This is a genomic window from Terriglobia bacterium, assembly GCA_020073085.1.
Taxonomy (GTDB): Bacteria; Acidobacteriota; Terriglobia; order JAIQFV01; family JAIQFV01; genus JAIQFV01.
Map to the genome: position 1 here is coordinate 1 of JAIQFV010000009.1, position 115,343 is coordinate 115,343.

The 115,343-nt window shown below is 56.7% G+C and carries 83 protein-coding genes and 1 pseudogene (1 of these 84 running past the window's edge); 63 read left to right on the forward strand and 21 right to left on the reverse strand.

From position 1 onward, the window contains the following. Positions 1-322: 322 nt before the first annotated feature. From LAO21_10925 to LAO21_10990, 14 genes are all read left to right on the forward strand, one after another. On the forward strand, positions 323-670 hold the full coding sequence (locus tag LAO21_10925) for a PadR family transcriptional regulator (protein ID MBZ5553223.1): 348 nt from the start codon (positions 323-325) through the stop codon (positions 668-670). After that, on the forward strand, positions 667-3,375 hold the full coding sequence (locus tag LAO21_10930; GenBank protein ID MBZ5553224.1) for an ABC transporter permease: 2,709 nt from the start codon (positions 667-669) through the stop codon (positions 3,373-3,375). The genes LAO21_10925 and LAO21_10930 overlap by 4 nt, the downstream gene beginning before the upstream one ends. A 108-nt stretch (positions 3,376-3,483) precedes the next feature. Further along, entirely contained in the window at positions 3,484-4,986 is a 1,503-nt protein-coding gene (locus tag LAO21_10935; protein ID MBZ5553225.1) for an amidohydrolase family protein, read from the forward strand. Between the two features lie 158 nt (positions 4,987-5,144). Continuing rightward, the gene (locus LAO21_10940; protein ID MBZ5553226.1) at positions 5,145-6,515 is read left to right on the forward strand and encodes an amidohydrolase family protein; all 1,371 of its coding nucleotides are present in this window, start codon (positions 5,145-5,147) and stop codon (positions 6,513-6,515) included. Positions 6,516-6,937: 422 nt separating this feature from the next. Then, positions 6,938-7,132 carry a hypothetical protein gene (locus LAO21_10945; protein MBZ5553227.1) on the forward strand — a complete coding sequence of 65 codons (195 nt, stop codon included), beginning with the start codon at positions 6,938-6,940 and terminating at the stop codon, positions 7,130-7,132. 83 nt (positions 7,133-7,215) lie between these two features. Further along, on the forward strand, positions 7,216-7,614 hold the full coding sequence (locus tag LAO21_10950; protein ID MBZ5553228.1) for a GntR family transcriptional regulator: 399 nt from the start codon (positions 7,216-7,218) through the stop codon (positions 7,612-7,614). Continuing rightward, positions 7,611-8,486 carry an ABC transporter ATP-binding protein gene (locus LAO21_10955; GenBank protein ID MBZ5553229.1) on the forward strand — a complete coding sequence of 292 codons (876 nt, stop codon included), beginning with the start codon at positions 7,611-7,613 and terminating at the stop codon, positions 8,484-8,486. Before LAO21_10950 ends, LAO21_10955 begins: the two co-directional genes overlap by 4 nt. Continuing rightward, positions 8,483-9,394, forward strand: a complete 912-nt coding sequence (locus tag LAO21_10960) for an ABC transporter permease (GenBank protein ID MBZ5553230.1) — start codon at positions 8,483-8,485, stop codon at positions 9,392-9,394. The genes LAO21_10955 and LAO21_10960 overlap by 4 nt, the downstream gene beginning before the upstream one ends. 89 nt (positions 9,395-9,483) lie before the next feature. Continuing rightward, entirely contained in the window at positions 9,484-10,242 is a 759-nt protein-coding gene (locus LAO21_10965) for a long-chain fatty aldehyde decarbonylase (GenBank protein MBZ5553231.1), read from the forward strand. Then, complete coding sequence (locus tag LAO21_10970; protein ID MBZ5553232.1) at positions 10,218-11,354, forward strand: hypothetical protein; 1,137 nt, start codon at positions 10,218-10,220, stop codon at positions 11,352-11,354. The genes LAO21_10965 and LAO21_10970 overlap by 25 nt, the downstream gene beginning before the upstream one ends. A 127-nt stretch (positions 11,355-11,481) precedes the next feature. Beyond that, the gene (locus LAO21_10975; GenBank protein MBZ5553233.1) at positions 11,482-12,240 is read left to right on the forward strand and encodes a DUF4386 domain-containing protein; all 759 of its coding nucleotides are present in this window, start codon (positions 11,482-11,484) and stop codon (positions 12,238-12,240) included. A gap of 105 nt (positions 12,241-12,345) precedes the next feature. Then, on the forward strand, positions 12,346-12,558 hold the full coding sequence (locus LAO21_10980; protein ID MBZ5553234.1) for a DUF4386 domain-containing protein: 213 nt from the start codon (positions 12,346-12,348) through the stop codon (positions 12,556-12,558). Between the two features lie 73 nt (positions 12,559-12,631). Continuing rightward, entirely contained in the window at positions 12,632-13,339 is a 708-nt protein-coding gene (locus LAO21_10985; GenBank protein MBZ5553235.1) for a DUF4386 domain-containing protein, read from the forward strand. A gap of 190 nt (positions 13,340-13,529) precedes the next feature. After that, positions 13,530-14,210 carry a DUF4386 domain-containing protein gene (locus tag LAO21_10990; protein ID MBZ5553236.1) on the forward strand — a complete coding sequence of 227 codons (681 nt, stop codon included), beginning with the start codon at positions 13,530-13,532 and terminating at the stop codon, positions 14,208-14,210. Between the two features lie 180 nt (positions 14,211-14,390). On the opposite strand, the gene LAO21_10995 is transcribed toward LAO21_10990, so the two are convergent. Continuing rightward, positions 14,391-14,615 carry a hypothetical protein gene (locus LAO21_10995; protein MBZ5553237.1) on the reverse strand — a complete coding sequence of 75 codons (225 nt, stop codon included), beginning with the start codon at positions 14,613-14,615 and terminating at the stop codon, positions 14,391-14,393. A 207-nt stretch (positions 14,616-14,822) separates the two neighbouring features. Here LAO21_10995 and LAO21_11000 point away from each other — a divergent pair, with 207 nt between their 5' ends. After that, on the forward strand, positions 14,823-16,475 hold the full coding sequence (locus tag LAO21_11000; GenBank protein ID MBZ5553238.1) for a hypothetical protein: 1,653 nt from the start codon (positions 14,823-14,825) through the stop codon (positions 16,473-16,475). A gap of 242 nt (positions 16,476-16,717) precedes the next feature. Here LAO21_11000 and LAO21_11005 read toward each other — a convergent pair whose 3' ends face one another. The 3 genes from LAO21_11005 to LAO21_11015 are packed head-to-tail and all read right to left on the reverse strand — an operon-like array spanning position 16,718 to position 21,767. Then, positions 16,718-19,063, reverse strand: coding sequence for a response regulator (locus LAO21_11005; protein ID MBZ5553239.1), 2,346 nt, complete (start codon positions 19,061-19,063; stop codon positions 16,718-16,720). After that, positions 19,053-19,721 (reverse strand): YfiR family protein, encoded by a 669-nt coding sequence (locus LAO21_11010; GenBank protein ID MBZ5553240.1) that lies wholly within the window; start codon positions 19,719-19,721, stop codon positions 19,053-19,055. Before LAO21_11010 ends, LAO21_11005 begins: the two co-directional genes overlap by 11 nt. Positions 19,722-19,754: 33 nt before the next feature. After that, complete coding sequence (locus tag LAO21_11015) at positions 19,755-21,767, reverse strand: TonB-dependent receptor (GenBank protein MBZ5553241.1); 2,013 nt, start codon at positions 21,765-21,767, stop codon at positions 19,755-19,757. A gap of 758 nt (positions 21,768-22,525) precedes the next feature. Here LAO21_11015 and LAO21_11020 point away from each other — a divergent pair. The 3 genes from LAO21_11020 (at position 22,526) to LAO21_11030 (ending at position 24,509) form a co-directional block, all read left to right on the forward strand. Then, positions 22,526-22,906 carry a hypothetical protein gene (locus tag LAO21_11020; GenBank protein ID MBZ5553242.1) on the forward strand — a complete coding sequence of 127 codons (381 nt, stop codon included), beginning with the start codon at positions 22,526-22,528 and terminating at the stop codon, positions 22,904-22,906. A gap of 515 nt (positions 22,907-23,421) precedes the next feature. Continuing rightward, positions 23,422-23,778 (forward strand): hypothetical protein, encoded by a 357-nt coding sequence (locus LAO21_11025; protein MBZ5553243.1) that lies wholly within the window; start codon positions 23,422-23,424, stop codon positions 23,776-23,778. A 179-nt stretch (positions 23,779-23,957) separates the two neighbouring features. Next, positions 23,958-24,509, forward strand: a complete 552-nt coding sequence (locus LAO21_11030) for an HD domain-containing protein (protein MBZ5553244.1) — start codon at positions 23,958-23,960, stop codon at positions 24,507-24,509. A gap of 147 nt (positions 24,510-24,656) precedes the next feature. Here LAO21_11030 and LAO21_11035 read toward each other — a convergent pair whose 3' ends face one another. Beyond that, on the reverse strand, positions 24,657-27,125 hold the full coding sequence (locus tag LAO21_11035) for an ABC transporter permease (GenBank protein MBZ5553245.1): 2,469 nt from the start codon (positions 27,123-27,125) through the stop codon (positions 24,657-24,659). On the opposite strand from LAO21_11035, the gene LAO21_11040 reads away from it, so the two are divergent. Next, a complete protein-coding gene (locus LAO21_11040; GenBank protein ID MBZ5553246.1) occupies positions 27,115-27,468 on the forward strand; it encodes a hypothetical protein in 354 nt (117 codons plus the stop codon). The two genes, LAO21_11035 and LAO21_11040, sit on opposite strands and share 11 nt — an antisense overlap. A 152-nt stretch (positions 27,469-27,620) precedes the next feature. Here the strand turns inward: LAO21_11040 and LAO21_11045 are convergent, their stop codons facing one another. From LAO21_11045 to LAO21_11075, 7 genes are all read right to left on the reverse strand, one after another. Continuing rightward, positions 27,621-29,033 (reverse strand): MBL fold metallo-hydrolase, encoded by a 1,413-nt coding sequence (locus tag LAO21_11045; GenBank protein ID MBZ5553247.1) that lies wholly within the window; start codon positions 29,031-29,033, stop codon positions 27,621-27,623. A gap of 244 nt (positions 29,034-29,277) precedes the next feature. Continuing rightward, positions 29,278-31,728, reverse strand: a complete 2,451-nt coding sequence (locus LAO21_11050) for an ABC transporter permease (protein ID MBZ5553248.1) — start codon at positions 31,726-31,728, stop codon at positions 29,278-29,280. A 415-nt stretch (positions 31,729-32,143) separates the two neighbouring features. Continuing rightward, the gene (locus tag LAO21_11055; GenBank protein MBZ5553249.1) at positions 32,144-33,565 is read right to left on the reverse strand and encodes an aminotransferase class V-fold PLP-dependent enzyme; all 1,422 of its coding nucleotides are present in this window, start codon (positions 33,563-33,565) and stop codon (positions 32,144-32,146) included. A 173-nt stretch (positions 33,566-33,738) separates the two neighbouring features. Beyond that, positions 33,739-34,305: a hypothetical protein gene (locus tag LAO21_11060; GenBank protein ID MBZ5553250.1), complete on the reverse strand. Its 567-nt coding sequence runs from the start codon at positions 34,303-34,305 to the stop codon at positions 33,739-33,741. 27 nt (positions 34,306-34,332) lie between these two features. Continuing rightward, positions 34,333-35,433, reverse strand: a complete 1,101-nt coding sequence (locus LAO21_11065; protein MBZ5553251.1) for a metallophosphoesterase — start codon at positions 35,431-35,433, stop codon at positions 34,333-34,335. A gap of 257 nt (positions 35,434-35,690) precedes the next feature. Next, complete coding sequence (locus LAO21_11070) at positions 35,691-39,641, reverse strand: FG-GAP-like repeat-containing protein (protein ID MBZ5553252.1); 3,951 nt, start codon at positions 39,639-39,641, stop codon at positions 35,691-35,693. 477 nt (positions 39,642-40,118) lie between these two features. Next, complete coding sequence (locus LAO21_11075) at positions 40,119-40,727, reverse strand: hypothetical protein (protein MBZ5553253.1); 609 nt, start codon at positions 40,725-40,727, stop codon at positions 40,119-40,121. 1,498 nt (positions 40,728-42,225) lie between these two features. Here LAO21_11075 and LAO21_11080 point away from each other — a divergent pair. Then, a complete protein-coding gene (locus LAO21_11080; protein ID MBZ5553254.1) occupies positions 42,226-42,549 on the forward strand; it encodes an EthD family reductase in 324 nt (107 codons plus the stop codon). Between the two features lie 93 nt (positions 42,550-42,642). Here the strand turns inward: LAO21_11080 and LAO21_11085 are convergent, their stop codons facing one another. Next, a complete protein-coding gene (locus LAO21_11085; GenBank protein MBZ5553255.1) occupies positions 42,643-44,157 on the reverse strand; it encodes a hypothetical protein in 1,515 nt (504 codons plus the stop codon). 271 nt (positions 44,158-44,428) lie between these two features. On the opposite strand from LAO21_11085, the gene LAO21_11090 reads away from it, so the two are divergent. From LAO21_11090 to LAO21_11125, 8 genes are all read left to right on the forward strand, one after another. Further along, a complete protein-coding gene (locus tag LAO21_11090; protein MBZ5553256.1) occupies positions 44,429-45,358 on the forward strand; it encodes a substrate-binding domain-containing protein in 930 nt (309 codons plus the stop codon). Beyond that, the gene (locus LAO21_11095; GenBank protein MBZ5553257.1) at positions 45,355-46,887 is read left to right on the forward strand and encodes a sugar ABC transporter ATP-binding protein; all 1,533 of its coding nucleotides are present in this window, start codon (positions 45,355-45,357) and stop codon (positions 46,885-46,887) included. Before LAO21_11090 ends, LAO21_11095 begins: the two co-directional genes overlap by 4 nt. Positions 46,888-47,171: 284 nt before the next feature. Continuing rightward, positions 47,172-48,125, forward strand: a complete 954-nt coding sequence (locus LAO21_11100; GenBank protein MBZ5553258.1) for an ABC transporter permease — start codon at positions 47,172-47,174, stop codon at positions 48,123-48,125. 186 nt (positions 48,126-48,311) lie between these two features. Further along, a complete protein-coding gene (locus LAO21_11105; GenBank protein MBZ5553259.1) occupies positions 48,312-51,557 on the forward strand; it encodes a hypothetical protein in 3,246 nt (1,081 codons plus the stop codon). Between the two features lie 1,168 nt (positions 51,558-52,725). Continuing rightward, on the forward strand, positions 52,726-53,982 hold the full coding sequence (locus tag LAO21_11110; protein ID MBZ5553260.1) for an MFS transporter: 1,257 nt from the start codon (positions 52,726-52,728) through the stop codon (positions 53,980-53,982). Positions 53,983-54,403: 421 nt separating this feature from the next. Continuing rightward, a complete protein-coding gene (locus tag LAO21_11115) occupies positions 54,404-55,480 on the forward strand; it encodes a class I SAM-dependent methyltransferase (GenBank protein MBZ5553261.1) in 1,077 nt (358 codons plus the stop codon). A gap of 436 nt (positions 55,481-55,916) precedes the next feature. Further along, positions 55,917-56,711, forward strand: coding sequence for an outer membrane lipoprotein-sorting protein (locus tag LAO21_11120; protein MBZ5553262.1), 795 nt, complete (start codon positions 55,917-55,919; stop codon positions 56,709-56,711). A gap of 173 nt (positions 56,712-56,884) precedes the next feature. Further along, entirely contained in the window at positions 56,885-60,016 is a 3,132-nt protein-coding gene (locus LAO21_11125) for a hypothetical protein (protein MBZ5553263.1), read from the forward strand. Between the two features lie 60 nt (positions 60,017-60,076). Here the strand turns inward: LAO21_11125 and LAO21_11130 are convergent, their stop codons facing one another. Further along, positions 60,077-61,756, reverse strand: coding sequence for a hypothetical protein (locus tag LAO21_11130; protein MBZ5553264.1), 1,680 nt, complete (start codon positions 61,754-61,756; stop codon positions 60,077-60,079). A gap of 932 nt (positions 61,757-62,688) precedes the next feature. On the opposite strand from LAO21_11130, the gene LAO21_11135 reads away from it, so the two are divergent. Together LAO21_11135 and LAO21_11140 are read left to right on the forward strand one after the other, a co-directional pair. Next, positions 62,689-65,061 (forward strand): ABC transporter permease, encoded by a 2,373-nt coding sequence (locus LAO21_11135; protein ID MBZ5553265.1) that lies wholly within the window; start codon positions 62,689-62,691, stop codon positions 65,059-65,061. A 260-nt stretch (positions 65,062-65,321) separates the two neighbouring features. Beyond that, positions 65,322-66,125 carry a methyltransferase domain-containing protein gene (locus LAO21_11140; GenBank protein MBZ5553266.1) on the forward strand — a complete coding sequence of 268 codons (804 nt, stop codon included), beginning with the start codon at positions 65,322-65,324 and terminating at the stop codon, positions 66,123-66,125. 17 nt (positions 66,126-66,142) lie between these two features. Here LAO21_11140 and LAO21_11145 read toward each other — a convergent pair whose 3' ends face one another. Further along, positions 66,143-67,111 carry a quinone oxidoreductase gene (locus LAO21_11145; protein ID MBZ5553267.1) on the reverse strand — a complete coding sequence of 323 codons (969 nt, stop codon included), beginning with the start codon at positions 67,109-67,111 and terminating at the stop codon, positions 66,143-66,145. Positions 67,112-67,428: 317 nt separating this feature from the next. Between LAO21_11145 and LAO21_11150 the strand changes: the two genes are divergently transcribed. From LAO21_11150 to LAO21_11200, 11 genes are all read left to right on the forward strand, one after another. Next, entirely contained in the window at positions 67,429-68,682 is a 1,254-nt protein-coding gene (locus tag LAO21_11150) for an HlyD family efflux transporter periplasmic adaptor subunit (GenBank protein MBZ5553268.1), read from the forward strand. Between the two features lie 125 nt (positions 68,683-68,807). Further along, positions 68,808-69,512, forward strand: a complete 705-nt coding sequence (locus LAO21_11155) for an ABC transporter ATP-binding protein (protein MBZ5553269.1) — start codon at positions 68,808-68,810, stop codon at positions 69,510-69,512. A gap of 214 nt (positions 69,513-69,726) precedes the next feature. Further along, the gene (locus LAO21_11160; protein MBZ5553270.1) at positions 69,727-72,174 is read left to right on the forward strand and encodes an ABC transporter permease; all 2,448 of its coding nucleotides are present in this window, start codon (positions 69,727-69,729) and stop codon (positions 72,172-72,174) included. Positions 72,175-72,387: 213 nt separating this feature from the next. Beyond that, positions 72,388-73,020 (forward strand): DUF2911 domain-containing protein, encoded by a 633-nt coding sequence (locus LAO21_11165; protein ID MBZ5553271.1) that lies wholly within the window; start codon positions 72,388-72,390, stop codon positions 73,018-73,020. A gap of 194 nt (positions 73,021-73,214) precedes the next feature. After that, complete coding sequence (locus LAO21_11170; GenBank protein ID MBZ5553272.1) at positions 73,215-75,767, forward strand: ABC transporter permease; 2,553 nt, start codon at positions 73,215-73,217, stop codon at positions 75,765-75,767. A 169-nt stretch (positions 75,768-75,936) separates the two neighbouring features. Beyond that, positions 75,937-78,363: an ABC transporter permease gene (locus tag LAO21_11175; GenBank protein ID MBZ5553273.1), complete on the forward strand. Its 2,427-nt coding sequence runs from the start codon at positions 75,937-75,939 to the stop codon at positions 78,361-78,363. Positions 78,364-78,526: 163 nt separating this feature from the next. After that, complete coding sequence (locus LAO21_11180) at positions 78,527-80,146, forward strand: SpoIIE family protein phosphatase (GenBank protein MBZ5553274.1); 1,620 nt, start codon at positions 78,527-78,529, stop codon at positions 80,144-80,146. A 206-nt stretch (positions 80,147-80,352) separates the two neighbouring features. Beyond that, the gene (locus tag LAO21_11185) at positions 80,353-82,857 is read left to right on the forward strand and encodes an ABC transporter permease (GenBank protein MBZ5553275.1); all 2,505 of its coding nucleotides are present in this window, start codon (positions 80,353-80,355) and stop codon (positions 82,855-82,857) included. Positions 82,858-83,077: 220 nt separating this feature from the next. After that, positions 83,078-85,513, forward strand: a complete 2,436-nt coding sequence (locus tag LAO21_11190) for an ABC transporter permease (protein ID MBZ5553276.1) — start codon at positions 83,078-83,080, stop codon at positions 85,511-85,513. Positions 85,514-85,775: 262 nt separating this feature from the next. Then, entirely contained in the window at positions 85,776-86,180 is a 405-nt protein-coding gene (locus LAO21_11195; protein MBZ5553277.1) for a DoxX family membrane protein, read from the forward strand. Between the two features lie 253 nt (positions 86,181-86,433). Continuing rightward, the gene (locus LAO21_11200) at positions 86,434-87,099 is read left to right on the forward strand and encodes an ABC transporter ATP-binding protein (protein MBZ5553278.1); all 666 of its coding nucleotides are present in this window, start codon (positions 86,434-86,436) and stop codon (positions 87,097-87,099) included. Positions 87,100-87,685: 586 nt separating this feature from the next. Here LAO21_11200 and LAO21_11205 read toward each other — a convergent pair. The 3 genes and pseudogenes from LAO21_11205 to LAO21_11215 form a co-directional block, all read right to left on the reverse strand. After that, the gene (locus LAO21_11205) at positions 87,686-88,078 is read right to left on the reverse strand and encodes a hypothetical protein (GenBank protein MBZ5553279.1); all 393 of its coding nucleotides are present in this window, start codon (positions 88,076-88,078) and stop codon (positions 87,686-87,688) included. Continuing rightward, on the reverse strand, positions 88,056-88,844 hold the full coding sequence (locus tag LAO21_11210; GenBank protein ID MBZ5553280.1) for a DUF4065 domain-containing protein: 789 nt from the start codon (positions 88,842-88,844) through the stop codon (positions 88,056-88,058). The genes LAO21_11205 and LAO21_11210 overlap by 23 nt, the downstream gene beginning before the upstream one ends. Before the next feature lie 278 nt (positions 88,845-89,122). Then, a pseudogene (locus LAO21_11215) lies at positions 89,123-89,865 on the reverse strand (DUF433 domain-containing protein). A gap of 1,079 nt (positions 89,866-90,944) precedes the next feature. Here LAO21_11215 and LAO21_11220 point away from each other — a divergent pair. The 6 genes from LAO21_11220 (at position 90,945) to LAO21_11245 (ending at position 96,708) form a co-directional block, all read left to right on the forward strand. Further along, a complete protein-coding gene (locus LAO21_11220; protein MBZ5553281.1) occupies positions 90,945-91,517 on the forward strand; it encodes a sigma-70 family RNA polymerase sigma factor in 573 nt (190 codons plus the stop codon). After that, entirely contained in the window at positions 91,514-92,275 is a 762-nt protein-coding gene (locus LAO21_11225; GenBank protein MBZ5553282.1) for a hypothetical protein, read from the forward strand. The genes LAO21_11220 and LAO21_11225 overlap by 4 nt, the downstream gene beginning before the upstream one ends. A gap of 13 nt (positions 92,276-92,288) precedes the next feature. Further along, positions 92,289-93,704, forward strand: a complete 1,416-nt coding sequence (locus tag LAO21_11230) for a HEAT repeat domain-containing protein (protein MBZ5553283.1) — start codon at positions 92,289-92,291, stop codon at positions 93,702-93,704. 274 nt (positions 93,705-93,978) lie between these two features. Further along, complete coding sequence (locus LAO21_11235; GenBank protein ID MBZ5553284.1) at positions 93,979-95,085, forward strand: HEAT repeat domain-containing protein; 1,107 nt, start codon at positions 93,979-93,981, stop codon at positions 95,083-95,085. A 235-nt stretch (positions 95,086-95,320) separates the two neighbouring features. Further along, entirely contained in the window at positions 95,321-95,812 is a 492-nt protein-coding gene (locus LAO21_11240; protein ID MBZ5553285.1) for a hypothetical protein, read from the forward strand. 68 nt (positions 95,813-95,880) lie between these two features. Continuing rightward, positions 95,881-96,708, forward strand: coding sequence for a DUF4097 domain-containing protein (locus tag LAO21_11245; protein MBZ5553286.1), 828 nt, complete (start codon positions 95,881-95,883; stop codon positions 96,706-96,708). Positions 96,709-96,874: 166 nt separating this feature from the next. On the opposite strand, the gene LAO21_11250 is transcribed toward LAO21_11245, so the two are convergent. After that, entirely contained in the window at positions 96,875-97,243 is a 369-nt protein-coding gene (locus tag LAO21_11250; GenBank protein ID MBZ5553287.1) for a four helix bundle protein, read from the reverse strand. Positions 97,244-97,440: 197 nt separating this feature from the next. Between LAO21_11250 and LAO21_11255 the strand changes: the two genes are divergently transcribed. Together LAO21_11255 and LAO21_11260 are read left to right on the forward strand one after the other, a co-directional pair. Then, positions 97,441-98,964 (forward strand): glycosyltransferase, encoded by a 1,524-nt coding sequence (locus LAO21_11255; protein ID MBZ5553288.1) that lies wholly within the window; start codon positions 97,441-97,443, stop codon positions 98,962-98,964. Positions 98,965-99,013: 49 nt separating this feature from the next. Next, complete coding sequence (locus LAO21_11260; protein ID MBZ5553289.1) at positions 99,014-99,817, forward strand: alpha/beta hydrolase; 804 nt, start codon at positions 99,014-99,016, stop codon at positions 99,815-99,817. A gap of 154 nt (positions 99,818-99,971) precedes the next feature. Here LAO21_11260 and LAO21_11265 read toward each other — a convergent pair whose 3' ends face one another. Together LAO21_11265 and LAO21_11270 are read right to left on the reverse strand one after the other, a co-directional pair. After that, positions 99,972-100,415, reverse strand: coding sequence for an HIT family protein (locus tag LAO21_11265; GenBank protein ID MBZ5553290.1), 444 nt, complete (start codon positions 100,413-100,415; stop codon positions 99,972-99,974). A 265-nt stretch (positions 100,416-100,680) separates the two neighbouring features. Further along, positions 100,681-103,146 (reverse strand): ABC transporter permease, encoded by a 2,466-nt coding sequence (locus tag LAO21_11270; GenBank protein ID MBZ5553291.1) that lies wholly within the window; start codon positions 103,144-103,146, stop codon positions 100,681-100,683. Positions 103,147-103,546: 400 nt separating this feature from the next. On the opposite strand from LAO21_11270, the gene LAO21_11275 reads away from it, so the two are divergent. The 14 genes from LAO21_11275 to LAO21_11340 all read left to right on the forward strand — a co-directional run. Further along, positions 103,547-105,433, forward strand: a complete 1,887-nt coding sequence (locus LAO21_11275) for a hypothetical protein (protein ID MBZ5553292.1) — start codon at positions 103,547-103,549, stop codon at positions 105,431-105,433. 547 nt (positions 105,434-105,980) lie between these two features. Next, entirely contained in the window at positions 105,981-106,340 is a 360-nt protein-coding gene (locus tag LAO21_11280; protein ID MBZ5553293.1) for a DUF5655 domain-containing protein, read from the forward strand. 7 nt (positions 106,341-106,347) lie between these two features. Beyond that, positions 106,348-107,064, forward strand: coding sequence for a VOC family protein (locus LAO21_11285; GenBank protein ID MBZ5553294.1), 717 nt, complete (start codon positions 106,348-106,350; stop codon positions 107,062-107,064). Positions 107,065-107,322: 258 nt separating this feature from the next. After that, positions 107,323-108,234 carry an alpha/beta hydrolase gene (locus LAO21_11290; protein MBZ5553295.1) on the forward strand — a complete coding sequence of 304 codons (912 nt, stop codon included), beginning with the start codon at positions 107,323-107,325 and terminating at the stop codon, positions 108,232-108,234. A 67-nt stretch (positions 108,235-108,301) separates the two neighbouring features. Continuing rightward, entirely contained in the window at positions 108,302-109,081 is a 780-nt protein-coding gene (locus tag LAO21_11295; protein ID MBZ5553296.1) for a metallophosphoesterase, read from the forward strand. Between the two features lie 44 nt (positions 109,082-109,125). Further along, the gene (locus tag LAO21_11300; protein ID MBZ5553297.1) at positions 109,126-109,548 is read left to right on the forward strand and encodes a PaaI family thioesterase; all 423 of its coding nucleotides are present in this window, start codon (positions 109,126-109,128) and stop codon (positions 109,546-109,548) included. Positions 109,549-109,747: 199 nt separating this feature from the next. Then, the gene (locus LAO21_11305; protein MBZ5553298.1) at positions 109,748-110,224 is read left to right on the forward strand and encodes a hypothetical protein; all 477 of its coding nucleotides are present in this window, start codon (positions 109,748-109,750) and stop codon (positions 110,222-110,224) included. A 118-nt stretch (positions 110,225-110,342) separates the two neighbouring features. Continuing rightward, complete coding sequence (locus tag LAO21_11310; GenBank protein ID MBZ5553299.1) at positions 110,343-110,924, forward strand: RNA polymerase sigma factor; 582 nt, start codon at positions 110,343-110,345, stop codon at positions 110,922-110,924. Further along, a complete protein-coding gene (locus LAO21_11315; protein ID MBZ5553300.1) occupies positions 110,921-111,739 on the forward strand; it encodes a HEAT repeat domain-containing protein in 819 nt (272 codons plus the stop codon). The genes LAO21_11310 and LAO21_11315 overlap by 4 nt, the downstream gene beginning before the upstream one ends. 13 nt (positions 111,740-111,752) lie before the next feature. Further along, positions 111,753-112,628, forward strand: a complete 876-nt coding sequence (locus LAO21_11320; GenBank protein ID MBZ5553301.1) for a hypothetical protein — start codon at positions 111,753-111,755, stop codon at positions 112,626-112,628. Positions 112,629-112,652: 24 nt separating this feature from the next. Beyond that, on the forward strand, positions 112,653-113,492 hold the full coding sequence (locus LAO21_11325; GenBank protein ID MBZ5553302.1) for a hypothetical protein: 840 nt from the start codon (positions 112,653-112,655) through the stop codon (positions 113,490-113,492). A 196-nt stretch (positions 113,493-113,688) separates the two neighbouring features. Next, positions 113,689-114,402 carry an ABC transporter ATP-binding protein gene (locus LAO21_11330; protein MBZ5553303.1) on the forward strand — a complete coding sequence of 238 codons (714 nt, stop codon included), beginning with the start codon at positions 113,689-113,691 and terminating at the stop codon, positions 114,400-114,402. 250 nt (positions 114,403-114,652) lie between these two features. Next, the gene (locus LAO21_11335; protein ID MBZ5553304.1) at positions 114,653-115,237 is read left to right on the forward strand and encodes an ABC transporter permease; all 585 of its coding nucleotides are present in this window, start codon (positions 114,653-114,655) and stop codon (positions 115,235-115,237) included. Positions 115,238-115,243: 6 nt separating this feature from the next. Beyond that, on the forward strand, positions 115,244-115,343 hold the 5' portion of the coding sequence (locus LAO21_11340; GenBank protein MBZ5553305.1) for a hypothetical protein. Its footprint extends 254 nt past the window's final position; 100 of the gene's 354 nt are visible here — the first part of the coding sequence; its start codon is at positions 115,244-115,246; the stop codon falls past the right edge of the window.

The window sequence follows — 115,343 nt, forward strand, 5'->3', positions numbered from 1 at the left end:
TTGAACCAGGCCGAAATCGAAATCAGCTTGTTCTCCCGGCAATGCTTGGGCCATCGCCGCATCTCGAGCTTACCGTTGCTACGGCGGGAGTCGCGGGCTTGGAACCGAAGGGTCAACCACGATCAAGTGAAAATCAACTAGCAGTTCACCCGGAAAAAAGCACGGATCAAGTTCAAATACAAAAAGAACTCTTTCACGCGGTCAAAGACCTAGAGGGAGAACCATATGAGTATCACACATTCAGGGCACTCGGCCCCTTGACCTGTTGCTTTCCCAAAGGAATTGTGGCATACTCCCTGTTGGAAACCAAAAGGTCGACTCTATGAGTGAAAAACCGGATGTTCCGCAGGGAACTCTGGCGCTGATGGTCCTCAAGACCCTCGATGTGCTCGGTCCGCTGCACGGCTATGGGATCGCCCGGCGCATCGAACAGATCAGCGGAGATCTGCTGGCCGTGAACCAGGGTACCCTCTATCCCGTGCTGCTGAAGCTGGAGCATGAAGGCTCAATTACCTCCGAATGGGGCGTCTCGGAGAATAACCGCCGGGCGCGTTTTTACCGGCTGACGCGGGCAGGACTGAAGCAGTTGCGGGCTGAAACCCGCGACTGGGAGCAAACGGCAGCCATCATCGCGCGGTTCTTCGAGGTGAAGGCGGAGGATTTGTCGTGAGATTCCTGAGGCGGCTTCTGGTGCGTCTCGCAAACTTCGCGACGAGACGGCAAAATGATCAACGGTTACGGGAAGAGATAGAGGGGCATCTTGCCCTGCAAACCGTGGAGAATCTTCGCGCCGGCATGCTCCCGGCGGAGGCGCGCCGCCAGGCCGTGCTGAAGTTTGGCGCGGTGGAGGCGATTCGGGAAGAATATCACGCTGAGCTAGGGCTGCCGTTGATTGAAAATTTGCTGCAGGATTTGTGGTACGCGATGCGGGTATTTGCAAAGTCGCGGGGTTTCGCTGCCGTCGCGATTTTGACGATCGCCCTGGGCATCGGAGCGACGACGGCGATCTTCAGCATCGTGAATGCGGTGCTGCTGCGCTCTCTGCCTTACCCCGAGCCGGACCGTTTGGTAAAGATCTTCTTTAACAATCCAGGGACGGGGTTGCACGGGGTACGGTTCTCCGTCCCCGAAATGGACGATCTCAGAGATCGGGCGGGTGTATTCGATTACGTGAGTGCCGCGTGCCGCGGCAGCATCGATTTGACCGGCGGCGCGCAGCCAAAGCGTCTCGAGGTGCTCGCCGTCAGTTCCACCTACTTTTCACTGCTTGGCGCAACCCCCCAAATGGGAAGGTTGTTTAGTCGTCAGGACTTCACGGCCGGTTACGCGCCGGTCGTGGTCATCAGCGATAGCCTTTGGCGCCGCAACTTTGCCGCCGATCCCAATGTTCTCGGCCATGCCATCCACCTGGACAACGATCCGTACACCATTGTCGGCGTTCTTCCGCCGGGATTTCGGCATCCCGGGTTACCGCGCGCCCAGGACGTGGAGGTTTGGCAAACCTCAGGATTCAGCGCTGCTCCCGATCCCACGCCAACACGCAGGACCCGGCTTTTACCTCAGGCATACGGAAGGCTGAAACAGGGCGTGACGCTGGCGCAAGCTCAGGACCGGCTCACTGCCATGGCCCGCGAGTTGCGCCACGAATATGCGACGGACTATCCGCCCGAGGGCAAATGGACGGTCGAGATTCAGCCCCTGCAGGAAGCATTGGTGGGGAATATTCGGGCCGTGCTGCTGGTATTGCAGGGGGCGGTCATTCTGATCGTTCTCATTGTCTCGCTGAACATTGCCAATCTCCTTTTGGCGCGCGCGTCGGGCCGGCAACAGGAGATGGCGATGCGGTCTGCGCTGGGGGCGAGCCGAGGCCGCATCGTGCGTCAGATGCTGACTGAATCCCTTCTTCTGTCTTTTGTCGGCGGAGCCGCCGGCATCGCCTTGGCAGTTGCCGCCTTGAAATTCATGCTGCGCCTTATTCCGCCGAGTATTCCCCGGTTCAGTGAAGTAACAGTCGACTGGGCAGTGCTGGCGTTTGCTCTGCTGATCTCGCTTCTTACCGGCCTGTTGTTCGGACTTGCTCCCGCCATGCACTCCACGAGAACGGATCTCTCCATGGCAATTCGAGAGGGGGCTCGGGGCTCCGGCTACAGCCTCAAAACCGGTCGCTTGCGGGATGCTTTGATCGTGTCGGAACTGGCCATTGCGGTTGTTCTGATGGTCGGAGCCGGCCTGTTGCTGAGAACGCTTCGGGACTTGCTCAAAGAAGATCCAGGCTTTAATCCCACCCAAGTTGTCGCCGCCAGCGTCAATCTGCCGTATCCCACCGATCCGAAGACGGACCCGTATCTCACGATCGCCCAGCAAAGTACTTTCTACCGGGAGCTGCAGTGCCGCATGAATGCAATCCCGGGTGTGGAGCTGGCCGGATTCGTCTCGGATCTGCCTGCCGCCGGGAGTCCGTTCAACTTCGCGCTGGGTATCGAAGATCGTCCATTCAAACCCGGAGAGATATTGCGTGCCGAGCCCATCATCATCAGCCCCGGTTACTTTGAGGTGATGCAGGCCCCGCTCGTGCGGGGGCGGTATTTTACCGAAGACGATCAAGACGGCAAACGGCCGGTCGCGATCGTTGATGAATCCACCGCGCGCCGCTACTGGCCGGATCGCGATCCGCTGGGCCGCCGGCTGCGCGTCGGCCAGGATCCCACTTCGTCATGGCGGACGATAGTGGGGATTGTGAAGGACATCAAGCATGACGGGCTCGACGTCGATGGTGTCCCTCACATCTATGTCTCCATCTATCAGGAATTCGATGCGGTGCAGGGCGTCGTCTTCCGGGATTTCAGCGTCGTGTTGCGGACCTCTCTGCCGGCAAGCGTTCTCGATCCGCAGGTTCGCCGCCAGGTCCAGAGTATTGATCCGGGCTTACCTGTATACAACGTCACTTCCATGAACGAACTGCTCGACAGGTCGCTGGCTTCGCGCCGTTTCTCTGCCCGGCTTGTGGGCGGATTTGCCGTTCTGGCGCTTCTTCTGGCTTCCATTGGAATCTACGGCTTGCTGGCTTATATGGTTGGCCAACGGTCTCGCGAGATCGGTCTGCGAATGGCTTTGGGAGCCGGGCGAGCCGACATTCTCAAACTGATTCTCAAAAAGGGGATTGTCCTCGCCGGCGTCGGAGTCATTGCCGGCGTGATCCTTTCCGCATCGACTGCCTCGATGATGGCGAGTTTGCTCTATGGGGTTCGTCCCCACGATCCGGCCGTCTTTCTGATCGTGCCTCTGCTTTTCCTTGGCGTCGCCGCGCTGGCCAGCTACCTTCCAGCCCGGCGAGCAACGAAAGTAGACCCGATGCTTGCCCTTCGCGAGGGATGACCTCGCCGTGTTTAGGGCCCACTGATCAGGGCGTGATTTCGGTTACGCCCCGGATGTTTGGAAATCCACATTGTTTCGGGTTCAAACAAATTGAGGAGAGTCACTCGAATGAAACAGATAAGAATCTTCTTGCTGTTGGCAGTGCTCATCTTTACCCTGGCGGCCTCGTGGTACTCCGGGCTTGCCTATGCCCAGCGCGTCGATGCTCTCGGGCCGCAGGTGCGCAAGTACCTGAGTGTCAGCACCCCCAAAGTAATCCTTGAACACGTCCAAATCATCGATGGCACGGGGGCCGCGCCGAGCCCGGATCAGAACATCTACATCGCGGGCGGAAAGATAACCGCCATATCCGCGGGCGCGGACCAGGCCCCGAGCGACGGCACCACGATACTCAACCTGCGAGGTTACTCGGTCATGCCGGGCATCGTCGGCATGCACGATCATCTGTTCTATCTGGCGCGGCCAAATCTCGGAGCCGACGGGAGCTTCGACAGCCCGGCCCTTTTTGTACAGATGAGCTTCTCGGCGCCTCGGCTGTATCTGGCGAACGGCGTGACGACCGCGCGCACTGTAGGCAGTGTCGATCCTTATACGGATTTAAGACTCAAGCAGGCCATTGAAACGGGCAGCCTCCCTGGCCCGCATCTGGACGTCACCGGTCCCTATCTGGAAGGATCCAGCAACAATCCAAATCTCCAAATGCACCAGCTCAGCGGGCCAGAGGATGCACGTCAGACAGTGGCCTACTGGGCGGATCGTGGCGTGACCTCGTTCAAGGCCTACGCGCATATCACCCGGGAGGAATTGAGCGCCGCGGTCAAAGAGGCACACCAGCGCGGCCTGAAGGTTACGGGCCATTTGTGCTCGGTCACCTATGCGGAAGCAGCGGAGATCGGCATAGACAATCTCGAGCACGGATTCTTCGCGAATACCGACCTGGATCCCGACAAGAAACCCGACGCGTGCAGTGCGAGCGGGGGTGACTACACGCTCGAGCACATGACCCCCGGCAGCCCCGAGGCGGATCGGCTGATCGCAACGCTCATCCGTCATCAGGTCGCGATCACGTCAACACTGCCGGGTACCGCGTCATCCGTGCCGATCAATGCGTCGATGGACGGTCGTTCGCCCGTGCGGGCGGCGGTGTTGGAGGCCATGGCGCCCTCGATGCGCGAAGCGTATCTCTACAGTCGTAATCGTCCCAGATCGCCTCAGAGTAACGCAGCCGACCTGCTCCGCAGAGACACGGATCTGGAGCGCGCCTTCGTCGCCGCGGGCGGGCTACTGCTGGCGGGACCGGATCCGGTTGGCATCGGCGGTAACCTCCCAGGCTTTGGCGATCAGCGTGAGATCGAGTTGCTGGTAGACGCCGGGTTTCAACCGGTCCAAGCGATTCGAATCGCGACTTTGAACGGTGCGATCTTTCTCGGTCGCCAGGATCAGATCGGCTCGATTGCGGCTGGGAAAAACGCGGACCTCGTGGTGATGAAAGGTGATCCAGCCTCTCGTATCACGGATATCGAAAACGTCGAAATCGTCTTCAAGGACGGCGTCGGATACGACACCCAGAAGCTGCTCGATTCGGTGAAGGGCCGTTATGGGGAATATTAAGGGTTGCCTCCTGGGTTGGGACCTGCCTCCTAGGCCAGGTGTTTCCGGCGTGTCTCGTCCGCCTCCGAAATTCAGGCGCATGGCAACGCCGAGGATGCCTTTTAGCTTTTGTTCCGTCCTGCTTCACCGGGTTGTTTTTCAGAGGAGGATTGAGTCCGATGCGCAAACGGTTCACGCTGTTGGCGGTATTCTTTTTCACGCTGTTTTCAACAGGGCAGGCCCCCGCCCAGTCGCCCTCCGTCGTGACTCTAGTAAAAGCTGGCCGGCTGCTCGATCCCCGGACCGGGAATGTGCTTTCACCCGCAGCCGTGCTGATTGAAAACGGCAAGATCAAGGAAGTCGGTCCGCCTTCACGAGTGCAAGATCATGCGCCGGCGGGCGTCAAGATCATTGACTTGGGCAGCGCGACCCTGCTGCCCGGGCTGATTGACAGTCATACCCACCTGCTTCTCAACGTAGTGGTGCCGGCGGAAGCTGAGATGACTCGCTACACCTTTTTTCAACCGGGGCTATTGCTCGCAGTCGCCGCAAAGTCGCCCGCTGAACGGGTGTTGTTGGGCGCACAAATGGCGCGAGAGGACCTGGAGAGTGGTTTCACGACTGTGCGCAACGTCGGGCATTCCGGCATTGATGGCGATGCTGCGCTACGCGACGCGATCAATACAGGCCGTGTTCCCGGCCCGAGAATTCTGGCCGCCGGTCGTAAACTCACGCCGATGGGTGGTTACTTCCAGGCTCTCAATCCCGCTGTCGCCGAGTCAATCCTGCGACAGGAATTTCTGGAGGTAGCAAGCCCCGAGGAGGCACGGCGGGCTGTCGATGAGGATCTCTTCTACAATGTCGATCTTATCAAGGCTGTGGCCGACGATGACGGCGTTGGCATCACCGTGCCGGTAATGACGGCCATCGTCGAGGAGGCTCATCGGGCGCACAAGAGGGTTGCCGTCCACGCTCAGACCCAAATTGCCATCCAAACGGCGATCGATGGAGGCGCAGACTCCATCGAGCATGGCGATGCTGTGACCGACGAGCAACTTAACATGATGCGCGACAAGGGAATCTTCTTCGACATAACGCCCACCTTTTGGAGCGCTTTTCTTACAAACATTTTTGAGGCGAACATAGCCATGTCCCCCGAGTTGAAATCGAGGATGGCCGCCAGTAATGACCGAAGGCGGCCAAGAGTGGCCGATCTCATTCAGCGAATATTGAAGTCGGGAGTGAAGTTTGCGGCCGGATCAGACATGTGCTGGTTCTATCCAGGGAAAACGCGCGGCCAAGCCACGGCAACGATGTTTTCGGCCTTGCATGACGCCGGAATGGTGCCGCTCGACATCATTCGTGCGGTCACATCAAACGCCGCAGAAATGTTGGGCTGGCAGGACCGGGTTGGCGCTGTTGAGCCCGGGCGATTTGCTGATCTCATTGCCGTGGCTGGAGATCCGATCGCCGACATTACCGAGCTCGAGCGCGTTCGCTTCGTGATGAAAGATGGCCAATTAATCAGGAATGATCTTGCGCCGCATTAGTATTTATTGGGGTCGTATCTTTGTAAGAAAAGGGGTCAGCCTGCACATTCGACATCGAGAGAGCATGCGACCGAAAGCAATCCCCTCTTTTGGATCTTGCCCGGATTTGTCGATTGTCGCAGCCTGACCCCCCTTGTTCCATTACCAATCTCCTCAATCCGAAATCTGTCTTCCGCATTCCGAAATTCACAATCGATTTACTCGTACCTCAAGGCGACCATCGGATCGACGCACAGCGCCCGGCGGGCGGGAAGAATTAGGATCGTGCCAGGTCTCAGCGGGCTGTTGCTCAAACTGGAGAGCGCCGGGTGGTCCCGCACCTGCGGGGGGCCTACAACATAACCGCACGATTTTACGTTGTTAGCCGTCTGGGTGGACTGAGCCGGCGAGTTGATTTGAGCGACAGCCCGTCAGAATTCAACATGTCCAACGATTTTGTGAAGCAGCTTCAGGGCCCAGGCCAAGAAGTGCCATTACAACACCTGTTGATTTTTGAGATCTGGCACCATTGTCCCTGGCCTATTGTTTCACGAGAGCCCTTTGCCCTATGGGGGGTGGCTGGAACGGCGGGCAAAAAAAAAGTGAAAAAAAAACTTGCATCTAAGATGGTGTTATAGTTAACTATATCACTATACTAGGCGAATGGATCGATCGAAAAGATTCCTTGCGCCTCTCTCGTAAGGGCTATCTGGAAGACATGATGGATCTTGAGTGGAACAACAGTCAACCGATTTACCGTCAGCTTCGCGACCGGGTCGTCGCCATGATACTCGACGGGGTACTCAAAGAGGGCGATCCGCTGCCGTCGGTGCGCATTGTGGCGGCCGAATACCGGATCAATCCGCTCACGGTCTTGAAGGGCTATCAACAACTGGTCGACGAACAGCTGGTCGAGAGCAAACGAGGTCGCGGAATGTTCATTAATGCGGGCGCGCGCAATCTGCTGCTGCAGGGCGAACGCCAGAAGTTTCTTGCGGAACTATGGCCCAGGGTCTACGCCACCATTCAGCGGCTTGGCCTGACACCGGAGGAACTGCTCGAGGCTGGCGCCAGCCGCAATTCGAATTCGAAACCCAAAGAGGGGGAGACGAAGCCATGACAGTTGTAGAAGCACGCGGCCTCCGTAAAAGCTTTGGCCTAACCATCGCGCTGGACGGGATCGATTTGCGCGTCGAAGAGGGTCGCATCCTCGGACTCATCGGCCCCAACGGCGCGGGCAAGACCACCGCGCTCAACGCGGTTCTCGGCCTCACCCCCTATCAGGGAGAGCTGACGGTGCTGGGGCGCGATCCCTGGGTCGAGCGCGATCAGCTCATGCGCGACGTCTCGTTCATTGCCGATGTCGCCGTGCTGCCGCGCTGGGCGCGGGTTTCGCAGCTGCCCGACTACGTCGACGGCGTGCATCCGCGGTTCGATCGCGCCAAGGCGGAGGCCTTTCTGGCAAAGACCAACATCCGGCGCACCAGCAAGGTCCGGGAATTGTCGAAGGGCATGGTGACGCAGCTGCATCTCGCCCTGGTCATGGCCATTGACGCGAGACTGCTGGTGCTGGACGAACCGACGCTGGGGCTTGACATCCTGTACCGCAAGAGTTTCTACGACTCCCTGCTGAACGACTACTACGACCGCCGCCGCACCATCGTCGTGACGACGCATCAGGTGGAAGAGGTCCAGCACGTCCTCACCGATCTCATGTTCATCAACCGCGGCCGTATCGTACTCAGTTGCAGCATGGAGGAATTCGAGGCGCGCTATCTGGAAGTGATGGTCCATCCCGAGCAGGCTGCCGCGGCCCGGGCGCTCAAGCCGATGCACGAGCGCCAGTTGTTCGGCCGCAGCATCCTGCTGTTCGACCGTGTCGATCGTCAGCAACTCGCCGGCCTGGGCGAGGTGCGCACGCCCAGCATCGCGGACGTGTTTGTTGCCGTGATGGGCAATCAGGCCGGCGAGTCACAAGGAGCCACTACATGAATACTCAATCGAGCGCCGTGCCGGAGTCGCCCCTGGATCCGTCGAAAATCCCGCCCGCGGCCACGCGGGCGACTCGCCCCTTGTACTGGTCGGTGCGGCGCGAACTGTGGGAGTATCGTTCGATCTACATGGCGCCGCTGGCCGTCGCCGGGGTCGCCCTGTTCGGCTTCCTGATCGCGACAATCGGTCGCGCCATGGCGTCGCCCAGCCTGGCCCAGCGGCGGCAAGTCCTCGAAGAGCCCTACGCCTTCGCGACCGGTCTGATCATGGTGACCGCTTTTATCGTCAGCGTGTTCTACTCCCTCGACGCGCTGCACGGCGAGCGCCGCGATCGCAGCATCCTGTTCTGGAAGTCACTGCCGGTTTCCGATCTCACCACCGTGCTCGCGAAGGCCAGTATTCCGCTCGTCGTTCTGCCCTTGCTCAGCTTCGTGATCACCGTGGCCACGCAGCTGATCATGCTGCTGTTGAGCAGCATCGTCCTGCTGGGGAGCGGCCTGAGCGTCGCGACGCTTTGGACACAGGCGTCGTCGTTCCTGATGGCGCTGCTCTACCACCTGGTGACCGTGCATATGCTCTGGTATGCGCCCATCTATGGCTGGCTGCTGCTGGTCTCCGGCTGGGCACGGCGCGTGGCATTTCTCTGGGCTGGCTTACCGCTGCTCGCCATCTGCGCGGTCGAAAGGATTGCTTTTAACACGACCCATTTCGCCGCCCTGCTGAAGTACCGTCTCATGGGTCCTGAAGTCTTCCAGTTGCCAGGTCCAGGTAGACTCGCGATGGGCTCGATGACGCACTTCAGCCCGGAGAAATTCCTGAGCAGCCCCGGTCTGTGGATCGGGCTGGCAGTCGCCGCGATATTTCTCGCTGCCGCGGTCCGGCTGCGCCGCTATCGGGAGCCGATCTGATTCGCATCCGGTCTTCATTGAACGCCTCGCGTATGGAGAACGGAGTAGGAACACAGCGGTAATGTCTAATTCGATGTTTAGGAGGACCTATGGAACCCGTTGTTGGTCTTGACCCTTCACCCATGGAATGTGCTTCTTCCTCACTTACCATTCCGATTTGGCAGGACATCCTGGCCCAGGCAATGACCGGCGAATTACTCGCCGCGATGAACTACACCTCCTTATCGGAGATAGGTGACGATTTCACAGAAGCAGCCGATGCATTGGAGCATGCGGAGGGTGAACGGGGGCATGCTGCTGCGTTTGCTGCCGAGGGCCGCAAGATTGGAATAAACGTCGCCAACAACGTCGACGCCAAGCATTGGAAGCGGCTCCGCGACGCATTCCTGCGCTGCATCGCAGAGCGTGACTTTATAGGCTGCCTGATCGTCCAGGAGATCATGCTGGAATCATTCGCCGCCGCCAGCTATGCACGCGTCGGGAAGGTGGCGCCGGGAAGTCTTGGCAAAACCTTTGCCCGCATCGCCGCCGAGGAACATGAGCACATCGATCACGCTCTTGCGATTCTCAGAACGGAGCGCGCCCGCGACGCGCAGCGCTTCGACGAGAAGGTGTACCGGCTGCACCTTGAGGTGATGACCACCCTCGCGCAGATGCTGGCGAAGGAATGTAAGGATGGACATTGCGAAGTGTGCCATGCCAACTGTGTGAAGCCATCCCTGTTCGAAGTCAGTTTGTCTGCAGCCGAGCTTCGCGGAGCATCGCTCGAACAGTATCTAAAGACGCTGGACCGGCTGGGGATACCCGGGGAGGTAACCCTTGCATGGGTGACTCAGTTGCCGGTGTAGCGAAGCGGGGGCGGACGATGGAAGTCGATTTCGCGCTGGTCGGGCATCAGGAGAGTTGGAGAGCGGCGGCGGACGTGCTCGCTGTCCTGCGCGGACCGCAGCGTGCGCCTCTGCCGGACGATGAGATCAAGGACATCCTTCCGTGGATTCCGCCCAGGGCCGTCTGCCATGTCGACGTCGGATCGATCGCCGGCGCGAGGGCACGCGGCCTCTACATCGACTCTTTCATTCCTCCGGACCGTCTGGATGCCGCCTACGTCCACGAGAACATCGCCCGCGTCCGAGGCGCGGCGGCCTGCGCGATCAAGGCAGGAGCGAGGATCGTGAGTCTGGGCGGATTCAGCTCCATTCTGATCGAGGGCAACTTCGATCAGCTTCCGGAACGACACGATACCGTCTTCACGACAGGCAATACGTTGACCGTTGGTTTCATCGTTCAGGGCCTCAAGAAGATGTGCGCTCTGGAGGGCCGGGACCTCCGCAGATCAACGCTCCTCATTATTGGGGCAACCGGAGATGTGGGGTCCGGCTGTGCCCGATGTCTGGCGCCGATCGTGAATCGCGTGTTGCTCAGCGCACGCAACCTGGAGCGACTACGCCGGTTCGCGGCGGAGTTGCGAGCCGATGGAGTTCAGGTGGAGATCGCCACGGATCTCCAGCGATTCTCCGCAGAGGCCGACGTCGTGATCTGCGCGGCGAGTCTGGCGTCCCCTTCGCTTCTGTTGGGCCGGATCGCGCCCCACGCCATCGTTTGCGATGCGGGTTATCCGAAGAACTTGTCTCCAAGCGGGATGAGGCCTGGCGCCAAAGTTTTCTTTGGAGGTCTGGGACAGATCACCGGTGGAATGCGGTTCTCGCCGGATTTTCATGGAATTCTGAACCGGCATCCGTTCCCCGATGTGGTCCATGGATGTCTACTCGAAGGCATGGCTCTCGCTCTGGAGGGCCGCTTCGAACCCTTCTCTCAAGGGAGAGGGTCCATCACCCCCGAGCGGGTCGAGGAGATGGAGACAATCGCTCGACGGCATGGTATCTATCTCGCACCGCTTTATAACGCCGATGGACCCGTGGAGGACGGATTTCATTGCCGGACGGAAGGGTCGAGAGGATGAGTTCCGGCATTCCTTGCCGCAGCAGCGGTGTGGCGATGCCGCCAGGTAGAGAATCAACGCTATCTTCTAATTCTGTCCCGGAAGCATTTACGAGGAGAAGTTACACGAGAGTCTGGGAGGAACAAGCATGGGCGCATCCGGAATGATGGAACGGTTTGCAGACGAGTCGCCGCGTCTCAAGGCCAGGATTACCGGTGCCTTTTATCTCCTCACCATACTGACGGGGGTATTCGCCCAGATGTTCGTGAGCGGCCGGCTTGTTGTTGACGGCGATGCCGCGGCGACGGCGGCCAACCTACTGGCGCACGAGCGCTTGTTTCAGTTGGGTTTCGCCGTCTACCTCATCGAAATGGCGTGCCAAATTGCCATCACAGCACTCTTCTATGACTTGCTTAAGCCGGCGGGCAGGAGCGTCTCTTTGCTTGCCGCATTCTTGGGGCTCGCCGGTTGCATCATCAAGACTTTTAGCCGCGTCTTTTTTATCGCCCCCTTGTTCGTCTTGGGAGGCGCGCATTACTTGACTGTATTTAGCCAGGAACAACTGCAGGCGCTGGCGCTCCTCTTTCTCAAGGTGAATGACCGGGGCGCCGCGATCGCCTTGGTATTTTTCGGATTCTATGCACTCCTGACGGGCTACCTCATTGTCAGGTCCACCTTCCTGCCTCGAATCCTGGGAGTGATGGGAATATCGGGAGGTTTGGGTTGGCTGACCTTCCTGTATCTGCCACTCGGATACCGTCTATTCCCCTGCGTGGCCGTCCTCGGCCTCATCGGGGCAGCAGCGCTGATCCTGTGGCTCCTCGTGGCCGGCGTGAACGTTCAACGATGGAAGGAGCAGGCCGGTCGGCGGGGGGATGGCGATCGTAGCACCCCATGCACCCTTTGATTGAGTCGCTCGCTAAGGAGGCAAAGAGTATGAGCAAAGCCACCCACCCTTTCGCGAACTTCCTCTCGCCCGCATTCGCCATCGAGGAGGACGTATGACTCCTACCTGTTCCTGCGTGCCCGGAGCATCCCCGTCCCGCTGGCCTGGCTGGGGGTACTCGCATCGAGCCTGCTCGTCATCGTCCTTCCCCTGCAGCTTGCGGGATTCATCGGAGGCCCGGTGACGACTTACATTGGGTTACCCATACTTGTGTTCGAACTGACGCTCGGGCTTTGGCTGCTCATCAAGGGAGTCGCCGCGCAACCGATTGCAACTTAAACCTGGGTGTTATACCGCTGGCGTTCTTAAGTGCATTGTGCGCCATTATAGAAAACCTTAAGGAGCAAAATGTATGGAAATGAACTTGAGTCCCCTCAAAAAGACTGCAAGATTTGCCGGCCTACTGTACCTCATTTGGATAATAACGGGCGTCTATGGCATGTTCTATGTACCATCAAAGATTATGGTCCGGGGAGATGCAGTTGCCACCGCTAATAACATCCTTGCTCATGAATTCTTATTTCGAACGTCCATCATTAATGATCTTATCAGCAACATCATTTGGGTGTTTTTGGTATTGGTTCTGTATCGATTGTTCAAACAGGTAAACGAGCGTCAGGTCAAACTTCTGGTTGCATTTGTGATTGTGCAAATTCCAACCGTTTTTATTATGGAGGCATTCAATATTACTTCACTTATGATTCTTAAAGGCGAAATATTGAAAACATTCGAACTTACTCAGAGACAAGATTTGGCTATGCTCTTTCTTAAAATTAACGATTACGGAGTCCTGGCATTAGAAATATTCTGGGGCCTTTGGCTTTTCCCCCTGGCGATCCTGGTTTACACGTCGCGCTTCCTACCCCGTTTCCTGGGTGTGTGGCTGATCATCAACGGCTTCGCCTGTCTGGCCATGGGCTTTACGGGCTTAGTGTTGCCGCAATACCATGATGTGGTCTATCGTATCGCCTTCCCCGCTCTCTTCGGAGAGATGGCGCTGATGCTGTGGCTCCTGATCATGGGCGCAAAGCCGCAGCCGTTGGCCGCCGCAGCCTCCTGATCTATAGCGCTACTTTATCGGCCCTTCGTGACCCATTGCTCTGGATAAAGAGGTGAGTAGGAGCACAGCCGTAATGACCGACCAGTTGCAGCTGGCTCAACATACCGCTGCCAAAGTTGTCGGCTTCCTTATACCTGTTTAAGGCTGACTAGCAAAATATTCCCTTTAATCCCTTTCGAAGGAGTGAATTATGAGATCTGCAAAGAGCGTCGGCCGGATTATCGGCATGCTGTTGTTCGTGCAGTTAGCGGGACTCATTGTGCCCTTCGTGTTGTTACATCCTCTGACCATGGGATCTCGGTATTTCCTTGCCAATGCGGCGGCGAGCTCTTTTCAGATCAAGGTGGCTGTGTTTCTCTTGTTCGCAAATTGCGCGCTTACAATCGGCATGGCCATCGTGGCATATCCGGTCTTTCGCCAATATAGCGCTCAAATGGCGCTCTTGCTCGTGGCCGTAGGCGTGATCATGTTTTCGTTGCAAGCGGTCGATAATGCCCACGTGCTGTCCATACTGTCTTTAAGTCAGCAATACGCCCAGGCCGGCGGCCCGGATGAGCTTTTCCAAACGCTGGCGATGGTGGTCGGCTCGACAAGGAGGTGGGCACATTACTCAGAGCTGCTTGTTATCGATTGTTGGATCTTCGTGTTTTACAGCATCCTGTACCGCTTCGCCCCAGTGCCGCGCGTGTTGGCCGCTTTTGGACTGATCACAGTCATGCTTCACTTCACAGGGATCACGTTACCGTTGTTCCTGGGTTATCGGAGCGTGACGCTGATGGGCGCGACCATGGCCCTGAGCCACATAGCTCTAGCGTTGTGGCTGATAGTCAAGGGATTCGAAGAACGCCTTCCAAGTCGGGTGCCGAGCTAAGCTTCAAATAAAATACCGCACCGATCCTGACCGGTTTTTAGCTTCTGAATAAGAGAGTAATTAAGGATTGGAACGAAACGAATATGAGCGCAGCCAAAACCATGAATCCAGATGGAAAAGGGTCGCCGCGATTCAAGGCCGGGATGCCCGGTGTCCTCTCTTTGCTCAGCGTCCTGACTGCTACTTTCTTCGGTAGACCACCTTGCCGTCAGGCCGGAGACGCTCTTTCAGCAACCCCTTTTCGACGAGTGTTTTCAGGGTTTCGTCCAGTGTGCCTCCGGATCCGGCGTCGAGCCACTGCGAAATGCCTTCAAGGGTATCCTCAGCATCCGGATTTCTACTGAGATAGCTCAGAATTTCACTCGCGATTCTGTCTGTTGAGTCGACCTTATTGTATCGCGGCATGAATGTCGTCCACCGAACGGCTAGTGATTCAACTGGGAAGGGTTCGTGTCAGGAATGATTCGTATCGGGTCTCTGCAAACGTGAAATGGTTTCTCGTCATAGTCAACGCAGCAACTCTTCCTGACCAATTGCCATACGCAGAGATCTGACACTCGATCTTCTCACTTTGGAAGATAACAAGAAACAATGAAGCGAATGGAGGATAACATGGTGAAGTCTTTGAGGTACTGCTTCCTTTTTGCCGTTGCAGGCTGCCTGCTCCTGGCGAAGCCCATGATGGCAGAAGAAGGAATCAAAGGCAATCTGGTCACGGTTGAATGGCTGGAGAAAAATCTTAAGAACCCCGATGTTCTGATACTCGACGCGTCACCTCAGAGCTACGCGGCACAACACATTCCCGGCGCAGTAAGCGCCAACGTATTCGAGCTATTCAGCTATGGTGTCGGGGGAGCGCCGATCCCGGAGACGGAAAGGCTCTTCCAGTCCTGGGGAGTCAGTTCCGGGAAAAAAATAGTCATGTACGATCCGGGCGGCACCATGCTGGCCACCCGCCTCTTTTTCGACCTCTACTATCACGGCTTCCCCGCAAAGAACCTTTTCATCCTGGACGGCGGATTGTTCAAGTGGCAAAAGGAAGGTTTGCCGGTAACGAAGGACCTTTCGCCGGCCCCGAAGAACGGCACTTTCAAAATCGAGAAGCTAAACGAAGATGTGGAAGTCGAACTCCCAGAATTCCTTACTGGATCCGGGGACACCGCCAACCATGCTTTAGTGGAAGCACTTGAGCCCGGATGGCATTTTGGAGAAATTCATCCTTTCAACAAGGCCGGCCATATCCCGAATGGCATCCTGGCGCCAACCACCGACTTTTTTAATCCCGACAAGACCTTCAAATCAGCAGAGGAAATAAAGAGAATGCTGAGTTATTTGGGCATCAGGCCTGAACAGCAGATCTACACCTATTGCGGGGGCGGGGTCGCCGCCAGCGTGCCGTTTTTCGCCGCTAAGTTCATAGCGAATTATCCCAGAGTGAAACTTTTCCCGGCGTCCGAGATGGGATGGGTGTCCGATGAAAGAGACCTCCCTTACTGGACATTCGATGCCCCGTTCCTGATGCGGGAAACAAGCTGGTTGCAGTTCTGGGGCGGCCGGATGCTCAGGATGTACGTGGCCCCACGCATCAGCATTGTGGATGTGCGGCCCGCAGACGCCTTCAATCAGGGACACGTGCCTTTCGCGCTGAACATCCCTGCCGAGGTGTTCAAAAGCAATATCACCAATCCCGGCAAGCTGGCTGAAATTCTGGGTCCGGCCGGCATCGATGCGTCTCACGAAGCCGTTGTATTTTCAGGCGCAGGGTTGACCAAGGACTCAGCCCTGGCGTTCGTCATGCTGGAAAAACTGGGACAGAAAAAAGTATCTGTCTTCATGGACTCCCTGGATAAAGTTGCACAGCCTGGGTACTCCCTGACAAAGGATGCAACTGTTGTTGGTCCCAAGAAGGGCCCACAAGACTTATCCATACCTCCCACAACTTATCCCGGGAATTTCCAGAAGGAGGTGATCGTTGCAGACCCGAGGATCACCCGGGGAGTCTATTCCAAGGTATTTATTGCTTCGGGCAAGAATGTGCCTGCAAAAGCTCAGGACGGCAAAGTTGTTCATGTCCCGTTCACTGATCTCCTGAATGCCGACGGCACGCCCAAAGCCGCGAAAGATATCTGGAACATCCTGGCCAAGGCCGGGGTTCCGAGATATGCGGAGCTTGTTTGCTTCTCCGATGATCCCGGTGAAGCGGCAGCCAACTATTTTATCCTCAAGCTGATGGGCTACCCTGATGTGAAGGTGTTGGTGATGTAACGGTTATTGACCCTCTTGTCCACATGAGCCGAGCTAATGGCGTGGAGGAACGACCTCGAGCAACGGGGATGGTCTGAATTGCGTGTTCTCAACTTAGCAGAGCCCGAGCCATGCCACCATGAAGGCGATGTGTGCTCCCCGGGACGGCTGTCCGCATCAACCCGACGATCGGTGGATCGGTCCTCTGGCTCGTTTGATCAAAGCGGTTGAGCGCGTCACTTTGCCAATGGCTCATGAGGATCTCAGACGTATTGCCGATCGAGCACTTCTCGTACCTTGCGTGCCAGGGATTTGGGAGTAAAGGGTTTCTGTAGAAACATCGTTTCCGGATCCAGGATTCCTTTGCGTGCAATGGCCTCGGGGGTATAGCCGGACACAAAGAGAATTTTCACTTCCGGACGCAGGGAAGAGATGTGCTGGGCCAGTTCATGACCACTCATCTTCGGCATGACGAGATCGGTGATTACCAGCCCGATGGAGTCTTTCCGGGCATCAAACATCTGAATCGCCGCCTCTCCATCGGCGGCCTCGAGCACCTTGTAGCCCCCCATGGTCAGAATCTCGCGCGCCAGCGCCCGAACCCCTTCCTCATCTTCCACGAGGAGGACGGTCTCTGATCCCCCAAGCACCTCCCGCTGCCCAAGAGCCGCCTTCTGATCCTGGACCTCTTCAGCGGCACAAGGAAGGTACACCTTGATGGTCGTGCCGTGGCCCATTTCGCTGTAGACTGTGATAAAACCCTCATTCTGTTCGACGATGCCGTAAACCGTGGAGAGCCCCAATCCCGTGCCTTTTCCCACTTCCTTCGTGGTGTAGAAAGGTTCGAATAAATGAGATTGGACCTCTGCCGTCATCCCGGATCCGGAATCAGTGACCGCCAGCATGACATAAGGTCCCGGTTTGGCAGCCGCATATTTCTGGACAAAGTGCTCATCGAGTTCAACGTTGTGCGTCTCCAGGATGAGTTTCCCCCCATGCGGCATGGCGTCCCGTGAATTCACCGAGAGATTCATAATCACCTGATGCATCTGCCCCGGGTCCGCCTTGACTCGTTCCAGATCTTTGCCCGCAACAAACACCAAATCGATATCTTCGCCAATGAGGCGGTGGAGCATCTTTTCCATATCCGCGATGACATGGTTCAAATCCAACACCTCAGGCTGAACGACTTGTCGGCGGCTGAAGGCGAGCAGCTGGCGCGTCAGGGAAGCCGCCCTTTCGCCCGCTTTGCGGATTTCCTCCGCATTTCTTCGCAGCGGATCCGATTTGTCCAGCTTCATGAGGAGAAGCTCTGAATAACCGGAAATGGCCGTCAGGAGGTTGTTGAAGTCATGAGCGACCCCCCCAGCCAGCCGCCCCACCGCCTCCATCTTTTGGGCCTGACGCAACTGGTCCTCAAGCCTCTTCTGCTCGGTGATATCTTCGCACGTCCCGAGAACCCCGATGACTTGTCCATCCCGGTCCCGCAACGGGATCTTGCTGGTTCTCAACCAGAAGGAACTGCCATCGGCCAGCTTGAGAGGTTCTTCAAAATTAATCTTGGCTGTGTTGCTCAGCATGACCTGGCGGTCGTCAACCCGGTGAGCCTCCGCGCTCACGCTCCAGCCCATATCAAAGTCGCTTTTACCCACGATGGATTCCACCGTTTCGAAGCCGGAGTCCTTCAAGAAGGCCTTATTGCTTCCCAGGTAACTGAGATTCTTATCCTTCCAAAACACGCGCTGCGGAATATTGTCGAGGATCAGCTGGAGCATCTGTTGGGAGCGGTACAATTCATTCTCCGCTCGTTTGCGCTGGATGATGTCCTGATGTAATTCCCTGGTGCGCTCCTCGACACGTTTTTCCAGCTCGTTGTGAGCACTTTGCAGGGCCGCATCCCGGAGCTGAATCTGCCTCAACATGTCGTTGAACGCATCGATCAGCATCCCCAATTCATCGCGTGTGGACTTGACCGCGCGGACGGAATAGTTTTTCTCCATCGACACAAGTCTTGCCGTCTGCGCCAATTGCAGAATTGGATCTGAGATGACGCGTTGCAGGCGGTTGGACAGCACCAACACCAGCAGAGTGGATCCCAGCAGGACCAGGAGAACAACACTGCCGTAGCGTTTCAAGCGGGCGCTCAGTTCTTGCAGGTCACTCTGGAGATAAACCGTGCCGATGGCCTCACGATCCAACACGACCTGATGGAACAGGACGAGCACGTGTTTCGAAAAATGAAAACCGTCCTTTTCATAGGAGGGAGGCGAAAAGCTTCCTTTCGCATCCTCGCGGACATAGGAGGCGAACACCTTTCCGTCGGGTGTCAGCAAACAGGCGGAGATGATATGTGGCTTACTTTTCAAAGATGCCAAAGTCCCCGACGCGGCCTGCTGGTCATTGAAGGTCAATGCGGCGGTGCTATTGTCAGCGACAATTTGCGCCAGGGCCAAAAGATCGCTGACCATGGCCCGCCGGAACGCGATGAAATCGTAGACGGCGACCACTCCACTGGCCAGCAGCAGGGCGATGAAACTGATCACGAGGATGATCAGCGTGAGTTTGCGCTTGATCGGAATGGCCTGGAAAGCATGCATCTTAGTTTCCATGGGTCCCGTTCCCGATGACCTCTCCTAGTTTCAGGAGTTTGGAACTGATCCGGAGCCCCGCCCGTTCGGCGGCCCCGAGGTTGATTTCGAATCGAACCTTGTCGTCCTTCAAAGTGAAATTGATAATCCCTCCGGACCGCGTGAACTGCTCCACCTCACCCACCGTCAGAACACTGGATCCTTTCAAGGATCCCAGAATTTGCGGCAGGCGGCCTTGCTCCGAGGAACTGATGAAGAGGATATGGCAAAATTCCAGGGCCTGGCCCCGCTTGAACCTTTTGATCACCAGCCGGCGGCCATTGATCCCCTTCCCATTAATGGTTTGCTCCAGATCGCTTCCAAAAGGATCATCCCCCACAATTCCCAGGATGAAAGGGGAATTGGGGTCGGGACTCACGTTCGTTGGCCAATCGATGAATTTTGCAAAGTTGTACAGGAAGGCTGCCTTGACTTGGTATTCCCCGGGGGATTGTGAGGGCGGAGCGCCGAGGGCTGTGCTTCCAAGACACAGAGTAATAACGATGACCGGCAGAAGTAGCAGGAGACACCCGTGGATGAAACCCGGGAGCCTTCCTTCCCCTTCCGCATTCGTCTTTCGAGCGGCCAACCTCATCAATCTCTCACCCTTCCCACAGCTCCGCGTTGCGATTCTCATCATCCCGTTCGATATCCCTGTTTGCCTGGCGCTCCCTCAAAACCGATAAGTCAACTTCAACCGAAGGTTCCGGCCATCCTGTTCAATGGCCTGTTGAATGTGCTCTTCCGCGCCGGGATCCGCATAGCGCTTGTCAAACAGGTTGTACACTCCCACGGAAACGTCCAGTCCTTTCGCCAGCTTCTGACCGAACAGCGTTACATTCGTCACAAAGAAACCCCCGATGTCGGTTCCCTCCACGCTCCTTCTCCGGCTGGTGTACTGCCCCTCGATGCCGGCAAACAGTTTCTTGCGGGCCAATGGCACAATAAAATTTACTTTACTGAGGTGCTTGGGGGAATTGGAGAGCGTTTCCCCGCTCTGCTGGCTCACCGAGTCCTGCAAGGTGTAACCCACTCGTCCCTGAAGCCCATTCGTCCACCTACCTTCCAGCTCGAATTCCACACCCTTGGCGTTGACCCGGTCGACATTTCTGAACTGAATCATGCCATCCGCCGGATCGGTCTGCTGGTTGATGAGATCCCCGATCCGGCTGTAGAAGCCCGAGGCAGCGAAACGAATGCTCTTATTCAAATACTGCTCCAAAACCAACTCCGCGGTCGAGATGGTTTCGGGCTTGAGGAAAGGGCTCGATTTGAAATCGGGATAGGATTGATAAAAAAGTTCATAAAAATTCGGCGCACGAAAAGCACGGCCGTAAAGCAACTTGACGGTGGTCTTCTGGAGAGGGTTGTAGATCAGAGCCAGACGCGGGTTGAGGTCACCCCCAAAGGTGCTGTACCGGTCGTATCGCAGGCCGGCATTGAGGATGAGATCCTTTCGGATCCTGAATTCATCCTGAACATAAACCGCCCAGTTGCTGGAGTCCCGGCGGTCATCCAGGTACTGAGCGAAAGGCTGCAGGTCGTGGTTGTTTTGATCTTGTTGCACATTGTCGCGAATTTCAGAGCCCAGGGTGATCCGGTGCTTTTCCGAGAATGTTTTGGCCACGTTTGCTTCGAATCCCCACCACTGGGCGTGAGCCAGATCCAGGTTTTCCACGAAGGGTGGAACCCCTGTGCCTGCGCTGTCATAGATGTAGGTTCCGTCATAGCTGTAGTGGTCGTAGGAAAGGCGCGCCGTCACCTCCCATTGGTGGGCGAAAATGTGTTCATATTGGAGGTCGAGGTAGCCCCACGCATCGGTGGACCGGTTACGCGGATCATTGAAGACCGTTGCAAACGAGGCTGTCGGAATACCTTTTTCACGGGTCCCGTAAACGCCTTGCAGTCGGAAGTCCCCGAACGAAAAATTGGCAAATAAGCTTTTGGACTGGTCGCTGTCGACATCCTGCGCGATTCCGTTGTGGGTGGAGGGATCGTCAAATTCCTTGAAGAACAGACGGGATGGCCCGTGGCTGTTGAGATAGGAGGTTGAAAAGAGCATGTCCAGGCCGTTCTTGAATCGCTCCCCATAGCTCACCCGGCCCTTGTAGGTTCCATAACTTCCCACCTCCGTGGAGACCTCGGGAGCCTTAAGGTCCTTCCCCCGCTTGGTAATGACATTGACCACGCCGAAAAAGGCAGAGGTACCGTAAAGGGAGGAACTGGGGCCTCGAATGATCTCCACCCGCTCGATCAGATCGACGTCAATCGGGAACTCGGAGCCGATCAGGGCGCCATCGTAGATGGCGTCGTTGAGGCGGTGACCATCCACCAGGAGAAGGATGCGGGAGTTATAATCCCCCGGCCGGCCAAAACCGCGAACACCAACATAGCTGTAGTTTCGGTCATAGCTGATATAGAACCCGCGCACACTCCTGAGTACATCGGCCAGCGTCCGGTAGCCATACTTCTGAATCTCATCGGCAGTGACGATGCTGACCGAAGCCGGAGCTTCAGTCACCTTCTGTTGGTATTTCGATGCGCCGAAGACCGTGTCCACTTCAATCTTCATCAAGTCTTCAAGGCTCATCTCGGTGAGGTCGGCCGGCGGATTTTTCTGCGTCTGACCGAGCGCATGACCGCCCGTGAGAATCATGATCCCGACAAAAGCCAGGATTAGAATCATCGCGCGCGACCGAGCCAGGCGTCTCTTCCAGTTGTCTGCCGGAAGGGGGTCAAGTCCCCGTCCATTGAAGGCCCTAATATCACCACGGACATGCTTGTTATGTTTTTCACATAGCCAGCCACAAGCATTTCTCTGAGGATCACATCGCACTGTACTGCCTCCTTCGCGGCTGCGTTGCCCCGCAACCGGCGATGGGAAAGTAGTTTAGAATCAAAAGCGTAGATGAGAGTTCACGCATTCACGTTGGGATTGAATGAAAAACCTGAGGTTGACCATTTTGCGGTGCCTGCTTCGCCAAGGTTCTGAATCCAGTCATCTCTTGAGTCGGAAAGATACCCGACCATGCCTCAAAGAAAGTACCAAATAAATGTCCCAAAACTTTATCGGCTCTTTCTGTGCAAAACCTTAATACTTTAATGAGTTGGCGGGTTGAGAGGGAATGGCTTCCTGGCAGATTTCCGGAGGGCGGATCGAGTAATTTCCAGGCGAATCCTTGAGGCTAATCCGCCGGTCGAGTCGGGGAGAGTAAAAACTGCGTTTCACCGCCGGGTTTGTCCGCCTCCTTGCAGAGCGGCTCCCGGCCTTCGTGCCCAGATCCCATGGATAAAGGAATGTCTGCCAGCGCTCGAGGAGAGCTTCACGCCAATCAATCTTCCCTCATCCGAGATCTTGTCCGCCTCATGCGTACGTGGTAGAGTTTATCTATGCGGAAAAAGAAGCCCACTCGGACTAAGAAGACTGCCAGTCGAAAGAAGGCAATGAGCCGGAAGAAGACTCTTACCCGGAAAAAGACAACGAACCGCAAGGTGGTGACCCGGCGAAAAAGGGTGACCCAGCGCAAGACGGTGCCCCGCCGCAAGAAGGCCCCTGTCCGGAAAATCCAATTCGTCAGCGAGGCCGAAGCTGAAAAGGAAAATTTCAGTTCGGTGAGCGCCGGGCAGTCCGGCGATATCCAGGGACTCTCTCATGTTCCCGAAGGAGACTCAGAGAGTGTCGGGGAGTTGATCGAAGAGGGACAGGCCTTCGAGGCGGGGGTGATCGAAGGCGTGGAAAATGCGCCCGAGGCCGACGAAGCGGAAGTCACAACAAAAGAAGTTCCTGAGGACGATGTTCCTCAAGAATACCGGGACAAGGATTGACTATTCGCCACCCTAAGGAAATTGCGGAATGCGGATTTGGAATTTCGGATTGCGGATTTCAGATTTCGGATGCCGGGCTTTGAAGTAAGTAACGGGAATTCATTTCGAGCGATCAAGCATTTTCGCTCCGCCTTATTCCATTCCGAACGCCGAAATCCCCAATCGGATTCCGCAATCCGCAATCCGCAACCCACATTCCGCAATCGACAGAGGGCCTCCCTCGCGTCCCTCAGGTCGCTACTAAAGCATTGACACTCCGACCGCTAAAGTTGGAGAATCCTGATCGAGTTGACTCCCGTCATTATTCGTTGGCTTTTGCTTATCTTTAAGGTGGGCGAGTGGGGATATGGTTCTGCATCCCCTGGGGTGCAGGATTCAGGTGAGGGTCTGCAGAACATCGACACCCTCACAGGGGATTACCTTTTTCGGGATCTGTCAGGGGTGCCTCCCGGTGTCATCCTTCCCTGGATCAAAGAATTCATGGTCCAGGTCCCCCAACAAAGGCTTGGGTCATCATGTGGATCTTCACGACTGTAGGTTTTTTCAGTGTGGTTCAAAAGCCCGGAGAGGAGTTCCTGACCGTCCGGGCCCGTGTCGCGTCCGACCTGAACCGTCTCCGGATGGCATACCTGCCCAACTTGTCAGCGACGATCGTCACAAAGAAAGGCGACTACCCTTACCGTGCCACCATCAGCCATGAGGATTTTGCTGAGGGCCTGGCCCGATTGGGGCGCGACATCCACTACGGCAACTTCAAGAACGAAGTGGAAAAGGAAATGGGAGCCACGCGCGAACGGACCTATGAGGAGGTCTGGAGCCTGTTGCGGGAACTCGAAGAAGAAGAGGGATCAATTGGATCCCGGAGGGGGTAGTGGGATCTTGGAAAACCCGGAATCGACGCGAAGAGACCGCAGAGAAGGCTCCAAGGTCGCTAAGACAACATTCATCGGATATTAGGTAGAGCCGTTTGGCGAGCTTTGCGCCTTCTTTGCGAGCTTGGCGGTTTGATTTTCATCCAGCATCGTTCTGTGAACCCCTGAAGAAGGTCCTCATGAAAGACGAGCCAATCCTCCGTAACGACCTCAGCCTGATTTTGAGGGCGCTGGTCTTTGCCGCCCACAAGCATCGCGATCAGCGGCGCAAGGGGGCAAGCGCTTCCCCGTACATCAATCATCCCATCGCATTGGCCACCGTCCTGTGTAATGAAGGCGATGTCAGTGATGTGCATGTTCTATGTGCCGCCCTGCTGCACGACACCGTTGAGGATACTCAGACCACACTCCAGGAACTGGAAGAGCATTTTGGCGTGGAAATCCGCGGCATCGTGGCGGAGGTCACCGACGACAAGAGTTTTCACCGGGACAAACGCAAGCAGCTTCAAATCCAGCATGCCGCGCACAGCAGCCGCGAGGCAAAGCTGGTCAAGTTGGCTGACAAGATCTGCAACCTGCGGGATCTTGCCGAGGATCCACCTGTTAAGTGGGACCTGGAACGGCGGAAGGGATATTTCGATTGGGCGAAGGAGGTCGTCGATCAAATCCGGGGGACCAACCCGAAGCTGGAAGCTCTGTTTGACGCGGCTTACGCGAAGAAGCCGGATTAGATCAGGAGAGTTCGTATTCTTCCGGGTGCAGCAAACCCGGTGAGGCTCAAGAAGCTCTTAAGTGCTGCGGTTATCACCTCACGACCCGCCCGGACGAAATGACTCACCCGCTGCAATCTCAGGGGTGAGACCAATGATCTGAATCCATCATTCCCACCTCAAGGCTTCCACAGGATTGACGTTCGATGCGCGACGTGCCGGGAGGTAACTTGCCAGCAGTGCGACAACGCCGAGAACGATCGTCACCGCGTTATAGGTCACCGGATCGAGCGCACTGACGCCAAACAAGAGCGCCGTCATGACGCGGGTCGCAAGCATGGCGAAGCCGAGACCCAAAGCTATCCCGATGCAAGTCAACAGAAGCCCGTGCCGCACAAACATCAGGCGGACCTGCTCCTGCTGGGCCCCCAAAGCCATTCGGATCCCAATCTCCCGTGTTCGCTGGGACACGGCATAGGCGATGACGCCGTAAATTCCCACCACCCCGAGCAGCAACGCCACTCCGGCTGCGATGCCAAGCATCACCAGGGTAAAGGAGGTCTGCGTCAAGGACTCCTCGAGGATTTCCCGAACGGTCCTCACATTGGCGAGGGGAAGATTAGAGCTGGTGGCCCATACCCCCTGCTGGACCTCCTTAAAGAAGGAGGGCGAGCCAACTCTCTTGCTTCGAATGGCGTAAGCCATATTTCGCTGAGCCACCAACTTTTCGCCCCAGAAATTCTCCATCAGCATCGGCCAATACACCTCGGGAGTCGCCTTCCGATTGACACCGTCGTCATGTTCATTGCCCACGACCCCCACGATCTCACGCCACGGGTTTTTCGGGGTCTCCCGGATGCGCCCGCCAATGGCTTTGGAGGGATCTTTCCAATATTCCTTTGCCAGGTTTTCGGTGATGACGGCCACCGGAGCCTTGTTATAAATGTCGGACCAGGTAATATCGCGCCCAATCAAGATAGGATTCCCCATGGTGGCGAAGTAATTCGGCGAGATCCACTTGAAGCGGCGGATGGGTGGAATCTGACCCTCCGGCGCGGGAAATTGCTCCACGAAGATGGGATCGTTATCGTCGTTGCCATCCATCGTGACTGAAGTGGAAAGGCCGACGGAATTGACTCCTGGGATCTGCTCAATTCGCCGCAGAATCTGCTCGTGGGTCCGAACCACCTTCTCCTCGTCAGAAATCTCAGCCTTTGGAATCGAGACGCGCAGGGTCAGGATCTCCTCCGGGTGGACGAATCCAGGCTGGACCTTTCTCAAGGCCTGGAATGTCCGGATCATCAGTCCGGAGCTCACTAAGAGGACCAAGGCCGTGGCGATCTGGAAAACGACCAGGACATTCCGCGCCCGGTGGTGTTCCCTGCCCTCGCTGAATGACCGGCCTCCTTCTTTCAGCGCTGCCGCGAGGTCCGGCCTCGCATACTTGAGAACCGGGATCAGTCCGAAAAAGATCCCCGCCAGCAGCGAGATCCCCAGGGTAAAAAGGAGAACCGTTGGATCGATGGAAATCTCATCCAGACGAGGAATGCTCCCCGGCCCCATGGCCACCAGCAGCCGGACTCCCGCGTAAGCCAGGAATAATCCGAACACGCCGCCCATAATTCCCAGTGAAACACTTTCGAACAGGAGTTCTCGGGCAATCTGAACCCAGCTGGCACCAATGGCGGTACGGATGGCAAGTTCCCTCTGCCGGCCCTCGGCCCGGACCAGAAAGAGATTGGCCACATTGGCGCACGCAATGAGGAGGACCAGTCCGACAGTCCCCAGCAACACCCACAGAACTTTCCCGACGTCTCCCACGGCATCCTGCTTGAGGGGCCGGAGGTTCGGGGCCAGCCTTGCCTCTTCGACCATCTTCATCGAAAACCCGGGAGGAAGAGGGAACTTCTGCAAGGTGAGGGGGATCATACGGGCCACATCCGCGTTTGCCTGCTCCAAGGTCACGCCGGGTTTGAGCCGCGCAATCGCTTGATGGCTGAAGTTGCCGACAAACACTTCGCTGCGGTTAAGCCGGTAAGCCAGGATCACCGATGGATGAGAACGCAAAAACCTGAAACCAGGAGGGAGAACGCCGATCACTTCATGGGGCCGTCCCTCGATAACGATCCCGCGGCCAATCACGCCGCGATCGCCCCCGAACTTCCGCTGCCAGTAGGGATAAGTCAGGAGGACGGTTTCCGGAGTGCCGGGGGAATCATCCGCGGCCGTGAAGGTCCGGCCGAGCAACGGCGGGACTCGGAGTAGGGGGAAGATGCCATCTGTCACCATCAAGGCGTCGACTTGCTCGGGCTCGGCGACCCCCGTGACAGTCACCGATTCGTTACGCCACATGCCGATATCTTCGAAAACCCTGTTTTCTTCGCGATAGGTGAGATGGAATGCCGGCCCCTGGTTCAACTCGCTGAATCCAAGTCCGGGCGCCTTGTGCCAAACCGCCACCAGCCGTTCAGGATCTTTAAAAGGAAGGGGCTTCAAGAGGACCCCATTCACCACGCTAAAGATGGCACTGTTGGCGCCGATACCCACTGCAAGGGTCATCACGACCACGAGCGTAAACAGGGGTGTGCGCCCGAGCCGCCGCATCACCAAACGGAGTTTTGTTCCGATGGATGGCATAAAGATTCCTTCTATTGAGTTTTCTATCCTTGGGGTGCCGCAGGCATTGGCTCCCCACAATGCCTGCGATGAAGATCCCCGGGTGAGCCCAACATCGCGTGGCGATGACATTGAGCTCTTTCCCATGCGGGTGCCGCAGGCATTGGCTCCCCACAATGCCTGCGATGAAAATCCCCGGGTGAGCTCTTCATCGCGGGGCGATGACATTGAGCTCTTTCCCATGCGGGTGCCGCAGGCATTGACTCCCCACAATGCCTGCGATGAAGATCCCCGGGTGAGCTCAACATCGCGGGGCGATGACATTGAGCTCTTTCCCATGTCTGCGATTCCTATCGCAACCTAGATTTCATGTTACGTCGTCGATTGGGAAAAAGTTCGACATTTCTGGATTTCTGCCGGGCTACATCGATGGACTCTGGAAGGTACTACTCTTGGATTCACTACAAGGGCGCTGGGGCCTGACCGGGGGTCATTCTGACAATCCCGTTTAGAGTCTCAATGGCCGCCTGCTTTCTCCACGGGGAATCCGGCGGTGATCCATGCTCCCGTGCCGCCCACCACGTTGAACAGATTCTTGAATCCACGCCGGGAAAGAATGCTGGTGGCCGCGCTCGAGCGGTATCCGCCCTGGCAAATCACCGCGAGTGGGCGATTTGAATCGAGCGCCGGACTCGTCGTGTTCTGTGAAAGTCTTTCGGCCAGATTTGACAGAGGCACATTCACAGCCCCCGGCACATGGCCGGTCTGATACTCGCCCGGACGTCGCACATCGAGCACCTGAAGTTGCGGTTGTTCATCCAGGCGGTGCCGGAGCTCATCCACAGGGACCTGGGAAACCGTCGCCAGGGGAAATCCGGCTTTGTCCCATGCGTACACCCCGCCTTCCAGAAACCCTTTGACACTCTCGATCCCCACCCGCGCCAGCCGGATGACGGCTTCGTCAACCTTGGCCGATTCTTCGGCGACCAGAATCAATGGTGTCCCGGCAGGGATCAGGCATCCGGCCCAGGAGGCAAACTGTCCGCTCAGCCCGATTTGAAGCGCCCCCGGCACGTGACCGGCTCCAAAGGCGGCCTCGTTGCGGACATCGAGGACGAGATGGCCTTTGCGGCTCAGGGAGTTCACCTCTGCCGGGGAAAAGCCCGCGGGCCGCGGCAATTGTTGAAGCGGGTCTGCGCCGGTTCGATTGATTTCCGCGTCCCGCGAAAAATAAGCGGGGGCTTCCGGCAGGTCGGTCGTCATCATCGAAATGAATTCGTCCCGCGACATCGGGCGCAAGGCGTAGTTGAACCGCCGCTGCTCGCCAAGCGTGGATGAGGTATCTTTGGATATGTTGCGGCCGCACATCGAGCCGGCGCCATGAGCGGGATAAACTTCGACGGCATCATCCAGCGTCAGCAGTTTCTCGTGCAGACTGTCGTAAAGGAATCCGGCCATCTCCGGCGCGGTATAACCTTTCGATCCCACCAGGTCGGGACGTCCCACATCGCCGATAAAGAGCGTGTCGCCTGTCAGGATTTTTACCGGCTTGTCCGAAACTTCGTTGTCCACGACACAGATGCAAATGCTTTCCGGCGTGTGACCGGGCGTCTCCAAAATCCGTAACGAGACTTTCCCGACTCGCAATTCATCGCCATCCTTCACGGATCGATACGAAAATGCCGCGCCGGCCTTCTCTCCAAAGACAACTTCAGCCCCAGTGCGCGCGGCCAATTCGCGGTGTCCACTCACAAAATCGGCATGCAGGTGGGTTTCAATTACGAACCTGATCTTCAAACCCTGTGCCGAAGCTTCCTGGATGTATTGCTCGATATCCCTTTGCGGGTCGACGACCACGGCATCGCCTTCGGAACCCATCAGGTAGGACGCGTGGGCCAGGCACCCAAGGTAGAACTGTTTGAAGTACATGGCGGTCTCCTCTAGCCAGGATTGTTGCTGCGCGGAAAAGCAAATATAGGGGGGATGGAAGTAAGAAGCAAGGAGATAGGTGAGAGGTGAGAGGTAATAGGTGATAGGGGATAGGTGATGGTGTCGGGTGTCGGGCCACTCCTGGGGTAATCAGGACCGAGAGGGGAGATAGCGGTATGACCAATGCTCCTCCGCGACCGGTCGTCGACACCCCCTGCCGTCCTCACCGCCCAGTTGCGGTTCGTCATTCGTACCGAAGCGCTGACATGGGGTCCACCCGCGTTGTACGGAACGCGGGGACATAGCAGGCCGCGGCGGCAATGAGAATGACGACAAAAGTTACCAGGGCGATGGTAAACGGGTCGTAGCTACGGACGCCGAACAAAAAACTCGTGACCAGACGGCCAAGAAACAGCGCAGCCACCACGCCCGATGCCAGCCCGATCAGGACCGGGGCCATTCCCTGGCGGAGGACGAGGCGCCGCAGATCGTGAGCCTGCGCGCCCAGGGCCATGCGAATGCCGAGCTCAGTCCGGCGGCGCTCAACGGAGTAAGAAAGCACGCCATAAATCCCTAACGCCGCGAGAAAGAGAGCACATCCGGCGAAGAGCAGAACGAGAACCATTTGAAAGCGGCGTGTGGCCACGGAATCCGAGACCACCTCCATCATGGGTCGCAGCGCAACGACCGGCACATCGGCATCCACTCCATGGATGATCCTTCGAACGGAGGCACCCACACCGCCCGGGTCCATGGAGGTGCGGATGACGAACGAAGCCGACGAAGGTGCCCCGGGCGATGCGCTGGCGTGCGAATCGGGAACATAAACCATCAACACGGGTGGCTCGTCCAACCTCACGGTCCGGATGTCACCGACCACGCCGATGACTTCGTTGCGCTGCTGGCCGCCCCAGCCAGTAATACAGATCTGCCCAATGGGATTCCGGCCCGGCCAGAAGCGCAGTGCGAGGCTCTGGGACACGATGACAACGTGTCGACCGCGGTCGCCTTGAGTGAGATCGCGGCCCGCAATCAGGGGTATCCCCATCGTCTGAAAGTATCCAGGACTCGGGACACGGTAATTCGCGAGAGGTGTTTCTCCTCCGATCCGCTGTTCGCCCGGCAGGCTGACATCGGAGACACTGCTCTGGCCTTCCAGCGGAAGCATACTGACCCAACCGGCTGAATGGACCCCAGGGAGGGCACGAATCGAATCGAGCGCCCGGTCGTAGAACTGCTGGCGCGCAGCAGCCTGGGAGTAACTCTGCGGCGGTAAATTAATATCCACCGCGAGGACCTGTTCGGCCGCAAATCCCTTGTTGACGTTGAGCAGCCGGACCAAGCTCATGGTGAGCAGGCCGGCGAGAATCAGAAGCAAGGTGCTCAGGCCGACTTCCATGCCGACGAGGCTCTCCCGCAGGTGGCGCGCGCGACGGCCTTCGGTGGTCGTGGCCGCCCCGGCCTTGAGCGCCTCCAGTGGAGATGCCCGAGCGATGCGCCAGGCGGGCAGAATGCCGAAGAGGACCCCGGTCAACGCCGACAGGATCAACGCGAACCCGAGGACGCGGGCATCAACACGAACCTCGTCCAGGCGGGGAAGTCCGATGGACGCCGCATCGGCCAGCCCTCGCACTCCTCCGTAAGCGACAACGACTCCAAGCAAGCCGCCGCCGAGCGCCAGCAGGAGGCTTTCGGTGAGCATCTGCCGGACCAGCCGTGAGCGCGCGGCACCCAGCGCGGTGCGGATCGCCGCTTCGCGCATCCGTCCGGGAATGCGCGCGAGCAACAGGTTGGCCAGGTTGACACACACGATCAGCAGGACGGCGCCGACAGCCGCGAGCAACATCAACAGGCCGCGCCGTGCCGGCCCGATGACTTCCGCTTCGAGGGGTAGAAGGTCCGCGCGAAGGTCCACACCTTTTTTGGCCTGTCCAGCAATCCGGGCCTGCACCACGTTCAATTCGGCGAGCGCCTGCGCGGGCGTAAAGCCGGGGGTGAGGCGGGCAATCGCGGCGAAATCAAATTCGCGCAGGAGACCGGAATCCTCCGGGTTCATCCCGAGCGGTTTGAAAAAGTCCATGCGCGGACCAAATCCAACCAACGGCCCCATTTCCCTGGGAAAGTGAAATGAGTCGGGGAGGACTCCTACCACCAGGTAGGGCGCCCCATCAAGAGTGATCGCCCTGCCAACGACAGACGGGTCGGACTGAAACTGCCGGTGCCAGAAGGTATGGGTGAGCAGAACCACGTGATCGCGCCCGGGCTGGTCCTCGTCGGGCATGAACGCGCGCCCAAGCTGCGGGCGGATGCCCAGCACCTCGAAGAGATTCGCTGAAGCGATGCCTCCATGAATTTGGCGGGGCTCGCCAAAGCCTGTCAAATTCATGGAAGCGGATTCAACAAGGCCAATGGCGTCGAAGGAGTGACATTCGCGCTGCCAGATGCGAAAATTGGACAAATTTGCCGGAAACGAAGGATAGTAGCGGGTCACCTGCGGGACGATTTCGCGAATGAGATAGAGCTGCTGGGGCTGGTGATAGGCCAGCGGGCGCAAAAGGACACTATTCACCACAGAGAAGATAGCGGTGTTGGCGCCGATTCCGAGCGCGAGCGTCAAGGTCGCGATGAGTGCAAAGCCGGGGCTGCGCGCAAGCAGGCGCACAGCGTAGCGCAAGTCCTGCCGGAGTTTTTCCATTTTCCCCTCGCTTAAAAGTTCGCTGAAAAACCTTCCCACATGGGAGGGCGGCTCGGCCGCCCTTCCGCAAAACCGGAGAGCGTCTTCAGCGACCTATCGGAAGTCACACACAAGCGTGTGATGTCTTAGACGATAAAGTTCACCTCGAGGTCTTGTGAAAGAATCATCCGGTTTGGCAGCCCCGGCTCCGAGCGGCGTCCGCCGTTCCTGCTGGCGGATGGCGCCGGGGGGAACTTGCACGAATTTGTCGTGGATGAAGACCTTTGTCGAAACTGGCAGGTAAACAAAAGCAACAGGGAATGGCGGGGATCAAACTGCGTTTCAAGGATCGTTCCTAGTCGCGGCAGAAGCCCCGGCGCAAGTACGCGCCGGGGCTGCCCAAGCTGGATGACCCTGAGGATGGACTCCATCCGAACTACACCGATGTCGTCTCCAGGACCTGCTTCACGGCCACGACGGCGCGTTCGAGGTCGGCCTCGGTGGTTTGCCAGTTGCACACAGAGACGCGCATGCAGCGTTTGGCACGCCAAGTGGTGCCGCCGAAGAAGGCTTCACCCGTCTTGAGAATCTCGGCAATGACGGCATCGGTGCGCCGGTCGTGATTGGCGTTTGTAGGGTTCGGCCTGGGATCAAGAAAACGCACAAGGCCTTGATTGATTTTAGGCTCCCACACAAGTTCGGCACCCTTTAACGCACCCACGCGCATGACCAGGGTGTGGGCATGCCGGCAGCTTCGATCCACCAGGTCCGCTATCCCCTCTCGACCGAGTTCGCGAAGGGCCGCATAAGTGGCCACGCCGCGCCCGCGCCTCGACCACTCCGGGTTCCAGTCCATTGGGTCGCGGGCGTCCGCTGCGTGCGTGAGATAGCTGGCGCGGTGCGACATGGAAGCGCGATGGGCCTCTACATCAGCCACAATGGCATAACCGCAGTCGAACGGCACGTTCAGCCATTTGTGGCCGTCGGTCGCCCAGGAGTCCGCCAGCTCGCAACCCTGGAGAAAGTGGCGGTGCGTCGGGCTGGCGGCGGCCCACAGACCGAATGCCCCATCGACGTGCACCCAGGCGTCCTGGCGATGGGCCACGGGGATGAGTTTATCGAACGGATCGTAGCTCCCGATATTTATATCACCGGCCTGGAGAAGGACGATGGTGGGTTGATCCGGCTGCGCCTGTAAGGCCGAGGCGAGGACATTCACCGTCAGGCGGCCTTCATCATCGACCGGCAAGTAAACGACATTGTCAATTCCCAGCCCGAGCAGGTGCACCGCCCGCTCGAAGGATCCATGGCGCTGATCACTGCTGAGGATGCGAATCGGAGGTGCACCGGCCAGACCTTTCCGTTCGACGTCCCATCCCCGCCTCGAAAGGAGGGCGTTTCGTGCCGCCGCAAGACACGTGACGTGCGCCATTTGACATCCCGTGACCAGCGCGAAACTGGCCCGGGGGGGTATGCCGAGCAGATCCTTCAGCCAATCCCCGCAGACCTCTTCGATCACGGCTTCGGCGGGGCTGCTCGCGTATAAGGCCGCATTCTGATCCCAGGTCGAGGCGAGCCAGTCGGCGGCGAGCGCAGACGGCATTGAGCCGCCAATCACCCAGGCAAAAAAACGCCCGCCCGCATTTCCCACGATGCCCCCGGCCACATCAGCCACAAGGTCGTCAACGACCTCTGAGGCACAAACTCCGTGCTCGGCCAAGGGACGTGCCAGACGTGAACGCAATTCCGCGAGGGTCGCCGTAGGAGATACGGACGTATGACTCAGATTTTCAAGATAGGTGACGGCATGTGCCAGGGTTCGTTCCAGCACGGCGCGATAGCGGGTAGTGGGTTCCATCCATTGACCTCCAACCAATTAATAAGAAATCTTTCGCAAGCAAGGATTATAGAGTGAAAGAAATCGGGGAACTATCCGTTTCGTGCGGTCGAATTCAGGTAATAGGTGATAGGTAATAGGTGTTGAAATCAGATAGAGATCGCACCGCGTTCAGTAAGTGCATGCCGGGCAGGTTAAGATGAGGAAAGAGTCTTCGCGGGGGGATGTTTCTTGCCCTGAAGATAGAGCCAGATGACGACGCCAATCATGCCAAGCCACCCGAGCAGGCGAGCGGCGGCGGCAATCCGGGTGTCTTGGTTGAGGACGCCCATACGGCTGAACAGAATGAACCAGTCGTGACCGGCTTCATCAGCATTCCCTACCGTCACGAGGGGTAGTTCCATCCTTCGCGCATCGGCCATGTAGGTGGCAATCTGGAGAAAGTTTTCGAAGAAGAAAAAAGAGGCGAAAGCGGTCCCGGGCAATTGGCGTTGGAAAAGAAAGTAAATCGCAATGGCCAGCGGCACTCCCAATTGAAGAAGTGTCCCACCCGCCACACCCATCAGTTGACCCAACCAGCCGAACAGCAGGTGACCGCCTTCATGAATGGGTAAAAACACAAGGTCAATGAAGAGACCATCCCCGTGCTTCGAGAAGGCGTAAATCAAAAAAAGGATATAAAACGCCAGCCATCCGAAAAGGGCGGAACGGGGAACTGGCTTCCAATCTTCTTGAAGCGCCCCCATGAATTTGAGATCCATAAACTGCAACCTGTCAGCAAACGCCGGTCAACTGGAGCGCAATGTGATCCGGAGGATCTCACTCGGGCGCCAAAGCCTCATGCGCGGACCCCATGTGCCTGTGCCCCGGCAGACGATGACCGGCATGCCGCCCACCTCGTACCTGCCCTCCAGCAGCGGATACCTGAGACGGACAAGGTAGCTGAACGGCCAGATCTGCCCGGCGTGGGTGTGTCCTGAGAGCATCAGTCCCGCCCCGGCGTCTGCTACCGTTTCCGCCTGCCACGGGGTGTGGGAGAGAAGAATCGTAGCACCAGGAGGCCGGCCCTTGAGCGCCTCGCTGATGGGGTCGCCACCCTGCCCGGAACGGCGGCGGCGGGTGAGGTCATCGACACCGGCCAGAACCAAGCCCGGCCGCACCTCCACCCAACGGTTACTCAACAATTCGACGCCGGATTTTTCGAGCACGTTCGGATTGTTCGCACGACGTCCGTAAGACTCATGGTTGCCGTTGACCGCCCAGACGCCAAGCGGAGCGGAGATGCGTCCCAATGTCGAGAGCATCTCCTCTCCCGGCGGTCCATGACCCTCAAAGATATCGCCGAGAAGCACCACAAGGTCGGGCCGTTGTGCCTGGATTTGGGCGACGCGCCCGGCCAGCCATCGCTCGCCCAGCATCGCGCCCAGGTGCAGATCCGAAACCGCAACCAGTACCAGGCCATCCCTTTCGGGAGGCAGGCCAGCGAGGCGCACCTCGTAGTCCTGAATCACGGGAGGCCGTAAACCTTGGACAAGCGCAATCACAGAGAGGACCGCCCCCGCGATCAAGGCCCAACCGCGCAGCGAAGGCGCCAGCTTGGGCAGGAGAAAGCCGAATCCAGTGAAGACCTCTACGGAGAGAAGGCAATTCGAGGTCAGAAACAACACCGCCAACCACGTCATGCCAATGAAGCTTAGCGCCTCGGCCAGGATCCCGCCGATCGAATGTTCGAACATGTGGCTGAGGAGAAAACTCAACCATAGAAGCACACCTAATCCAATAATAAGTCTAAGGGGGGCATGGCGGGCGATCCAGGGCACCGAATCGGCACGCCAAAAAACGTAGAGTTGGAGGACGGTACAGGCAACAAGAAGAAAAGTTCCGAACAAAAGGCCTCCCCGAGCTCAATCGATCTTCCGTTGAGTCTTGCATAGAGTGAGTGATGATAGCAAGTGAGAGGCGGGAATAGGTTATAGGTTATAGCAATAAGAGATTGGGCTATGGTTGGAGCAATTGATTCTGCCAGTGCGAACCAAGACCCGAGCTGATAGCTTTCCGCGCCTGCGTCATGAGGAGATCGTGAGCTGTCGAGAGGCGGCCCCCAAAGATACCATCCCGGCGAGGCTTGCTCCCAAGGCATAGTTCCTTATTTCTGCGGTTTTTCCTGGCTATGGACGGATTTTCCTATGGACATTGGGGATCCGTCATCTTTATGGAAACTGACCGTTGTACTAGCCCCTCCCGATGTGCTGAGAAGGATGACTTCAGTCTGGTAGCCCCCTCCGTTAACGATTTGAGGAAAATACAGGGGTGGCAGAACAGAGTCATTGACGCCAGCAACGGGGAATGTTGTAAGCAAAGTGTCACCCTTGCCGTTAACAAGCAGACGAAGAGTCAATGCCAGGAATGGAGAAGGTGCGGCAATATCCAAAATGCCAGTGATGTTGTCGGGGAGCAACGGAATAAACTCATTGGCAAATCGAGCAGCATGGCCGTAGCCCACCAGATCCTCTGATCCGCTCCCCAGCATAGTAAACCCATTGATACCGAGAGCATTGAGCGTGATTCTCAAGGGAGTGCCGTCCGGTGCGGCCAAAGCCAATCCCGTGTTGTGACCTCTGCTTCGGTCGATGTAAATGCGTGCATGGGTTGTGGGTGAAGCCAGAGGGACGCCAGTTTCTGAGACCAGGATTCCTCCAGCAGTAAAACCGAAAATCCCAGCGCCCGAGGGGGTCGGGCTTCCCGGGTCGGGAATGATCTGGATGGAGCCGGTATTGGCCACGGAAGGAGATCCGTCGCTCTGAAGAGCAAAGACTCCGCCCGGCACTATGCGGTAAGAGTACACTGGAGCTGCACCTGAGGGATCATCGACTCTATGAATGGCTTGTGGTTCCCCGCGGTCGTTGAAGATCTTTACAACCCCGGTCGCGATTGCACTTGAAGAATTCAGCAGGAAAAGTGAAGTGGTGTACCCGTTGCCGTCAACCATTTGAGGATAGAAGAGTGGCCCCGGCGCGGAGGGCCGAGTCAGATCCACGATTGGCGTCGTCGTGATGAGCGATTCACCTCGCTGGTTCGTGGTCAAGCGAAGGGCAGTCAAGGCGAGCGGTTGAGTGCTGGTTATCTCCAGCGAGCAGAATTGGGCTGCTGTACCAAAGTCAGGCGAGAGCTTGAAATCGGGCGCAATATCTCCCAACTGGTCGATGAACCGCGCCTGATGTGCACCCGCCGCAAGTGCTCCTTGACCCTGGGCGAGAGCAGTCCCCTTGGAATCGCGGAGTTGGAGCGTGAGATTCGCCGTTGAGGTTCCCGGATTGACCAATGCCAACCCGGTGTTCACACTGATTCCGGAGGCATTCCCCTGACTTACTGGAGATACGCCTGGCGCGCGATAGTCGATAAATATGCGTGCATGAGTAGTGAGCGGAACAGCCGGAACGGCAGCTTCACTGACAACCACGCCGTTCTGAGTGAGACTGAAGACTGCCAGGCCTTGAGGCGCATTTCCTGAATTGACGGTAACGGTCGCATATCCAGCCTGGACCGTGGGGTTGCTCCCCTCACTCAAAGTGGTCGCAGCTCCTCCCGGCTGCAAAGGCAACTCGACTGTCGTCGTCTGAACACTACCGACTTTTATTCGGAGAGTCATGTTGCCGATGCATCCGTTGCTATCCGTCGTGGCTATTGTGAAAGTATAGACTCCATCCCGGGTAGGGGTCCCCGAAACTACGCCGGAAGGGGAGAGGGTGAGACCTGGAGGGAGCGCTCCCTCACGGACGTTGAAGTGATAGAAAGGGACTCCGCCGGTCGCCGTGAGGGTGTATGTGTATGCCTTCCCGGCTTCTCCGTCTTGAGGTGGAGCTGAAGCCAACATGATGGCCGGGCAGTTGGAGGGAGGAGGGCACGAATTGGTGAGAACGGCAATGCGAGTGGCCCCCAGTCCACTCTCCTCAAAAAGGAAGTCCGGCGCGCCGTCCGCAGTTACGTCCGCGGTCACGGCATAGACGTAAATCTCACCTGGGCTGACAATTACGCGGGGTGCGAGAGTCCCGTCTCCATTTCCGTGTAAAAAACTAATTTCGCTTTTCCAGTCATTGACAAAGACAACGTCGGGCTTGCCGTCGCGATCATAGTCCGCAATAACGAGCCATCCAACCGACTTAGGGAAGTCGTATTCATTCATCGCGGAGAAGGTTCCATCTCCACGGCCCAGCCAAATGCCCAACGAATAAAACGGTCCGGTAAAGCTCGCCACCAAATCAATCTTTCCATCATTATTCAAATCCGCGGCAACGACGGAAGCAAAACTACCTCTTGCAAGGGTTACCGGCGATTGGAATGTCCCATCGCCATTTCCGAACAGGAGTGATATATCCCCCGAGGTTTCGACGGCGATATCGGGTCTTCCGTCTCCGTTGAAATCCTCGGTGACCAATAGCAGCGGACGGTCTGAGACATTAGGGGTGTATCGTGCCGTCTGAAAAGTCCCGTCCCCGTTACCCAGGAATATCGCAATCGCATTTAGACTGAAATCCCCGATGGCAATATCTGAGAGGCCGTCTCCATTGAAGTCGTTGGCAACAAAGTCTCGGCCGTTTGAAAGCCCTACTCTATACAGGATCGGAGGGAGGAAAGTGCCATCGCCCTTTCCCAGGTGAATGGCAAAGCCAAAATTGTTGGACGCTACCAGATCGAGGAGTCCATCCCTGTTAAAGTCTCCCACCAATAGGGTGCTTATATCTTGGTGTGAAAGGAACGGATTAGTCGCCACTTGGAATGTCCCGTCCCCGTTGCCTTTCATGACGCCAATGTCTCCATACTGATGGGCGGCGGCCATGTCAGGCTTTCCATCACGGTCAAAGTCTCCGACAGCAACCGAGGTGGTGATCGATTTTGCGCCGAGGGTTTTCCAGGAGTCGAAAGTCCCGTCCCCATGGCCGAATAAAACTGAAGCGAAGGCGTACAACCCACCGCCCGACGTGAGAAGATCGGTCTTACCATCCCCGTCAAAATCGCCACTAACGCCGGGACCAGGGAGGATCCCCCCAGCGTAAGTTCCTGCCGAATTAAACGTTCCGTTTCCTGTACCGAGGAAGATAGCGATGCCGCCTTGAAATCCCACAGCCAGATCCGTTTTGCCGTCCCCGTTGAAATCTCCGAAGATGACCGAATTCCCTACGTCTCCCACATAATTTTTGAGAGGAGCCTGAAAAGTCCCATCCCCGTTGCCAAGCAAAATGCCGACACCGCCAAAGTATCCCCACACGGCCAGATCGTCTTTCCCATCCCGGTTTACGTCCAGTACTCGAACATAGCTGGGCGATGCTTCGATCACCATCCTTCGTGCAGGTTGAAAAGTACCATCACCATTCCCTTGGAGGATCCACAGCCAGCCGGACTTCAGAGTGACCACATCGAGTCTTCCATCACCATTGAAGTCTCCTACGGCGATGCTGTTGCCTCCTTCCTGGATTGGGTAGATCACAGGAGGCTTAAAGCTGCCATCCCCATTCCCCAGTAGAATAACAACGCCCGTGGCATCATCACCAGCCAGGGCTAGATCCATTTTGCCATCACGGTTGAAATCGCCAAGGGCAACCGCGCTTACGGACTGCACGACGTCATATTCCTTCTCGTTCTGAAAAGTGCCATCGCCATTCCCCATCAGCACAGAAATACTGTGGTAGGAAGTGGTAACAACCAGATCCAATTTTCCGTCGCCGTTGAAGTCAGCCGTAAGCACGGCCGTGGCCACAGAATAAGGCACACTGGTGACCGGATAGTTTCGCGGGGCCACAAAACTTTTGTCCCGCCGGCCCAGAAGGATCGTCACGTTGCCATTGATACTATCGACAACTGCCACGTCGTCCAGGCCATCCCGGTTGAAATCAACGACTGCAACACCTCTCGGGCTCGCATTCGCATCGACCGTCGATACTCGAAAGCCTTGTGGGGAACACTGACTGGCAGCACCGAGGAGCCGGGAACCCAATGTGGATAAAATGAGAAGTGCCCAAGCGACCGCTACCAGATAGGACGCAGTTCGCGAACGTGATAAGTTTCGTTTCAAAAAGTATGAATTCGTCTCGAGAGACATGATGGTCTCCAATGAGCAGGAGGCGATAAGAGAGATAAAATGTGCATTACAAAATGAGGGTCAGGTCGTGAGGGATGGAATGATTTAATACTAAGGAAGATTCACGGTCATCCTGACGCCTCCGAGCAGAATGACCTCCAACCATGTTACTCGGGTTCCCCCGTCAAATCAAGGCCAGATTCTCGACGGGCTTGCTGCCGTTTATTGTTGTGGCCGTTACATCATAGATCTTTATGAACACTTGGATCGTCAGTGATACGCGGGAAGATCATAGGGCCGGAGCTCAACTCACAGGGACCCAAACCATCAAGGATGGAAGCTCATTTCAGTTTCAACAGCAATTTGATGGGTAAAAGACGGCCCAGAAGGTCATGTGCCCATTTTATGACCGCGCCTTGGTGGACAAGGCACTGCACTCTATTCTCAAACTCCCGGAGAGACTTGAACACCCGCATCCAAGTCGTCCCATTTCAGTGCTCATTCCGTATGGCAGCCAACACAGTTGATGTCCTTTGGGAGCGATCCTTTCTCGAGGAACTCCCGGGCTTGCTTGTCCGGGCCGGATCCTGCGGCTTCTTTGACAGTCCGCGCGAAGTATTGTCGAGCTTCCTCGAGATTCCCCAGGCGGTACCATCCTTCCGCCAGGCCGAACAGCAATTCGCCCCGGCTATGCAAGGGTCGTTGAAGGAAATCTGGCGCCTGGATTTTTAGCACCTTTTCATAATCGTCGACCCCTTTCTTGAGCATGGCCTTCGCCGCTTCGGGGTCTCGAACATAGTGCGAGGTACTGAGAAGCACAGCGCCTCTTGGGATCAAGACCTCAACGACTCCAGGGTTGAGAGCCACCGCATCATCCATCTCTTTCAAGCCGCGACCCCGCATTTCAAGTCCTTGTTTGAAGTCCCCCTTTCGAAAAACCTGGCCACTCACAAAGACGAGGCCTGCTCCATGCCAGACCATGGCTTCCGGATGTTTGGGATTCTTTGCCAGTTCGTCTTCACAAAGCTTCATCCCACGATCCAGGGACGCTTGATCTCCCGCATACCCCGAAAAGAAGAGTTCCCGCACCTGATTGTCGAAACGCACAGACTCTTGTGGATGCGATCGTTCTCGCGCCGCGGCCCCCTCCTGTCCCCCGGAGGGCCCAGCCAGGGCGGGAGAGTTAACCATTGCACCAAAAACAAGAACGAAGACAACAAGAATTCCCGTTGTTACTGCCCCGGACCAACCGCCCCTCCCTAAATTCCCAGTGTGGCTTTCACCTGCACCATGCGATCAATCTGGCTCATCAGTTTCCTCCTGAATGTATCAGTGAATGGACGAGGGGCTTCTCCTTCCGTTGCTTGGAGTAGTTCTTTGTGACTCCGCGTCCGTCCTGTTTCCAATCTCTGTTAAATACGGATGGGGTTAAGCGTCATTTCATGAAGTTCAGCGTATTTTTGTAGAGACGAGGCGGCGCGATCATAGTCCGAAAGGGTCCGAGCTTCGGAACCGGACCACACAGGTCTGGGATCAATGGTTCCAGTCACGGGTGGAGGCAGAACCAGTTAACCAGGATTCTGAAGTTGAAGGCTATGAAGTCAGTCGGCTGAAAATTGAAATCCAGTTCCAGAAAGAGATCCTCGAGGCAGATAGAAGCCGCCTTCCAGCTTGTGGCTGGAAGGGCGAGATGGGATCAGGAACGGGAAAAAGGAGTCAGATTAGGCCCGGAGGGCCCCACGAGTGTAGCCCCACCTGAAGAGCCGTCCCGCGCTCTTTGCGGGACGGAGCGAGGGTGGGGTAGCGATGAGAGGAGATTTGAGAGCCCCGCTGGCGGGGTGAAAGAAACGCCTTACGCCGTCGTGGTCGGGTCGTCCCATTTTCCGGAGTAACGCTTGTGGCATCAACAGCGTGAGAAGGGTCGTGAATCAGTCCCGATCCGAGGAGTCGTTCGCGCTCATCCGGATTTATGGGACCACTAAAAAATGGGAAGCTGCCAATCCATTTTCCTGTCTCCGGGCCTGCCGGATGATTCGTTGCAGGTGTGTACACCCCACCCTCGCCCCGCAAAGAACACGGGGCTCAGATGGGGCTACACTCTGGCGGCCCTTCGGGCCTAAGCGAAACCCAGGTGGGGCAGCACTCTGGGTTCCCTCCGGCCCTAATGGGACAAACACGTTGCTCGGAAATCTTTGCCTGACAGAACGAGGACAGATGCCGGCCCCTGTAGGTGCCACCCGTTCCATGCTGGAACAGTATTATGCGTCCTTGTTTTCATCACCACCGTCTCGCAGAGAAGAACTTGCTGCCCACTAGGCGCGCTGAATTTCGGAATCGAGGTCAAAGACCGCATCCCTATCTCTGAATGAAAAGGTTCTTCTCCTATGCGAAGGAATACCGTTGTCGTTGACTTCGCTTATCACAAACCCTAGACTCAGGGCGTTCAATCTGATAGCCATTGATTAATTGATCTTGCTTCGATCAACCCTCTGCCGAGCTGAGGGCGGAGCAAATCCAATTCCGGGTGAGTTGATTGTTCCCAGCCGGGCCGGTTTCTTCGGCGACCTTTGCACATTGAATCTGATCCAAACAAAAGGAGAGAAGAATGGCAGCCGTAAAACTTGTTGTGATGTATCCGCGTCCGAGCGATGTTGAAGCCTTTGAGAAGCGCTACATAAAAGAGCACGTTCCGATGGCTGTTGAAAAGATGGTTGGCAAGACAAAGATCGTGGCCACGAAGGCCGTGGGGTCTCCCCAGGGGACGCCGCTCTACTACCGCATCGCGGAGATTCATTTCCCCTCGATGAAGGAGCTGGAAGCTTGCGCCGCTTCCCAGGGGGCCAAGGAAACCCTGGCCCACGCCTTCATGATTTCCACGGGAGGCCCGCCGGTGATCCTGGTGGCGGAGGAGGAGACGTTCAATTTCTAGCTTATTCGAGCAGTGTTTCGATGCTGCGAAGCCCAGACTGAACCGCAGAGACGCGGCGGTCGCAGAGAAGAGCGGCCTCGTCCGATGGAGCGGTCACGGCAGGCGAACTAACTCTCGGAAATCAAGATTGGGCCGAGTATCGGTTTGGGTCCCGACGATGGTCCCGTGCTGGTCGATCCAATAATAGTTGGAGCCACTCTCCACCTTGATCTCTCGGCCCGTCGTGTGGTCCACCACATCCTCCACTCCCAGGGTGGCGTTGGACCGTCGGCGACTCAACTCATCCATCACTCCCTGGCGGTTCCAGTAGGAATCGGAGATGATTTTTGAGATCTCCTGGTTTGTCCGGCTCACAATCTGCGAGGTGTTGGCCGTGACATTCTGTTGCATCGCCGCCCACTGGGGGTTTTGCTGCAGGGTGCTTAACATGTGCTCCAGGATCGACTGCGTCGATGCCCGCTTCTCAGCCGGGGCAAGAAAACCATAAAGAATATTCACGTTCCAAAGGGCCCCGCCTGAACTGCGCGTCGCCAGGATGCCGGCACAGTAGTACCCCTGCATCACCTGGTTCTCCTGGCGGCAAGAGAACGAGACCTCCCCCGCATTCCAACTCATCGTGACTCCCGGGGTATTTACTTGCGCGTAAAGTGAATTAATAGCCTGAACCAGGTCGGGACGGTCGCGTGTTTCGAGAAAGGAGAGATCCGAACATCCACGGGCGACCTTAGTCGTCACGTACTCCCGTGCAAACGCCGACCCCGACATATACCGGCGCACCATCATGTTCACACCGTATCCGGGTGAGTACCATGAACCTTCCCGAAACCCGGCCATTTGAAGGTAGGGAGTCGGTTCTGTAAACGTCGGAATCTGGGAATCCCCGCCTGTGATTCGGATCTGGCCATCCGGCGAGACGGCTTCCAGGGCCGGTCGCACGTCGACCGACGCAAAACGGAAGGTCCCACCATTCACGCGCCATTGAGCGGGAACCTCCAGGCTGAAGGCATTCTCGTGCGGGTCCTTCCACTCGACATAGCTCACCGGGGACCGTGCGTCCACCGATGGAGCGCCGGCGATCTTAAAGCTGCGAAGGATCTCCGCGAAGACGACCTCCGTCGATCGGTAACTGTCAGACGGCGCAGCCATCGCATACACATAACCGGCGGCGCCTTTCGGACTGGTTGCCCAGGTAAGGATCGCAAGCGAAGATCGCTTCCCCGCATCCGCACGCACCCGGACCGCAGAACTGCCGGAGAATTGAGGTGTCCCCCATCCCGCGTCCGGCCAGATCTTCGCCGCCAGTCTCATCAAGACATAAGGAGCAGAACTCTGATTGAGCGTCGCAGGGATGAAAACGGGCCACACGACCATCTGCGTTCCGTCGCCTCCAAGAAACTCAATACGCCCAGTGGCGCGGTCCGCGCGCACCTTCCACGTTGAAGGCAGGCTGACTGTAAATCCCAGCGGGTCTTGATGGGATATCCACCCCTTCTGCACGACTGCATTGCCGGGAGGATTTCCGGAAATGCCGGGAGCCATTTCAAAAGCAAGGACTCCCACAAACACGACTACGATAGCCACACCCAACCCCAGAGTCAGTTTTTTCATAATCCCCTCCCTCACCCGGGCATTACTCCCGGAAGCGATCTTTCATTGCCACTGCAAAGACAGGCAATCACAGAAAACATGATCTGCACAATTTCCACTCGCGGTTATTGATGGCTCCAAAGGAGGCCCCAGATCCGTCAATCAAAACCATTGCATTGCCGCCCCTCTCAATGCAAACTAGCCCTGAAAACACGTCACTTTCAGGTACACCGCGTGGCGTCGACCCCTCGTCACAGGGGTTCAACCAAATAGAATTCAAACAAGGAATCCCGTGAAACTACTCAAGCCCTTCTTGCTCACCATCATTATCTTCTCCCTTGTACTTATCGGCTGCGGGAAAAAAGAGGCCAGAAAATCTTCCAAGGTGATCGGGGTGACATTGCTCACCCGGGCCCACCTGTTTTACAAGGATCTCGAAGAGGGATTGCTCTCAGCCGCCGCTCGAAACAACTACGAACTGATCATCACGACCGCCGAGTTTGACCTGGGAAGACAATCCGGCCAGATCGAAGATTTTGTGGCGCGCCGGGTGGATGCCATCATCGTGAGTCCCGCCGATTCACGTGGCGTCGGCCCTGCCATCGCCAAGGCCAACCAGGCAAGAATCCCGGTCTTTACGGCCGACATCGCCTCCCAAGAGGGAGAAGTTGTCTGTCATGTTGCTTCGGACAACATCGCGGGGGGCCGACTGGCGGGAGAATATCTTGCCCGAATCCTGAAGGGAAAAGGCAACATCGCCATCATCGATCAGCCCACCCTCACCTCAGTCCTTGACCGGGTGCAAGGATTTAAGAATGCCGTGGCGCAGTATCCCAACCTGCGGATAGTTGCAGACGTGAATGGCGAAGGGGTCCGTGACAAGGCCATGCAGGTGGCCTCCGACATCTTTCAAGCGCATCCGGACTTGATCGGCATCTTCGGAATCAACGATGACTCCGCGCTCGGGGCGCTGGATGCTGTCCAGCAGTTCAACCGATCCGGTATTTCGATCGTGGGGTACGATGCCACGCCCCCGGCGGTGGATGCCATCCTTAGAAACACCGCCCTGAAGGCGGATGTCATCCAATATCCGAGGAAAATCGGAGAAACCACCATCGAAAAGATCAAGGAATACTTTTCCGGCGTGCCTCCTCAAAAAGTTGTTCCGGTCGAGGTAGGAATCGTGGACCGGGATTCCCTTTCCAAAACCCAGACCCGATGAGTTCATCACTCCTGCTTGAAATGGATCACATCACGAAGCAGTATCCCGGTGTGCTGGCACTGGATGAGGTGACGTTTGATTTGTATGCGGGAGAGGTCCACTGCTTGGTGGGGGAGAACGGCGCCGGGAAAACCACATTGATCAAGATTCTCTCAGGGGCGATTCCGAAGGACGCGGGTGAAGTTCGCGTGGATGGGAAACCGGTTCCCCTGCATTCTCCGGCAGACGCCTTGCAAGCCGGCATTGGAATCATCTACCAGGATTTCAAGCTGGTGCCCGAACTCACTGTGGCCGAAAACATCTTCCTCGGCCGGGAGCCGTGCAAGGGACGCTCTCCCTTCATTGATTTTGAGAGGATGCGCGAGGCTGCCCAGGCCGCGCTCCGGCAACTCGGGGAGTCCCTCGATACGGGAGCCCGCGTGAGCACTCTCAGCGTGGCCCAGCAGCAGGTGGTCGAAATTGCCAAGTCCCTGACGAGAAAGAACCGCATTCTGGCCATGGATGAGCCCTCCGCTGCGCTGACTGAGAAAGAGTTGAAGAACCTCTTTGCCGTGATCCGCCGCCTGCAGGAAGAAGGGGTTGGTATCATTTACATCTCCCACCGGATTAATGAAATTTTCGATATTGGAACTCGCGTGACGGTCCTGCGCGATGGAAAACAGGTTCGCACCTGTAAGACCTCTGAGGTGGATCGCAGGGGTCTGGTGAGCTGGATGGTTGGCCGGGAGATGGATCAGGAATATCCAAAGGTCAACCTGCAAAAGGGAAAAGAGATCTTAAAGATAGACAACCTGAATGCAGGCAAGCTCCGTGACATCCACCTCGCAGTCAACCAAGGCGAGATCCTCGGACTCGCTGGATTGGTGGGGGCCGGCCGGACTGAGCTCGCGAGATTCATTTTTGGGGCCGACCCTTGGGAGAGCGGAAAGATCTTCCTCGATGGACAGGAAATTCACCCGCACTCTCCGCGTGAAGCCATCGATGCCGGGATCGGGCTGTTGACCGAAGACCGCAACCGCTATGGCCTGATCATGGAAATGAGCATTGAGAAAAACATCACGCTGTCCAATCTCAAGGCCGTCAGCCGGGGAGGGTTCATTCGGGGAGCGAAGGAGCGAGGCGCCGCGCAGCAGTTTGCCGAAGATTTGCGCATCAAGACTCCCTCGCTCAATCGCGAGGTCTCCAGCCTCAGCGGGGGCAATCGCCAGAAGGTCGTGCTCGCCCGCTGGCTCTTTACCCGTTCCCGCCTGCTCATTTTTGACGAACCCACCGCGGGGATCGACGTGGGCGTGAAGTACGAAATCTACAATCTCCTCAATCAGCTCGCACAGGAGGGGAAAGGCGTGGTCATTATTTCTTCTGACCTTCCGGAACTGCTGGGTCTATGTGACCGCATCGTGGTGTTGTGCGAAGGAAGAATCACGGGGGAGCTGTCCCGCGAGGAGGCGACTGAAGAAAAAATCATGTTGCTGGCGACGAGCGTTGCTGAGACGAGGAGCCATAAGAAGGCACAAGAAATACAAAAATAAGAAAACTTTATGAGGAAGCCAGGAAGACAGGAGGGCTAAGACCTGAGGGCTGTGGCGTGTCAGAACAAATAAGGCAAGCGAAGGATCACAAGACCCGCTAGAAGAAACCGGAAGCCTGTGCTAGTGAAAGGTGGTCGGACAGGGAATTGTCCAACTCTCTGCTGCCCGACTTTCTGAGATTCTCTTGTCAATGACGAAACACGGGGGCTTTAACTCTCCTGTCTTCCTGGCTTCCTAATCGAAGCGTTTATTCCTTGCCTTTCCCACCGGCTGGCGTTGATTCCATGAGTTCTCGAAAAAACATTCTTTCCAGGATTCTGAGCGAGTATGGCATCAGCCTGGCCCTGTTGATCGAGATCATTCTGTTCTCGCGCCTTTCTCCGTTCTTTCTCACGACCGAGAACATCCTCAATGTGACGCTCCAGGTTTCCATCACGGCCATCATCGCGGCAGGAATGACCTTTGTCATCCTGACGGCTGGCATTGACCTTTCGGTCGGCGCCCTGGTGGCCTTCAGTGGCGTCGTGGCAACCAGCGTGTTGAAATGGCCGATTCCGTTGGCCTACTCCTTCCCGCTCTTCCTCGCGACGGCGGTTTTCGTTGGCGCGTTCTCCGGATGGCTGTCGGCCTTCTTCATCACGCGATTCAACGTCACCCCTTTCATCGTGACCCTCGCCCTGATGAGCATCTGGCGCGGGGCGGCTTACCTTTACACCGGCGGCAGACCCGTCTGGGGCTTGCCTCATGCCTTCAGCGTGCTGGGCGGCGGCAGAATCGCAGGCATTCCCTTCCCCACTCTGATCATGATTGCGGTTTATATAGCCGCGTACATTGTGTTGCAGTACACCCGGTTCGGACGACACGTCTATGCCGTCGGAGGAAACCAGGAGGCTGCCCGGCTCGCGGGGATCAATACCAAGCGGGTCCTTAGGCAGGTCTACATGCTCTGTGGGGTGCTGTCTGCCCTGAGTGGAATTCTCCTCGCCTCGCGGATGAATTCGGGGCAGCCGAATGCAGGGTTGATGTACGAGCTGGACGTCATTGCAGCCGTGGTTGTGGGAGGCGCCAGCCTTTTTGGCGGTCGCGGTTCCATTGTCGGGACCTTTGTCGGGGCCATGCTGATCGGTGTGTCGCGTAACGGATTAAATCTACTCAATGTCAACTCCTATATCCAACAGATCATCGTCGGATTGGTGATTTTGGTGGCCGTGATGCTGGACCAGATGAGAAAAAAGTGATTAGCCCAGCCACTCGGAGGGCCCCGGGGTGCAGGACAGCGCTCCCCGGTGGAGCTTTGGCGGCCGGTCGCAAGAGCCCCCGCCACAGAAAGCGTGGCGGGGCTACCAAAGCGTACCACTTCGCGAGATGCTCTCATAAATCAATACTAACGATCATCCTCAGTAGAACTGCGAGGAACCGACATCATGAAAACACCAAAAATCCTTTTGGCTCTCCTTCTCCTGTGCGCTCCGCTCGTTGCGCAGACCCGTGTCGACAAGCTCGCTCAAGCACTCGACTCGCTCACTCTGGCTTCGTTCAACGACTGGAAAATGAGTCCCGATCTCAAGACCGCCCCTGTGATTCAAGGCGATCCGGCTCGTGGCGAATTCGACGACTCCCGATGGGAAACCCTCACCATCGGCACGTCCCTTGAAGTCGACTCCTGCTGGTTGAGGAAAAAGATCACCCTTCCCGACCGCATTCTGGGACAGCCCGTCAGCGGAAAAATCCGGTTTCTGGTCACCGTGGACGACTATGGATTCCTTTGGATTAACGGCCGGGAAAAGGGACGGTTTGATTGGGATGGCGAGTTTGTCCTGACCGAGGATGGCCATCCCGGGGACAAGTTCTTGATTGCCATCAAGGCCATCAACACGGGAGGACCGTTGCGGCTGCTTCGATCCCGGATCCAGATGGAAGGTGAATCAGCAACGACGAAACAGCTCCGCCAGAGAATCCAGGATTTCGCCTTAAGCCTGAGGGTCGGACAAAAACTGTTGAGCTTTGATACCTATCAGACCAATGCCACGAAGCGCGAAGATCCCGGCATCGACAAATCGAGCATGGATAAAGAGGAGAAAAGACATCTCTCCGAGTCCCTCGAGGATCTCGCAGGACTGGTCGACGTCGATGCTTTGAAAAGTGGATCAGTGGATAGATTTCTTCTGTCGATGGAGGGCGTGCGGGCGCAATTGAAACCCATTGATGCCTTTGCCAAAAGATTTAAGCTGGTCTTGACCGCCAATGCCCACATCGATGCCGCCTGGTTGTGGCGCGAGAAGGAAACGGTCGAGGTCTGCAAGAACACTTTCAACTCGGTCCTTAAAATGATGGAGACGCGGCCGGATTTCACCTATACCCAAAGCTCCGCGGCCTACTACGACTGGATGGAGCAATTGTACCCTGATGTGTTTTCAAAAATTAAACAGCGGGTCAAAGAAGGGCGATGGGAAGTGGTCGGAGGGATGTGGGTAGAACCGGACTGCAACCTGCCCAGCGGGGAATCCTGGGCGCATCACCTGCTCTATGGCAAACAATATTTCAAGGAGCATCTGGGGGCCGAGGTGACCGTCGGATGGAATCCCGATTCTTTCGGCTACAACTGGAACATGCCCATGATGTATCGCAACGCCGGTATCGATGCGTTTATTACACAGAAGATCGGTTGGAACGAATCCAATGTTTTTCCCTACCACGTCTTCTGGTGGGAGGGGCCGGACGGCTCCCGCATTCTCTGTTACTTTCCGTTCGACTACGTCAGTGACGTGACTGATCCGTACATGTTGGTCGATTGGCTCCGCCAATTCGAAGCCAACACCGGCTTCACGCGATTCTTAATCCTTTTCGGCGTGGGAGACCACGGAGGCGGGCCGACCGAAGCAATGCTGGAACGAATCGAACACTTTAAGTCTCTCGACATTTATCCGAAGATCGAGTACAGCACGGCGAGGGAATACCTGAACTGGTTGAAAAACCAGGATCCCACAAGAATTCCAACATGGAAGGATGAACTCTACCTTGAATACCACCAGGGGACTTTCACAACCCAGGCAAAGATGAAGGAATTCAATCGCCATAACGAGAGTCTTCTGACCAGCGCGGAGAAATTTTCCTCGCTCGCATCACTGGTTGGAGGCCGTGTTCATAAGGAAGCCCTCCAAGACGCGTGGCGAAATCTAATGTTTGACCAGTTCCATGACATCCTGCCGGGATCCGGGATCCGCGAAGTGTACCTTGACGCCGCCGAGCGACACCAGGCAGCAGAGGACATAGGAAATCATGAGTTGCGGACAGCAATCGGAACGATTGCAGGGAAAGTCAATACCTCCGCTGCAAGAGGTCACAGCGCAGTGGTTGTATTTAATCCGCTGTCGTGGGAAAGAACCGATTTGGTTGAAGCCCCGCTGCCCGAAGGGGACCATGGAGCTTACGCCCTCTTCGAGGTCAACGGCGCAGAGGTGGTTTCCCAGATCATTCAGAAGGATCGCTACCATCGCGCCTTGCTCTTTGTCGCGGAAAAGGTCCCCTCCCTGGGCTACAAAGTCTATGCCCTGCGAAAGCAGAAACCCGCCGCTCAGCCCACGGCACTCTCATTTGCCTCACCCCTCGCTCTTGAGAATGAATTTTTCCGCGTCAATGTCGATGGGGCGACGGGATGGGTCCAAAGCGCCTTCGACAAGCGCATCGGAAAAGAACTCTTGAGTGCTTCCGGGAATGAACTGCAGATCCTGGAGGACAAGCCGAAACAGTGGGATGCCTGGAATATCGGTCTTACCGGGACGGTGTATCCCTCAACCTTGCGCAAGGTCGAGGTAGTTGAAAAGGGGCCAGTTCGTTCGATCATAAGGATCCATCGGGATGTCCTAGGTCCAGGATTCAAACGGGAGTTTCCGGCCGAAGGCTTCCCGAGCTCCTTCTTCATCCAGGATGTGATCCTCTATTCCGGCCTGGATCGGATTGAATTCCGAACCCAAGTGGACTGGTGGGAGGACAGAACCATGCTGAAGGTCGCGTTTCCCTTGGCGGTCCACGACAGGATGGCCACCTACGAGATTCCCTTTGGTCAGATACGACGCTCCACAGGAATGAATGATCGATGGGAGAAGGCCCGGGTGGAGGTGCCCGCCGAGAGATGGGCAGACTTGTCTCAGGATGATTCTGGCGTGAGCCTCTTGAACCGGTCCAAGTACGGATACGACATCAAGGGGAACACCATCCGGCTCTCCCTGCTTCGCTCGCCCAAATGGCCCGACCCCACCGCCGACCGCGGCAAACATATCATTGAATACGCCCTCTATCCTCATCTCGGCAGGGTGAACGAAGGGCGAACGGCCGCACGCGGCTATGAGTACAACAATCCTTTAATCGTCTACCTCACGGATTTACATCCCGGCGGATTGCCACCCACTCATTCATTTGTTCAGATCAAGCCGGATACACTGGTCCTGACCACAATCAAGCAAGCCGAAGATTCTGAGGCATGGGTACTCCAGTGGTATGACGCCAAGGGTGAAGACACCAACGCCGTCGTAACCTTGCCGCGGACTCCTAAAAAGGTGGTTCAATCCAATTTTCTGGAGGAAGATGGAGAACCAGTCCAGTTTGAAAAGAATGTTGTGAAGTTTCGTACAAGAAAAAATGCTGTGGTGACCATTAAAGTGACCTTTTAGGTCGCTCCAGCCTCAGACATTCCCGAGTACCAGCTCCCAAGGGATCATGCCAGGAACCCCCTTCTTCCCTCCCTGGCGACACTGCTGGAAATCTCCTGCTCCGTAAATCCGGAGAAAATCCATAAATCAATACAAATTTTTGTAGAAGAAGCTGAAAACCGGGAGGTCGGTTTCTGGTCAATTTTATACACTTTCTCCATCCGTATCAGAGAGACGCGATCCGCGAATGCGCACCCGCAATGGTTGGTGACAAAATTGCTGGCCTTTTCGAGACCACTAATTATCTCAGTCGGAGGAAACAAATGAAAAAGATCGTAGTGTTGTTGTTTGGGATTTTCCTGGCAAGTGTCATCTGGGCCGATGGTTCTGATGATAGGGACCTTTTGAATTTCGGATCAATGGTGGGGGTATCGGGGCCATTTGTGGGCCCAGTCACCCCCATCCAAGGTGTGGGAGGGGCTGGGCGTAATTGGACAGTCTCCAGAGCCAGGGGGGAACTTAAGTCGAATGGGGAAATTGAGGTCCACGTTAGAGGACTGGTGTTTGCCGACGGAACCGGGGCTGGTACCAACCCCTTGAAAACTTTCCGTGCAGTACTGAGTTGCCAGAGTATCGATGCCGCAGGCAAGCCGACTATTATTCTTTCAAGCACCGGAGATTTTCCGGCTTCCCCAGAGGGAGATGCTGAAATCGAGGGAACGGTTGAAGTGGCGAGCCCGTGCTTTGCTCCCATCGTGTTCGTGACTACCTCCACCCCAATACCGAGGTGGCTGGCTGTCACCGGTCACTGAAGAGGAAACATGGAATGAGGAGGAAGTCTGCCCCTCCTCCTCCAAAAGAAAGCATGCAAGTTTCACCCATTCAGTAATTAGCAACCCAACCAAGCTTCGCAATATCGTGGAATATTTCCCGTCCTAACGATCGATCTCGTGAGGTGGAGAGCTTATGCCCCAGGGAGCAGCAAAGACCCAAAAGAAATCTCTTTACCGCGTGCACCCTGGAGTCTTGATGGTGCAAAAAGGGATTGCAGAACTGCCTCAAAGAACCGGCAAGTCACTGGACGAGTGGATTTCGGATTGCGGACTTCGAATCGGGGGAGGCCCTTCTTGAATTCGTGCGCAACACGGCGGCAAGACTTTCAAGGAAGGATCGAGGATACAACCAATCCATGAAAGAGAAAGCTGAAGCAGTCACATTTCGTCAGGTCCTGAAGAACAAGCAGTTCTTCGTGCTCTGGATGGCCCAGTACATCAGCAATTTCGGGGACTGGCTGGCTGTGCTGGCGTTGTTCAGTCTGGTAGCTTTTCGATTGCATGGGTCGCCCTATCAAGTGGGGGGTATCTTCCTTGCCTACGGTATTCCCTGGGCCCTTCTGGGGCCAGTTGCGGGGGTTTTTGTCGATCGCTGGAACCTCAAGTGGACAATGATCTCGAGTGACCTGATTCGCGCAGTTCTGGCGTTGATGCTCGTGTTTGCCCACGACTTGTCGCTGCTCTATCTTCTCTTTTTTGGTTTGAGCGCGGTATCTTGTTTTTTCATGCCCGCCCAAACCTCCGCAATTCCGGTGCTGGTCAGCAAGGATGAATTGCTGGTGGCCAATGCCGCAAATACGCAATCCATTCACTTCAACAAGATCATCAGCCCGGCGGTGGCAGGATTCTTGGTGGCATGGGCGGGAGAGAAGGTTTGTTTCTACCTCGATGCCCTGTCGTTCGTGATTTCGGCGGCGCTTCTTTCAAGGCTTCTTCTGACACGAGTCCCGAAGGATTCCGTCCGAGGGGTCCGAGCCCTGCTTGGAGAAATGCGGGAAGGTTTCCGTTTCATTTGGAACCAACCCTCCGTCCGGTTCGTGACTGGGGCGATGGCTGTGACGCTCCTGGCGGCGGGGGCGTTCGATGCCTTGATCGCCGTTTATGTGCGCGACATCCTGCATTCAGAGTCCCAGGTGTTCGGTGCCCTGGTCGCGCTGGTCGGGCTTGGGACGATCGTCGGCGCCCTACTCATCGGCAGGTTTGCGCAGAAGTGGTCCCGGGCGATGATGGTTTCGTTCGGCATCATGGGATGTGGCGTAGGCATTTTCCTGCTCGCCGTGTCGGCTACTGCGCCGGTCGCCCTGGTCTCGAGCCTCGCACTGGGGTTTGCAGTCAGCGCTGTGATGATCCCATCGCAGACCCTGGTACAGGAAGAAACCCCCCAGGCGATGCTGGGCCGAGTGAGCAGTACCGGCATTTCGTTGATGACCGTTTTCCAGATCGTCGGGGTCTCTATCTCAGGAAAGGTCGCGAACTGGACCGGGGTGCGCGCCCTTTACGACCTCATCGCCGTGTTCCTGGTCGTGATGGGAGCGGCAGGCTACCTGCATCTACGCACTCGCGGCGTGACTGATCCAAAGGCGTCCACTCCGGAAGGACTGGTCTCTGAATGACTCCACGAGACGATCCCGCGACTCCGCAATGATCCTGACCATTGTCCCCAGGACACCGGGCGGTGACCTCCGTCATCCCTGCCGACCCAAGTCAAATCGTGAATCCGGTATCTCTTGACACCCCGAGCCCCGCGCCATAAAATTCTGCCCGCTGCAAGGCTTTCTTATCTCAAATTAAAATTTTGTGAATCCTCGGGGATTCGCAGGCCGGCCGAGAGGCGCAATCAGCCGGGGCTATGGCCCGGGCATTGAAAGGCCCTTGAGAGACTATGTGCCAGGAGCGCTGCCGTGGGCACAACTCTCTGTATGCGGAATGGACTCCCCATTCCCTTAAGAGCAGCGCCACATAACAGCAGGCTGTTTCGGTCCGGCCGGACTCATTCAGTTATTCGGGTCACAACAAAACCACCTCAGGAGGTGCATGAAAATGACAGCAACTCAGCAGGCCTTCAATCAATCGAGGGTTGAAACGTTTTTGGGCAAAGCCGTCAATGACTTTGGCGCCGCGGTGAGCGCAGCCCTGGTGGTCATTGGCGATAAGCTTGGGCTCTACAAGGCGATGGCAGGAGCGCCGCCGATGACTCCCGGAGAACTCGCCCAAAGAACCGGAACGGACGAGCGTTATGTTCGGGACTGGCTCATCAATCAAGCAGCAGGCGGGTATATTGATTACAACCCGGCGACCAGGCGCTATTCGCTGCCTCCCGAACACGCCCTGGCCCTTGCCGACGACCGTAGCCCGTTCTTTGTTTGCGGCGGCTTCCAGGTGATCACCGCCATGATGAAGTCCAGCGGGCGCATCGCCGAAGCCTTTCAGACCGGCAGGGGTATGTTCTGGGGTGAGCACGATAATGACCTCTTTGAAGGAACAGAACGATTCTTCCGTCCCGGTTATGCTGCGAACCTCATTTCAAACTGGGTCCCGGCGCTGGACGGCGTCAAAGCGAAACTGGAAGCGGGCGCCAGAGTAGCCGACATAGGCTGCGGGCATGGCGCCTCCACCCTCATCATGGCCCAGGCCTTTCCAAAGTCCCGATTCTTCGGCTTCGACAATCACGCCCCTTCCATCACCCATGCCCGCAAGGCCGCCTTCACCGCCGGCGTTGCTGATCGGGTCACATTCGACATCGCAGGTGCGACCAATTTCCCCGGCTCGGGTTACGATCTGGTCGCATTTTTTGATTGCCTCCACGATCTCGGCGAACCTGCCGGTTCGCTGAAACGGGCCCTGGACACCTTGAGCCCGGAGGGAACGGTGCTCATCGTGGAACCGATGGCCTCAGAAAATGTGGAGGGCAACTTCAATCCGGTGGGACGGGTGTTCTCCGGGGCTTCAGTACTCTGCTGTACTCCCAATGCTATTGCCTCGGGTCAGACTGCGTTGGGCACGATCGCCACAGAGGAACAGCTCCGAATGGTGGTCACCTCCGCCGGCTTCACCCGGTTTCGCCGCGCCACTGAAACGCCGTTTAACCGCGTCTTTGAAGCCCGTCCCTGATCCGGACGAGCCGAAAGCAAAATCAGATTTTATTAGGAGACCAGGAAACCTAGGGATGGGTGGTCGATGGATAGCCCTCCGCAGCGGGATTAGCAGGTTCTGTTTCGACGGAAGGTTTTTCACTTCCTGTATTCCTGGTCTCCTAGTGATAAATTCTCTTGCCCTTGCCAGAACAAATTCTGTTCATAAGCGACCAAGGTCTCGATGAATGAACATCCCGGCGTGTGAATCTTCTTCTTGCGCGCTGAAACTCATGACGGTGGTCATACGTAATGCTTGATAGTCAATCTGTTCATTGCAACAAGACTACAAATTGACCGGCATGCCGGACTGAGGACTTCACGATGTGATCATCAGGTCAAACCATCCAAGGTCAGGCACCCGGCACCTCGAATCCACACAGAGGTCCAGCCAGTTCATTCAAGGAGAGTGTTCCATGTTTCGAAGACTTAGTTTGAGTTTAGCCTGTTTGATGATATTGGCGCTGCCTGTATGCGCCCAAACCGTGGACGAAATCGTCAACAAACACATCCAAGCGCTGGGCGGCTTGGAGAAGCTCAAGGCGGTGAAGACAATTCGTTTCTCAGGCAAGATGCAGCTGGGCCAAGGCCTGGAAGCCCCCGCTGTCCTGGAGAAGAAACGCCCGAACAACCTGCGGATGGAATTCACCATCCAGGGACTCACGGCCGTCCAGGCCTATGACGGGAAGACGGGCTGGTCGCTCATGCCCTTTGGGGGCAAGAAAGATCCCGAACCGATGGGAGAAGATGAACTCAAGGCCTTCACCGAGGAAGCCGATTTTGATGGCCCCCTGGTCGATTACAAGGAGAAAGGCAACAAGGTCGAATTAGTGGGCAAAGAACCGGTGGAGGGGACTGACGCTTACAAACTCAAGGTGACTCTGAAAGACGGAGAGGTCGATTACGTGTACCTCGATACCGATTCCTATCTTCAATTGCGGCAAGAGAGCAAGCGGACCGTCCGAGGAACTGAACGCGAATCAGAAGTCAACCTCGGCGACTACAAGGAAGTGGAAGGCCTCGTGCTTCCGTTCTCTTACGAGATGGGGATGAAAGGGGTGCCCCAAAAACAGAAGATCACGATTGACAAGGTTGAATTGAATCCGGCCGTTGAGGACGCGCGCTTCAAGATGCCCGAAGTGAAGAAGGAGGAGCCCAAGCCGGAAGAGAAGAAGCCCGTGGATAAGAAGCCTCCTGAAGAGAAGAAGTGACGGATTTCGATTTTTGAAACGAGAAACCTCGCCCGCACCGTTCTTCTTGCAGTTGTCTCATTCGAACCCAATTTCGCTGGCGTCAAGACTCTTGGGGACGCTCCGTTTTGCTTGCCTACCGCGCCCCCAAGGTCGCCCCTTCCAAAATCCAATGGTATGAGAGGAACCCAGTCATGCTATTCCGCCCACTGAGGACTTTGATTTCCGGTTTGAGTCTGTTGATTCTCCTTGCCCCTCCCACCCTCGCGCAGACAGAGGCCTCGAAGAACGAGGCGGTCAAAGTGGATTCCGACACTTTTTCCGGCCTGGACGCGAGGCCGATCGGGCCAGCCACCATGAGCGGCCGAATTGCGTCGATTGACGGCACGATCGAGAAGGGGCGGTTGACCCTCTATGTGGGCTCCGCCAGTGGAGGCGTCTGGAAATCCGTGAACGGCGGAACCACGTTCAAGCCGGTGTTCGACAAGTACACCCAATCAATCGGCGCCGTTACCATTGACCCCGCCCGGCCGCAAACGGTCTGGGTGGGAACCGGCGAAACCTGGGTGCGAAATAGTGTATCGGTGGGCACCGGGATTTATAAAACGACGGATGGCGGTGAGAACTGGCAACACCTGGGACTGGCTGACTCCGAGCGCATTTCACGCATTCTCGTCGACCCGAATCACAGTGACACCGTTTACGCCTGCGCCACAGGTCATCTCTGGGATGCGAACGCCGAGCGTGGCGTCTTTAAGACGACCGACGGGGGGAAAACCTGGCAGAAATCCTTGTCTGTAAACAATGACACCGGCTGCGCCATGATCGCCATGGACCCGCAGGACACAAGAATCCTTTACGCCGCGATGTGGCAGTTCCGAAGGAAGCCATACCTGTTCACTTCCGGAGGTCCGGGATCCGGCCTCTTCAAGAGTACCGATGCGGGGGTGACCTGGAAAAGGTTGACCCGGGGTTTGCCTGAGGGGGACTTGGGCAGGATCGGGATCGCCGTGGCCCCATCGCGACCCAGCGTGGTCTACGCCGTGGTGGAAGCCAAACACAGCGCACTCTTCCGCTCCGATGATCTGGGAGAATCCTGGACCGAAATGAATTCAGGCGCTGCAGTTGTGGGCCGGCCGTTTTACTTCGCGCACTTATTTGTTGATCCCAAGGACTATGACCGCGTATACAAGCCATCGACCGGATTGGTGGTAAGCGACAATGGCGGAAGGGCCTTCAGCGGCATTGCCGGGAGTGTGCACAGCGATTTTCACGCCATGTGGATTAATCCCTCGAACCCCGACCAGATGTTTGTCGGGACCGATGGCGGACTCTATGCCTCCGAGGACCGGGGAAACACGTGGCGGTTCATCGCCAACCTCCCGCTTTCACAGTTCTACCACGTGAGCTACGACATGGAACAACCTTACAATGTGTATGGGGGCCTCCAGGACAACAGCTCATGGTACGGGCCCTCGCGCGCCACCAGCGGCATTCAGAACCGTCACTGGAAAAGTGTCTATGGCGGGGATGGATTTTGGGTCTTTGAAGACCCTTCGGATTCTGAGTACATTTATGCCGAGTATCAAGGGGGCAACCTTGCCCGCATCAACCGGAAGACCCTGGAGACCAAAGACATCAAACCGTTCCCGGATGCCGGGGAGAAGAAATTCCGTTTCAACTGGAATTCGCCGATCCATGTCAGCCCAAACACGAAGGGGACTGTTTACTTCGGCTCGCAGTTTTTGTTCCGCTCTCGTGACCACGGCGATTCCTGGGAACGAATTTCACCGGACCTGACCACCAACGATCCCAATAAGCAGCGACAGGAGGAATCCGGCGGCCTGACGGTAGACAATTCGGATGCGGAAGCTCACACCACCATTTACACCATCTGTGAATCGCCCCGCAACGGAGACATTATCTGGGTCGGGACTGACGATGGCAATCTTCAGATAACCCGCAACGGGGGAAAGACCTGGACCAACGTGGTCGGCAATGTGACGGGCCTTCCGCCCAGTACCTGGGTGTCCACGGTGGAGGCCAGCCGATTTGATGAAGGCACGGCCTATGCCACCTTCGATGGTCACGCCGGCGGGGACATGAAGACCTACGTGTACAGGACCGCCGATTATGGAAAGACGTGGCAGTCGCTCGTCACCCCGGACATCACCGGGTACGCCCACGTCATCAAGGAGGACACCGTCAATAAAGATCTGCTCTTCCTGGGGACGGAACTCGGGTTATTTATCTCGGTGGATGGAGGCCGGCAGTGGGCGTCGTTCAAGGGTGGTAACTTCCCCGCTGTAGCGGTGCGGGACATCGCCATTCACCCCCGCGAATCCGACCTGATTCTGGCCACCCACGGACGAGGTATCTGGATCGTCGACGACATTTCTCCGTTGAGGGCCCTGAGCCCCCAGGTGCTATCTGCGGAAGCAACTTTTGTTGAATCGAAGCCTGCAGTCCAGATCATTCCCGCCTCGGAGTTCGGATTCAACGGGGATGCGGAGTATGTCGGACGCTCTGCCGGCGAGGGAGCACCCATCACCTACTACCAGAAAAAGCGCCATATCTTCGGTGACCTCAAGTTTGAAATCTACGATTCTTCCGGCAAGCTAGTCTCAACGGTTCCCGGGAACATGCGCCGTGGGCTGAACCGTATCGACTGGTCGATGCGCATGAAAGCACCCAAGGTGCCTCCCGCCGCCGGCCTGGTGCCGAACTTCTTCTCGTTCGTCGGGCCCCGCGTCCTGGAGGGCACTTATACGGTAAAAATGATCAAGGGCAAGAACACTTACACCGAGGAATTGAAGATAGTGCCGGACCCGCGTTCCAAACACACCAAGGAAGATCGCTTACTGCAATTTCAGACGGTGATGAAGCTTTACGATATGCTGGGGGAATTGACCTACCGGGTCGATACCATCGCGAATGCGCGTGACCAAAGCAGTGAGCGGGCCGCAAAGCTTGCTGCCGGCGATGTCACCCGAAAGCGGCTCGAAGATGTAGCCAAGTCCCTTGAAGGGATCCGCTCCAAACTGGTCGCAACCAAGGAAGGGGGCGGCATCACCGGGGAAGAAAAGATCCGGGAGCAGATGGGCTCACTTTACGGAGCCGTCAACGGGTACGAAGGGCGGCCTACGCAATCGCAGATCCTCCGCATGGAAGCTTTAAAGAAGGAATTTGACGTTGTGGTCGCCGAGTTTGACACCCTCGCGAAGAAAGAACTGCCGGCAGTGAACGCCATCCTGGAAAAAAGGAAGTTGGATCCCATCCGGGTGATGAGTAAGGAAGAGTGGGAGAAGAAACAAGAGAAGCAGTAGACCGCTTGTCCGCGACACTCCCGGAGTGCCGGCGACAATTTCGCTACCCCTTTTTTGAGGTTAGATCTCTCCTGGCAACCGGCGTTTCGGGACAAGAAACGCTGCCGCCACAACGACTGCCATCAACAGGAATGCGCCCCCAGTGATCTCCTTCCCCAGGCGCCGAGGCGGAGTGTCCCTATAATCAATCTCCACTTGATGAGTGCCCGCAGGGAGTTTGAGCACCATGATGCCGAGCCCCTTGTCAGTACTGAGGGCCGCCGGGCGGCCATCCACTGTGGCGGTCCAGCCGGGATAATTGAACGTCCGGATCCTCACCTCATCACTCCGGTCCAACGTGATACGCAGGAGGCGGTGTTCGGGTTTCCATTGCTCGATCGACACGCGACCGTTCCCATGGGCGAGCGTCACACGGCCGAGCGGGGGAAGATCTTCGATGTTCGCGGGCGCGGTGCTCGGGATAATCACATCGTTGAGGTGCTGGGACTCAGGCTCGAATCTCACCGCCCCCCACATGGGCGCTACAACCGTCCGAATACTGAAAGCCGCACTTCCCAGCGTCATCAGGGCCGCAAGGGCGGAAAATGCGATGAGCCTGGATTTGTGCTTTTCACGACGGGCATCGAGAGCGGATTCGATCGCAGCCCCTGCCAGCAGAGCCACCACCAAGGTCGTGATTGTTAGCATCCGCCATGAGAACACGCCGACCTCAATCTCAGGGATTCTGCGGCCGAGAGGAGCCGAAGCCCGTGTCATCATGAAACACGTGAACCCTCCTAACACGGACCACAGCACCACATGCTCCTTAAATCGGGGTGATACACCCTGACCGCGGGTCTTCAGCGCTAGCAACGCAATGGCGGCCGCCCCCATCGCCGCCGTTCCAAAGATCCAAATGTCATCGATCCGCTTGAAAAACTCGGGATTGTCCTTCGTGTATTCTGCGCGGGCAAACACATAGGTCTCGTGGTAAGGCCAATCCTGCTCAATGATCTCGTGGCGGATGAGATTCTGTTCCACGGCGGCTGGGTACAGGTAGGCCGCCGACAAGCCAAGGGCGAGGGTCATTCCACCTGCAACATACAATGCCCCTTTCAGGTCCCGGTGATGAATCATCAGGATGAGCACCAACAAGCCAAGCGCCAGCGTGAACTGAAATGCGGTCGGCGGGTGAGTCCACAGAAAGGCGCCATAACTCAAGGCCAGTCCCATCACGTTGAGCAAAACTTTCCTCGCCTGCGTGGATTTCCCCTCACCTGCAACACGCTGCGGGAGCTCCTCCAAAGCTCCTTCTTGATCCCGCGCCGTTCCCTTCCCTTCCCTGAATAACCGTTCGGTGAAAAGCAGAACCAGGGGCATCCAAACGAAGGCCAGCAGTTCGGCTATCGCGCCTCGCTGATACTGGTCCAAAAGATAGTAGGGGAAGAAGGCGTAAGCAGCCATGGCGACGCAGGCCGCGGGGCGCGACATCAGCCGGTGCGCGTAAACATAGAGGGCGCCAGCGGAGCAGACCCTGATCAGGAGCTGCACCGTTAGAATCACCCAGATCCAGTTGCGAAGAAAGGGGTAGAAGACTGATGTGAGATAGTAGATTCCGGGAGGGTAAAAACTCGTGGTGGGCGCTCCATACCCCTGATTCGTATCCTCCTCCCACCGGGGATAAGACTCACCGGCTGCAAGGCCGGCATAAAACGATTTCATCTGGTCAAGGTGCAACCCCAGGTCATGGGTGTCCGGCATCCGGAGGCTCCAAATGCTATCGCCTGGATCCCTCTCCCCCAAAAAGTAAAAAGGCATCACGGCCACTAATGACAGTCCGAGGCACAGGAGCAAGACTCCCCATCGCGTGCCACGCTCGCCTACTTCATTCATCTTTCGCACTCAAGGACTGGATTTGACTCTGTCTCAAAGACCGCCGCTTTCAGTCCGGACAGAGGTGGAATGAGAATACGAAATCACCACACAGATGCACAACGGGAAATCGCGAGATCAGCACGAATATTGGGGATCCCATTTGTGCACGGAAAATTTCGACTTCCTCTCCCAAGGGGGATTGAGGACATCGATTCGGGAAGGCACCGACTCCACATCCCGATTCGCCATCTTACCAAGCTTCTGAAATACCTTGAGGAATTACTCCAGAGAATTTGAAGATCAGAGATCAAATTCTTCGACATGAGAGACGATATTAACTGCTCAAAAAAGATCGCGCATTCGTCGACAAACACTTCCACCTGATGGGCCATGGAAGTGGGAAGCGTCGAAGCACGAAGCTAGCCTTACCTTCTTGGACGGGCAAATCGAGTGGGGTTGGCCCTCGAACAGTCTGCTTCCGCCGAGGTCAGAAATGCCTTTACGAATCTGAGACGAACAATCCCGGAATCGGACATAATGAGCCCGGCATTCAACACAGAAGTTGCCTTATGTCATTCAAAATAGATTGCCACACTTACCGTCATCCGTGGCGTGGTAATTGCGGCAGCAAGGATGACCCTTCTGGATCGGTGCCGGGCTGTTGCCGACCGAGTTTAGATCAGTGGAGGCACAAAACATTTCTGAAAGCCTCATTCTCACTATTGCGTGTCTCATAGGATCTCGGGCAGACTGGGCGAACGATTGTTGCCGTCTGTTCCCTGAGACTGCCGACTGACAGTTTTCTTCTGGCGACTTACATGGGAACTCTGTTCCAAGACCTCCGTTACGGGCTTCGAATGTTTTCCAAGAATCGGGGCTTCACCCTTGTGGCGGTCTTCACCCTGGCGCTGGGCATCGGCGCTAACACAGCGATCTTCAGCGTGGTGAACGCCGTGCTCTTGCGTCGGTTGCCATATCCGGACCCTGACAGAATCGTCACCATCAACGACCTGGGTTACCTGGACCGTCTCTCAGCATCCAATTCCGATCATTTGAGTTGGAAGGACCACGTTCAGTCGTTTGAAAGTGTGGCATCGTATCAAGTCGGCGAAGTGAACCTGACGGGAGGGGACGAGCCGGAACGAGTGCTGACTGCGCAGGTGACGCGCGATTTCTTTCGTGTCCTCGGGGTGAGGGCCTCCCTGGGCCGGGATTTTTCTTCCGAACCCACCGGCGGCGCGCCGGACATCGTGCTCAGCGATGGATTGTGGCGACGCCAATATGGAGCGGACCCCAATCTTATCGGGAAGTCGGTGATACTCAATGCCAGGGTAGTCACGGTGCGGGGTATCATGCCGCCGCGGGTAGAGTTCCCAGAAGGAGTCAATGCCTGGGTCCTCCCCGGAACGGGCAACGACACGATCATCCGACAAGTCATACTCCCTCGCCCGATTGCCCGGCTCAAACGAACGTTGTCTCTGGCCCAGGCGCAAGCTGAAATGGACGCGATCACAGCACGGGCACAGGCCGACGATCCGAGCCTAAAGACCAAGTCTGGAACCCTGCTGACCCCCTTGCAGGTCAGCTTGGCGCGCGGCAGTCGGACTGCGCTGCTCGTTTTGTTGGGAGCAGTCGGATTTGTGCTGTTGATCGCTTGTGCCAACCTCGCCAATCTACTGCTTGCCCGTGGGGCCCAACGAACCCGGGAGTTTGCCATTCGAATTGCCCTCGGCGCCAGCCGCCTTCAGTTGATCAGGCAATTGCTCACGGAGAGCGTTTTGCTTTCTCTGGCAGGGGGAGTACTGGGTGTGTTCATGGCGGAGTGGGGCGTCACTCTCATGCTGTCGTTCCTTCCCATCGACCTGCCCAGGATAAATCCTATTGAGATCGATGGCTGGGTGCTGGGGGCAACGGCGTTGCTCGCGGTGGCGGTCGGGCTCTTATTCGGGCTGGCTCCATCGATCATTGCCTCCAAGCCTGACCTCACTCAATGTCTGAAGGAAGGCTCACAATCCCCCGCAAGCCGCCCGCGTCGGCGGCTCCAGGGCGCCCTTCTGGTCTCTGAGGTGGGGCTGGCATTCGTTCTGCTGATCGGGGCGGGGCTGATGATCCGGACCATGCTGCGTCTGCTCGGGGTCGATCCGGGTTTTCAGGCAAGACGGGTTCTGACGCTGGACATTTCACTGCCTACTTCGAAATATATCCACCCCTCTCAGATCAGTTCTTATTACAAGCAAGTGCTCATCCGGATTGAAGCCCTGCCCGCAGTACTCTCTGCTGGGGCGGTGACCCATCTCCCTCTGGCCGGCGGCGATGACGCTCTCTTTCCAATCCGCCCGGAAGGACGTTCCGGACCGATCGAAGCTTATGCCCCCTATCGCACTGTGACTCCGGCTTATTTTTCAACCTTGGAAATTCCACTGCTGCGAGGCCGTTTCTTCAGCGCCCAGGATGCTCAAAGCGAAACGAAGCGCGCGATCGTGAACGATGCCCTGGCACGCCGCTTATGGCCGGGCGAGGATCCGATTGGAAAACATATTAAACTCATTGACGAATACGAAGTTGTCGGAGAGGTCGGGGCGGTCAGAGATTACGACCTTCAAGATTCCGGGGGGCCATTGTTGTATGTCTCAATGCAGCAAAGCCCGTCACCTGCGATGAGCCTTGTCATTCGGACTTCAGGTGATCCTACCCCACTGATTTCGACCATCCGGGGCCAAGTTTTGGCAGTCGATAAGGATCAGCCCGTGTCGAAAATCACGACGATGGATCGTGTCATTCTCAACTCCATCTCGTCGCAGCGATCACACATGCTTTTGTTGACCTTTTTTGCGGCGCTGGCCCTTGTCCTCGCAGCCGTGGGTGTCTATGGGCTCGTTGCCTACCAGGTGGCGCAGCGCACCCATGAACTTGGCGTTCGTCGGGCGCTCGGCGCGCTGCCAGGGGATGTGCTATGGCTCGTGGTCCGCGAAGGGGTGACGCGGGTGGCGATAGGAGTCCTCCTTGGCTTCGCTGTCGCGCTGGGTCTGAGCCGCGTCATCGCCAATTTCTTGTTTGGGGTGACGCCGACCGATCCTCTGACCTTCATCTTCGTCTCCCTCGTGCTGATTGCGGCGGCGCTCGTCGCCTGCTACGTCCCGGCTCACCGGGCGACGAAGGTCGATCCGGCGATGGCGCTGAGGTACGAGTAGGGGTGGCGCAGACGGCTCGTCTGCAAAGGGCTGAGTTGACGGTGGCAGACGAGGACGTCTGCCCCACGAGGGTCGTTCTCGTGGTAACATTGCAGTCCGGACGAGCGCCGGATAACAGCAAATCAGACTTGCGGAGGTGAAGGATATATGGTCAAAGCAATTGTTCTACTGATTGTCGTCCTCATCCTCCTGAAATTCGTATCGGTATAACCATTTTCCAGTCTCGACATTTTTGAATCGATCAAGGGACTTCACCCGTCATGAGATGCAACGGTAAGAATGCATGCAGATTCCGATTCCATCTTCTCCTGCTGATCGCAGCCTTTTCGGTCTCTTGTGGACTCTTTTCGCAGGATAGCGGGCCAAAGCGAGATGAGTGGCAACACCCGCAAGTGGTGATGGATGCGCTGCACATTGATCCCGGGAAAATTGTCGCCGACGTCGGGGCCGGAGAAGGGTATTTCACGTTTCATCTGGCAGAGCGCGTCGGGCCCCGGGGCAAGGTCTATGCGGAGGATATTAGGAACGATGACGTGGAGGAGATCCGTCGGCTGGCTGAGGAAAAGCACCTCACCCAGATTGAAGCCCTGCACGGTGAACCGGGCGATCCCAAATTACCCGAAAACTCGTTGGACGTTGTCCTTGTTATGAACTCCTACCACGAATTTCGATCCTACGATGCCATGCTGCAAGCCATCTTCAAGGCGCTGAAGCCGGACGGACTGCTCGCAATCATCGACTCCCCCACCCCTCCAGGTAGTTCCCGCTCCGACTATTACCCCCGACACCGTATTCCCGAGGAATTGGTCCGAGAAGACGTCGCCCACGCCGGGTTTCAATTTCTCCGCAAGGAGCCGGGCTTCACAAATCCGGCGAACAAAAAGGATTTCTATTTCTTGATTTTCGAGAAACCCAAGCAACGTGCGGGAATTGCGGATTTCGAAATTCGGATTGCGGAGACTCAGGCACTTCCAATGCTTCTATTCCAGAATCCGAAATCCGCAATCCACAATGGTGAATGTAGTCACGACTTCAGTCGTTACTCCAGGGTTAGTAACGACTGAAGTCGTTACTACGGGAATTAGGGGAGAAGCAACACCTTCCCCGTCGTCTTTCTCGCTTCGAGCTCACGGTGTGCATCCGCTGCGTCTTTCAACGCATAGGTTGCACCTATCCTCAATTTCAATTCCCCGGATTCCACCCAGCGCAGCACCTCGCCGGCACGCCATAACAATTCTTCCCGGGTTGCCGCGTAATTCGCGAGGCTGGGCCGGGTCATGAAGAGTGATCCCCCCTTTGCAAGCAAGGAAGGATCAAACGCCGGAACGGGTCCGCTGGATTGACCGTACAGGGCCAACATCCCTCGCGGAGCAAGACAATTCAGGCTTTTCAAATACGTGTCTTTCCCCACCGAATCATAGGTGACCTGCACACCGCGACCATCCGTCAGACGTTTCACCTCTTGCTCAAAATCCCGTTGGGTGTAAAGGATCACCTCATCCGCCCCCGCTTCGCGGGCGAGCTGGGCTTTGGCTTCGGTGGAGACGGTTCCAATCGCCCTGGCGCCGATTCGACTGGCCCGCTGAATAAGCAGGAGTCCAACTCCCCCGGCGGCGGCATGGATCAGGGCGGTGTCTCCCTTCTTCAACGGGTAGGTCGAGGTGGTAAGGTAATGCGCCGTCATCCCCTGTAACATGGCTGCGGCCCCCTGTTGAGCATCGATTCTCTCCGGGAGTTTGACGAGCCGCCCTGCCGGCACCAGGGCGTACTCGGCGTATGAGCCCGAGGTCATCGCGTACGCCACGCGGTCACCCACGGCCACTTCGGACACGCCGGGTCCCAACGCCTCCACTCGCCCGGAAGCCTCCATTCCAATCACTGTTGGAAGAGTCAATGGGTAGAGACCCATCCGATGGTAAACGTCAATGAAGTTCACTCCAATCGCTTCGGTTTTTACGAGAGCCTCTCCCGCCTTCGGGCTCGGCGTGGGCACCTCTTCATACTTTAAAACTTCAGGTCCACCGTTGTTGCGGACGAGAATAGCTTTCATACTGGGTTCTGACCTCCCTTTTCAAAGAATATATGGTGTCTATTCCCGTGGAGAGCCAATGATATCCACTGGCGTCCGGATTATGCAAATTGATTCTGTGATTTGAGCTCAAGTCTTTCAAGGCAAGTTATCCATCAGTATGCCGTGAAGTGACAATGTGAGGGTGTCCGGTTTTGCGACAAAACAATCCCATTAGCGGGCAAGTGGAGAGGGTCGTCGGATTATCAGAAGAAGCGCTAAACAGTGTAGTTACAATTAGATATAAAGAAAGCGCTACTCGGCATTAAAGTTGCCCATAATGGATGTGGAGGAGACCCATGGACATACCAAGGAAGTCGGCAGCACGGCAGCGGCTGATCAAGCGGATTATTTACATTACCCTCGCCATTATACTTATCTCGGCGACGACTGTGGTTTTGTCGCGTTTGAAGCCTGCTGCGCCAACTGTTGAACGCGCGACTGTCTGGATTGATACAGTGAAACGGGGGCCCATGTTGCGCCAGGTTCGAGGTCTGGGAACGCTCGTCCCAGAGGAGATCCGCTGGATCCCCGCCAGCACCGAAGGCAGGGTGGAGCGGCGACTGGTCGAACCCGGGACTGCGGTCAAACCCAGCACGGTGCTTTTGGAACTCAGCAATCCCAGCCTCGATCAAGCCGCACTCGATGCCGAAATGCAGGCCAAAGGTGCCGAGGCGCGGTTGGCTGACTTACGGGTGACCCTCCAGAGCCAGTTGCTGACCCAGAAGGCGGGGGCCGCCCAAGTGGAGGCCGACTACAAGCAGGCGCAATTGAGGGCTGACACCGACGCCGAGCTGGCGCGGCAAGGGCTGACCGCCGATTTGAACCGCCAGTTGTCGGCGCTGGCCGCGGATCAACTCGCGAACCGCAATCGTATTGAAAAGGAGCGATTGGCCATCAGCGGCGAATCAATCAAGGCCCAGATAGCTGTCCAGCAAGCTGAGGTGGACCGGTTGCGCGCCCTGGCCGGCTTGAAACGCCAACAAGTCGATCAGTTGCATGTGCGAGCCGGCCTGGACGGCGTGTTGCAACAAGTTCCCGTGGAAATCGGACAGCAGGTAACTGCGGGGACAAACCTCGCGCGCGTGGCAGAACCCCGGAAATTGAAAGCGGAGTTGAAGATTGCGGAAACACAGGCCAAGGATGTGCAAGTCGGGCAATTGGCATCGATCGATACGCGTAATGGCATCATTTCCGGTCACGTCATACGGATTGATCCGGCGGTTGTGGCGGGAACGGTGACGGTGGATGTGAAACTGGAAGGAGCTCTGCCCGATGGAGCGCGGCCGGATTTGAGCGTGGAAGGGACGATTGAGCTCGAACGGCTTGCGGAGGTCCTCTATGTCGGCCGGCCCGTACAGGGACAAGCCTTCAGCACGGTGGGACTTTTCAAGCTGGTTGAAGATGGCAAGGAAGCGATTCGCGTACCGGTCAAGCTGGGACGCAGTTCGGTCAACACGATCGAAATCGTTGAGGGGTTGCAAGTAGGTGACTCGGTGATTCTCTCCGACATGTCCGCCCAGGACCGGTCGGACCGGATCCGCTTGAATTGAAGATGCGGTTGTCAGTTCTCAGTTGCCAGTGAAAGGCAAATTGCTATCAGCTCTTTACTGACAACTGGGAACCGGTCACTGGCAACTGCTTTCGGCAACTGAGAACTTCTTCCTGAGGAGAATACATGATCGCCAACAACGTTTTGATTAAGCTGGAAGGTGTCACAAAAGTATTCTTCACCGACGAGGTGGAAACGCATGCCTTGTCGGGGATCCATCTCGACATCCATTCGGGCGAGTACGTTGCGATTGCCGGCCCGTCGGGGTGTGGCAAGTCCACTTTGCTGTCGATCCTGGGGCTGCTCGACACTCCCACGGAAGGTCATTACACCTTGAACGCCACGCCGGTCGAAGCACTGAAGCCTTCGGAGCGGGCCCGCATCCGCAACCAGGAAGTGGGTTTCATTTTCCAGAGTTTCAATCTGATTGGCGACCTGACCGTGTACGAAAACGTGGAATTGCCGCTGACTTATCGGGGAATGCGGGCCGTGGAGCGGCGGGAACGCGCAAAGGAAGCACTCGAGAAGGTGGGGATGGGTCACCGGTCCAAGCACCTGCCGAGCCAGTTGTCGGGTGGGCAACAGCAACGCGTCGCTGTGGCGCGCGCGTTGGTGGGTCGTCCCTCCATCCTGCTGGCGGACGAACCGACCGGAAACCTGGATTCGAAGAACGGCGAAGCCGTCATGGAACTATTGCGGCAACTGCACCGGGACGGGGCGACGATCTGCATGGTGACACACGACGCGCGCTTTGCCGCCCATGCCGACCGCTCCGTACACCTGTTTGACGGCCGCGTGGTGGAAGAAAGCATGGAAGCCGAATCAGTTTGAATTGCAGAATTCAGTTCTCAGTTCTCAGAATTAAATTCTCAGTTGCCAGTAAGAACCTTTAGCCCGGAAGAATGACCCTGACAGATGCAAACAGAGAAGATGTTTTAAAGTGCATCCTTCGTTTCAAGACATAGAGTCGGCCGACAGCTAACAAGGGTTTACTGGCAACTGAGAACTGACAACTGACTGCAGACCACTTCTCGAGGCAAGCCCGATGGATTCAATCCTGGCCGACATCCGGTACAGCCTGCGTCTGTTGTTCAAACACCCCGGCTTCACGGCCGTCGCCATTGCCACGCTGGCGCTGGGCATCGGAATCAACACCAGCATCTTCACTGTGTTCAACGCCCTTGCATTGCGCCCGCTTCCCGCGAAGGATCCCGGTAGTGTAGTGAGAATCTACGAGTCATTCGAGGATGGACCCCGATATGGATCCGCCTCCTACCCGGACTTCATGGATTTCCGCGAACAAAACAATGTTCTCTCAGGGCTGGTTGCTTACACAGGAGCGGCGCTGCGGCTGGGCGAGAGCAGTGATCCCAACACCCCCACCGAATCGTTTCAGGGCACACTCGTCTCGGGAAATTTCTTTTCCGTCCTTGGAGTTGACGCGGTTGTTGGTCGAACTTTCATTCCGGAAGAGGATAAGACACCCGGTTCGCATCCCGTGACGGTTTTGAGCTATGGTTTATGGCAAAGGAGGTTCGGTTCAGATCCCGGGGTGGTGGGAAAAACGCTGATTCTGAATTTCCATCCGTACACCGTGGTCGGGGTAGCTCCCAAGTGGTTCACCGGCTTGGAACCGACGGCCACGGATCTATGGATACCCCTGATGATGGAGGCTGAGGCGGTGCCCGGCGGCAACATCCTCAATAATCGCAATACCCATCGGCTCAAACTGGTGGGCCGGTTGAAACCCGGGGTGAGCCTGAAGCAGGCTGAAGCCCAAATTTCAACCCTTGCCGCCCAACTCGATCGAACCGATGGCCAGCCTGTTGCCAAGACCAGAAAAGTCAGCGCGACGATCACCCCGAGCTCATTTCTGGATCCTACTGACCAAGCGAATGTTATTCCGGTCGCCATCCTTATGATGACTGCCGTCGGACTGGTCCTCCTCATCGCCTGTGCCAATCTCGCCAATCTGTTACTTTCGCGGGCCGCCTCACGGCAAAAAGAGATTGGAATCCGGCTGTCCTTGGGGGCCACCCGGGGCCGGCTGATCCGACAACTTTTGACCGAGAGCACCCTGCTTTCTCTGGGCGGGGGAATCACCGGACTTCTCCTTACTTTCTGGATTACGGACCTGCTCCTCAGGTTCGTCCATCCTCCGGGGGAGCTACCGCTCGCCATCAATGTGAGCCCCGATGTCAATGTCTTCGTATACGCCCTGTTAATCTCCCTTGCGGCCGGAGTTGCGTTTGGCCTGCTCCCGTCCATGCAATCCACGAAGCTGAACCTCACATCGGCCTTAAAGGATGAAGGCACCCCCTTCGGACAACGGATCAGCCGCTCTCGACTGCGAAGTCTACTGGTGGGAGCACAGGTCGCGGTCTCCCTGGTCTTGTTGATCGGTGCCGGCTTGCTGGTGCGAGCGCTTCACAATGCCCAAACGACCGACCCGGGATTTGCCATGAAGGATGTCTTCGTTCTGTCCCCCGATCTGCGACTGCATGGCTACACCCCGGTCCGTGCTGCCGAATTTGACCGGGAACTTGTGGACAAGCTCCAATCCCTGCCGGGAGTCGAGTCCGTGGGGATGGCCTGGGTCATCCCCCTGGGCTCATCATTCTCCGATACCAATGTGGAGATCGAAGGCCACGAGACTCCTCCCGGGAAAAAATCGCCCATGGCCAATGTCAATTTTGTTTCCGGAAAATATTTTGATGCACTGGGCATTTCGATGGTTCATGGCCGAACTTTCACCGAACAGGAGATGGCGAAGGATTCGAAGGTTGCCCTTGTCAATGAATCGTTTGCACGACGCTTTTGGCCGGGAGAAGATCCCATTGGAAAACGGTTCAATTACGGCATTGAAATTGTTGGGGTCGTGAAGGACACCCGGAGCGTTTATCTCTGGTCATCGAGCGAGCCCATCGCGTATCGAACGGTCGAGCCGGATTTCCAGCCGGACATGAAATTCTTCGTTCGAACTGACGGCAACTCAAAATACCTCTCGACGACGTTACCGGGGATTGTCGGAAGCATCGACGGCAGCGTACAGACTAATGTCAAAACGCTGGAAGATAATCTTCAGGGATGGCTGTGGCCCTCCCGCATGGGAGCGATGCTCTCCGCTGCACTCGGCCTGCTGGCCCTCTTGCTGGCCTCGGTGGGCATTTACGGCGTGACCGCTTACGCGGTCAGCCAGCGGACCCACGAGATTGGCATTCGCCTGGCGCTGGGTGCGGAGCGGCGCGCTGTGCTTCACCTGGTTTTGAGGCAGGGAATGCGCCCGGTCATCGCAGGGATTGCCGCCGGCCTGGTGATTTCCATTGCGGCGACGAACCTGCTGGCAAAGTTCCTCTATGGGTTGAGCGCCGTTGATGTGGTGACGTTTGCCCTCGTGTCGGCGATTCTCGCGGCCGTGGCCGCGCTGGCGAATTACCTCCCTGCGCGTCGTGCGGCAAGAGTCAATCCGATGGTGGCGTTGCATTATGAGTAGATTGCGGATTTCGGATTGCGGATTTCGGATTACTCAACCCCAGCCGAGGGAATCTATCGCCCATCATTGCGGCATCCGAAATCCGCAATCCACAATCTGAAATTGGATTGGAACGTGGAGGGCATGAGAGATGCCCCTTCCACTCTTGATCACAGTGCCAAAACCCGGAGGCAGGCAAGAAACCTGCGCTCCAAACCTGACAAGGAGAATGTAATGAAATCGAAGCTCATCGTCCTCGGCGTGTCAATCTTGACGCTGCTGCTATCGCTCCCCCGGCTCGTCCAGGCCCAGCCGAAGCAGCCCGCCATTGTCGCCTTTGGGAGCGACTCCCCGGAGCGGGGAACCACGCGCGTCGGGTACTGGAACACACAGAAGAACATGGGCACCGGCCAGTTTGCCGTCAATTACGGTCGTCCCGTGTGGAACAAGGATTATGAGGATCCCGCGAAGTTCGATCCCATGACCAAAGGCAAGACATGGCGGATGGGGAGCAACTTCTGGACGGTGCTCGACACGGATATGCCCCTCAAGATTTCCGGGAAGACCGTCCCCGCGGGGCTCTGGTATCTCGGCCTGCATCGGTCTGAGGACGGTAAGCAATGGAGTCTTGCGTTTATCGACCCGGTCAAGGCCCGGCGTGAACACGTTGATGCTTCGGAAATCGGCCGGGCGCCCACTGAATTCATGGTGCCGGTGACCATGGACCCTCCCGGCGATCTGAAAGAAAAGCTTGCAATCGACCTGGTTTTCAAGCGGCCCGATATTCAAAATGTCACTCTCAAAATTGCCTGGGGCACGCTCCGATTGAGCGCTCCGATCATCGTGCCGGTCCCAACCGGGAGCTAGATTACGAAGGCTGGGTTCGTGCTGAAACCTTGAATGAGGTGTCAGGTGCCGGGTGTCAGGTGTCAGAGTTCAAAGACATCACAGAATCTCGATGCTGCTTTTCTGATTACTGATTCGCTCGGCGGTTGGCAAAGACTATTGCATTAATCTGCCTGACACCCGACACCTGACACCTTTTTGACATGGATTGAAAAATGGAAACCCTGTTTCAGGATCTTCGCTTCAGTCTTCGGATTCTGCTGAAGAATCCCGGCTTCACCCTGGTGGCGGTGCTGACCCTGGCCCTTGGCATCGGGGCCAACACCGCCATTTTCAGTGTTGTCAATGCGGTGCTGCTCCGGACTCTCCCCGTCCCCCGTCCCCAGGAGTTGGTTGTTCTTGGAAACCCGGATGCCCATGGGATGAGTAATGGGAGCAGTTCGGGCGACCGGGACATTTTCTCCTATCACGAATTCGAACAGCTTCGCGATCAGAACCGGGTCTTCTCGAGCATCTTTGCTGCAGCGAGCTCCGTGAACTCCATGGACGGCTACTTCGACGAGACCGGGACGAGCGAACCTGCCGAGCCTGTCAAGGCCAGCCTTGTCAGTGGCGCTTTTTTCTCTGTGCTGGGTGCCAAGCCCATTCTCGGCCGGACCTTTACACAGGAAGTCGACAGGGTCCCGGGAGTGAACCCGGTGGCAGTCATCAGCTATGATTTTTGGAGACGGCGGTATAGCCGGGATCCTTCCGTACTGGGACGCACGGTCCGACTTCGTCAAACCACTTTTGAGATCATCGGGGTCACAGGTCCCGGATTTTTTGGTGAAACGGTCGGTGAATCGCCGGATTTGTGGGTGCCCTTGTCGATGCAAATGGCCGTGATCCCTGGAAAAAATCTCCTGGTCGATCCAAACAGCATCATGGAGAGAACCATCTGGATACAAATCATGGGGCGGCTAAGACCCGGGGTGAGTTTGGAACAAGCCAAGGCGAGCATCAACGTGACGTTTCAGCAGATGCTTCAAACGGATGCCAGTCCGAGCCTGACGGCAGACCAGCACAAGGAGTGGATGGATCAACGAATTGCCCCGACGAGCGCCGCGAAAGGCGCATCGACGCTGCGGGGACGCTTTACCGATCCCCTCCGGATTTTGATGGGATTGGTCGGACTCGTGCTTCTGATTGCCTGTGCCAATGTAGCCAACCTCCTGCTCTCGCGCGCGACCATGCGTCAGAAGGAAATTGCTATGCGGCTTGCATTGGGTGCCCGGCCCTCCCGCCTGGTGCGACAGCTCCTGACCGAGAGTCTCCTGCTCGCGTTGGTGGGCGGAGGCGTCGGCCTTGTTCTCGCGCAATGGGCAAACAGTTTGCTGGTGCGCCTGGCGTCCGGCGGGCCGGACCTGATCTCGGTTGATCTTCATCCCGATGCTCGCATCCTGGGATTCACGCTTGCCCTCTCCATCCTCACCGGGGTCATGTTCGGATTGATCCCCTCGCTTCACTCGGCTCGGTTCGATTTGAACTCCATCCTCAAAGGCAGCGGCCGGGGTGCCACCGCTGACCGCGGCCGCAACCCCATCTCCAGAATGCCCGTGGGCAAGATCCTGGTCGTGGCGCAAGTGACCATATCTCTGCTGCTGCTGGTGGTGGCGGGACTTTTCGTGCGGAGTTTTCAAAAACTCGTGAACGTCGACCTCGGTTATAAACCTGACCGGTTCTTGTTGTTCCGAATCAACCCGCTTCAAAGCGGTTACCAAGGCGCCGCCCTGCTTCAGTTTCACCGGACCCTGCTGGAAAAAATCGCAGCAATTCCCGGCGTGCAGGGGGTGACCCTTTCGGAAAATGGTTTGTTCAGCCACACCGAGTCCGCCGACCCCATCTGGGTGGAGGGCTACACGCCGAAGACAGGCCCCGACAAGCATGCGCGATTCGATCAGGTGGGTCCCCGCTATTTTTCGACGGTGGGCATCCCTGTGGTAGTGGGTCGTGATGTTGATCCGCACGATGGCGGAAATGGTCCGCGGGTCGGCTGGATCAATCAGACCATGGCCCGATTCTATTTTCCAAATACGAATCCGCTGGGAAAACATGTCCGTGACGAGTATCCCGACAACCCCGGGGAATTTGAAATCGTGGGGGTCGTCGCCGATGCGAAGTACAACAGCCTTCGGGAAAAGACGCCGCGACGGTTCTATGTCCCCTTTTTCCATCCGATCACCGAGGTGGCCGCCGCTAACTTCGAGATTCGCACCCGGGCAGAACCGGCGGCAGTCGCGGCTTCGCTCCGCGATCTGGTAAAGTCGTTGGATCGATCCCTCCCCACGCTGCATGTCCATACAATGACGGAACTGGTCGACCAATCGTTGGCGCGGGAGCGCCTGATCACCAGTCTATCCGGATTATTTGGGACCCTGGCGGTGTTGCTCGCTTCCATTGGGCTTTACGCCGTCATGGCGTTTGCGGTGGCTCGAAGAACGAATGAGATCGGCATCCGCATGGCCCTGGGAGCGCAGCGCCGAAACGTCCTGGGGATTGTCATGCGGGAAACCTTGGTGCTGGTCCTGCTCGGGATCGGCATCGGACTGCCCGTGGTCTTTGCCACCACACGCCTGCTTTCACAACTGCTCTTTGGGCTGACGCCCGTCGACCCCGCCACAATCTTGATGGCCACGGTGGGGATGATTTCAGTCGCTGCCCTGGCAGCCTATCTCCCGGCCCATCGGGCAAGCCGGGTGGATCCCATGGTGGCATTGCGATATGAGTAGGTGTCAGGGATCGGGTGTTAGGTGTCAGTTTGCCGGACTGGGGAATCCAAGAACACTTGCGACCGAAGCCAGAGGACAGAAGTCAGAAGAATCAAGAACCAATCGCTTACGTCGCTGACTCTCCACCCTGACACCTGACACCCGACACCTGGCACCTTAAGGAACATCGATGGAAACATTATTTCAAGATCTCCGGCACGGCCTTCGTTTACTGACGAAATCGCCCGGGTTCACCGTGGTCGCGGTGCTGACGCTCGCCCTGGGAATCGGCGCCAATACGGCCATTTTTAGCCTTGTCAATGCGTTCCTCCTGAAGCCCCTCGCATTCCCCCAGGAAAGTCAACTGATGGTCCTCACCGGCCAAACCCGCCAGGAGAAGCGAACCGGAATCTCCTATCCGGATTTTGAGGATTGGCGGAGGCAAAGCGGGTCTTTCTCCGCCCTTTCCACATGGATGACACAGAGTGTGAATCTGACCGGGGTGGAAGAGCCGCAGCGTGTGCGCGGCGGATTTGTCTCCGCCAATTTCTTCGATGTGTTGGGCATTAAGCCCGCGCAGGGCCGCGCCTTCCTCCCGGGAGAAGATCAGCCGGAGGGGGCGCGCGTCGTAGTGGTGAATTACGGCCTGTGGCAAACGCGCTTTGGGGCCGATCCGGGGTTTGTCGGAAAACAACTCACTCTCAATGGCGCAGTGTTTACGGTGGTGGGAATCCTCCCGCCATCCTTCGAGTTTCCGTTGGACAAGGATCGGGATGAAATCTGGATGCCCGTGTCCAGCTATCCCGACTTTTCTCGAGATCGCAGTGTCTCTAATCTCGTGGCGATCGGCCGCCTGAACCCAGCCACCACCCTTAGCCGGGCACAGGCGGAGATGAATACCATCGCGCAACGACTTGCGCAGGAGTACCCGGATATAGACGGGCAGCGCGGTGTGGTGGTCGCGCCCTTGCACGAAGTGGCTGTGGAAGAGGTGCGAACCTCCCTCCTGGTGCTGTTCGCCGCCGTGGGCTTTGTCCTGCTGATCGCGTGCGCCAATGTGTCAAACCTGATGCTTGCCCGAGCGTCCGGGAGACGGAAGGAACTAGCTCTGCGTTCCGCCCTGGGCGCCAGCCGTGGTCGATTGATCCTGCAGATGATCACGGAAAGCGCCCTGTTGTGGCTGGCAGGAGGGGCACTCGGCCTCCTGGTGGGCGATTGGGCTCTACAGGCTATTCAGGCGTCGGCGCCCTTGGCTTTTCCCCCCGGCCTTGTCCCTCGCCTGGACGGAGTGGTCTTCGGGTTTACATTGTTGGTGGCGGTCGTGACCGGATTCCTTTCGGCGCTTGCTCCCGCGCTTCAGTTCTCCCGGCCGGATTTGAACAACACCCTCAAAGAGGGTGGGAGAATCTCAGGCGAAGGATCAGGTCAAGGATGGTCGCAGAAGCTGCTCCTGGTATCGCAGGTCGCACTTTCGTTGGTGCTTCTGGCCGGCGCAGGCCTGATGCTGAAGACGGTCCTCCGGCTCTCGGACATCAGTCCGGGGTTTCGCCCGGAGGATCTTCTGACCCTGGAGTACCGTCTACCTGACACGAAATACCCCGAGCCCGCACAACAATGGAATTTCCACCGTGAGGTGGTCGACCGCGTGAGCGGGCTTTCGGGTGTGCGGTCGGCCTCGGTCTCCCTGGGAATCCCATTCAGTGGAAACATCGGCTCGGATCCGATGGTTTTGCTGGATCGCCCGGAACCTCCTCCAGGGGAAGAACCGATCGCGGAAACCAACCTGGTCGATACCCATTACTTCAAAACCATGGAAATCCCGCTCCTCGAAGGACGGTTGTTCTCCGACCAGGATCGGGCCGGAACACCTCGCGTCGCGATCATCAACCAGAACATGGCGCGGCGCTATTGGCCGGGACGTGATCCGTTGGGAAGCCAAATCCGGGTGCGCGATGAGTTGGCGCTCGTGGGGAGTGGACCGTCGACGATCATCGGCGTCGCCGGCAACGTGAAGCAGGAGGACCTGGAGGACCCGGCAAGCGCGCAAATCTATTTTGCCTTCCAACAGAACCCGTTCAAGTTCGCCACCCTGACCGTTCGGACACAGGGCGATCCCATGCTGTTTGCCAACACAGTTCGTCGGGCGGTGTGGTCAGTGGACAAGGACCAGCCCATGTGGAAGGTACGTTCCCTCGAATCGATGCTTGACCGCTCTCTTCGCGCGCGGCGGTACTTGATGTTCTTGCTCGGTATTTACGCAACCCTGGCGCTTGGGTTGGCAACGCTCGGGATTTACGGAGTACTTTCTTACGCGGTGAACCAGCGCTTCCAGGAAATCGGCGTGCGGATGGCTTTGGGGGCACAAACCGGAGATGTATTTCGTCTGGTCATTCGAGAGGGGATGCAATTGGTGCTTGCCGGCCTGGGGATCGGACTCGCCGGCGCCTTTGCTCTGACGCGATTGATGGCAGGATTGTTGTTCGGGGTGACGCCCACCGACCCATCAACGATGGCCGCCGTGTCAGCACTTCTGACGGGAGTGGCATTCCTGGGATGCTATTTGCCGGCGCGCCGGGCAACCCGCGTCGATCCGATGGCCGCACTGAGATGCGAGTAGGTGTCAGGTGCCGGGTGTCAGGTGTCGGGTGCCAGAAAACCGAATTACTCTGTTCTTTTACTTGTCTGCCGTTACCTCAAAGGACAGGCATTCCAAGAACTGTGGGACTCTTCGCCCTGGCACCTGACACCCGACACCTGATACCTTATCGAAAAAAGGAAAAATGAACATCTCGACGACAATGAATCCCAATCGCACTAAACCCAAAGCTCTGATTGCCGACGACCAGACTGATGTCCTGGAAGCACTGCGGCTTTTGTTAAAGGGGGAAGGGTTTCACACGGAAACAGTCACTTCGCCCGCAGCGGTCATGACGGCCCTTCAAGACCAGAATTTTGACATCCTCCTGATGGATCTCAACTATGCCCGCGACACGACTTCCGGACAGGAAGGATTGAACCTGCTTTCCCAGATTCGCGAACTCGATGCCACCCTTCCGGTCGTCGTGATGACCGCCTGGGGGACCATTGAGTTGGCGGTCGAAGCCATGCATCAAGGGGTTCAGGACTTTGTCCAAAAGCCCTGGGAAAACGAACGCCTGATGAGCATTCTTCGGACCCAGGTTGATCTCGGACGGTCGCGCCGCAAGCTACTTCACCTGAAAACTGCAACTAAGAGTCTGGGCGAAAAAATCCGGGAGGTCTCCGAACTCAAACCCCTCATGGAGATTGTCTCTGCACACCTTCAAAGCGCTTTGGAGAGCGAGTCCATTGTGGTCTTCACACGCGCGCCCCATGAGCCAGCCTTCACGGTGGCTTCTTCCGTAGGTTTTCCGGAGGACGATATCGGCCGCTTAAGATTTGACCTCAGCAGCCCGATCTTTGAGCTCCTCGAGGACCTGGTCCGGGTCGAAGGACAGGACTTCCCTTCCCACGAGAAATCCAAGCTGGAAGAGATGAAGGCCGCCCTCCTTGTCCCGGTTCGAATGGAAGGGACCCTCGTGGCTTTCCTTACCGTGGGATGTAAGAGAACGGGCCAGAGATACGATGAGCAGGACAGCAAGTTTTTGTCCACCATCGCAGGGCAAGTCGCCGCGGCCGTCAACCACTTGCGCTGGCAGGAGCAGGAGCGAGAGTTCAAGGAAGCCCGGGAGATCCAGCAGGGGTTGTTGCCCAAGGAGATCCCTCAGATCGCGGGATTTGAAATATCCGGGGCGTGGCAGCCCGCGCGCGCGGTGGGGGGAGATTATTATGATGTTTTCAAACTCAGCGACACGCAGATCGCCCTCTGCATCGCCGACGTGGTGGGTAAGGGAATGCCTGCGGCCTTGCTGATGTCCAATGTCCAGGCCGCTGTCAAAGCCTTTGCTTCGGAATTTGTTTCACCGAAGGAATTGTGCGCCAAGGTGAATCGCGTGATCAGCGGCAATATCGCCCCGGAGAGGTTTATCACGTCTTTTTACTGCGTCCTATATGCCCGGTCAAAGAAACTCGTATATACCAATGCGGGACACAACGCCCCGATGCTGGTGCGTCGCGACGGCTCGCTTTCCCGTCTGACCAGAGGGGGCGCGGTGCTGGGGGTGTTTCGCGATGGCCACTACCAGGAGGCGGAGGTGGAGTTGATCTCCGGCGATCGCCTCATTTTGTTCACCGATGGGGTGACCGAATTGACCAACCCGGAGGGTGACGAATTCGGAGAAGATCGGCTCATTGAACTGGTGCGTGCAAATCTTCATTTGGGCGCCGATGAGCTGCAGCAGAAGGTAATGAACGCCATCGTGGAATTCAGCGGCGGAGAATTTCAAGACGATGCCACCATGCTGGTGCTGGCGGTGGAGTGAGGAGCAGCTGTCAGTGGTCAGCAACCGGCCGTAACCGATCAGCTATCGGCTGTCAGGTATGAGTAGAGCAAAACATGTCAAAAGACTTAATCACTTCGTTGATCTGATCATCTCAATCTGATGCTATCTGAGAGTCAAATGCTGACAGCTTATTACTCGCAACCGACCACTGACCACTGGCCACTGACAACTTTCTGGAGACGATGATGGAAACATTATTCCAGGACCTTCGCTACGGCATCCGAATGCTGTTCAAGAACCCGGGGTTCGCTGCGGTGGCCGTGTTGACCCTGGCGCTCGGGATCGGCGCCAACACGGCGATCTTTTCTCTCACCGACCAGGTTCTTCTCCGTCTTCTCCCCGTCGTGCGTCCAAAGGAGCTCGTTATCCTGCGCTCGCCTGGTCCCAATCCGGGACATACCTGGACCGACGGGGATGATTCCGCCTCCTTCTCGTATCCCCTTTACAAGGACCTGCGCGGACGAAACACGGTGCTCGCCGGGCTTCTGGCGCGCTTCCCGACCGCATTGAACGTCACGGGAGGGGGACAAACAGAGCGTGCGAATGGCGAGCTGGTGTCAGGAAACTACTTTGAAGTGCTCGGGGTGCACCCGGCGCTGGGCCGCGTCCTGACTCCGGAGGACGAAGGCGCGCCGGGGGCGAATCCGGTGGTGGTGCTGAGTTACAGCTACTGGACACGCCGATTCGGAAGCGATCCCGGCATACTGAACAAACCCCTGAATGTGAATGGAACCCCGCTCACCGTGGTCGGTGTGTCCCACTCCGGCTTTACTGGAATTCAAATCGGTCAGCTGCCGGACATATTTGTCCCGATCACGATGAAAGCCCGGATGACACCCAACTGGGACGGCCTGAATGATCTCAAGGATCATTGGGTTGCGATCATCGGTCGAACGAGGGCGGGGATGACGCGGACGCAATCGGAAGCGGGTCTGTTGCCGGTTTATCGATCGATTCTTGAAACCGAGTCGTCCCAAATGGGCCTGTCCGTGGCCACGCGGGGCCGATTCCTCCAAAAGCAGATCCTGTTGGACGAAGGTTCCCACGGAAGACGCATCTTGCAACACGACGCCCAGCGGCCTCTGCTCGTCTTGATGGCGATGGTTGGACTGGTCCTGGTGATCGCCTGCGCCAACCTTGCAAACCTCCAGCTGGCGCACGGCCTGGCGCGGCAGCGCGAGGTCGCCGTGCGGGCGGCCCTGGGCGCTGGACGGCTTCGTATGGTCCGTCAACTGTTGACGGAGAGTGTGCTGCTGGCGCTCGCCGGCGGCGCCACGGGTCTGCTGGTCGCTTCATGGATGCTTGAAGTGCTCCTCGGGGCCCTTCCGGGGAGCGTGGGGGCGGTCGGGCTTGTGGCACGACTTGACATCCGAGTCATATCGTTTGCGCTGGCGCTCACCGGGTTAACGTCCATTCTGTTCGGTCTGATCCCTGCCCTGCGGGCGACACGAGTCGATTTGCAGACCACCCTCAAAGGACAAGGAGAGAGCATTTCCAGCAGCTTGTCCCACGTGCGCTTGAGGAAGGGATTGATCGTTTCGCAAGTGGCGCTCACCGCCGTGCTGCTCGTCATCGCCGGACTGTTTACCCGAAGCCTTGAAAACCTGAAACGGTTGTCTCCGGGCGTGCGCATCGACCACGTCATCCAATTTTCCATCGCGCCCGAACTCAACGGCTATTCTCCCACGCAGTCTCTGGCTCTATTGGATCGCATCCGGCAAGGCATCACCCCTCTGCCCGGGGTGCGCTCGGCCAGCGCAGCGGAGATCCCCGTGTTCGATAACAGCGATGCGGGGTCCAACATCACGGTGCCCGGGTATGCGCCCCATGAAGAGGAGAACATGCATGTCTTAAAGAACGGCGTGGGTCCCGATTACCTCGCGACGATGGGCACCCCTCTGATTGCAGGCCGTGAGTTCAATGAAAGCGACACGGTAGACGCCCCCAAGGTCGCCATTATTAACGAGACGATGGCTCATCGGTTCTTTGCCGGCCGCAATCCCGTCGGCAGCCGGTTCGCCTTTGGGGCCGGCCGCAACATCCCTCCGGAGATCGAGATTGTCGGCCTGGTGAAAGACAGCAAGCACAACAACCTGCGGGATGAAATCCATCCGTTTGTGTATCTTCCCTATAAGCAGGACACGAAGTTGGGACAACTCACGTTCTATGTGCGGACGGCACAGGAGCCGACGACAATGATGACAACCCTGCGCGGCGCCGTTGAACGCCTCGAACCGAATCTGCCGCTGTACAGCCTCAAGACACTTCAAGACCAGGTCGACGAGTCGATCTTCAGCGAGCGGCTGTTAACATTTCTTTCTTTGTGCTTTGGGGTTCTGGCCGCTCTGCTGGCGGCCGTGGGATTGTATGGGGTCATGACCTACGCGGTAACGCGGCGTACCCGCGAGATCGGCATGCGCGTCGCACTCGGCGCCACTCGCGAAAATGTGGCTTGGTTGATCTTGCATGAGGTGGGGCGCATGGCGGTCGTGGGACTTGCCGCCGGCCTGGCCGTGGCGTTTGCCGTCGGCCGGTTCATCGAGTCGCAGTTGTTTGGCATCCACGCCAGCGACCCTCTGGTCTTCATCTCCGCGACAGTGCTGCTCGCGGCCGTGGCCTTGCTGGCCGGCTATGTGCCCGCACACCGGGCCACAAGGGTCGATCCCATTGTGGCCTTGAGATGCGAGTAGGTGTCGGGTGTCGGCAAGCAGCCGTCAGCATTCAGCTATCAGCCATCAGGTGAAATTGGATTCATATGATTGGACTCAACGAGCTGTTCTCGTCTTTTGACATCTTTCACTCTAATCATAGCTGCCTGCTGATAGCTGATCGCTAACGGCTAATCACTGACAACTGAGAACTGACAACTGCTTGCTGACACCTGGCACCCGACACCTTCTGGAGGTTAAGATGGAAACCATATTCCAGGATCTTCGCTACGGCTTCCGGATGCTGCTGAAGAATCCCGGCTTCACCGCTGTGGGCATTTTGACGCTGGCGCTTGGGATTGGCGCCAACACGGCAATCTTCAGTGTCGCGGATGCATTCCTGCTGAAGCCGCTTTCGATCCCCAACGAAAATCGCCTGGTGGTCGCTCTTGAAGTGGGGCCGAATCAGAGAGGCGATGATACCTCCAGTGTCTCTCCTGCCAACTTTGAGGACTGGAAGAGGCAGGCCAAAGCCTACGAAGCCATGGCCGCTTATGATTGGGCGAATGTCAATCTGACCGGTCAGGGGGAGCCCGAGAAGGTCCAGGGATTCGAAGTCACCTCAAATTTCTTCGGGGTCGTGGGTATCCAGCCCACTCTGGGCCGGGTTTTCCTTCCCGAGGAGGAAAACCGCGGACATGAACAGGTGGTGATTCTCAGTCATGGCCTGTGGCAACGCCGGTATGCTTCAGACGCCAACATTGTTGGTAAGAACGTGACGGTTGACGGAAGCACCTTTGAGGTCGTCGGAGTCATGCCCGCGGGGTTCAACTTCCCCACCACCGCGGAGTTGTGGATGCCGCTCGCACTGGACTCAGCGGCCCGCAGCGTTCGAAACTCACACTACCTGTTTGCCCTAGGTCTGCTCAAACCCGGGATGTCCACCTCCTCCGCACGAGCCGAATTGAAGACGCTTGCAGCGCAGTTGGCCCAGGCTTACCCGACCACCAACAAGGGTTGGTCAGTTCGTGTCACGTCCATGCGGGATTTTGTGACCCAGGACTTAACGCGCCAGTACACCCTGATGTCCGTGGTGGCAGTCGCCTTTGTGCTCCTGATCGCCTGTGCCAACGTCGCCAATCTCCAGTTCGCCCGGGCCACGAGCCGCCAGAGAGAGATGGCCGTGCGGGTGTCCCTGGGCGCAGGCCGCTGGCGGATCATGCGGCAGCTCTTGACAGAAAGCATTGCGGTGTCCTTGCTGGGAGCGGCACTCAGCTTGCTTTGGGCCCAATGGGCCATCGAACTTATCCTGGCACACATGCCTCCGGAGACCGCCAAATTTATCCCCGCCTGGAATCATATCCGCCTGGATTACCGGGCCTTCTTATACACTTTGACCCTGGCCCTGCTGACCGGGATCCTCTCCGGGTTGATCCCTGCTTTTCAGAGCTCAAAGCCGGACCTGAACGAAGCCCTAAAGGAAGGCGGGCGCAGTGCATCGGCCGGCCAATCGAAACATCGTCTGCGAAGTTTCCTGGTCATGGCTGAAGTGGCGTTGGCCCTGATTCTGTTGGTGGGATCCGGATTGATGGTGAAGAGCTTTAGAGCCCTGCTGAATCTGAACCAGGGACTTGACCCGAACAATGTCCTCACCCTCCGCGTCAATCTCCCCCCGGGCAAGTACAAGACGCCGCCGCAAAGGGCGGCCTTCTATGACCAGGTGCTGCAGAATCTGAAAATGATCCCCGGATTCGAAGCTGCTGCCACTGCAACCAATATCCCCTATGGGGATTATGGGAGCAACGCGCTCATCAGCGTGGAGGGCAAGCCCTCAGTGAATTCCTCGGACCTCCGCTCGGCCACGAACCAGGTCATTAGCCCCGACTATTTTCGAATGATGCACATTCCGCTGCGAGCAGGGCGCGAGCTCACCGGCCAGGACGGGAAAGATTCTCCACCCGTGGCGGTGGTGAGCGAGTTGCTGGCGCGCCGGAACTGGCCCAATCAAGACCCGATCGGCAAACGAGTGAAGTTGGGGCTCGAAAACAGCAGCTACCCCTGGATGACCGTGGTGGGCGTGGTCGGCGACGTCAAATATGACTGGAGCGAGCGGGATCCGAAACCCGCCCTCTATCATCCATTTCAACAAGCTCCCTCGCTGAACTCTTACGTGGCGATCCGCTCCCAGGGTGATCCCAGGCAGTTCATCTCGGCGGTGCGAGACGCGATTGCCCGGGTCGATCCCCAACAACCCCTCTCCGACATTAAAACGTTGGACAAGGTGATCTCAGATTCCACGGTCGGCATTGCCTATGTTGCCGTCATCATGAGCGTCCTGGCAGTCATCGCGTTGATTCTTTCGACCGTGGGCGTCTTCGGGGTGGTGTCTTATCAGGTGACGGAGCGAATCCATGAAATCGGAATCCGCATGGCCCTCGGCGCCAACCCGCGCGATGTGCTGGGGATGGTTGTTGCCCGCGGAGCCTGGTTAACATTCGTCGGCTTGGGAGTTGGACTCGTTCTCTCGATCGGCCTGGCGCGCCTGTTGGCCAGCCTGATCTTTGGAATCGAGGCGATGGATTGGCTCACCTTCGGAAGTGTTTCTGTGACACTCGCCCTGGCCGCCCTGCTGGCCAGTTATCTCCCCGCTCGGCGCGCCACCCGGGTGGATCCGGTGGTCGCGCTGCGGCATGAATGACAGTTGCCAGCAAGCAGTTGCCAGTTGTCAGTTCTCAGTTCTCAGTTGACAATCGCAAGAGGTTAGTGCTCAGCTATCAGTTTTCTGCAATCAGCGATCAGCCTTCAGCTGAAATAGGATTCAATGGACCGGGAGTAATGAAACATTCGAATCTCTTGATATGTTTGACCTCAATCATAGCTGACTGCTGAGAGCTGATCGCTGACGGCTGGTTGCTGGCAACTGACAACTGGCAACTATCTTTCAGATCGGAGATTCCTCGATGCCATCCTCTCGCGAGATCGGATATGCTCTGTTGCGAGTGACCTTGGGTGTCCTGTTTGCGACCTACGGGATCGGAAAATTCCGGATGGGGGTCGGCAACTTTGCCGGCATGATGGAAAAAGAGTTCACCGGGAAACTCCCGATGGTCATGGTCTCGCCGTTCGGTTATCTAGTACCGTTCGCTGAACTGCTGGTCGGTGTCCTGCTGACCTTCGGGCTTTTCACCCTTCTCGCGCTCACCCTGGCCGGGCTGCTCATGATTGCACTGACCTTCGGGATGGCCCTCTTGGGGCAGGCTCCCGTTGTCGCGCAAAACCTCACTTACGTCCTGGCGATTTTTGTTCTTTTGTGGACCGCGGAAAATAATGGATATTCATTGGATCGACTGCGGCAGGGTAGGTAACACTTGTCAGTTGTCAGTTGCCAGAAATAAGTTGCCAGGTCTCACTTGCCATCAAGGAGCTGTCAGCGATCGGCCATCAGCAGTCAGCTATGATTAGAGTGAGACACATCAAACAATATGAGGACTTCATTGATTCCAGTCACTTGAATCCGATTCCAGCTTATGGCTGATAGCTGAATGCTGACAGCTCTTTACTGGCAACTGACAACTGAGAACTGACAACTGTATTTCCAACTTCACCCCCGGGGGAATGATGATCAAACTCGTTGATTTGGAGAAGTTCTACGCTCATGGTGTTTCAAAGACCTTTGTGCTGCGGCGCGTGAGTTTTGATGTCCAGGAGGGAGAGTTCGTATCGATTATGGGCCCGTCGGGTGCAGGCAAATCCACGGTGCTCCATATCCTGGGGATGTACGACAGCGACTGGAGCGGCGAGTTCTATTTCCTCGACCAGCCGATTCACAAACTCGACAGGAAGAAACGGGCGGAATTCAACAAGAAGTATGTCGGCTTCGTTTTTCAAAGCTACCACCTGCTGGACAACCTGACGGTCTATGAAAACCTCGAGATCCCCCTCTCGTACCGGGACGTCAAGAAGAGTCAGCGAGAGAGCATTGTGTGCGATGTCCTGGATCGATTTCAAATTGTGGGCAAGAAGGATCTCTTTCCAAACCAGCTCTCCGGGGGACAGCAGCAGTTGGTGGCCGTCGCCCGAGCCGTGATCGCCAACCCCAAAGTCATTCTCGCCGACGAACCCACGGGGAACCTGCACTCCAGCCAGGGCGAGGAGATCATGGAGCTCTTCAAGAAGCTGAACGCCGAGGGGGCCACCATCATACAGGTCACTCATTCCGACAAGAATGCTTCTTACGGCAGCCGCATCATCAAGCTCCGCGACGGATGGGTCGTGAATGATTAGCGTTCCTGCCCCGGGTGCCACAGGCATCATGCTTGGGTGCCGCAGGCATCGTGCTCTTTACGATGCCTGCGCCAGGTTCCCGATAAGAACACTGGCTGTTCCCGCAACGTCCCTGAAACGACAGATGGGGTGCCGCAGGTATCGTGTTCTTTACGATGCCTGCGCCAGGTTCCCGATGAGATCACGGGCTGTTCCCGCAACGTCCCTGAAACGACAGATGGGTGCCGCAAGTATCGTGCTCTTTACGATGCCTGCGCCAGGTTCCCGATGAGATCACGGGCCGTTCCCGCAACGTCCCTGAAACGACAGATGGGTGCCGCAGGCATCATGCTCTTTACGATGCCTGCGCCAGGTTCCCGATGAGATCACTGGCTGTTCCCGCAACGTCCCTGAAACGACAGATGGGGTGCCGCGGGCATCGTGCTCTTTACGATGCCTGCGCTGGAACCCTGTTCTAGCACGCCCTGATGGCCTCGCCCCGATCCATCGGGGCGGGGGCCTTTACGAGCGGATCGAAGAGATTGAGCTCTGAGCCTCAGCAGTCTTTTCATTCTTCAAATGTCTTGATGTTCGGACCCTGCCGGTTTTATGCTCCCGGCATGCAATTCTTCAAATACTCTTTTATTCTCTCCTTGTCCTCAATTTCCTGATCCCCTTTGAAATACATCTCGATAAACTCGACTTTTAAGATTTCCCGGTAAAACGCGTAAATCACTCTGAGACCGCTCTTTGAACCGCGCCCTTTTAATGCTCTGCAGGCAAATTTCTTCAGCTTGTAAATCTCAACTGCCTCAGTGCCGAATCCTTGGACTCGAAAGACACTTTGGTTGTCAATGTCCTTGAGATGGTAAAGCTCGATGGCGTCCCGCTTCGCGGTCTGCAAGTCAGACTCGAGGGTTCTGAATCTCTTGAGTAATTTCCTGAAGTCCTTTGTGAAGGAAGCCGTCTCGCAGTAGTCAATCCTCGTCGGAGGTTCCATAGTCACGGACTGAAGTGTCAGCAGTTCGATAAAATACCGACTCGTAATCCAACTTTTTTCCTGATTGGGCGCTAATCCAGGGGACATCTTTGTGGGAGAGATCAGAGAGAGCCGTGGCTGTCAGATCCGAAAGGCGCCGCATTTCCCAGTCAATATGCTCCTTTTCCTGGCCGTTTAGAATACTCAAATCGGGCACTGTCGCCGGATTGACCAGGTACTTTGTCTGGGGGTATTGATAAAATTTACTCTTGACCGGTTCCACATCGCCTTTCTTCACGAGTTCGTCAATCAGCTTATCAAAGAGAAGCGGCGTAGGGCCATGTTGGTTCTTCAGGTAGACCAAACCCATTAATTGCTCTTCATGTTTCTCGTAATAATCAAAATCAATGAAATAGAGCAGCTTGTACAGGGCGGTCATACCAATGTTCGGCTTGCCACCGACTTCTTTGAGGATATAGAGCAGGACCTGCTTGAATTTGTCCATCCTCTCCTGCGGGACACTGATTCTGAACTCTTCTCTTCGCTTTCTTGGCTGAATCTTACCTTTCTCAACTCTTACGGTGACATGAGGTTCCTCTTCCCGTATGAAACTTTCAAATGGGATGCCAAAAACCTCCGCCAGTTTCCTTGCCTCCGACAGATTCAACTCCCGCTTACCTTGCTCAATCTGGACATATGTCGGTCGCGACATTCTGACTTCTGACGCCAAATATTCCTGCGTCAGCTTGCGCTTCTCACGCAATTTTCGAATAAATTCTGAGAGCATAATTGTTCACCTGCCTACTATCTGAAGTCCCACGCCAGCTCCGTCTAATTCTCAACTGTTGCAATTATATTCTGTGTCAATATATTTATCAATTATAATGTAAAGAATACGGACAGTCGATCTTGCCTGTGACAGCGCAAAATCATACCCCCGTGATAACGCAAATGTCCCCCATCCCCCATCCCTGAATGGGATGCCTTCAAAAGCCCAGGGTTGCGTTCTGTGCAACCCTGGGTACCGGAGCCTTTATTAATTTAAATTAACAGAGAACAATGGGATCAAGCTGCTCGGAGGTGGGGGAACTCGTAGCGTAGCGCTTCTTGGATTTCCGACTCTGCCCTGCCATAGTCTTCCGCTAGTACTTCAATCGAGTCGCCGGCATGGAATCGTTCTGCTATGACAGCTGTGGAAATACCCGTGCCAACGAGGGTTTACCAAAAGAAATCATGGGGTCAATCACCACGATCTTGGGGTCCTCGGAGAGTTTCCCAAGTCTCAATTTTCTCGTGAAGGGATAGAGGCGTTGGGCAAGGCCGGCCTCGTCACGCTCCACACGTCTGAGATAAGCCTTGATGATCTCCCTCATGGCAAACTGGCCTTTTTGGGAAACGTTGATGAGACGGTCGGATTCCTGGATGAACAGATTTAAGCCATCCGTTTGAAACCACGGCTCAGCCAACGGATGCTCATATTTGGATTTTTCCATCAGGTATTCGATAGCAGACCTGACGTTCTTCAGAGGAACCCGATGGATTTGACGGATCGCATCCAAAACATGCGCTTCTACAAGGTTTATAAACGAGAGCAGGGGAAGAGCTTTATCTGGCAATGATAATACTGGTTTAAAATGCTTCCTTCCCTTCCGAGTGGGATAGTATCTGCCTCCCACCCAGGGACGGAGTGTTGCCAAAGGGATTCCCAAATAATGACCTGCTTCGGCAGTCCCGTAGGACGGGATCTCACGGGGATCCAGGCCGTCGTAGATGGCAAAATTCCTTGCTTTTGAAATGGATCCTGCCATCGGTCGCCACCCCCCGAAGAGACTTCTGCTACAGAGCCGCAAGCGTTACAGTCGATTTCGAGCGCAGATTATCCAATCTGTAGGATTCTGGCATATCCACAGGTCTTTCACAGGCGAATGTCCTGTGAATTCCACTCTTATGCACCAAGAATGATTGATGGAGTGTGAACCCAATTGAATATTCCGCCAATCTTTATGCTGGGAATTGTCGAATGTCGCAGCCTGACCCCAGTTGTTCTGCAATCTTGGCAAATGCTTTGACGAGGAGCCCCAATAACCTGCTTTCCTCCTGAGGCGGCGGTGACCCAACTCCGTAGGAGTGGCATAGTTATAGACCGGCCTGCTTTCTCTTCCGCTTCGGTTGAACCCCGTCAGGGGTGACATCTGAGCTGCTATGCTCATCCACGAAGAGAGATCCATTCTCAAATCTGGGGGGAGGAGGGCTGGTTCGCAGCCCCTATGCCACCCCTGACGGGGTTCAACCCAGAATGAAGAGAAGCAGTCGGGGAAGGCTATAAAGATACCACTCCTACGGAGTTGGGGTAGGACCCATTCAAAATGAACGCGTGTCGGCTGCGAAGGCGGGGGGCGGGCGCGATCGAGCGTGTTATCAGCGCCGCCTGATCAACCGTTTTTACTGGCAAGAAATTTTCTGCGAGCTGCGTTGGCGCCTTTATCTATATAAGTCTCAGGGGCGTCTGAAAAATATTCAACTTTTGCAAATTAGCCCTGTCCAGTTCTGGCTTGTCCAGATTAGGATTAGGGCCGAATAGATGCGACTGTCTGTATCCTGCAGCTTTGCCAACCCCTCCACCGACTGGGTGGTCCGGGTCATTTGGTTGCGGCGAGCGCGGAATCGACGGTCCTGTGTGAATTCAGGGAAGAGCCCCCACCGGGCACAGAGCACCCGGCGTGGCTACCAAGGCTCTGGGAATCGCAACCGTCGGCTGAAATGCGCGTGGCAGCGATGCCAAACTTATCTGTACTCAACTGTGGTTGTCCTCAAAGCTTCCTTGACCTATAAACATTTCCAATTTCTCCCCTAACCAATGCCCATCGACCCCAGTCTAATGAATCGGATGGAAGGGAATGATGCTGCTGCCGTGGCTCAGGTGTTGGCCGGCGATGAGGGTGCCTACCGCATGCTCGTCGAACGGCACAGCCGCAGTATCTTCCGCCTGGCTTATCGCATGACGGCCAATGAACAAGACGCCGAGGACGTGGTTCAGGAAACGTTTCTTCGCGCCTACCGGCAGCTGAAGCGGTTTGAGTCACGGTCCAACTTCGGCACCTGGCTGTATCGTATCGCGGTGAATTGTTCACTGGACCTCATCCGAAAACGACGGCGGCACGACGACCACCCGTCGGAGCCTTCCTCCGAGGAAGAAACCATGTATCAACTGAGGGACGAACGCCCCACACCGGATCGAGTCGTTTTGGGCGGCGAAATACAGAGGAAAGTGAACGCTGTGCTGTCAACCCTTGGCCCCAAAGAGAGGGCCGCCTTCTCGCTGAGGCACTTTGAGGGGATGAGCATTGAAGAAATAGGCCTGGTGTTGGGGGTTCGTCCGAGTGCGATCAAGAACAGCATTTTCCGGGCCGTCCAAAAGCTGCGGCGCGAATTACAACCCGTGGTTCATTTGACTCCATGAAACATCTAACGGAAGAACAACTCATCCTTCATTACTACCGGGACTTGGCCGATACCGCAGCCGTTGAGGCGCACCTGGCACTGTGTGATGAATGCCGTCGCCATCACGAGGATCTGCGGGCCACCCTGGATACGGTGGAAGCGCCCAGCCTTCCGCAGCGATCGGAAAGCTATGGAACGGAGGTATGGACACGCCTTCGACCTCGTCTGGAAAAACCTCCCCGCATGGACTGGATGGTGCTCCTTCAGTCGCGCCGTCTGGTTGCGCTCGGAACCGTCGCCGCACTCGTCGTTGTCGCATTCCTGGCCGGTCGATTCTGGCCAAGACCGGAAGTGTCCCCGCCTCAGGTCATCTCAGCGAAAGCGCAGGACCGGATTTTCCTCCTGGCGGTCGGTGAACACCTGGACCGTTCGCAAAGGGTGCTGCTGGAACTGTTGAATACCCCATCGGATGAACCGGTGAATATCACTGCCGAACAGCAACGGGTCGAAGATCTGGTCGCCGCGAACCGCATCTACCGCCAGACGGCGACCCGCGCGGGAGAGCCGGGAATCGCCAATGTTCTGGATGATTTGGAGCGGGTCCTGCTCGAAATTGCCCGCGGCCCCTCGGAGTTGTCGGCCGCCGATCTCAAGGAAGTCCGGCAACGGATTGAAAACCAGGGAATTCTTTTCAAGGTACGAGTGACCGACTCGACCGTGCACGAGCGGGAGCGCATAAGCGTGCCGGGAGCAGGAACCGTCACGGGAAAAATTTGACATGGGGGCCCACATGAAAAAAGTCAATGGGATCGTCATAAGCATCATCACCTTACTGGTCGCTTCAGCACTCATGGCCTCACAGGGAATACCGGGAAATTCTAATCCGATCGTGCATCGGGTGATTCCGTCTGCATCCGCGGGGGTCCGGGGCGTTGAACAGTTGGCGGTAGTGCCGGTTGATACTTCCGCCGTCGACCGGGACGTTTATGGTGACGAACAAGATATTAAGGAACAGAAGAAAACTAAGCGGACTGAAGAAGAAAAGGAGGTGCAAAAAGAGACGAAGAGGGAAATTACCCGCACTCGAGACCAAGAGGAAGCCCTCTATGACCGCGGAACACAGGCTTTGGACCAGGGCCACTGGGATCGAGCTGTTGAAATCTTTGGTCAAGTGGTTGAACTTCATGCCCGACATACTGATGGTGCGTTGTACTGGAAGGCCTATGCCCAGAATAAGCTGGGTCAGAGAACGGAAGCCCTGGCGGCGCTGGCCGAGTTAAACAAGTCTTTTCCGCAAAGCCGCTGGATTAATGATGCCAAGGCCCTGGAAGTGGAAATCCGATCGCAGGCGGGCCGGCCAGTCTCTCCTGCCAACGAGGGAGATGAAGACCTCAAACTCATGGCCATCAACGGATTGTTGAACAGCAACCCGGACCAGGCCATTCCGCTTCTGGAGAAGATTCTCACCGGCAACCAACCTCCCAGGATCAAAGAAAGAGCCCTTTTTGTGCTGAGCCAGAGCGGTTCCCCCAAGGCGCGGGAAATCATCGGTCAGGTCGCCCGGGGACAGTCCAACCCCGATTTGCAGCGAAAGGCGGTCCAGTACCTGGGATTGTTCGGCGGAAAGGAGAGCCACAAGCTGCTGTCTGACATTTATGCCTCCAGTTCAGATGTCTCCTTAAAGAAAACGATCCTCCGCAGCTTCATGACCTCGGGGGAACGCGGATTTCTCTTGGAGGCGGCCAAGAGGGAGAAGAATCCGGATCTGCGCCTCGAAGCCATACGCCAACTGGGCGTGATGGGGGGCCAGACTGAATTGTGGGAGATCTATCAGGCCGAGCCTTCAGTCGAGGTCAAAGAACAGATCCTCCACTCCATGTTTGTCGGAGGAAGTTCGGACAAGCTGCTCGAAATCGCCCGAAATGAGAAAGACCCGAAACTCCGACGGGCCGCCATCCACAGCCTGGGGCTCATGGGCGGAAAGAAGACCGGTGAAGCATTAGTGTCAATTTACACCAGCGAGCGGGATCCGGAAATACGAAAAGCGGTGATCCAGGGATTGTTTGTACAAGGCAACGCCAAAGCGTTAGTTGAGCTGGCCCGCAAGGAAACCGACCCCGCGATGAAGAAGCAGATCGTTCAACAGCTCTCGGTCATGGGTTCAAAAGAGGCCACTGATTACTTGATGGAAATCATAAACAAGTGAAACGCAGGCAGGGCGATCCACTCTAGCGGGTCGCCTTGCATTTAGGCACTTATCAACAGCATTTGTGCCGTCAAGGATAAGGAGATTTGCCATTCGGAAGCCAGGAATACAGGAAGGTAAAAACCTTCAATCTGACATGAACCTAATCATCCCACACCGGCGGGCTTCCCATCGACAACCCTCTGGCTTCCTGGTTTCCTAATAGAATCTGGTTTTGGTTCCGGCTCGTCCGGCCTTGAAAGTTAATAATTCTTTACCAGCGCCGAGGAGGTGTATGTTGAAGAATGCGAGAACCTGCTCTCTCTGGGTAAGCGCGATCTCCCTGATGGTGGTAACGACCTCCCTTGCCCAAGTCCCCCACTTCACCAATGCCCGCGTCCAGACTCTCTCTGCGAGCACCGGTTTGGAACGCGAATTTCGAGCGCTTCTCCGCCGTCAGGCAGAACCTGCCTGGGCGGGTTACACCGTCCCGATGATCCCGGGCGGCGGGACCATGTGTTGTTATGAGTCCAACTCGGATTTCCGCTCCTCAGGGGCCTGTGGCCGATGTCAGCTTGAGGATCACGCGGAAAGTTTCAGCACTCCGAAAGATGGTTCCAAGAGTGTTAAGCTGGAATCTCCGGAACTTTTGATCGTTCTGTTTCGTCTAAAGGACAAGAACATTCAGAAGATACGATTTTTCTCACAGGAGTGTGAGCTGGATGCGGGTGGATTGCCTGTTTACTGGTTGACTGAAGTTCGACCCTCCGAGAGCGTTGCATGGCTCTCTACCTATGCGACAGACCGGTCATCCGGGGAGGAGGAACAATCCAGGCACCTTCGGAATTCGGCGGTCGCCGCCATTGCACTCCATGCCGATGAGGCTGCGGACCGGGCGCTCAGTGAGTTTGTCGCGCCCGCTCAGCCGGAAGCGCTGCGAAGAGACGCTGTTTTCTGGCTGGGAAGTGCTCGAGGAAAGCGTGGTTTTGAAGTTGTCCAACACATCGTCCATGAAGACCCTAGCGAAAAGGTCCGGGAGCACGCCTTGATTGCGTTGTCAATCAGCAAGGAACCGCAAGCGGTGGACACCATGATCGAAGTGGCGCACCAGGACGGCAACTCTCACGTCCGGGGCCAGGCATTGTTCTGGCTCGCGCACAAGGCGGGCCAAAAGGCCGTTGGCGCCATCACGGATGCCATCGAAAAGGACCCGGAAACCGAAGTGAAGCGTCGTGCTGTCTTTGCCTTGAGCCAGCTCCCCAAGGATGAGGGGGTTCCCAAACTCATTGAAGTCGCCCGGACGAACCGCAATCCTGCAGTTCGCAAACAGGCCATCTTCTGGCTGGGCCAGTCGAAAGACCCAAGGGCTTTGGCGTTTTTTGAAGAAATCTTATTGCATTGAGAAGAGTTGTCAGTTCTCAGTTGTCAGTGAGGAGCTGCCACACTCATTTGATTCTATTTACGGCCGCTGTAATAGAACCAACGTCATAAAAACCATGACTCTTCTTGCGCGTTTTTCAAAGCTGATGGCTGAAAGCTGACAGGCTGAAGTTCAACTCTAACATCTCGCAACTGACAACTGAGAACTGGCAACTGGGAACTGAGAACTGAATTCTGGCAACTTCAGTCTAGAAATCATGAATGCATTCTTCAAAGACCTCCGCTTCGGCATTCGCGTGCTGGTGAAAAGCCCGGGATTCACAGCCATCGCTGTGATCACCCTCGCTCTCGGCATTGGGGCCAATTGCGCCATCTTTAGCGCCGCTAACGCCATCCTCCGCTCTCTCCCAGTCCGGGATCCGGATCGATTGATCTGGGTTTGGGATGGTCAACCTCAGCTGAAGCAGGCGCCCGCCTCCTATACGGATTTCGTGGACTGGCGGAACATGAACCTTGTTCTTGAAGAGATGTCCGCAGGCCGCGGCGCCAACTTCAACCTGACCGGGACCGGTGATCCCGAGCGTCTCCCGGGGTTCAAATATCAGGTGTCGCGTGTCAGGAGACAGGATGCTGGGGTTTTAGGACACTTGCGACTGAGGTCAGAGGCCAGAAGACTGAAGTCAGGAATCGGAAGACAGAAGTCAAAAGGTACAGGCTGGAAGTCGGATGAATCAAAAACCATTCTCTAATTTTTCGCTTCTTGCACCCAGACACCCGACACCTGGCACCCGACACCTTTGCGTATAAGGAGAAAACTATGCTATCAACCCATTCACTCAAGTCTATGCTTCTCATCATTGCATCACTGCTTCTCGCAACAATCCAGGCGATGGCTTTGGGAGCAGACCCGCAAGATCGGAGTTTGAACTGCAACGACCAGTGGAAAAACGGCCGGCTGGCGACCTTCTGCGAAATGAGGGAGCAGACCATTCCGGCGGCTCGAGGGACGCTCTCCGTGGATGGCCGGATGAACGGGGGGATTGGTATCAAAGGATGGGATCGGAATGAAATCCTTGTTCGCGCCCAGGTCCAGGCGTCCGCCTCTACCGACACAGCGGCCCGCGACTTGGCCAAACAGGTTCGGATCGAAACGGGCGGAGGACAGATTCGGGCCGAGGGCCCTTCCCAAGACCATGACCGGAATTGGTCCGTCAGCTATGAAATCTTTGTACCCCGACAGTCCGATCTCTCCCTCAAGACCCACAATGGCGGCATCGGCATCGCCGAGGTCAGCGGCCACATCGATTTCTCAGCGCTCAATGGTGGCGTTTCTTTGAAGCGCCTGGGAGGAACGGTCAAAGGCAGCACTACCAACGGGGGTCTCTCCATTGATCTCGCGGGGAGCCGATGGGAAGGCGAGGGGCTGGACGTCAGGACCACCAATGGCGGGGTCTCCATGTCGGTTCCGGAGAACTATTCAGCCCAGTTGGAAACGGGTACGGTGAACGGGGGCCTGGATATCGGATTCCCCGTCACCGTACAGGGTAAGTTGAACAAAGAGCTTTCTGTAACACTGGGCTCCGGCGGCCCGTTGATCCGCGCCATGACTACCAATGGAGGAGTCCGGGTTCATCGGAAGAGCTGAAGAGCAGGGTTCAGGTGCCGGGGGTCAGGTGTCGGGTGCCAGGTGTCAGAGGAGCGTTGGGCCAATGAACGCCCGTGAAGGCAACTGAGCCCGCAATGCCCAATCGGGGAGGGCGATGTAACTCCCAAACCCTCACCGAGCACTCTCTGCCATAAGCTGCCGCTCGTTAGGTTTTCGCCTTCCTAAGGCTCCTAAATAGGCCAGCCAGCATACGTCCTACCTCCGCTGTCAGGTTAAGGAGCGGCTCCACGGAATTCATTGGCACATATGATAGTCGAGACGCCAGCACTAGGTGTGTTTCCAATTCCATCAGGGAACCATTTGCCACCGAAAGATGATGTAGATAGTCTCCCAAATGTTCACGACCATGTCCTTCTGCAATGTTTGCTGGGACAGAAACAGCTGAACGCTGGATCTGACACGTTAAGCCATACATTTCTCTTCTTGGCAAGAGTTGAGTCAACTTATAGCTTTCGACGACAAGGTCCATTAACTTTTGCCAGACAACGAGGTCTCTAAAACTACGAACGGACATGGGCGCCTTCATTTCCGGGGGAAGGGTTTTACAAGAACCTATGATAATTTCAAACAATACACCAATTATGAGATTCTGCCACCCTATAACCAGCCCCTGACACCCGGCACCCGACACCTGGCACCTGACATCTGGAATTCTCATCAATGTAAATTTTGGTTGCAGCGACTGAAGAGCCATAGCATCATGTACACCCTATGCGGATCGGAATGCTGGCTCCTATTTCAAATCGGATACCTCCCCGGCAATTTGGCCCGTGGGAACGCGTGATTTCTCTTCTGACGGAAGGGTTGGTTGAATACGGACTGGATGTCACTCTGTTCGCAACCGCAGATTCGCTTACCCGGGCCCGGCTCCACAGCGTTTGCCCTCGTCCACTCTCGGAGGATTCCACCCTGGACCCACGGGTGTGGGAATCCCTGCACCTGGCCGCCGCCTTCGAACGGGCGTCGGAATTCGACCTGATTCACAACTTTGCAGATTTCGCCCCCCTTGCTTACTGCAATCTCGTCAAGACACCCATCCTGACCACACTGTACAAGTCGGCATCGAAGCAGAATTTACCCGTCTATGAGAAATACAACGGCCGGACCCGTTACATAGCCATTAGCAAGGCGGATCTGAAACCTCAGCTCAATTATCTTGCCACGATCTATCATGGCATAGCGCCGGAGGAGTTCACCTTCCAGCGTGAACCGGGCGACTATTTCCTGTGCTTCGGGCGCATCCACCCCGAAAAGGGGACCGCTGAAGCGATTCAGGTCGCTCGGCGCGCCAGACAGCGGCTGGTCATCGCGGGGGTGATTGACGATATGGAATATTTTAAGCAGGAGGTCGCACCCCAAGTGGATGGAGAACACATTCAATATCTCGGGGCCGTGGGACCGGAACGCCGCAACGAACTGCTCGGTGGCGCGTGCGCCCTGCTCCACTTGGTCAAATTCGACGAGCCCTTTGGCTTCAGCGTAATTGAAGCCATGGCGTGCGGCACTCCGGTGATTGCCTGTGGCCGGGGTTCAGTCCCTGAATTGATCCTCCACGAGGAAACCGGTTTCATCGTCAGCTCAATCCCTGAGGCCGTGGCCGCGCTGGAATCGGTCCGCAAGTTGGACCGTGAACAGGTTCGTCTTCATGTCGAACAGAACTTCAGCCGCGACCGGATGGTCGATGAATACATCCGCGTTTATATGGAAGCGTTAAGCAAGGAAGGCAAGGCGGCCACGGTCCCCCCCCAGGCGATCGCAGTGAAGGACGATCCGGTGGTGGCGGAAAATATTCCGGTTGCCGTGGCGGGCGAACCTGCCGTGGGCGCGGTCGACGTCGCCGCTGAGGTACCACGGTTTTTCACCGAATCAGCGTTTGCTCCGACGACCTCCTCCAGTCAGGATCAATCCTCTTCGGGCAGTTTTACCGTTATCGAGGAAGGCACCGGGTACAAAGTCAGGCGCATCGAATTGCTGCCCGGCAAGCAATTGAGTTGCCGGAGGCATGCCCAGCGATCGGAGCAGTGGACGATCGTCCAGGGTCTTGGAAAAGTGCGGATTGACGGGGACGAGCGGCTTGTTCGCGTCGGTCAGAAGATCAATGTCCCCGTGGGTGTAGCCCACAGCATGGAGAACTTTGGAGAACAACTGCTGGTCTTTATTGAAACCCAACGCGGCCCCTACCTGGGAGAAGATGATATCGAACAACTGCAGGATGACGTTGGGATAGTTCCCTAGACACCTTGAAGGCTCGCCTGATTTCCATCCTCAAAATTGGGATGCGCTGATGCCGCACATCAATGTCAATGGAGCCCGGTTGTACTACGAGCAGCATGGGGCGGGTCCGGAAACCATTCTTTTTGCTCACGGCCTGCTCATGAGCGGACGCATGTTCGACCGCCAGGTCGATGCCCTGAAGGATCGCTATCGATGCATCACCTTTGACTTTCGCGGACAGGGGCAGAGTGAAGTTACCGCGTCGGGGTATGACATGGACACGCTTACCGCGGATGCGGCCGCGCTCATCCGGTCATTAGGTTGCGCGCCCTGCCATTTTCTGGGCCTGTCCATGGGCGGATTCGTCGGGATGCGGCTGGCGATTCACTCTCCCGAACTCATCAGATCGTTGATGCTTCTTGAGACCACCGCGGACCCGGAACCGAAGGAGAACGTCGGCAGGTATCGCCGGATGAACTTCGTGGCCCGATGGATTAGTCTCTCGCTCGTCGCAGCGCCGGTCATGAAGATCATGTTCGGGAGGAAATTCCTGGAGGATCCGTCCCGCGCTGCGCTCCGCGCCGACCTTCGCCGGCGTGTTCTCACCAATCATCGGGTCGGGATCTCCCGCGCGGTCATGGGAGTCATTACGCGTCAGGGCGTCGACGAGCAACTGGACCGGATCAAGACCCCCACCCTTATTCTGGTCGGCGATCAGGATGTCGCGACCGGACCGGCCAAGGCGGAACGGTTGCATTCACGGATCCGCGGCTCAAGGCTTCAAATCATCCCGGGCGCAGGTCACAGCTCGAGTCTTGAAGAACCCGAGGCTGTGAACGCGGCTGTCACCGAATTCCTGAACGGCCTGCACTGAGGACGCCCCCCCACTTCAACACTTCTCTGAACAGCCGCGAGCAGGAAGGTACGGCTCTCTTGCCTGGCAATTCTTCGCGCGTTCTCGGCGCCTGCTGTGCGCCGTCTCAGCGGTATGCCTTTCCAAGCACAATGGACTCAAGAACGGTCCCATCTCATGCCGACTGCAAAAGCCGTGCCGCCTCTTCCAGCGAATTTGACTCCCGGAGCTTTGCCAGCTCTGCCGGAGATTCCTGAACCTTCTCGAGGGCATTGAAGAACCGATCCAGAAGATCGCCGCTGTAACTGGGAAGCAAAAAGATGTGCGTGTGCGGAATCCTCTTGCCGCGCGCATAGAGCAGGACAAAATCGGGGGAGAAGGCCTTCATGATCTTGTTGGCGACAACCCGCGCCATTTGGAAGAGGCTTGCCGTCTCGTCTTCATTCAACTCGTGCCACCACTGCACATGCCGTTTCGAAATGACCAGGCAGTGGCCCTGGGTATGGGGCTGAATGTCGAGAAGGGCGATGGAGAGTTTGTCCTCCGCGATGCGATAGGCGGGGGCAGTCCCGGCAACGATCTTACAGAAAGCGCAATCCAGATTGGTTTCCATCGCCATACGATAGCAGGTTTTTTCTGGGGTTCCAATGAGATGGAAGGTGCCAGGAACGAGGTGTCAGGTGCCAGGTGTCGGGTGTCAGGGGGCCGAGACACGGTAGCTGGAGTGTTTGAACAGATGCGACCGAGGTCAGAAGCCAGAAGTCAGAAAGATCAGACACAGTTCATTTGAGTTTCGGATCCTGCCACCTGACACCCGACACCTGGTACCCGACACCTCGTTCCGGCATCCTGACACCCGACACCTGGCACCCCACACCTCTTCCCTACTCCTCCCTCAACGCCGCGACCGGATCGATCCTTGCGGCCCGGCGCGCGGGGACGAGGCATGCAACAACCCCGACCAAGCTGAGAACACCGGTCACTGACGCCAGGACGACGGGATTCAAGGGCCGCACCCCATAGAGCACGCTCTGCACATATCGTCCCAGCGCCACTGTTCCCGCAATTCCCAGCACAAAACCAACAATGAGAATTAAAATTCCTTCTTGAAGAATCAGCTTGAAGATTCTCTCGGTCGTTCCTCCCAGTGCCATGCGTATCCCGATCTCTTTCGTGCGAAGGGTGACGGTATAAGCGAGCATCCCATAAATCCCGACGGCAGCCAGCACCAGGGCAACGAGGCCGAATCCCATCGACAGCAGCATGGGAGACTTGCGGGTAACGAGGGATTCCTCGAGGCGTTCATCCATGGTATGCACGTCGTAAATCGGAATCTCGGCATCCAGCCCAAAAATGGCGTTTCGGACCGCGGAGATCAGGCTGTTGGGGTTGCCCGCGGTGAGGATCGCAAGGGTTATCACCGACTGCGGGGCTTGTGAGTCGGGGAAGAAGTAAGCACCCACGCGTTCATCCGGATCAACCAGCGCCCGTTGTTTGGAGCTCTTTACGACACCCACCACGGTATACCACTTGACATCTTTGCCGGGTTGAACGAGGTCCTCGGCCCTCGAAGGTTGCCACATCCGCTTCCCGATGGGACTGCTGTTGGGCCAAAACTTGTGGGCCAGCCGGTCGTCAACGATGACGACGCGGGGAGATTTTTCATTGTCCCGCTCGTCGAAGTAGCGCCCGTCTAGCAAAGGAATCCGCATCGCCTCGAAGTAACCGGGCGTCACCTCGATCTGGCTGGGGGAGACCAACGACTCACCTGGCCTCATCGAATACCCCTCGGCCAGGATCACACTGTCGTTGGAGTTGTCTCCAAAAGGAATCGAATCGGTGGCGCCGGCCGCCGACACCCCCGGCAAGGCGCGTATTTTTTCAAGCGCCTGACCAGTGAAGGCCCGAAGCTCGTTATCGCCTTTGTATCGCGCCTTCGGCATTCCAATCGAAGCGGTCAATACACCTTGAGGAACAAAGCCGGGTTTGACGGCGAGCACCTGCCGGAAGCTGGCCAGAAGCAGACCGGCGCCGATGAGCAGGAGGAGCGCGAACGCGACCTGTGCCACCACCAATGTCTTTCGCAGAAGGCGGGCGCCGCGGCTGCTCGTTCCTGTCCGTCCTTCACCCCGGAATAGGGTGTTGAGATCCGTCCGGAAGGCATGGGTAATGGGAATGGCGCCGACGGCAAAGCCCACCAGTAGGCTCAAACCGAGGATGAAGAAGACCACTTTGATGTCCATCGCGATCTCGCTGCCCCGGGGAATGTGATTGAGTCCCAGGGTGCCAAACACACGGAGTCCCCAGTACCCCAGGACTAATCCAAACAGCGCGCTGATCAGGGTCATCAACACGCTCTCCGTCATCAATTGCCGGGCGACCCGCCAGGGGCTCGCCCCCATGGCAAAGCGCGTGGCCAGTTCTTTCACGCGGGCACTGGATCGTGCCAGGGCGAGATTCGCGATGTTAACGGCTCCGATCAAAAGGACGAAAAGCACACCGCCCCAGAGCAGATAGAGTGTGCTCTTGATGTCCCCCACAACGTTGTCCCGAAGAGGCACGACCACGGTGTGGAACCCCGCGTTAATAAGAAGTTGTTTGAATTCAGGAAAGCGATCGAGGTTCGCAGTGTTCAGGGCATTGACCTGGGCTTGTGCCTGTTCGAGGGTCGCCCCCGGCTTCAAACGGCCGATCATGTCCCAGCTGTTGCTGTGCCGCCCCTCTTTCGCCTCGGCCGTAAAAGCCAGCGGCCTCCACAGACGAACTTCAGGATCCAAATACCGAAAATCCTTCGGCATGACACCCACGATGGTGTACGGATTGCCGTAAATTCGCAGATCTCTGCCTAGAATGGATCGGTCGCCACCGTAGAGTTCCTGCCATAGGGGATAACTCAGGATGACTCGGCGCTCGTTACCGATCTCGCCCTCCTCAGGGGCAAAAATGCGGCCCAGCGTCGGCTTCGAACGCAGCAGGCGGAAGAACGACGGGGTCACGTTCAGGCACTTGGCCCGTTGGACCGAGCCCTTTTCACCCAGCGTCACCCCGGAATCGTTGTACATGGCAATTTCTTCAAACACGGTGACATCGCGGAGACGATCATAGTAGTCGGCCGCCCCGTTGCTCGATTTCTTCACGCCCACATTGGGATAGCTGTTGTACAGCGCCAGGAGGCGGCTCGCTTCCGGCACCGGCAGCGGCTTCAAAATCACCGAATGGATGACACTGAAGATGGCCGCATTGGCGGCAATGCATAGCGTTAACGTTGCAATCGCCGTAATCGCAACACCCTTGTCCTTCCACAGCAGTCTCACTCCAAACCTGATGTCTTGAAGAAAAGATTCCATCATCTATGGCAGTCCTTTCAGTCGAAATCCAGCGCAGCCCCAAAGGGCGTCAGTGTCCGAAGAATCCTGGGATATTCCGCCTTTCATACTAATACGTTGATGGATCTGTTTGGGTTCCCATTTAAAATTCTCTTGCCATTTTCTGATCTGGCCCTGGCTTTCCCTAACCCCTAAAACCTATCACCTCCCCATACGACCTCCCTCTTGAATTCGCGCTGTCCAAGCTCTACACTTCCACTCGGCCAGCCGCTGAAAAAAGGGTCCTCATCTTCGGATGTTTCATTTCACGGGCGACATCGGTCGTCACTCTACTGCCTTTGGGGGAGTGGCCGACAAAAGCAGAGACGATGACGCGACCCCATCAGTTTATCAGTCCCATCCATTTGAAGAAAAAGGAGGTTTCGTGAAACGGAAAACCATCTGGTTTCTATCCGCCGCCCTGCTACTGGCGGGGCGCGCCAGTACGACCCCAGCGACGCTCTACTGCAATCGGTCATACACCCAACTCAGTCAGAACCCGGGAAAGCCGTACAATGCCGTGGGCTTCCTCAACAACGGTTGCACGGCCTTCCTCATTGACTCCAACCACATCGCCGCTGCGGCGCACTGTTTCGAGGACACCTCCACGGGCGCCTGGCAAACGGGACTTCGGTTCTACCCGAACTTTCACCCGGACCGGGTCGTCGCTGACGAGAAACACGTTCCACGGGGCGACGTGACGCATGTCGTGGTCGGCTCCCGCGCCGGGGAGTCGGTACTGGGCTCGGGAATGGACTGGGGCATTGCGCGAATTGAAAATTGGAAGGACACGACCGGCCTTGATCTGACCCCGGTGGCACTGGCCCCCTCCTTGCCGTCGCTGGGCACAGCGCTCGAAAACCCCGCCTACACACGCCATCACTTTCCTTACAATGACAGCGACTCCGTCACGTGGGACAACATGGAGTGGGACACCACGAACTGCGGCTGGGTGGGCTCCAATCATGGCATGTGGGCGATCCAAATGCACACAGCCCCTATTTTTGACGGCACGAACCGCGATATGGTGGGCTGCAATTCCCGGTGGGCGGCGGGGATGATTCACGCAAATTGCTCCCTCACGAGCGTCTCCAATGATGTCGTGATTCATGACTGCGATACGGTGGGGGGTTCGTCGGGATCCCCCATCATATTCGAGAACGCCCAGGGCAAATGGAGTGTCATCGGGGTCGGGCATGGCGGAGGACCGGCCGACTTCTCCCAGCTGGCCCCGGTCTGCACCAACGACACCCCGGATCACCAGGACAACGGCGGGGCCAGCGTGGAACGATTCCGAGACGCGCCCCGGTTCGCTTCAAATATCGCCGTCCATCGCCGTCCCGATAATGCAGCGGCGACGGCTGTCTTCGCAGTCGACAGCGACTTGAATCAGCTCGTCTATCGCACGCGGTCAGGCTCCACCCCCACTTACAACAGCAGCTTCAGCTTCTGGAAGAGTCTCGACACTCCTCTCCAGGGGGTGAAACTCACCAAGGTTGCAGCCTGTTCCGTTGATGCCACTGCCAGACCCCAAGTCTTCGTCGTGGTAAACAACCAGAGAATTTTTACTCGATGGGTTCTCTCGAACGGGGGCTGGAGCTTGTGGACCGACTTTGGCCTCCAGGGAATCGCCAACACCGTGGTCGACATCGACACTTCTTCCGATACGCAGGGCCGGTGCCTCCTCTTCGTGACCACTGAGGGAGGGGCATTCGTTCGGGCAAAGGTCTCCGATTCGACCTGGGGCAGCTGGTTCACGGTCGCCAGCGGGACATTCAGGTCGATCACTGCACTCAACTACAACGGAACAGTATGGGCCGCCATGGTGGACACCTCGGGTGAGATCTGGAGAACCTCTCTGGGTCAGGCGGGATGGACCACGCCCATAAAGCTCACTCGCCCTTCGGGAGTCAGCGCCTGGCGTGACATCGACATGACCTGGGACGAAGCCGCCCGTGGCTTCATGCTCGCTCTTCCCACCAGTGGCGGGAACATGTTGTGGTTCACTCCGATGTACGGCAATCAAGCCTGGTCCGAGTGGCGGTTCTTCGACACCCACTTGTGGGCCCCCGGCGCCACTCCACAGAACGCCCCGAACCTGCTGAGCATAACGGCCTCGAGGTGGATGGAGGATCCCGCGGGGACCACCTCACCGGTCATCTTTGCTACTGACGACAACGGCAACGTGTATTTCATTGAATACGGCCGGGTCGGCACGCCCGGATGGATACTCAACTGGAAGTCCTTCTACCATGAGTCCATTCCATACTGATGATGCCAGTTGCCTTCTCCCGGGTGGATAGGAACTTAACCGAAGGAACCTGATACATTAAGAATTGATGAAGATGTTTCAATCAATCAACTCATCACGACGGCGTTGGCAGAAAGGTTATCGGCAATGATGACGGTCGATTATCTGGAAGAGCGCGCCAAACGCGGTCGGCGCCGGAAGTTTGAGCGTGCCCTGGCCAAGATCAGGGCAGTGGAGCCTGAGGAACGGGACCGATTGTGAGGCCGAATCCGCGCGGGCATCCGATCCATCGGACCCATTGTAGATGCCACCCGGTTCTTTCTTTTTTGTCTCCGCTGACAATGCGGATAGACCTCTTATCGTTCATCTGACCCGGTTCTGCGATACGCTTCGCGACGATGGGCTAAGTCGCTCTCGTGCCCCGGGATTATGATGAGCCTATCGCGTTTTCCACAGGAGTGCTTCACTTTAACCTGATCGAGGACACCCGCCTGAGTGGCGGCAAGCGGAACTGGTCGTTGAGCGGCTTGCTCAGTCGCCTGGCATCTGTTTGTCTCAAGGAGTAGTTATGAACCAAACCAAGCTCAGATTCACCGTTAGCAGTCACTTTGAGGGCAAAGATCCTGTTGTTCGCCAGATTTACGACCTTCTGGTGAGCAGAGTGAAGCGACTTGGGCCCGTTGTCGAAGAACCAAAAAAGACTTCAATTCACTTCGTTAATGAGACCGCTCTGGCGGGGGTGGCGACCCGCAAAACTTGTCTCGTTCTGACTATTAAGAGTAGCCGCCCCCTTGCCAGCCCTCGCATCCACAAGACGCTACAGGTGTCCGCGAATCGGTTTCACCATGAAGTCAAGCTTCTATCTCTCGGGGAGGTGGATGTTGAATTGATGGGCTGGCTAAAAGAGGCTTATGCCCTGAGCGCATGATGGAACCATGATGAACAAATGGGGGATCGCAATGATCGGAATGCTTATCGGTGTGATCGCGGCCGACAGCAATTCGCAACCGAAGGCGCTGGACGAGTTGCCGGCCAGAGTCGACCACCTTGTGTATGGAACCCCGGACTTGGATACCGGGATTGAGCAGCTCGCGGAATTGCTCGGTGTGCGGGCAACTCCGGGAGGTCAGCACCCAGGCCGGGGAACGCGCAATGCCCTGATCGCGCTGGGTCCGGCTTGCTACCTGGAGATTATCGGGCCCGATCCCCAACAGCCGAAACCCGGCAGTCCGCGGCCGTTCGGTATTGACGATCTCAAAACATCCAGGCTTGTGGCGTGGGCAGCCAAGGGCAAGGACCTGGAACAGTTGGTTTTCGAAGCGGGACGTCGCGGTGTGAAACTGGGAGAGGTTCTTTCCGGAAGCCGGCAACGGCCGGACGGCGTTCTCCTCTCTTGGCGATACACGGATCCCCATTCGGTTGTGGCGGACGGCATTGTTCCATTCTTTATCGAGTGGGGAAAGACGCCCCATCCGGCCAGAACCGCAGTTGCAGGGGTCTCACTAATCGGACTTCGCGCGGAACATCCTGATGCGGAGCGAGTCCGAAAGATGCTTGACCCCTTTGGACTCCCCCTTCCCTTGCGGACCGGCCCTGTTCCGGCGCTCATCGCGACCGTCAGCTGTCCGCGAGGTCGGGTTGAATTACGCTAAAACTAACATTGGAAATCGAGTCATATGGGGTAATTGGTGAACCCGCAGAGTAGGGGCGTCCGCCGCGGCGTCCTTACTGAATCATACATAGTTTGTGACTTTTTCAATGGTTTTCGTACTTGTGATGGTCTGAGTCAAGAGAACATTCGCAAACCGCGCCGCTTTATTGCTTGTAACGGCGCCCTTCTTACAGGAACTGAAGAGCCGTATCGGGAAGAGAATTACGGACGCCGGCTCCCGGGTGTCAACATGACGGCCATGGCTGAAACGGGAAAAGAGCGAAAGGGCGAACCAACGTTTTTCGAAGTTGCAGGCCAGCGCCTCGAATACCGCTGGATCGGTCCGCAACCCGCCGAGGCCCCAACGATCGTGTTCCTGCACGAAGGTCTCGGCTGTGTGGGAATGTGGCGCGACTTTCCTGATCGTGTGGCGGGCGAGACCGGCTGCGGAGCGCTCGTCTACAGCCGGAGAGGCTATGGCGCGTCTGATCCGGTCGGCGGACCCCGCCCGGTCCGTTTTATGCATGACGAGGCGCTCCAAATCCTTCCTCTGGTAATCGCACGCTTCAAACTCCGCGACGTCATCCTGTTCGGCCACAGCGATGGCGCGTCGATCGGGATCGTCTATGCCGGGGCGCACCCGCGCTCCGTTCGCGGGCTGGTCCTTGAGGCGCCGCACGTTTTTGTGGAACCTGTCTGCATCGAAAGCATCTCGCGTGTCGCGAAGCAATTCTGCTCGGCCGAATCTGCAGCCACGCCGGTGCTCGATCCACAAGCATCCTTGCCAACCCCCCGCATGGATGACACAACACTGCAAAAAAATGATACCTACGAAGACGAGATGGCCGGCATGCGTCACAGGCTGGCGCGGCATCATGGCGCCAACACCGATTCGATGTTCCAGACCTGGGCGGAAGTTTGGCTGAATCCGGAGTTTCAACACTGGAACATCGAAGAGTATTTGTCCCCGATAGAGGCCCCCTTGCTGGTCATTCAGGGCAAAGAGGACGAGTACGGGACCCTCAAACAGGTCGACGCCGTAGTGACGCAGGCGCGCGGTCCGGCGGAATCGCTCCTGCTCGCGGACTGTGGTCACTCGCCCCACCGCGATCAGCCGGACCGGGTGATGTCTTCAACCCGCCGATTTGTCCGCCGGATCCTCCGCGCTTGACGCCAGGCCGGAGGTGTCGTATAGAGAAGGCTATTTTCCCAAAGACTGTTCGGACAGTCCCGCATTTATGAGACTTCAGATCCTCTCAGACCTCCACCTCGGCGTAGGTGCGATGGAGGTCCCTCAGACCGACGCGGACATCGTCATTCTGGCAGGCGACATTGCCCGCCCCAAAGAGGCTGTGTCCTGGGCCTCGGCTTTTCCGCAGCCCGTTCTGTACGTCATCGGGAATCACGAATTCTACGGTGGGAGCCTGGATCAGACGGTCGAAGAACTGAGACGCCTGTGTGCTGGAACACGGATCCGCCTGCTCGATAACGACGAGGAGGTCATCGGCGGTGTTCGTTTTCTTGGGAGCACACTCTGGACCGACTTCAGGTTATTCGATGCCGATGGCCAGCGCGAGCGTTCGATCCAGGAGGCACAGCGTTTCATGAGGGACTTCAGCCGGATCCGCACAACAGAAGCGTCCCCAACCGTTTTTACCCCGGCGGATTCGGCAAAGTTGTTTGCCCGTCACGTGGAGTGGCTTGAGAAAAAGCTGGGTGAGTATTTTCCGGGGCCGACTGTGGTGATCACTCATCACGCCCCCTCGCCGAGAAGCATCCACCCGCGCTTCATCGGATCGCTCATCAATGCCTGCTTCGTCTCAGATGCGGAAAGGATCATCGACGGCAACCGCGTCCCGTTGTGGATTCACGGACACACGCACGACAGCTTTGACTATGTGGTGAACGGAACGCGGGTCGTCTGCAACGCGCGCGGGTATGCCAAGAACGGCATGAACGAAAACAGTCTGTTCAATCCGAGCTTTGTGATTGACCTCCCATCGGTCCCCGTTTCGTAGGCTCGAATCGGGGCAAATCCGTCATGGTCCAAACTGAATTGCACGTGACAGAAAAGGAACTCCGGCAGATTTTGAAGGATTCGCCGTTTGCCAGAATTTACCGTTTCAAATTACACTCCTTCTCCAGCGGGACATGCACGCTGCTTGTCCCGTTCATGAAATCCATGGAGCGCCCCGGCGGGATCATCGCGGGCGCGATCTTCATGACCGCAGCCGATGTCGCCATGTGGTTGGCCATCATGACCCGGCTGGGGAGAAAAGCCGTCTCTGTCACATCGGAAATGACAACGGCGTTTCTTAATCCGGCCCGCCGGGAAAATGTCCACTGCACGGCGAGGATCCTGAAGCTGGGGCAGAGCCGGATCTATGGAGTGGCCGAATGCAGCAATGAGGCAGGTCAACTGTTAACCCATCACACCCTGACGTACGCCCGGATTCCCTATGGACAAAAACATAAACGACCTTGATGCCAACGACCCTCTCGATCGGCTTACACAACTAAAGGACCGGGGCCCCCGAGACGAGCGTTTATTGATCCGACTCAAATCTCGAACCACCGCAAGCCCCTCTTGCCCACGCCGTCGGTCCATTTCCGGATTATTTGTTCTCTCACTCCTCATTGCGCTTGCGCCTGGGAGGACGAATGGTTCGCCTGAAGAACGCCCCTTGGCGGCGATTACCCCTGCCGGCAAGGTGTTGGTCGCAGGCGGGACCGTCATTCCGGTTTACCCCAAGCCAGGCAAGTGGTCCGAGTTGACGCGCGACTCGTCCAAGCGTTTTGAGACCCGCCATTTTGTCTATATGGTCACGGGCGAGTCTCCAGCGATTGAATTGTTTGTCACGAGGGACCGGAAAGCTGAGCCCCCCGACGGGGTGTTTGAGATGGGACTGGTGAAGGGTTTTCTGGCCGGATTTGCCACCAACGCTGGTTTCAAATTCAACAACCTCGTTTTTCGGGACCGCATGCTCGGTGCGACCAAAGTCAAATACGCTGTGCTGAGACTCACCACTGACCGGCGAACACTCTGGGTTCATGCGTATATCTACCCCCGGAAGACCTCCCTGACTTTCATCGCGATCCGCACCCAGGACGGGGCTCAAGCGGAACTTGAGAAGTACCTGGCTGGGCTTGAATTGAAATGAGCTGGGTCCGGCGCCTGAGTTAATCCTCCGGAGAGGGACAGTCCCTGGCGTGTCGGGGACTGTCCTTTTTTTTGCGTAACCTTTTTGAGTTTCTTCGGTATACATAAGTGACCGGACGATGAGCGAGGTATCCAAAGGCGTGAGTTCACTGACCGATCAAGCGTTGATGCAGCAAGTGAAGGATGGCGACGTGGGGAAACTGGGCATCCTCTTTGAGCGGCACCATGGGATGTTGTTCAATTTTCTCCTCCGCCTCACGGGGGACCGGCAATTGAGCGAAGACCTCGTCCAGGAAGTTTTCGTCCGGCTACTCAAGTACCGGCACACCTATCGTGGGGAGAGCCAGTTCACGACCTGGATGTTCCAGATTGCACGCAATCTGCGCGTGGATCACTTCAGAAAGCATCGGCGGGAGGATGACTTGAACGAAGAGGACGCTGCGGAATTTACCAGTCCCGGTCCCTCGCCGGGCGACCAGGTGATCCAGAACCAGGAGATGCGACACCTGAACGATGCCCTGGATCGGCTCCCGCGGGAGAAGCGTGAAGTGCTCCTACTGACCCGGTTCCACAATTTGAAACACGAAGATATCGCAGAAATCCTTGGTTGCTCGGTTCCCAGTGTGAAGGCAAAAGTCTTTCGTGCCATGCAGGATCTGAGGGAACACTATTTTGAACTCACAGGTGAGAGAGTGTCATGAAATGCGATGAAGTAAGAGAACTGTTTCCGGATTTATGGGCTGGAGTTCTGGAGGAGGATACCCGATCGAAAATCCAGTCCCATCTGACCAGGTGCCCTGCCTGCCAGGATGAGAATGAAAGCCTGAGCATGGTCTGGATGAAGCTCGGTGAGTTGCCGGAGGAAAAACCTAGTGCTGCAGTCCGGCCCCGTTTCTATGCCATGCTGGAGGGTTACAAGCAAGGGCTGGACCAAGCAAAGCCTTCACGCCGATGGCGAGAAGCAGCGGGCAGCTGGCTTGGCAAACTTCCCTATCGCCAACCGGCATTCCAGTTCGGCGTGGCTGCCGTGCTGCTGGTGGCGGGGTTTCTGGGAGGATACTTCTACAAACCCGCCGGCTCCGGCAATCGCGACGAATTGGCGCAGCTCCGGGAAGAGGTCCACGACATGCGCCAGATGGTCACCGTTTCTCTGTTGAAACAGCAGTCGGCCAGTGAACGGCTCAAGGGCGTGAGTTGGAGCAACCAGGTGATGCATCCGGATCCGGAGCTTCTCTCGGCCCTTTTGCAGACCTTGAACTACGACCCCAACGTTGACGTGCGCCTGGCGGCGATCGATGCGCTGTACCGTTTCTCCAGCGAGCCGAACGTGAGAAAGGGTCTCATCGAATCCCTTCCCCGGCAGGACTCGCCTCTGGTCCAGATCGCCGTAATTGATTTGCTGGTTCAATTGCAGGAGCGGCAATCCATCGATGCTCTCAAGCAACTCATCCGGGACCAGGACATCAACAAGGTCGTCAGAGAAAGGGCTCAATGGGGGCTCCGAAAGTTGAGTTAAGGAGAATCATGCGATGAAGAACCGGATAGGGATCCTTGCTGCCACCGCCGTGCTGATCGCAACGGTCATTGCTTACGGCTCCGACTGGGGAGTTCGAGACCTTCCACTGGTTGAAAAAGAGACCATTCAGAAGACCCTCAATTTTCCGAATCCCTCCAGCACGATGGAGGTGAAGGTCGACAACGTGGATGGTTCGATTCAGGTGAGCGGATATGATGGGACCACGGTTCAGTTGGTGGTCGAGAAAACCACTCGCGCACGTTCCAAGGAGGATTTCCAGGTTGCCGAGAAAGAGGTCGAGCTCAAGATCTCAGAGAAAGGCATCGCGATTGAGTTGTTTGTGGACGGTCCCTTCCGATGCAAGGACGGGTCAAGCAGCCATCGCGGATCGCGGTTCGAAGGATATCTTGTCAACTTCGACTTTCAACTCAAAGTTCCAAGAAAGTCTGATCTCTATCTCCGAACGGTCAATCATGGAGAAATCGCCATTGACGGTGTTGAGGGTAAGTACGACGTCGAGAACGTCAACGGCGGGGTCAAGATGAAAGAAGTGACCGGCTCCGGCCGCGTTTATGCATTGAATGGCGGCGTGAATGTGTTGTTCAGCAGGAATCCCAACTCAGAATCCTATTTTGGTTCGCTGAACGGCAACGTGGAGGTTGGGTTTCGCCCTGACCTGTCCGCCGACCTGCGATTCAAGACGTTCAATGGGGGTGCCTACACTGATTTTCCGGTCACCGCTCTTCCCAACCTCACCCCGGTTCAGGAGCGGAGCAATGGGAAGTTTGTTTACAAGAGCAATCGCTTTTTCGGTGCCCGGGTGGGGGCGGGCGGTCCAGAACTGAAATTTGATGCCTTCAATGGAGACATTCGCATCACCAAACGGTGAAGGCCAATCCCAGGGAGAATTCATATGAAAATAGGTAATTCGATTTGCTACGCGGGCCTGGCTCTTATGCTATCCAGCGCGTCGAGCTTTGCCCAGGAAAACTATGCCGACAAAGCCACTGTCCCCTTCAGCGACCCCTCGCGGCCGGGAACTGTTAAAGTCGGTCTTGTGGCAGGGAGTATCACGGTCAAAGGTTACGCTGGCAAGGAGGTCATCGTGGAGGCCCAAGGCCGAACAGACGGCCGCTCAAAGGGTCGAAGCCGCCCCGAACCGGAAGGCTTGAAGCGAATTCCCAACACGGCCAGCGGTCTGAACGTCGAAGAGGAAAACAATGTGATCACCGTGGGGACCAGTTCATTCAACAAACCGGTCGACGTGACGCTTCAAGTCCCCTTTCACACTTCATTGAAGTTAAAGACAATAAACGATGGCAACATACAGGTCGAACAGGTGGAAGGTGAGATCGAGGTGAATAACATCAACGGGGCAGTGACGCTCACCAACGTTTCCGGCAGTGTGGTCGCCCATGCGTTGAACGGCAATGTGGTTGTCAGCCTGGGGAAGGTGGACCCCGCCAAGTCCATGTCGTTCAGCTCCCTCAATGGAAATATCGACGTGACTTTTCCTGCTGATACCAAGGCTACGGTAGCGATGAAATCCGACCAGGGGGAGATTTACAGCGACTTTGACATCCACATGGATCAAACCGGGCACAAACCTGTCGTCGAAGACACCCGCGGCAAGGGGGGTGCCTATCGATTCCGCATTGATAAGACCATGTACGGGACCATCAATGGGGGCGGGCCGGAGATGCAATTCAAGACCTTCAATGGAAGTATCTACATCCGTAAGAAGACAAAATAGTTCCACCGACCGCAGTTCAATGGGTTTTTCTCAAACCGGATCGATTTTTTTCATATTCCACGGAACTAAATGGCGGGTGCCCTCGTCTAACCTAATATCGGAGACACGGATAATTTCTGTCCAACTCTCGATATCCCGGGCTTCCGAGGTCCCCCGGAGTTCGGAAGTCTGATACCCACACAGGAGCCGACGACGAATGAATTCTTCGAGCCCAGCCATTATTCGCATGGAAGCGGTCAGTAAGGTCTTCTTTACAGAAGAAGTCGAAACACATGCCCTTGAAGGAACCCACCTGGAGATCAACCAGGGGGAATTTGTCGCCATTGCGGGCCCTTCCGGCTGCGGCAAATCGACTCTCCTCTCGATCCTGGGACTGCTCGACACCCCGACCGAGGGGAAATACTGGCTGAGTGGTCATGCCGTCGAGTCTCTGGACCGCGCCGAACGGGCCCGCGTAAGGAATCGTGAGATTGGATTTGTGTTCCAGAGCTTCAATCTCATTGGTGACCTGACCGTTTTCGAGAACGTGGAGCTGCCCCTGACCTACCGCGGGATGCGGGCGGCAGAGCGCAAACAGCGGGTCGTGGCGGCTCTTGAGAAGGTCGGCATGGCCCATCGAGTCAAACACCTCCCCAGCCAACTCTCTGGCGGGCAACAGCAGCGGGTCGCCGTTGCTCGGGCCCTGGTCGGGGAACCTTCCATCCTCCTGGCTGATGAGCCCACTGGCAATCTGGACTCCAAGAACAGCGAAGCGGTTATGGAACTCCTCCATGAACTCCATCAAAAAGGGGCCACAATCTGCATGGTCACGCACGACCCTCGTTTCGCCCAGTCCGCGGAACGAACCATCCATCTGTTTGATGGTCGGGTGGTCAGCGAGGACGAAAGCGAACCAGCGGAAGTGCAGTAGAGAGCAGTTGTCAGTTCTCAGTTGCCAGTTGCCAGTTGCCAGAAAACAGTTGCCAGTTCTCAGTGGCCAGTTGCCAGTGAAAACCGTTTATTCCAATGGTCTTTTTTGTCGCAGATGTGTGCACAGCTGTTTCGCAGATACCCTCGATTGGGATGTGAATCCAAATTTGATGAAAATCGCGAATCCCTTGTCATCCACTGACAACTGAGAACTGACAACTGGCTACTGCTTTCTGACAGCTGCTTCTTTCATGGAAACACTGCTTCAAGACCTGCGATATGGCCTTCGATTGCTGGCCAATAACCCCGGCTTCACGCTGGTTGCGCTTCTCGCCCTGGCACTGGGAATTGGGGCCAACTGCGCCATCTTCAGCGTGGTGAACGCGGTCCTTCTCCGTCCACTGCCCTATCCGGAATCCAACCGCCTGATTTTTCTCGCCGAGAGAGAACCCCAGTTGGATGGGATGTCCGTGGCTTACCCCAACTTCTCGGATTGGCGCGAACAAAACACCGTTTTTGAGAAGATCGCCGTTTTTCGACGGCAAAGTTACAACCTGACCGGAACGGGCGAGCCTGAACGGCTGATCGGTGGGCAGGTATCCGCCGATCTCTTCCCAATCCTCAGGGCCGCCCCGGAACTGGGACGCACTTTCTCCGCGGACGAAGACAAACCTGGGGGTAATCAAGTTGTCATCTTAAGCCATGGATTGTGGCAACGTCGCTACGGGTCCGATCCGTACCTTCTGGGTAAGACCCTCATTTTGAGCGGCAGAGCTTACACCGTGATCGGAATCATGCCGGCTGAATACCAGTTTCCCAGTCGAGTCGAGCTGTGAGTACCGGTGGGGCAGGAGTCTGGACAACCTGGCTGGCAGGAACGCGGCAATCATCCCGGGCTTTATGGAGTAGCCCGCCTCAAGACAGGCGTATCCCTTGGCCAGG

Coding starts and splice junctions, on each gene's coding strand:
- LAO21_10925 (MBZ5553223.1), top strand. CDS start 323: ATGAGTGAAAAACCGGATGTTCCGCAGGGAACTCTGGCGCTGATGGTC.
- LAO21_10935 (MBZ5553225.1), top strand. CDS start 3,484: ATGAAACAGATAAGAATCTTCTTGCTGTTGGCAGTGCTCATCTTTACC.
- LAO21_10940 (MBZ5553226.1), top strand. CDS start 5,145: ATGCGCAAACGGTTCACGCTGTTGGCGGTATTCTTTTTCACGCTGTTT.
- LAO21_10945 (MBZ5553227.1), top strand. CDS start 6,938: ATGTCCAACGATTTTGTGAAGCAGCTTCAGGGCCCAGGCCAAGAAGTG.
- LAO21_10950 (MBZ5553228.1), top strand. CDS start 7,216: ATGGATCTTGAGTGGAACAACAGTCAACCGATTTACCGTCAGCTTCGC.
- LAO21_10955 (MBZ5553229.1), top strand. CDS start 7,611: ATGACAGTTGTAGAAGCACGCGGCCTCCGTAAAAGCTTTGGCCTAACC.
- LAO21_10960 (MBZ5553230.1), top strand. CDS start 8,483: ATGAATACTCAATCGAGCGCCGTGCCGGAGTCGCCCCTGGATCCGTCG.
- LAO21_10965 (MBZ5553231.1), top strand. CDS start 9,484: ATGGAACCCGTTGTTGGTCTTGACCCTTCACCCATGGAATGTGCTTCT.
- LAO21_10970 (MBZ5553232.1), top strand. CDS start 10,218: ATGGGTGACTCAGTTGCCGGTGTAGCGAAGCGGGGGCGGACGATGGAA.
- LAO21_10975 (MBZ5553233.1), top strand. CDS start 11,482: ATGGGCGCATCCGGAATGATGGAACGGTTTGCAGACGAGTCGCCGCGT.
- LAO21_10985 (MBZ5553235.1), top strand. CDS start 12,632: ATGGAAATGAACTTGAGTCCCCTCAAAAAGACTGCAAGATTTGCCGGC.
- LAO21_10990 (MBZ5553236.1), top strand. CDS start 13,530: ATGAGATCTGCAAAGAGCGTCGGCCGGATTATCGGCATGCTGTTGTTC.
- LAO21_10995 (MBZ5553237.1), bottom strand. CDS start 14,615: ATGCCGCGATACAATAAGGTCGACTCAACAGACAGAATCGCGAGTGAA.
- LAO21_11000 (MBZ5553238.1), top strand. CDS start 14,823: ATGGTGAAGTCTTTGAGGTACTGCTTCCTTTTTGCCGTTGCAGGCTGC.
- LAO21_11005 (MBZ5553239.1), bottom strand. CDS start 19,063: ATGGAAACTAAGATGCATGCTTTCCAGGCCATTCCGATCAAGCGCAAA.
- LAO21_11010 (MBZ5553240.1), bottom strand. CDS start 19,721: ATGATGAGAATCGCAACGCGGAGCTGTGGGAAGGGTGAGAGATTGATG.
- LAO21_11015 (MBZ5553241.1), bottom strand. CDS start 21,767: ATGATTCTAATCCTGGCTTTTGTCGGGATCATGATTCTCACGGGCGGT.
- LAO21_11020 (MBZ5553242.1), top strand. CDS start 22,526: ATGAGCCGGAAGAAGACTCTTACCCGGAAAAAGACAACGAACCGCAAG.
- LAO21_11025 (MBZ5553243.1), top strand. CDS start 23,422: ATGTGGATCTTCACGACTGTAGGTTTTTTCAGTGTGGTTCAAAAGCCC.
- LAO21_11030 (MBZ5553244.1), top strand. CDS start 23,958: ATGAAAGACGAGCCAATCCTCCGTAACGACCTCAGCCTGATTTTGAGG.
- LAO21_11040 (MBZ5553246.1), top strand. CDS start 27,115: ATGGATGGCATAAAGATTCCTTCTATTGAGTTTTCTATCCTTGGGGTG.
- LAO21_11035 (MBZ5553245.1), bottom strand. CDS start 27,125: ATGCCATCCATCGGAACAAAACTCCGTTTGGTGATGCGGCGGCTCGGG.
- LAO21_11045 (MBZ5553247.1), bottom strand. CDS start 29,033: ATGTACTTCAAACAGTTCTACCTTGGGTGCCTGGCCCACGCGTCCTAC.
- LAO21_11050 (MBZ5553248.1), bottom strand. CDS start 31,728: ATGGAAAAACTCCGGCAGGACTTGCGCTACGCTGTGCGCCTGCTTGCG.
- LAO21_11055 (MBZ5553249.1), bottom strand. CDS start 33,565: ATGGAACCCACTACCCGCTATCGCGCCGTGCTGGAACGAACCCTGGCA.
- LAO21_11060 (MBZ5553250.1), bottom strand. CDS start 34,305: ATGGATCTCAAATTCATGGGGGCGCTTCAAGAAGATTGGAAGCCAGTT.
- LAO21_11070 (MBZ5553252.1), bottom strand. CDS start 39,641: ATGTCTCTCGAGACGAATTCATACTTTTTGAAACGAAACTTATCACGT.
- LAO21_11080 (MBZ5553254.1), top strand. CDS start 42,226: ATGGCAGCCGTAAAACTTGTTGTGATGTATCCGCGTCCGAGCGATGTT.
- LAO21_11085 (MBZ5553255.1), bottom strand. CDS start 44,157: ATGAAAAAACTGACTCTGGGGTTGGGTGTGGCTATCGTAGTCGTGTTT.
- LAO21_11095 (MBZ5553257.1), top strand. CDS start 45,355: ATGAGTTCATCACTCCTGCTTGAAATGGATCACATCACGAAGCAGTAT.
- LAO21_11100 (MBZ5553258.1), top strand. CDS start 47,172: ATGAGTTCTCGAAAAAACATTCTTTCCAGGATTCTGAGCGAGTATGGC.
- LAO21_11105 (MBZ5553259.1), top strand. CDS start 48,312: ATGAAAACACCAAAAATCCTTTTGGCTCTCCTTCTCCTGTGCGCTCCG.
- LAO21_11110 (MBZ5553260.1), top strand. CDS start 52,726: ATGAAAGAGAAAGCTGAAGCAGTCACATTTCGTCAGGTCCTGAAGAAC.
- LAO21_11115 (MBZ5553261.1), top strand. CDS start 54,404: ATGAAAATGACAGCAACTCAGCAGGCCTTCAATCAATCGAGGGTTGAA.
- LAO21_11120 (MBZ5553262.1), top strand. CDS start 55,917: ATGTTTCGAAGACTTAGTTTGAGTTTAGCCTGTTTGATGATATTGGCG.
- LAO21_11125 (MBZ5553263.1), top strand. CDS start 56,885: ATGCTATTCCGCCCACTGAGGACTTTGATTTCCGGTTTGAGTCTGTTG.
- LAO21_11130 (MBZ5553264.1), bottom strand. CDS start 61,756: ATGCCGGACACCCATGACCTGGGGTTGCACCTTGACCAGATGAAATCG.
- LAO21_11135 (MBZ5553265.1), top strand. CDS start 62,689: ATGGGAACTCTGTTCCAAGACCTCCGTTACGGGCTTCGAATGTTTTCC.
- LAO21_11140 (MBZ5553266.1), top strand. CDS start 65,322: ATGAGATGCAACGGTAAGAATGCATGCAGATTCCGATTCCATCTTCTC.
- LAO21_11145 (MBZ5553267.1), bottom strand. CDS start 67,111: ATGAAAGCTATTCTCGTCCGCAACAACGGTGGACCTGAAGTTTTAAAG.
- LAO21_11150 (MBZ5553268.1), top strand. CDS start 67,429: ATGGACATACCAAGGAAGTCGGCAGCACGGCAGCGGCTGATCAAGCGG.
- LAO21_11155 (MBZ5553269.1), top strand. CDS start 68,808: ATGATCGCCAACAACGTTTTGATTAAGCTGGAAGGTGTCACAAAAGTA.
- LAO21_11160 (MBZ5553270.1), top strand. CDS start 69,727: ATGGATTCAATCCTGGCCGACATCCGGTACAGCCTGCGTCTGTTGTTC.
- LAO21_11165 (MBZ5553271.1), top strand. CDS start 72,388: ATGAAATCGAAGCTCATCGTCCTCGGCGTGTCAATCTTGACGCTGCTG.
- LAO21_11170 (MBZ5553272.1), top strand. CDS start 73,215: ATGGAAACCCTGTTTCAGGATCTTCGCTTCAGTCTTCGGATTCTGCTG.
- LAO21_11175 (MBZ5553273.1), top strand. CDS start 75,937: ATGGAAACATTATTTCAAGATCTCCGGCACGGCCTTCGTTTACTGACG.
- LAO21_11180 (MBZ5553274.1), top strand. CDS start 78,527: ATGAACATCTCGACGACAATGAATCCCAATCGCACTAAACCCAAAGCT.
- LAO21_11185 (MBZ5553275.1), top strand. CDS start 80,353: ATGGAAACATTATTCCAGGACCTTCGCTACGGCATCCGAATGCTGTTC.
- LAO21_11190 (MBZ5553276.1), top strand. CDS start 83,078: ATGGAAACCATATTCCAGGATCTTCGCTACGGCTTCCGGATGCTGCTG.
- LAO21_11195 (MBZ5553277.1), top strand. CDS start 85,776: ATGCCATCCTCTCGCGAGATCGGATATGCTCTGTTGCGAGTGACCTTG.
- LAO21_11200 (MBZ5553278.1), top strand. CDS start 86,434: ATGATCAAACTCGTTGATTTGGAGAAGTTCTACGCTCATGGTGTTTCA.
- LAO21_11205 (MBZ5553279.1), bottom strand. CDS start 88,078: ATGGAACCTCCGACGAGGATTGACTACTGCGAGACGGCTTCCTTCACA.
- LAO21_11210 (MBZ5553280.1), bottom strand. CDS start 88,844: ATGCTCTCAGAATTTATTCGAAAATTGCGTGAGAAGCGCAAGCTGACG.
- LAO21_11220 (MBZ5553281.1), top strand. CDS start 90,945: ATGGAAGGGAATGATGCTGCTGCCGTGGCTCAGGTGTTGGCCGGCGAT.
- LAO21_11225 (MBZ5553282.1), top strand. CDS start 91,514: ATGAAACATCTAACGGAAGAACAACTCATCCTTCATTACTACCGGGAC.
- LAO21_11230 (MBZ5553283.1), top strand. CDS start 92,289: ATGAAAAAAGTCAATGGGATCGTCATAAGCATCATCACCTTACTGGTC.
- LAO21_11235 (MBZ5553284.1), top strand. CDS start 93,979: ATGTTGAAGAATGCGAGAACCTGCTCTCTCTGGGTAAGCGCGATCTCC.
- LAO21_11240 (MBZ5553285.1), top strand. CDS start 95,321: ATGAATGCATTCTTCAAAGACCTCCGCTTCGGCATTCGCGTGCTGGTG.
- LAO21_11245 (MBZ5553286.1), top strand. CDS start 95,881: ATGCTATCAACCCATTCACTCAAGTCTATGCTTCTCATCATTGCATCA.
- LAO21_11250 (MBZ5553287.1), bottom strand. CDS start 97,243: ATGTCCGTTCGTAGTTTTAGAGACCTCGTTGTCTGGCAAAAGTTAATG.
- LAO21_11255 (MBZ5553288.1), top strand. CDS start 97,441: ATGCGGATCGGAATGCTGGCTCCTATTTCAAATCGGATACCTCCCCGG.
- LAO21_11260 (MBZ5553289.1), top strand. CDS start 99,014: ATGCCGCACATCAATGTCAATGGAGCCCGGTTGTACTACGAGCAGCAT.
- LAO21_11265 (MBZ5553290.1), bottom strand. CDS start 100,415: ATGGCGATGGAAACCAATCTGGATTGCGCTTTCTGTAAGATCGTTGCC.
- LAO21_11270 (MBZ5553291.1), bottom strand. CDS start 103,146: ATGATGGAATCTTTTCTTCAAGACATCAGGTTTGGAGTGAGACTGCTG.
- LAO21_11280 (MBZ5553293.1), top strand. CDS start 105,981: ATGAACCAAACCAAGCTCAGATTCACCGTTAGCAGTCACTTTGAGGGC.
- LAO21_11285 (MBZ5553294.1), top strand. CDS start 106,348: ATGATGAACAAATGGGGGATCGCAATGATCGGAATGCTTATCGGTGTG.
- LAO21_11290 (MBZ5553295.1), top strand. CDS start 107,323: ATGGCTGAAACGGGAAAAGAGCGAAAGGGCGAACCAACGTTTTTCGAA.
- LAO21_11295 (MBZ5553296.1), top strand. CDS start 108,302: ATGAGACTTCAGATCCTCTCAGACCTCCACCTCGGCGTAGGTGCGATG.
- LAO21_11310 (MBZ5553299.1), top strand. CDS start 110,343: ATGAGCGAGGTATCCAAAGGCGTGAGTTCACTGACCGATCAAGCGTTG.
- LAO21_11315 (MBZ5553300.1), top strand. CDS start 110,921: ATGAAATGCGATGAAGTAAGAGAACTGTTTCCGGATTTATGGGCTGGA.
- LAO21_11320 (MBZ5553301.1), top strand. CDS start 111,753: ATGAAGAACCGGATAGGGATCCTTGCTGCCACCGCCGTGCTGATCGCA.
- LAO21_11325 (MBZ5553302.1), top strand. CDS start 112,653: ATGAAAATAGGTAATTCGATTTGCTACGCGGGCCTGGCTCTTATGCTA.
- LAO21_11330 (MBZ5553303.1), top strand. CDS start 113,689: ATGAATTCTTCGAGCCCAGCCATTATTCGCATGGAAGCGGTCAGTAAG.
- LAO21_11335 (MBZ5553304.1), top strand. CDS start 114,653: ATGGAAACACTGCTTCAAGACCTGCGATATGGCCTTCGATTGCTGGCC.